This window comes from Oribacterium sp. C9 (assembly GCF_002007235.1).
Classification (GTDB): Bacteria; Bacillota; Clostridia; order Lachnospirales; family Lachnospiraceae; genus Oribacterium.
The window spans coordinates 57,672-144,157 of record NZ_MUHW01000007.1; the positions used below are offsets into that span (position 1 = coordinate 57,672).

Annotated in this window: 69 protein-coding genes and 1 pseudogene (1 of these 70 only partly in view); 18 read left to right on the forward strand and 52 right to left on the reverse strand. The window is 42.6% G+C overall.

Features of this window, described 5'->3' with window-relative positions:
• A protein-coding gene (locus tag BXO88_RS06080; protein WP_078036860.1) for a cellulase family glycosylhydrolase crosses the window boundary here: on the forward strand, positions 1 to 1,060 show its 3' end. Its footprint begins 2,132 nt before the window's first position; only the last 1,060 of its 3,192 coding nucleotides appear in the window; its start codon lies beyond the left edge, outside the window; it ends in the stop codon at positions 1,058 to 1,060.
• A 96-nt stretch (positions 1,061 to 1,156) separates the two neighbouring features.
• Here BXO88_RS06080 and BXO88_RS06085 read toward each other — a convergent pair whose 3' ends face one another.
• The 6 genes from BXO88_RS06085 to BXO88_RS06115 form a co-directional block, all read right to left on the reverse strand.
• Entirely contained in the window at positions 1,157 to 1,744 is a 588-nt protein-coding gene (locus BXO88_RS06085) for an HD domain-containing protein (RefSeq protein ID WP_078036861.1), read from the reverse strand.
• 148 nt (positions 1,745 to 1,892) lie between these two features.
• Entirely contained in the window at positions 1,893 to 3,041 is a 1,149-nt protein-coding gene (gene fucO, locus BXO88_RS06090) for a lactaldehyde reductase (RefSeq protein ID WP_078036862.1), read from the reverse strand.
• A gap of 258 nt (positions 3,042 to 3,299) precedes the next feature.
• A complete protein-coding gene (locus tag BXO88_RS06095) occupies positions 3,300 to 3,848 on the reverse strand; it encodes a TetR/AcrR family transcriptional regulator (protein ID WP_078036863.1) in 549 nt (182 codons plus the stop codon).
• 53 nt (positions 3,849 to 3,901) lie between these two features.
• On the reverse strand, positions 3,902 to 6,487 hold the full coding sequence (locus BXO88_RS06100; protein ID WP_078036864.1) for a PEP/pyruvate-binding domain-containing protein: 2,586 nt from the start codon (positions 6,485 to 6,487) through the stop codon (positions 3,902 to 3,904).
• 264 nt (positions 6,488 to 6,751) lie between these two features.
• Positions 6,752 to 7,267, reverse strand: a complete 516-nt coding sequence (locus BXO88_RS06110) for a GyrI-like domain-containing protein (RefSeq protein WP_078036866.1) — start codon at positions 7,265 to 7,267, stop codon at positions 6,752 to 6,754.
• A gap of 45 nt (positions 7,268 to 7,312) precedes the next feature.
• Positions 7,313 to 8,503, reverse strand: coding sequence for a cation diffusion facilitator family transporter (locus tag BXO88_RS06115; protein WP_078036867.1), 1,191 nt, complete (start codon positions 8,501 to 8,503; stop codon positions 7,313 to 7,315).
• A 144-nt stretch (positions 8,504 to 8,647) separates the two neighbouring features.
• On the opposite strand from BXO88_RS06115, the gene BXO88_RS06120 reads away from it, so the two are divergent.
• Positions 8,648 to 9,175: a DUF3990 domain-containing protein gene (locus tag BXO88_RS06120; RefSeq protein ID WP_078036868.1), complete on the forward strand. Its 528-nt coding sequence runs from the start codon at positions 8,648 to 8,650 to the stop codon at positions 9,173 to 9,175.
• A gap of 14 nt (positions 9,176 to 9,189) precedes the next feature.
• Here BXO88_RS06120 and BXO88_RS06125 read toward each other — a convergent pair whose 3' ends face one another.
• Complete coding sequence (locus BXO88_RS06125; RefSeq protein ID WP_242945166.1) at positions 9,190 to 9,987, reverse strand: MBL fold metallo-hydrolase; 798 nt, start codon at positions 9,985 to 9,987, stop codon at positions 9,190 to 9,192.
• A gap of 604 nt (positions 9,988 to 10,591) precedes the next feature.
• Between BXO88_RS06125 and BXO88_RS06130 the strand changes: the two genes are divergently transcribed.
• Positions 10,592 to 11,962 carry a TrpB-like pyridoxal phosphate-dependent enzyme gene (locus BXO88_RS06130; protein WP_078036869.1) on the forward strand — a complete coding sequence of 457 codons (1,371 nt, stop codon included), beginning with the start codon at positions 10,592 to 10,594 and terminating at the stop codon, positions 11,960 to 11,962.
• Positions 11,963 to 12,003: 41 nt separating this feature from the next.
• On the opposite strand, the gene BXO88_RS06135 is transcribed toward BXO88_RS06130, so the two are convergent.
• Complete coding sequence (locus BXO88_RS06135) at positions 12,004 to 12,339, reverse strand: DUF3795 domain-containing protein (RefSeq protein ID WP_078036870.1); 336 nt, start codon at positions 12,337 to 12,339, stop codon at positions 12,004 to 12,006.
• Between the two features lie 362 nt (positions 12,340 to 12,701).
• Between BXO88_RS06135 and BXO88_RS06140 the strand changes: the two genes are divergently transcribed.
• Positions 12,702 to 13,817: a CobW family GTP-binding protein gene (locus tag BXO88_RS06140; RefSeq protein ID WP_078036871.1), complete on the forward strand. Its 1,116-nt coding sequence runs from the start codon at positions 12,702 to 12,704 to the stop codon at positions 13,815 to 13,817.
• 3 nt (positions 13,818 to 13,820) lie between these two features.
• The gene (locus tag BXO88_RS06145; protein WP_078036872.1) at positions 13,821 to 14,753 is read left to right on the forward strand and encodes a TIGR03943 family putative permease subunit; all 933 of its coding nucleotides are present in this window, start codon (positions 13,821 to 13,823) and stop codon (positions 14,751 to 14,753) included.
• Between the two features lie 375 nt (positions 14,754 to 15,128).
• Here BXO88_RS06145 and BXO88_RS06155 read toward each other — a convergent pair whose 3' ends face one another.
• From BXO88_RS06155 to BXO88_RS06180, 6 genes are all read right to left on the reverse strand, one after another.
• Positions 15,129 to 16,295, reverse strand: a complete 1,167-nt coding sequence (locus tag BXO88_RS06155) for an iron-containing alcohol dehydrogenase (protein WP_078036874.1) — start codon at positions 16,293 to 16,295, stop codon at positions 15,129 to 15,131.
• Entirely contained in the window at positions 16,288 to 16,953 is a 666-nt protein-coding gene (locus BXO88_RS06160) for a class II aldolase/adducin family protein (RefSeq protein ID WP_242945167.1), read from the reverse strand. Before BXO88_RS06160 ends, BXO88_RS06155 begins: the two co-directional genes overlap by 8 nt.
• 18 nt (positions 16,954 to 16,971) lie before the next feature.
• Positions 16,972 to 17,418: an RbsD/FucU family protein gene (locus BXO88_RS06165; RefSeq protein WP_078036876.1), complete on the reverse strand. Its 447-nt coding sequence runs from the start codon at positions 17,416 to 17,418 to the stop codon at positions 16,972 to 16,974.
• Positions 17,412 to 18,479 (reverse strand): S-methyl-5-thioribose-1-phosphate isomerase, encoded by a 1,068-nt coding sequence (locus BXO88_RS06170; RefSeq protein ID WP_078036877.1) that lies wholly within the window; start codon positions 18,477 to 18,479, stop codon positions 17,412 to 17,414. The genes BXO88_RS06165 and BXO88_RS06170 overlap by 7 nt, the downstream gene beginning before the upstream one ends.
• A complete protein-coding gene (gene mtnK / locus BXO88_RS06175; protein WP_078036878.1) occupies positions 18,476 to 19,687 on the reverse strand; it encodes an S-methyl-5-thioribose kinase in 1,212 nt (403 codons plus the stop codon). Before mtnK ends, BXO88_RS06170 begins: the two co-directional genes overlap by 4 nt.
• Before the next feature lie 66 nt (positions 19,688 to 19,753).
• Positions 19,754 to 21,106, reverse strand: a complete 1,353-nt coding sequence (locus BXO88_RS06180; RefSeq protein ID WP_078036879.1) for a Na+/H+ antiporter NhaC family protein — start codon at positions 21,104 to 21,106, stop codon at positions 19,754 to 19,756.
• A 278-nt stretch (positions 21,107 to 21,384) separates the two neighbouring features.
• On the opposite strand from BXO88_RS06180, the gene BXO88_RS06185 reads away from it, so the two are divergent.
• From BXO88_RS06185 to BXO88_RS06195, 3 genes are all read left to right on the forward strand, one after another.
• On the forward strand, positions 21,385 to 22,173 hold the full coding sequence (locus BXO88_RS06185; protein ID WP_168171632.1) for a DeoR/GlpR family DNA-binding transcription regulator: 789 nt from the start codon (positions 21,385 to 21,387) through the stop codon (positions 22,171 to 22,173).
• 361 nt (positions 22,174 to 22,534) lie between these two features.
• Positions 22,535 to 23,629 carry a glycerol dehydrogenase gene (locus BXO88_RS06190; protein ID WP_078036931.1) on the forward strand — a complete coding sequence of 365 codons (1,095 nt, stop codon included), beginning with the start codon at positions 22,535 to 22,537 and terminating at the stop codon, positions 23,627 to 23,629.
• 307 nt (positions 23,630 to 23,936) lie between these two features.
• On the forward strand, positions 23,937 to 24,710 hold the full coding sequence (locus BXO88_RS06195; protein ID WP_168171633.1) for an HD domain-containing protein: 774 nt from the start codon (positions 23,937 to 23,939) through the stop codon (positions 24,708 to 24,710).
• Positions 24,711 to 24,773: 63 nt separating this feature from the next.
• Here the strand turns inward: BXO88_RS06195 and BXO88_RS06200 are convergent, their stop codons facing one another.
• The 4 genes from BXO88_RS06200 to BXO88_RS06215 all read right to left on the reverse strand — a co-directional run bounded on the left by BXO88_RS06200 (position 24,774) and on the right by BXO88_RS06215 (position 28,435).
• Complete coding sequence (locus BXO88_RS06200; protein WP_078036882.1) at positions 24,774 to 26,402, reverse strand: ATP-binding protein; 1,629 nt, start codon at positions 26,400 to 26,402, stop codon at positions 24,774 to 24,776.
• Positions 26,399 to 27,118, reverse strand: a complete 720-nt coding sequence (locus BXO88_RS06205; RefSeq protein ID WP_078036883.1) for a LytR/AlgR family response regulator transcription factor — start codon at positions 27,116 to 27,118, stop codon at positions 26,399 to 26,401. Before BXO88_RS06205 ends, BXO88_RS06200 begins: the two co-directional genes overlap by 4 nt.
• Positions 27,119 to 27,287: 169 nt before the next feature.
• Complete coding sequence (locus BXO88_RS06210) at positions 27,288 to 28,133, reverse strand: CPBP family intramembrane glutamic endopeptidase (protein WP_078036884.1); 846 nt, start codon at positions 28,131 to 28,133, stop codon at positions 27,288 to 27,290.
• Positions 28,134 to 28,228: 95 nt separating this feature from the next.
• The gene (locus BXO88_RS06215) at positions 28,229 to 28,435 is read right to left on the reverse strand and encodes a hypothetical protein (protein ID WP_078036885.1); all 207 of its coding nucleotides are present in this window, start codon (positions 28,433 to 28,435) and stop codon (positions 28,229 to 28,231) included.
• A gap of 437 nt (positions 28,436 to 28,872) precedes the next feature.
• Here BXO88_RS06215 and BXO88_RS06220 point away from each other — a divergent pair, with 437 nt between their 5' ends.
• The gene (locus tag BXO88_RS06220; protein ID WP_078036886.1) at positions 28,873 to 29,355 is read left to right on the forward strand and encodes a DUF2798 domain-containing protein; all 483 of its coding nucleotides are present in this window, start codon (positions 28,873 to 28,875) and stop codon (positions 29,353 to 29,355) included.
• 103 nt (positions 29,356 to 29,458) lie between these two features.
• On the opposite strand, the gene BXO88_RS06225 is transcribed toward BXO88_RS06220, so the two are convergent.
• The 8 genes from BXO88_RS06225 to BXO88_RS06260 form a co-directional block, all read right to left on the reverse strand.
• Positions 29,459 to 31,156: a methyl-accepting chemotaxis protein gene (locus BXO88_RS06225; RefSeq protein WP_078036887.1), complete on the reverse strand. Its 1,698-nt coding sequence runs from the start codon at positions 31,154 to 31,156 to the stop codon at positions 29,459 to 29,461.
• A 184-nt stretch (positions 31,157 to 31,340) separates the two neighbouring features.
• Complete coding sequence (locus tag BXO88_RS06230) at positions 31,341 to 31,889, reverse strand: GNAT family N-acetyltransferase (protein WP_078036888.1); 549 nt, start codon at positions 31,887 to 31,889, stop codon at positions 31,341 to 31,343.
• Positions 31,890 to 32,186: 297 nt separating this feature from the next.
• Positions 32,187 to 33,233, reverse strand: coding sequence for an aldo/keto reductase (locus BXO88_RS06235; protein WP_078036889.1), 1,047 nt, complete (start codon positions 33,231 to 33,233; stop codon positions 32,187 to 32,189).
• Between the two features lie 101 nt (positions 33,234 to 33,334).
• Positions 33,335 to 33,859, reverse strand: a complete 525-nt coding sequence (locus tag BXO88_RS06240) for a nitroreductase (RefSeq protein WP_078036890.1) — start codon at positions 33,857 to 33,859, stop codon at positions 33,335 to 33,337.
• Positions 33,860 to 34,025: 166 nt separating this feature from the next.
• Complete coding sequence (locus BXO88_RS06245; protein WP_078036891.1) at positions 34,026 to 35,693, reverse strand: glycoside hydrolase family 13 protein; 1,668 nt, start codon at positions 35,691 to 35,693, stop codon at positions 34,026 to 34,028.
• A 73-nt stretch (positions 35,694 to 35,766) separates the two neighbouring features.
• Entirely contained in the window at positions 35,767 to 36,549 is a 783-nt protein-coding gene (locus BXO88_RS06250) for a ZIP family metal transporter (RefSeq protein WP_078036892.1), read from the reverse strand.
• 133 nt (positions 36,550 to 36,682) lie between these two features.
• On the reverse strand, positions 36,683 to 37,504 hold the full coding sequence (nudC, locus tag BXO88_RS06255) for an NAD(+) diphosphatase (RefSeq protein ID WP_078036893.1): 822 nt from the start codon (positions 37,502 to 37,504) through the stop codon (positions 36,683 to 36,685).
• 124 nt (positions 37,505 to 37,628) lie between these two features.
• Positions 37,629 to 39,038: an MATE family efflux transporter gene (locus tag BXO88_RS06260; RefSeq protein ID WP_078036894.1), complete on the reverse strand. Its 1,410-nt coding sequence runs from the start codon at positions 39,036 to 39,038 to the stop codon at positions 37,629 to 37,631.
• 499 nt (positions 39,039 to 39,537) lie between these two features.
• Between BXO88_RS06260 and BXO88_RS06265 the strand changes: the two genes are divergently transcribed.
• Both BXO88_RS06265 and BXO88_RS06270 read left to right on the forward strand, forming a co-directional pair.
• Entirely contained in the window at positions 39,538 to 40,605 is a 1,068-nt protein-coding gene (locus BXO88_RS06265; RefSeq protein WP_078036895.1) for an NAD(P)-dependent alcohol dehydrogenase, read from the forward strand.
• 156 nt (positions 40,606 to 40,761) lie between these two features.
• Positions 40,762 to 41,745: a GTP-binding protein gene (locus BXO88_RS06270; RefSeq protein WP_139355526.1), complete on the forward strand. Its 984-nt coding sequence runs from the start codon at positions 40,762 to 40,764 to the stop codon at positions 41,743 to 41,745.
• Between the two features lie 73 nt (positions 41,746 to 41,818).
• Here the strand turns inward: BXO88_RS06270 and BXO88_RS06275 are convergent, their stop codons facing one another.
• From BXO88_RS06275 to BXO88_RS06285, 3 genes are all read right to left on the reverse strand, one after another.
• Complete coding sequence (locus tag BXO88_RS06275; RefSeq protein ID WP_078036897.1) at positions 41,819 to 42,367, reverse strand: hypothetical protein; 549 nt, start codon at positions 42,365 to 42,367, stop codon at positions 41,819 to 41,821.
• Positions 42,368 to 42,466: 99 nt separating this feature from the next.
• The gene (locus BXO88_RS06280) at positions 42,467 to 42,937 is read right to left on the reverse strand and encodes a MarR family winged helix-turn-helix transcriptional regulator (RefSeq protein WP_078036898.1); all 471 of its coding nucleotides are present in this window, start codon (positions 42,935 to 42,937) and stop codon (positions 42,467 to 42,469) included.
• 448 nt (positions 42,938 to 43,385) lie between these two features.
• Entirely contained in the window at positions 43,386 to 45,188 is a 1,803-nt protein-coding gene (locus tag BXO88_RS06285) for an alpha/beta hydrolase (protein WP_078036899.1), read from the reverse strand.
• 305 nt (positions 45,189 to 45,493) lie between these two features.
• On the opposite strand from BXO88_RS06285, the gene BXO88_RS06290 reads away from it, so the two are divergent.
• The gene (locus tag BXO88_RS06290; protein ID WP_078036900.1) at positions 45,494 to 46,183 is read left to right on the forward strand and encodes a DUF975 family protein; all 690 of its coding nucleotides are present in this window, start codon (positions 45,494 to 45,496) and stop codon (positions 46,181 to 46,183) included.
• Positions 46,184 to 46,254: 71 nt separating this feature from the next.
• On the opposite strand, the gene BXO88_RS06295 is transcribed toward BXO88_RS06290, so the two are convergent.
• The 8 genes from BXO88_RS06295 to BXO88_RS06330 all read right to left on the reverse strand — a co-directional run bounded on the left by BXO88_RS06295 (position 46,255) and on the right by BXO88_RS06330 (position 55,885).
• Positions 46,255 to 47,415: a CapA family protein gene (locus BXO88_RS06295; protein ID WP_078036901.1), complete on the reverse strand. Its 1,161-nt coding sequence runs from the start codon at positions 47,413 to 47,415 to the stop codon at positions 46,255 to 46,257.
• A gap of 1 nt (position 47,416) precedes the next feature.
• Positions 47,417 to 48,853 carry an aminoacyl-histidine dipeptidase gene (locus BXO88_RS06300; protein WP_078036902.1) on the reverse strand — a complete coding sequence of 479 codons (1,437 nt, stop codon included), beginning with the start codon at positions 48,851 to 48,853 and terminating at the stop codon, positions 47,417 to 47,419.
• 64 nt (positions 48,854 to 48,917) lie between these two features.
• Entirely contained in the window at positions 48,918 to 50,090 is a 1,173-nt protein-coding gene (locus BXO88_RS06305) for a DUF819 family protein (protein ID WP_078036903.1), read from the reverse strand.
• 263 nt (positions 50,091 to 50,353) lie between these two features.
• Positions 50,354 to 51,376, reverse strand: a complete 1,023-nt coding sequence (locus BXO88_RS06310) for a glycoside hydrolase family 5 protein (protein WP_078036904.1) — start codon at positions 51,374 to 51,376, stop codon at positions 50,354 to 50,356.
• Positions 51,373 to 52,233, reverse strand: a complete 861-nt coding sequence (locus BXO88_RS06315; RefSeq protein WP_078036905.1) for a carbohydrate ABC transporter permease — start codon at positions 52,231 to 52,233, stop codon at positions 51,373 to 51,375. Before BXO88_RS06315 ends, BXO88_RS06310 begins: the two co-directional genes overlap by 4 nt.
• A 12-nt stretch (positions 52,234 to 52,245) precedes the next feature.
• Entirely contained in the window at positions 52,246 to 53,196 is a 951-nt protein-coding gene (locus tag BXO88_RS06320; protein ID WP_078036932.1) for a carbohydrate ABC transporter permease, read from the reverse strand.
• 193 nt (positions 53,197 to 53,389) lie between these two features.
• Positions 53,390 to 54,757: an ABC transporter substrate-binding protein gene (locus tag BXO88_RS06325; protein WP_078036906.1), complete on the reverse strand. Its 1,368-nt coding sequence runs from the start codon at positions 54,755 to 54,757 to the stop codon at positions 53,390 to 53,392.
• Positions 54,758 to 54,871: 114 nt separating this feature from the next.
• Positions 54,872 to 55,885 carry a LacI family DNA-binding transcriptional regulator gene (locus BXO88_RS06330; protein ID WP_078036907.1) on the reverse strand — a complete coding sequence of 338 codons (1,014 nt, stop codon included), beginning with the start codon at positions 55,883 to 55,885 and terminating at the stop codon, positions 54,872 to 54,874.
• A gap of 219 nt (positions 55,886 to 56,104) precedes the next feature.
• Between BXO88_RS06330 and BXO88_RS06335 the strand changes: the two genes are divergently transcribed.
• The gene (locus BXO88_RS06335; RefSeq protein ID WP_078036908.1) at positions 56,105 to 58,540 is read left to right on the forward strand and encodes a GH36-type glycosyl hydrolase domain-containing protein; all 2,436 of its coding nucleotides are present in this window, start codon (positions 56,105 to 56,107) and stop codon (positions 58,538 to 58,540) included.
• 100 nt (positions 58,541 to 58,640) lie between these two features.
• On the opposite strand, the gene BXO88_RS06340 is transcribed toward BXO88_RS06335, so the two are convergent.
• A complete protein-coding gene (locus BXO88_RS06340; RefSeq protein ID WP_078036909.1) occupies positions 58,641 to 59,057 on the reverse strand; it encodes a YjdF family protein in 417 nt (138 codons plus the stop codon).
• Positions 59,058 to 59,278: 221 nt separating this feature from the next.
• Between BXO88_RS06340 and BXO88_RS06345 the strand changes: the two genes are divergently transcribed.
• The 3 genes from BXO88_RS06345 to BXO88_RS06355 all read left to right on the forward strand — a co-directional run bounded on the left by BXO88_RS06345 (position 59,279) and on the right by BXO88_RS06355 (position 63,474).
• A complete protein-coding gene (locus BXO88_RS06345) occupies positions 59,279 to 60,514 on the forward strand; it encodes a hypothetical protein (protein ID WP_078036910.1) in 1,236 nt (411 codons plus the stop codon).
• A gap of 245 nt (positions 60,515 to 60,759) precedes the next feature.
• Entirely contained in the window at positions 60,760 to 62,310 is a 1,551-nt protein-coding gene (locus BXO88_RS06350; RefSeq protein ID WP_078036911.1) for an alanine/glycine:cation symporter family protein, read from the forward strand.
• Between the two features lie 75 nt (positions 62,311 to 62,385).
• Complete coding sequence (locus BXO88_RS06355; RefSeq protein WP_078036912.1) at positions 62,386 to 63,474, forward strand: PTS transporter subunit IIC; 1,089 nt, start codon at positions 62,386 to 62,388, stop codon at positions 63,472 to 63,474.
• Positions 63,475 to 63,482: 8 nt separating this feature from the next.
• Here the strand turns inward: BXO88_RS06355 and BXO88_RS06360 are convergent, their stop codons facing one another.
• Positions 63,483 to 66,815: a DUF5107 domain-containing protein gene (locus tag BXO88_RS06360; RefSeq protein ID WP_078036913.1), complete on the reverse strand. Its 3,333-nt coding sequence runs from the start codon at positions 66,813 to 66,815 to the stop codon at positions 63,483 to 63,485.
• A gap of 131 nt (positions 66,816 to 66,946) precedes the next feature.
• Here BXO88_RS06360 and BXO88_RS06365 point away from each other — a divergent pair, with 131 nt between their 5' ends.
• A complete protein-coding gene (locus BXO88_RS06365) occupies positions 66,947 to 67,828 on the forward strand; it encodes an AraC family transcriptional regulator (RefSeq protein ID WP_078036914.1) in 882 nt (293 codons plus the stop codon).
• 49 nt (positions 67,829 to 67,877) lie between these two features.
• On the opposite strand, the gene BXO88_RS06370 is transcribed toward BXO88_RS06365, so the two are convergent.
• The 3 genes from BXO88_RS06370 to BXO88_RS06380 are packed head-to-tail and all read right to left on the reverse strand — an operon-like array spanning position 67,878 to position 71,476.
• On the reverse strand, positions 67,878 to 68,966 hold the full coding sequence (locus tag BXO88_RS06370; protein WP_078036915.1) for an arabinose ABC transporter substrate-binding protein: 1,089 nt from the start codon (positions 68,964 to 68,966) through the stop codon (positions 67,878 to 67,880).
• A gap of 33 nt (positions 68,967 to 68,999) precedes the next feature.
• Positions 69,000 to 69,971, reverse strand: coding sequence for an ABC transporter permease (locus BXO88_RS06375; RefSeq protein ID WP_078036916.1), 972 nt, complete (start codon positions 69,969 to 69,971; stop codon positions 69,000 to 69,002).
• A complete protein-coding gene (locus tag BXO88_RS06380; protein ID WP_078036917.1) occupies positions 69,968 to 71,476 on the reverse strand; it encodes a sugar ABC transporter ATP-binding protein in 1,509 nt (502 codons plus the stop codon). The genes BXO88_RS06375 and BXO88_RS06380 overlap by 4 nt, the downstream gene beginning before the upstream one ends.
• A gap of 219 nt (positions 71,477 to 71,695) precedes the next feature.
• On the opposite strand from BXO88_RS06380, the gene BXO88_RS06385 reads away from it, so the two are divergent.
• Positions 71,696 to 72,838 carry an aldose epimerase family protein gene (locus tag BXO88_RS06385; protein WP_078036918.1) on the forward strand — a complete coding sequence of 381 codons (1,143 nt, stop codon included), beginning with the start codon at positions 71,696 to 71,698 and terminating at the stop codon, positions 72,836 to 72,838.
• A 196-nt stretch (positions 72,839 to 73,034) separates the two neighbouring features.
• Here BXO88_RS06385 and BXO88_RS06390 read toward each other — a convergent pair whose 3' ends face one another.
• From BXO88_RS06390 to BXO88_RS06435, 10 genes and pseudogenes are all read right to left on the reverse strand, one after another.
• Positions 73,035 to 74,564, reverse strand: a complete 1,530-nt coding sequence (locus tag BXO88_RS06390; RefSeq protein WP_078036919.1) for a tripartite tricarboxylate transporter permease — start codon at positions 74,562 to 74,564, stop codon at positions 73,035 to 73,037.
• Between the two features lie 21 nt (positions 74,565 to 74,585).
• Positions 74,586 to 75,062 carry a tripartite tricarboxylate transporter TctB family protein gene (locus BXO88_RS06395; RefSeq protein WP_078036920.1) on the reverse strand — a complete coding sequence of 159 codons (477 nt, stop codon included), beginning with the start codon at positions 75,060 to 75,062 and terminating at the stop codon, positions 74,586 to 74,588.
• A 21-nt stretch (positions 75,063 to 75,083) separates the two neighbouring features.
• Positions 75,084 to 76,142, reverse strand: coding sequence for a tripartite tricarboxylate transporter substrate binding protein (locus BXO88_RS06400; RefSeq protein ID WP_206099969.1), 1,059 nt, complete (start codon positions 76,140 to 76,142; stop codon positions 75,084 to 75,086).
• 129 nt (positions 76,143 to 76,271) lie between these two features.
• Positions 76,272 to 76,805 (reverse strand): annotated as a pseudogene (locus BXO88_RS06405) (shikimate kinase); the annotation flags it as partial.
• Between the two features lie 285 nt (positions 76,806 to 77,090).
• Complete coding sequence (locus BXO88_RS06410; RefSeq protein WP_078036922.1) at positions 77,091 to 78,443, reverse strand: PTS transporter subunit EIIC; 1,353 nt, start codon at positions 78,441 to 78,443, stop codon at positions 77,091 to 77,093.
• 95 nt (positions 78,444 to 78,538) lie between these two features.
• On the reverse strand, positions 78,539 to 79,987 hold the full coding sequence (locus tag BXO88_RS06415) for a glycoside hydrolase family 1 protein (RefSeq protein WP_139355528.1): 1,449 nt from the start codon (positions 79,985 to 79,987) through the stop codon (positions 78,539 to 78,541).
• Positions 79,988 to 80,165: 178 nt separating this feature from the next.
• Entirely contained in the window at positions 80,166 to 81,965 is a 1,800-nt protein-coding gene (locus BXO88_RS06420) for a PRD domain-containing protein (RefSeq protein ID WP_242945168.1), read from the reverse strand.
• Positions 81,966 to 82,120: 155 nt separating this feature from the next.
• Positions 82,121 to 82,717 (reverse strand): 5' nucleotidase, NT5C type, encoded by a 597-nt coding sequence (locus BXO88_RS06425; RefSeq protein WP_078036925.1) that lies wholly within the window; start codon positions 82,715 to 82,717, stop codon positions 82,121 to 82,123.
• 152 nt (positions 82,718 to 82,869) lie between these two features.
• Complete coding sequence (yjeM, locus tag BXO88_RS06430; RefSeq protein ID WP_078036926.1) at positions 82,870 to 84,411, reverse strand: glutamate/gamma-aminobutyrate family transporter YjeM; 1,542 nt, start codon at positions 84,409 to 84,411, stop codon at positions 82,870 to 82,872.
• A 408-nt stretch (positions 84,412 to 84,819) separates the two neighbouring features.
• Complete coding sequence (locus BXO88_RS06435; RefSeq protein WP_078036927.1) at positions 84,820 to 86,139, reverse strand: Nramp family divalent metal transporter; 1,320 nt, start codon at positions 86,137 to 86,139, stop codon at positions 84,820 to 84,822.
• Between the last annotated feature and the right edge of the window lie 347 nt (positions 86,140 to 86,486).

The window sequence follows — 86,486 nt, forward strand, 5'->3', positions numbered from 1 at the left end:
CCATGAGCCACTGGCCAGCGGAAAAACACCGGACACCTTCAAAGAACATATAAAGCAGCGTATCAGATGGGGGCGTGGAGTCATAAGTACTGCGAGACAGCTTCACATCTTCAGAAGAAAGGGGCTATCCTTCGATCAGAAAATGAGCTACTGGGGATCTGTTGTCTACTGGTATTCTCCTATCAAGAGTCTGATATACATCCTGGCGCCTCTTCTTTTTGCCGTACTTGCACTGCCTGTTTTCATATGCAGCTGGGCTGACCTCATCATTTTCTGGCTACCGATGTTCATCATGCAGGAAATCTGCCTGAGAGTGTTCAGCCGCAATGCAGTATCCCTCAAATGGAGCGGAATATATGAGACCAGCATTATGCCGTACATGCTTGTACCTATAGTTAAGGAATTCTTCGGAATAACCACAAAGAAATTTGCGGTTACAGATAAAAGCAAAAAGATAATCAGACGTAAGTTTGATCTGAAAACTGTATGGCCTTTCCTCGTACTTATTGCACTTTCAATTATAGGAATACTGCGGTCACTCATTTATATCGGCGGCATGCGGTCTATAGGACTCCTCATACTTATGTTCTGGCTCATACGTAATATGTATTTCCTGATATTGTCTCTGTTCCTCGCCGATGGCAGAAACGGTGACAATGATTCCGTCCGGGTCGTTGATGCAGAAATGATCACTATGAGATCCCTGCGGGAAGATGCAACAATATGTGAAGGCATCACTACAGAACTTACAGAGCACAGTATCAGACTGTTCCTTGACGAGATACCTGATATTCCCATAGGTACTCCTGTAAATATCGTCGTGAATAATCTGGATACACAGGCGGATATAAACGGAGTAGTCACAGGTATCCGGAATTCAAAGCGAGGTGCCTCCTGCGTATATTCAGTCGAGATCCTGGACTATAAGGATAGCAGAAATGAATATCTGCAGATCCTTTACGACAGAGTTCCCACACTACCTCAGTCTCTCCAAAAAGATCACGGAATCATATTCCATCTGCTGAAGAATATCGCCCAGCGCATATTGAATCAGGCGTAGATTTGAAAAGAACCGGACCCTGATAGTTGATGTGAATCAACTTCAGTATCCGGTTCTTTTATTATGATTTTCATCATGAATAGGGCTGTGCCGGTTTCATTCCCGGATATTCCCCTTCTTTATATGCTCCTTCAGTATCTCATCCGTGAGCTCATAGAGCTTTTCGGAACCAAGCTTCGTCTTTTTCTGTCTACCATAGACCTGTTCACTGGTGACATTATGCTCCCGCCAGTCACCTCCGTCGTTACTGTTGTTAAGAGTAAGAGGCTGAAGATTGTCCATGGCATGGGCGAACCTTGCTTCAGAAGTTTCATTTTCTTCGAATTCATCAAAAAGAGCAGTCAGTTCCTTTTTCTGATCCTCCGGAAGAATAGAAAAGATCCTTTCCTTTGCAGCATCCTCTCTTGCTTTCTGAGTAGCCAGTCCTGCACTGTCGTAAGCATAGGTATCTCCCGCATCTATCTCTACTATGTCATGAATGAGACACATGATCATAACACGGGCGATGTCCACCTTTTCATTAGCATATTCCTTGAGAAGATAAGCCATGATGGCCATGTGCCATGCATGCTCTGCATCATTTTCATTTCTTCCATGACCTGAAAGATGTGTCTGCCTGAAAATGTTCTTCTCTTTGTCGATTTCAAGGACAAATTCCATTTGTTTCTTCAATCTCTCATCCATCTCACTAATTCTCCTTACATCAGATTCACATCATATGACTTGAGTATCAAAATTCGATATCATCATATCATAAAAGGAAAAAACAGACTGAAACAATACGCTGTTTCGGTCTGTTTTTTCACTGATTAAGAGCAACTATTCTATACCATCATGCCATCAGCATGCGGAACATCTCGATCACCTGCTCCTTGGTAGCTTCTCTCGGATTTCCCGGATAGCATGCATCATTAAGAGCATCTGTTGCAAGGATGTCCAGATCTTCTTCCTTTATCTTATCAAGAGTCTTAGGAATGCCTACATCCTCGGAAAGCTTCTTTACAGCTTCGATAGCTGCATCACGATACTCTTCCTGCGACATTTCATCTACACCCTTAACGCCCATTGCTCTTGCAACTTCTCTGAGTCTCTCACCTGTGTACTCGCGGTTGAATTCCATAGAGATAGGAAGGAACATGGCACATGCTACACCATGAGGTGTGTCATAATGTGCTGAAAGTGTATGTGCCATAGCGTGGTCGATGCCGAGACCGACATTGGAGAAGCCCATACCTGCGATATACTGTCCGAGAGCCATACCCTCTCTACCCTCTTTCTTGTTCTCAACCGCATCGCGAAGATTTGAAGAAATAAGACGGATAGCCTCAAGATGGAACATATCTGTCATTTCCCATGCTGCTCTGGTGGTATAACCTTCGATAGCATGAGTAAGTGCATCCATACCGGTTGAAGCTGTAAGTCCCTTAGGCATAGATGCCATCATTTCAGGATCAACAACTGCCACGATAGGCATATCATGTGTATCTACACAAACGAACTTTCTCTCCTTCTCAACATCAGTGATAACATAGTTGATAGTAACCTCGGCAGCTGTACCTGCTGTAGTAGGAACTGCGATGATTGGAACGCAAGGATTCTTTGTCGGTGCTACACCTTCAAGTGAACGTACATCTGCAAACTCAGGATTTGTAATGATGATACCGATAGCCTTTGATGTGTCCATGGATGAACCACCGCCGATGGCAACGATACAATCAGCACCTGACTTTTTAAATGCCTCAACACCGTTCTTTACGTTTTCAATAGTCGGGTTTGGCTTTATATCTGAATAGATCTCATATGGAATCTTTGCTTCATCGAGAAGAGTTGTGACCTTTCCTGTTACTCCGAATTTGATGAGGTCAGGATCTGATGCTACAAAAGCCTTCTTGAATCCGTTGTTATTGATCTCATTTACTATCTCATTGATGGCTCCTGCACCATGATAAGATGTCTGATTAAGTGAAATTCTGTTAGCCATAATACGTACTACTCCTTTGTAGATGAATTTATGTGTTAAAAAATTAACACGCCTCTATGAGAGTATTTTACATCTCATAGAGGCGTAACATAAGTTACAGATTTTCACTTTTGTAACATGAGATAGACTTAATGGCACGCCATACATGCTTGTGTCTGATCCCGAAGGAATCTCTCATACAGAACCAGCTTGCATGTAACGCATACCAATGTGCTTGTGTTCCCAGATACACGTAGCGCGAAACGATTCGATATCTCATTATAAAATATTTATCTTTGTGAACTGTTCTGCAAGAGACAGAGGCATAGCATCTATCATAAGATCTGCCAGTTCTTCCTCGGTTTCCTTCATGCCCTTCATAAGCCACTGAACTGTCATATATATAGACGCCTGACAATACATCTCAAGAAGCTTTCTGGTATGTCTGTCGGGCTGATCACCAGTCTTCTCTCTTAAAAGGGTGCAGTAAAACTCATATATCATGAAGAAATCATGCTCCTTCAGATTATTCTGTTCGTCTCCCTTGAATCCTGCAGTAAAGAAAAGCCGCTCTTTTTTTATGTATTGAAACTTCTTTATGAGACCGTCACGGATGGTCTCTCCCTCACCCATCTCCTTAAATGACTGCTCCAAAAGACGATCAAAATACCAGTTCACGAGATCATATTTGTCTATAAAATTTCTGTAGAAGCTCTGCCTGGAAACTCCGCAGACTTCCACAATCTGAGTTACTGTTATGTTTTCAGGAGCTGAAGTTTTCATGCAGGTCTTCATGGCTTCCGCAAGTCTGTATTTGATTTCAGGCATAACTATGTTCTCCTATTTCTTTTGACTGGCACCTCTCCTATCATAGCACTTTTTTAAGCAAATTTGATCTTCGCACACAATGTACGTTCATTTTTCATATCATGAAGAATATAAATATTTTCCTCGGAAACATTATAAACTGAAAGTATCTCCGTAACACCCTCATAGCCCTGAACTATACTTTTCGATATGTGTTCAAAGGAATCCAGTCTTCCCATATCAAAGCTTAAGGTCTTATCATTTTCGAATATGGCATTATACAGGATTCCAAATTCCACAAGATCCTGAAAGAAATGGCTCCCGTAGGAAAGCTCGGGATTATAACCTGCTTTGGAATCTGAGATCTCACAGACCGCATCAAATTCACTTATATCTGAAAATGCTGTAGGTACTCCAAGCTCCGGCGAGGATGTTCCTATTCTTCCCGGTACCATGAGAAGCATGTGTTTGCCCTTGCCCCTCATTTCCCAGTTTATCCTTCCGATGGCACCGGATATTTTATATTTATCCTGATACGGCATCTGGTAATACTTTACAGGATCCACATATACGATGAGGTCAAGCTTTGTTGCTCTCGAAAGTCCCATGGCGGAATTCCTGCATTCAAACATTATATTCTTTTCCTCTATGTTTTCAGGTATCTTAAGTTCCTCCATATCCTGATAAACCTGAAGGGGTCTGCATTGAAGGATGTTTATGACATAATCCCCACTTTCGGAAAAATTGATGGTAAATTCTATATCCACCGGATACCTATACTCTTCCTGAATAACTTGAAGAATCTTCTTCATCTGATGCATCAGTGAGGCTTCTTTTACTATACCCTGACAGGAAATGAACATAATGTCTCTGTCCTGTCCTCTTTCACGAAACATCCGCTCTGTTTCCGTATCATGTTCAAGTAAAAGCCGTTTGAGAAATGCCGGCATATTTTTTTCAACATAAAATAATCCGACTCTTTCCAGCTTTCTCGTGGATCTGTTCATAAGTTCAAGCTTCCTCTGGGAAAACTGATGCTTTTCAACAGAACTTCTTGCAGTGGTTGCTGTGGGATCATCAAGACTTACAAGTCTCGGATAGGACCCCTCAGTCCTGTCTACTGCAGAGGTTCCCAGTCCCATAACGAGTCTCAGCATTCCTGCCGTCTGGTCTATGGATTCCATGAACTTATAGGGACTGTAGGAGTAACCGATACCAGCCGCACAGGGCATGTAGAATTCATCATAGTATGAACCCGAAACTCTCTGGACCAGAAGCGCCATCTGCTCATCTCTGGCCTGAAGGCCCCTTCTGCTCCTGTAATCAAGAGCAGACCTGCTCATGGTGCTTGCATATACTTTTCGTATCGCGTTCTCCAGCTCCTCCACTCTCTGTTCCATAGTGCCTATATTGGAGCAGAAGACAGACTCATATTTTCCGGCAAAGGCATTACCGAAACCGTCCTCAAGAATGGAGCTTGAACGTACGATGATAGGATCCTGCCCATAGTATTCAAGGAGCTTTACGAACTGCTCCTCCATGTCTCTTGAAAATCTGCCGGAAATAAGGCATTGTGCAAATTTATCCGCAAGAGAAAAATACTCCTCCTTGGTACGCTGCCTGATACGAAGATTCCAGAAATGATTTTCAACTATAAAAGTATAGAACACGTCAGAGCCTATATAGAAGGAATCATGTGGTTCAAGGTATTCATATATTTCTGGGGTTCTATGCTCTATTATCTTTCTTGCCAGAAGCATGCCGCAGGCTTTTCCGCCTATCATGCCGGTTCCTATCATCCTTTTCTTTACAGAAAGGTAATCTTCGGCAGTGAACAGACCCTTTATCATTTCACGAAGACGTTCATCTCTGGTCATCATGATATTACAGATACGGCTGCAGTTTTCCGTAACATCTTTTCCATCACGATGCATCGTTTCTGTCTGATTGAAAAAACGGTCCCAGCTATCCATGTTTTCAGTATCCGACATGGCGCCGCTTTTCCCCAGGACCTGATAGAAATGACTGGCCAGAACACCGTCAAGTATAGGCTTGAAATCTCCCGTTTCCGGGTTATAGAGCTGAGGCAGAAACATTGTCTCGGAATATCTGTTCCATATCTTGTCAGGTCTCACATATACATTCTTATCATCAGAATAAACATCCAGAAACAGCTGGGTAGTATCCCTTATTTTTGCTACTGCCTGAAATGAATGGTTGCCTCGGAGCAGCGGGAAGAAAGCCACGGTATCCAGTTCGAAAAGATAAGGGCAGGTCACCTGAAAGAAATTTCCCATCATGAGGTCCGTAGCCCAGGCAGTCTGAAGCTCAGAGAGACAGTCAAAAACGAAGAAAGCTTCCCTTCCTTCTTTTTTTATGATCTCATGGATTTCTACGGTAAAGTTCTCGAATCTGTGATTCAGCTCAACATTAATGATCTTTAGTCCATCCTGAGGCTCAAGCAGAGGTTCGTGAGCTGCAAAGCGGACATATATGAGATTCCGTTTATCCTCTATCGCCTGTCGTACATATGGCATCATAAACAGCCTGAACTGGGAAAGCTCATCAACACGCCATACAACATTATCTCCAAGTCTTATGTTATCAAAGACCTCATCCATCTGCGGTATTCCGGAACACACTCTGTCAAAGGAAGCCATGGTTCTCCTTTCCGGCTTAAGCCCTATAGTCACAAAATCATTTGTATTTTTTCATCAAAGGTATGTCGCTGCGGGGGCTTCATACCTTGATCAGGTTATCACCAGGCAAGGTACGCTCTCTGCTCGATTTCACATTGAACATCTGTACAAGTCTCCGCATAACTTCTTATTTCAACAAAAAAAGCAAAGTAGCTCTAAAAAGAGCGCCTTTGCTTTTCTTAATTGTACCATAATCAGACTATATGTTTCTAAAAAAAAATGGGATTATGCTTTTTTCTTTACCGGAACCCAGATAGCACTATGATAATCCAGGTCAGTCATTTCTCCATTTGTACTGTCATACCACTCTATCGTAGCGTTTCCGCTCAGCTCATAATCCGGATTACCTGGTAACCATTCAGAGAAGACTCTGGTATTTAAATTCTGCAGTGTCTGAGGTATCGGGCCAAAGCAATCGAATACAGCCCATTCATTTCGCTGAAATTCGTAAACCACCATTCCCTCCGGTATGTCTCCACCCGTGTACTTCCCCGCAATCAGATATCGGAATCTGCCTTCCCCTATATCGTCTATGCAGACACCATATTCACCGATGCAGTTGTCCATGAACGCCTGCTCATAGGAATTAGCCGGTGCATTTCCGGCATAAACATTGTAACCATACTTCTCACAGATTTCATTCCAGAACTTCGGGATTTCAGTATAAGCAGTTTCATTATCGAAAACCTTCTGAAATCCTATGACCTTGAAAGGAAACATTTGAGCAATTTTAAAATCCATTTTACAACCTCCATATATTATTTGATTTTCTGAAAAGAAAGACTCTTACAGCGGCTCCGTTACCGACCTGTGAAGGTGTCTTCCACATTCTCTGATAAAGAGCCTGCAAGCTCGTGAAATTGTTTTGGGAACCGAACGTAATCTCCCTATAATCTCATTTCTGTGCCAATGTTCATATCTATTAAGTAAAAACTGAGTCAACACTTTGTATCCATCAGGTGCATTATCCATTTTTTCATTAATGATGCTCTTATATTCTTCCATTTTTTTACTGTTCATAAACTCGATGCCGAGCTCCAACTCCACAAGTTTATATCCTCCGGCGTTGCTCACACGTAACGACTTTATGGTTGGTGGCATTTCGACCGCATTAAGATTATCCTCAATAAACCTTCTTATTTCATCATCAGCGATAATCTTCTCAACATTGATATTCGTAAGATATCCAAATTCGGAGAAAATACGAAACTTCAGATTTGCAGCTGACATAAGAAGTCTTTCTGTTTCAATTTCCTGGTTAGCAATTGCATTAAAGGAAACCTTGATTCTTCCATTTCCGTAATCCTCAAACAGGATATTTGTAATATCCATAAAATCCGAGTTCCTGAGAGCAAACTCTTTGATCTTCTTTATGTCATCATCTGATGCTCTGCGTCCCATTATTTTGTCTGTTATCTCTCCGAGCTCCTTAAAACCGTTATATATGATAAAAAGAGCCACCAAAGCCCCGCACCAGCCATCGATTCGAAGGCCGGTTACCCAATTCATGATCAGTGACGCAAGTACTGCTGTTGTTGAAACGGTATCAGCCAGACAGTCTACAGATACCGCCTTCATCGCCTCGGAGTCTTTCTTTAAGCCTTGATTTTTGTTGTATAAGTACATGAAGAACTTAACACCGATGGAAATGATAAGCACAACAAGAGTGAAAACGCTGAACACCGTTTCTTTCGGATCACGAATCACATTAACTGATTCCTTAAACAGTTCCCATCCTACCAGAATGATGGATCCCGATGAAAGAAGTGCAATGATCCATTCAAACTTACCATGCCCATTTGGATGATTCTCTCCTGCACCAACCGCTGATACTTTAACTCCTATCCAGGCAAACATGGTGGTAACAGCATCCATAAGATTATTAAATGCATCGGATGTGACCGAAACTGATCTGATCAGCTTTCCACCTGTATACTTAAATACAAACAACAGTATATTTAACAGTACATTCAACATTCTTTACTCCTTCATACGGCAGTTCCAGCTCCGCATCCGGCATCATGGATACTGCAGCCTTCACAGTCTTTATTTTTTAATTGATTGCAATTAAAATGTTTTCTATAGGCAATTAGTGAGCAGTCGGGAGGTGTGATAAACATAATGATTCTATATCATACAAGCGGACAGGAAATCAAAAACCCGGATATCCATCACGGCCGGAAGAATGCCGACTTCGGCTGGGGATTTTATTTATCTCCGGATCGGGACTTTACATATCGTTGGGCCAGAAAAAACTCGGTAGTTAGTGAATATGAACTCGATGAAACAGGATTGAATATCCACACTTTTACGCGAAGCGTAGATTGGTTTCAATACATATATAACAACCGAAGAACGATAGATGGTTTGACTGCAGACGCAGTTATCGGTCCCATTGCCAATGACACAATTTTCGATACTTTGGGAATTATGACCAGCGGCTATCTTAAACCGGATGATGCTCTGAAATTACTGTTAATCGGACCGGAATATACTCAGGTTGCCATAAAAACTGAAAAAGCTTTAAAACAGCTTCGCTTCATCAAATCAGAAACGGTCGAACGAATATCCGAAGAACAGCTAAAGTCAGAGCAGTCCTCATATCAGGAAGCTTTTGCCAAAGAGCTAAAGAAGATCTTGAACAAATAAATATATCCCATTTTTCATAATTGAAGTATTCTCTCAAAAACCTTGCAAAAATTCTGTACTCCATCTGTTCCGAGAATATAAATGTTAGGGAGATGGGATATTCTCGCCCTGCTGTATGCTATCCGTTCCAGTCCGCAGTCAAAGGCAGTATGATTCGTCAGAGCAACATCGCATTTCTTTTCCCCGGCAATCTTCATGAACTTATCTATAGACTCCTTTTGCAGGACTCTACCGTCCACATCTCCCCATGGAGGTGTGGCACCGCCGAAGAGACATGCCATATGTTTTTCTCCATTCTCATGCACCGGAAAAATGAAACTGGAACATCCTTTTGTATGTCCGGGAGTTGACATTACATATATACTCCTGTCTCCGCAGTCGATCATATCTCCATCACATATGTACTCATCGATCTCAAATTCTTTCCAGTTATCGTTACGACCATCTTCATGCGGTGTGGAAAGCCTTAATTTATCATCCTCTTCCGAAAGGAAGGTTCGGGCTCCGGAATCCTCCTTAAGCCATTTCCCACATCCGACATGATCAATGTGACCGTGTGTCATTAGAAACATAATGATCTCTTTGTGATCCCAGCCAGCTTCATCAATCGAACAGATTATCTCATCATAGACTCTTTTATCCGGCCAGATACCATCGATCACAACAAGCCCTGCCGATGTTTTAAGTATATAACAGGCTGTTTCCTTCTGAGCAACAATGATCAGATCATCAAAAACCTGTGCATGGGTAAACCACGACATATCTTCCATTCTCTTTATGGTTTCTATCGTTAATTCCGGTATATCCTTCATTTTTTCTTTCCTATCATCAAATATATGCTTTATGAATACTGCCAATTCCTCACATTATGCCCTTTATGGCTATAATATATCACAAACCCATAACAGACCTTCTCCTTACACGGATATAGGTCTGTTTTTCACTTATAGGATTATAAAGATAATGTGTTTATGCCAAGCAGTTTTTATTAAAACGGGTTGACAATCTTCACTTTTTCATGTTTTAATACTTTAAACCGTTGATGAAGAGTGAGTAGATGCTGGTAGCCAATGTATAGAGAGCCGCGGATGGTGGAAGCGTGGACATAGGGCCGACATCGAATGGACTTCAGAGGGCGATCAGAAACGGCAACGTTTAGTACCGAAGTATGTGAGACGGAGTTGGACAACTTCGTAATTGGCTAAGAAGCCAAAACGTCAGCACATGATGGTGTGCGTTGAGAGGGCGCTAGAGCGTCAAGCCGGGTGGCACCGCAGGAATGATATATATTATCCTGTCCCAGCAATATTTAGTTGGGATGGGATTTTTTTGTGTTTAAATTTGCAGAAAGCATTTCTGTCCCGGAATCAATAACAAAGGTATGCCGTAGGAAGGCGGCAGAAAGGATGGTGCACTATGAGTGATAAGAAAATTCCGTACAAGATCTATCTTGACGAAGAGGAGATGCCAAAGAGCTGGTACAACCTTAGGGCTGACATGAAAAATAAGCCCGCTCCTCTTTTAAACCCGGCAACCCATCAGCCCATGACCAAAGAAGAGCTTTCGGCTGTTTTCTGTGAAGAGCTGGTAAATCAGGAATTGGATGAAACTACAGCAAATTTTGAAATTCCGGAGGAGATCCGTAACTTTTACAAAATGTACCGTCCCTCACCATTAGTAAGAGCATATTGCCTTGAGGAAAAGTTAAAGACTCCGGCAAAGATCTATTATAAGTTCGAGGGTAATAACACCAGCGGATCTCATAAACTTAATTCAGCCATAGCTCAAGCCTACTATGCAAAAAAGCAGGGCCTGAAAGGTGTGACCACAGAGACCGGAGCCGGTCAGTGGGGTACAGCACTTTCTATGGCATGTTCATATTTTGATCTTGATTGTAAAGTATTCATGGTAAAGGTTTCCTATGAGCAGAAGCCATTCCGCCGAGAAGTAATGAGAACTTACGGTGCTTCCGTCACACCATCTCCTTCAGAAATCACAGAGGTCGGAAGAAAGATTCTCGCAAAGTACCCTGGTACTACAGGCAGTCTCGGTTGTGCTATTTCTGAGGCGGTTGAGGTGGCAACACATACAGAAGGCTATCGTTACGTTCTCGGTTCTGTATTGAATCAGGTTTTGCTGCACCAGAGTATCATTGGTCTTGAGACGAAGGCTGCACTTGATAAGTACGGTATCAAACCGGATATGATCATCGGCTGTGCAGGTGGCGGATCAAATCTTGGAGGACTTATCGCTCCTTTCATGGGTGAGAAGCTCCGTGGCGAAGCTGATTACGATATTCTTGCTGTAGAGCCTGAGTCATGCCCAAGTTTCACAAGAGGAACCTATGCATATGATTTCTGCGATACAGGAATGATATGTCCTCTCGCAAAAATGTACACACTTGGAAGCGGATATATTCCGGCACCAACTCACGCAGGTGGTCTTCGCTTCCATGGCATGAGTTCTACATTGTCACAGCTTTATGATGACGGTCTGATGCGTGCGCTCGCTGTTCCTCAGACAAAGGTATTTGAGGCGGCTGAGCAGTTTGCACGTTGTGAAGGAATACTCCCTGCACCTGAGAGCTCTCATGCTATCCGTGCGGCTATTGATGAAGCTCTGCGTTGTAAGGAGACCGGTGAGGAGAAGACCATAGTATTCGGTCTTACCGGAACAGGATATTTCGACATGTATGCCTATGAGAAATTCCATGACGGCAAGATGGATGACTATGTTCCTACTGATGAAGAAATCGCAGCATCTGTTGCGCAGCTTCCAAAATTCTGATAATTGCACTTTAGAAACGCCTGAGAACCTCATGTAGGTTCTCAGGCGTTCTCAAGTCTGGTCAGTGCATCTGCATTATTTCCGATAATTGCTCCTACCTTTTCGCACGACTTCATTTCCGGACATCCGCCACAAGTTTCCATCTTTTTTTCTTGTGCACACTGCCTGATAGGACATAAAGAATCACAGTATACAGTCTTCGCTCCCGGAATCCGACATCCGGAGCAGTTGATCATTTCAGGTGTAATCTCAACTCCATTAAGTTCAGACCACTCCTTCGATACCTTTATCCGCAATTCATTATCGTTATTGATAGTTGCAAGACGAGCTTCGCAAGTCTCACAATCCAACCCGCAATATGCAATGTAATCATTCATAATTAAAACTATCCTCCTTTTCTCTTTCTGACGATACCGTCAGCCACCCTGAAATATATGACTCTAGTATATCGCAAAATAAAGAACCGGCAGAAATCACACTGATTTCAACCGGTTCTGCACAGATTAGACATTTCGGATTAAAGGCTCGCATGAAAAACTTCCATTCAGAAATACATACAAAGCTCTCTTTCTTTACCTTATATCATAATTGCAACTTTACTATCGAAGATCCTCTTCGTAATATGCAATATAGTTGCATATTGTTGACAAAGCAGCTTCGTCGACTTATAATATGCAACCGTATTGCATATTAGTGTTTCAGTTATGATCAACGTGAACTGCGAGAAACGAGGTACATAATGTCAAAAAGAGAAGTTCCGGTAGTACTTATCACAGGATATCTTGGATCCGGTAAGACCACATTGATGCAACATCTTTTGATGCAGGAAGAAAGAAAAGTTGCACTTATTGTAAACGATATGGGAAGCATCAACATAGATGCATCAATATTGGACAAGACCAAAAATCAGGTACAACAGATAGAGATGGTCGAAATGCAGAACGGATGTATTTGCTGTACCCTGAGAGATGAATTCATGGAAGAGATCGAACGTCTTGCCGAGGATTATAGTATCGATGCTATCTTTGTCGAAGCTTCAGGTATCAGTGAACCTTCATCAATTGCAGGTGCTTTTGTAAATTATGAAGAATCAACGGACACTAGAGTTTACCTTAAAACAGTGGTATCTGTTGTAGATGCCGATAGAATATACAGAGAATTTCTTCATGAATTATCAGAGTCGGACGATGTTGAGGACGGTGATATCATAAATCTCATCATTGATCAGATAGAATTCTGTAATGTCATGTTGCTTAACAAAATAGATCTTCTCACTGATTCTGAGCTTCAGGAAGTAAAATCGGCTCTAAGAAATCTTCAGAAGACAGCTGAGATCATAACATGTGTAAATGGTAATGTTGATCTCGATAAATTTATTAACAGAGATGATTTTGACTATGATGAAGTATCTGCTTCAAGTACAGTTCAACAAGCTCTGAATGATTGCGATCCAAAGGATTCCAAAGCATGTGTTGACGAATATGGTATTTCTTCGTTTGTTTATGAAGAGAAGTCTCCGTTTAACAGAGAAGCTTTCAACAGCTTTGTTGAGAACTACCCCGAAACTTTGATACGATCCAAAGGATATATTTGGTTTTCCGATGATGAAGAACATATTCAGCTCTTTGAGCAGGCCGGAAGAAATGCTTCTGTTACAGAACTTACACCATGGATCTCTGCTTGGCCAAAAGAGGAACTTGACTCACTGATAAAAGATTTTCCTGATATATGTGACGATTGGGATGAACAATACGGTGACAGATTAAACCAGGTGGTCTTTATCGGTAAAGGCTTTGAAAAGAAAGAAATAATTAAGCTCCTCAATGAGTGCCTGGAAAAGGAAAAGCGGGCATAGTATATGGCAAGAATATATTTTATAAATGGATTTCTGGATTCCGGAAAAACAAGCTTTATAAAAGCGCTCCTGTCACGTGAAGATTTTAAAATCAACGGAACTACTCTCCTGCTTGAATGCGAAGAGGGTGATGAAGAATATGATACACAATTACTGACGGATAATGATGTTGTAAAAATCACGATAGATAACTATGAGGATTTCAATCCCGATAACATCATGTCAATTGAGGACAACATACAACCCGAGCGCGTTATTATTGAGTACAATGGCATGTGGAACAGGAAAAACCTTGTTCTTCCATGGCATTGGGATGAAATAAATGAAGTATGTATCATAGATGCAACAACATTTGAACTATATTCAAGAAATATGAAATCCATGGTAGCTGAACAGGTCAGAAATGCTGGAATGACAATCTTCAATCAATGCGATGGACTTACAGATAAATTATCTGTTTTCAACAGAAGCATAAAAGCTATAAATCCCTATTCCGAAATATTTTTTTGCGATAATAACGGTACAATGAATCTCGATTTGACAAGAGCTCTCCCATATGATCTTACCAAAGACGAGCTCGACATAATGGATGAAAACTATGCTGCATTTTATTTAGATATAATGGACAACGTGGACAGGTATCTGGGAAAGAAAGTACATCTTATCGGTATGGTCATTAAAAAATCTGACGATAATAACGGGTCATGCATTTTGGGACGTTTTGCAATGATCTGTTGTGCAGAAGATCTGTCCATGTTTGGATTCATATGTAAAATACCTGACGACACTATGCTGAAACCGGATGATTGGATAAGGTACTATGGAGTGATTGAAAAAGAATATAATTCAAATTATGATCTATGGTATCCTGTTATTAATATCGAAAACTACGAGAACTGTGAAGTGCCTGATAAACCATGGATCGATGTGTTATGATATTTTTAAAGTTCCTATGAATTCCGGCATACTAAAAAAACTACCAATAAAATCTCAATCAAAGGATAGTGGTTATTTCTCCGGACTCAATCAAATATATACCAAGATACTTATCACCCACGATGATATCGATTATTCAACCAGCAATGTCAAACATATCAAGCTTAAGGATTTCCTGCTCATGGAAACCCTTAAATAAAAAAAGGTACCTCTCAAGCACAGAAATCTTAAAAAAGAAATCTATGTTCAGAGGTACTTGCTTATGCTGACAATTGATAAACAAATGAAATAAAGTTAGTAAATCTAGAGCTATCTTCTTTTTTCAACTATTTTTGTCGATCTTGAAGTCAAAAGTTGTGACTACAAAATGTTATATTATAATGCCAATCTCAATACATCTATAATTTTTTCGGCATTTAGTGGATAATAATGTCCTACCGTTGCAGTATCATCTTTAGTTGCGCGTAAAGCCATTTTCTCAAAATCCGAGTCATCAATAGACAATTCAGAAAGCGTAGTTATTAGCCCTAGCATTTTATAAAAGCGCTCGAATTCATCTACAAGCTTCAAAGTCATTTGACTTTCAGTATAGTTCTTATAATCAAATCCATAAAGTCTATTAGATAGTTCTGCTGTTTTATGAGGATGATATATAGCAACATATTTCAAATATGCAAGCATTACAATAGCCATGCCTTCACCATGAGTGATATTGTATTGCGCACTCAGTTCATGTTCTATACGATGTGATGCCCAATCATCAACTCGTCCTGTATTTAACAAGTTATTATGCGCTATTGACGCCAACCATTGTATCTCAGCTCTAGCATCATAGTCATCAGGTTTATTTATAATTCGTTCTCCGTTTAGCATTAAAGCCTTAATGGCTCCTACTATTAAATAATCAGTAGTATCTACATGTTCTGTGTTTGTATAGTATCTTTCTAGCAGATGGCTTAAAATATCAGATATACCACAAGCTGTCTGATACTTTGGCAAAGTTCGAGTGTAAAGCGGATTCATCACTGCGAATTTAGGAATGATTAATTCATGTTCAAATCCAACTTTATGAATTCCATTTGATACAATTGCAGCATTTGATGTTTCTGAACCAGATGCAGGGATAGTTGAAATTACTCCTATCGGAAGTGCCTTATCTGGTGAACTTTTACCCTCAAAAAAATCCCATACATCGCCATTATATGGAATGCCAAGAGCAATTGCCTTGGCAGTGTCCACCGAGCTTCCACCACCAACAGCAAGAACAAAGTCAATATTACTCTCTTTTCCTTGTTGAATCATTTCTCGTATTAATTCAATCTTAGGATTAGGAACCACTCCACCATTAGCAATTAATTTGATTCCGTTTTTTTTACATATAGACTCTATGTTTCTATATATCCCTAATTCCTTAACAAAATCTCCGCTGTACACCATGATCATTGATTTGACACACATACTTCTAAGTATGGATTCCACTTTTCCATATGGTTCTTTTCCAAAAATGATTCTGGCAGGATTTATATATTCAAAATCAATCATAAACAACTTCCTTTCTGTTATGAGGCTGCCCATAATCATTAAAGCGTTGCATCACATTCCTCATCTCTGTGTCATCAATAATATTAGGGACACCAACAGCCATTGCCCGCCATTGTATTTCCGCAATCCATTCACATTCTCTTGCCAAATTGTAAGCTGATTCAATATCTTTACCGCATGTCACCATGCCATGATTTGCCATTAAACAAGCCCTGCCTTCACCAATTGTATTTGCAACAGACTGGGCGAGTTCTTCTGTCCCAAATGTTGCATATGGAGCAACCGGAACTTCAGTGGCCCCTGCGTCGGCAAGAATATAATCAACGGCCTTTATTGGAAGATTTAATGTAGAAAGAACAATACCATACATAGAATGAGTATGGACGATAGAGCTAATATCGATTTTTTTCTTATAAAGTGCTATATGAAGATTATGTTCACTTGAAGGTCTTCTTTTTCCTTCAACAATTTGACCGTCCAATGTCATAATGACAATATCTTCTTGCTTAGTTTCAAAATAGTTAATTCCAGACGGACTAATTGCCATAAAGCCTGTAAGCGGATCAAAAATACTAATGTTACCGCCAGTTCCACTAGTCAAATGATCGACGGTCATCTTCTTACAATAATCAACAATCTGTTGTCTTTCGTATTTCATTAACATTTCTGCACACCTTTACCCTTCTTCATTTTCTGTATGCCAAATTCCCTTGCGCAGAATAATGCATCCAAAACTCTTTTCTTCCGATGTTTGAACACAGGCAAAAGCGTTTCGTGATTTTTCATAGAATTCATTTCTTTCAACTGCACAAAATTTCGCCTTAGGTTCAAATTTTTCGATTACTTTTTTAAACTCGCCCCATATCTCCGGAACATAATCAGGATGATCTGTTGATTTCATTAGAATAACTTGCGGTTCAGGTTCATTTACATCCAATGGTAATAATCTCATTATCGCCTCAAGTAATGCTGAGGCAGATACCCCATCCGCTCTAAGGCATCTTTTGCCAACCGAAGTTGACGGAAAGTTACAATCACCCAGTACTATCGTGTCACCATGGCCCATTTCAGCAAGTGTTTTGAGCAAGTCAGGTGATATTTTATTTGATATATTCTTTAGCATTTCTTATCCTCGAAATAACGATGAACTTCTTCCGGTCTATAAGTTCCAATATCTGTTACAATTCCGGTAATGAGTTCAGGCGGCGTTACATCAAAAGCAGGATAGTACCCATGGACTCCATCCATTGTTATTCTCTGTCCAAAAGACTCTAAAACTTGTTGTGGATTTCTTTCTTCTATTTCAACACTACTCATATCAGGATGCGCTAAATCTGGAGTTCCTGTACAATAATAAGGAATACCAAAATACTTAGCCGCCAAAGCAATCTGAAATGTTCCAACTTTATTAACAACATGTCCATCCATAGTGATAACATCAGACGCAGAAGTAAACAAATCTATATGCTTGGCTTTCATTGTGTATGCTGGCATATTATCGGAAATCACGGTAACATCAAATCCCATGTCGCATGCAACACTTGCCGTTAGCCTCGATCCTTGATAATAAGGTCTTGTTTCAGCACAATAGACCTTGACATTTTTGCCCAAACGTTTACATTCTCTAAGCATAGTTCCAACAACCGTACCCGCAAAACATTGGGTCAATATTGTTCCATTATCAGGTATTAAATCTGCAATGTTTTTTCCAATTATCGTGTACCGACGATAATTGTCATTCATATATCCATAAGCATACTGGAACAATTCATCGACCAATTGTTTTCCTATAATCTCTTCTTTAAGCTTATCTTCCGCAACTTTAACTGCTCCATCTACAATACCTTTCATCTGTTCTGACGTTGTAGGACGTGCGTGAGATAAGGTAAATGCAGCATCTTTTAACTTCTGTATAATGATCTGAGGATCAGTCTCATTTCTAAACTCATATGCAGCCAATACCATTCCCATTGCTGCCGCACTATACGGACCCTCACTCTGTGTGACCATATCTTTAATGGCATTAGCTACGTCTACATATGAAAAGCATTCCACAAATTCTGTCTTAACAGGATAGACTCTTCTATCCAGAATTCGGACCATTCCATCCTGATACCATGCAACATTTTCAAATCTTAGCATGAATGCTAGATCTTCATCTTGTCTGTTATGTAATTCAATCATTTCTTAGCGGCCTCTTTAAATACTTCTACTACATCAGTTCCATTTCTGTAATTACTTCTGCTTAATATGAATTGTATGCCAACATTTACCAACAATTCATCTAACTTTATTCGTTTTTCATGATCTTTTACCGATGTGACTTCTATGACTTTTGAATCTCCTACCGTACGCCTGATGATCTCAGTTCCGGCATATCCAATAGTATCTGACATGATGGAATCAATATATGACTTTTTGAATTCTTTACTATAAAGAGGGAACTTCACACATTCATCAAATTTCTTATTGAACTTATATATCAAAAGATCATAAACATCTCTTATAGCATCCTCAATCCATTTTAGAAATTCTGTATTTTCAGGTTCTGTTACAAGCTTATTAGCCCATGCGAAGAATAAATTTCCTATTACATTTCCAGTGTCATAACCAATAGGACCATAAAAAGCAAATTCAGGATCTATTACTTTTAACCCTTTATCATTTATAAAAATAGATCCAGTATGTAGATCCCCATGAATCAAGGCCTGAGCATTATTCATATAATTGTTCCTCAGTTTTCCAACTTCAGCCTTTAAGTGTTCGTTCTGATAAAGATTCTTTATAACAAAATCTTCCTCACCTTCAGTGATTATATTTTGATTTTTATAATTATAATATGGTTCGGTCAAAACAAGATCTTCTGTGATATCGCAACAATCAACATTTGTAAATAACTGAACCTTCTTTTTTTTCTCATGGCGATCCATAACCAAATCTGTTGTTGGAAGCATTGTATCAACCATAAAATCAGTTATTTCATCTGCCAATTTAGGGAATATCTTCCCTTTCATAAGTTCTTTTCTCAGATTTTTATAGTCTGATATATCTTCCATGGTCAATGCACACATTGTTTCGTTATAGTCATAGATCTTTGGAACACTCCCTGGTGCGAGTTCTCCTTCTGTAGCTAAGATCTCTGCCTCAATCTTATTTCGATGTGTGTCAAATGGACGGCCTGAAGAACGAAGTAATGTATCAGCCTGTTTAACTACAATTGATTTACCTGACGCTTTATCCCGGACGACAAAAACATAATTTATGTTTCCATCTCCTATTTCATCGGCCTCCAAAGAGGCGTCGCGTTTAAAATAATTAATATTATCTTTAACATAATCTATTACAGTATCTTTATTCATTAAAAAATGTTTTGAATATTTTGTATTAGTCATATTGCCTCCTTCAATTATTTAGGCTGTAGAGACATTCAGGTTCTCTACAGCCATGACGTTTAATCGTTATGCAATTTTTACCTGACCCTTTTCTGCATGCTCTTTTTTATGAGTAAGCTTACTTGGAAGTCCCAAAATGATAAACAATAATCCAAACCCAAACATTAACCACGAATAGAAAACAAATGGCATAATAGAAATTGGAGCTATTCCGGCTAAACCTCCAGCAACAAGTAATTGACCAGCATATGGTGTGATTCCGTTACCAGCAGACGAAAACAAATCAAGAATTGATGCAGTACGTTCAGGCGCAATATCATACTTTTTAGAAATATCTTTTGCGATTGGTCCACAAGCAATAATTGCCATTGTGTTATTTGTAGTTGCAATATCTACAAGTGTTACAAGAAGCGCAATAGATAGTTCTCCTCCAACTCTTCCTTTGGTATTTCGTCCAATAGTACTGAGCAGCCAATCAATACCACCATAATATTTCATTAGTGCAATAACTCCACCAACAAAAACCGCGATAACGGACATATCTTCCATCCATGTCATTCCTTCATGAATAATATTGAAAGAACCTGCAAATGTGAAGTCTCCATGAATAATGCCTATAGCGGTTCCGACAATAATCGATAATCCCATAGCGGGGATGACATGTATACCTGCCAGTGATAATGCGATAATCATTACATACGGAATAAGATTCACAATATCGAAAGCCCCATCTGTAATAATTGATTCTGCTCTGATTGGTATTAAAGCCAGAACAATTATATTTATAATAACAGCCGGTAAAACCATGAAAACATTTGCCTTGAATTTTGCTCTCATATCGACACCCTGGGTTGTCGTGGCAGCGATTGTTGTGTCAGATATAAATGATAGATTGTCTCCAAACATTGCACCGCCGACAACGATACCGCAGATTAAAGCCACATTAACGCCTGTTTTTGAAGCAATATCAAGGCCGATTGGAAGTAATGCAGATACTGTACCCATCGAAGTTCCCATTGAAAATGATAAAACACATCCAATAAGAAATAACCCGGGCAAAATCATTCTAGTCGGCATAGCTGATAACATTATGTTTGTCACACTGTCCGTAGCATGCATCGCCTTGGCAACTCCGTAAAAAGCGCCAGCAAGCATATAAATAACGACCATAAGTATTAATGTCTTATCTCCGCCGCCCTCACAAAACATATCTACTTTTTCTGAAAAGGTTTTATTGTCACCAGGCTTTTTTAGCATTAAAGATATTACCATTGCAATGAACATTCCGATCAAAAGCGGAAAATTATCAAAGCTTCCGCTCCCTATGCCCATGGTAAAGTAAAGAACTAAAAAGACTAATAAAGGGACAAGTCCTAAAAAACTCCCTTTCTTTTGATTTGTATCATCATTTGAATACATTACGCTCTCCTTTAGACATAAAATGTCAAACTCTTTTTTCTTAGCTAAGATTTATCTTCTATTGTTATAATAGTCAGTTTTTTATCGTTTGTAAACACTAAAATCAACATAAATTTACATTTTATGTCGAAATGTGTTGATTTGTTTGACTGATACGTGCCTTTAGCCCATTCGGCGCGACACCTATTTGTGCAAAATACACATTTTGCTAGTCGGAAAATGTTGATACAGACATTTTTGCCATTGAGTAGTATAATGAAATGAAGAGAGGGTTAGATATGATAAAACTTGAACGTCAAAATTATATTATGGATAAGCTTCTTACAGAAGGAAGTATATTAATTGTTAATCTTTGCAAAGACCTTAATTGTAGCGATCAAACCATTCGAAGAGACCTTCAGGAAATGGAAGAAGCCGGAAAATTGAAGCGAACACATGGAGGGGCTTATCTTATTTCTTCTGAGGATGACAAAGGTGCACCTATTTCTTTACGAGCCCAATTAATACCTGATGAAAAAAGACATATTGGAATTATTGCTGCTCATAATTTCATTCAACCCGATGATATTATAATGATAGACTCTAGTACAACATGTTTAAGTCTGGCTGAAACTATTATCAACATGCATATTCCGGTTACTATAATTACTAATTCGCACAATATAGTTAGTTTGTTTAATAAGAATAACATGACTGCGAAACTTATCGTCATCGGTGGAATCTATAAAGAACGCTCAAGGTCATTTGTTGGACCTACAGCAATAAGCCAAATTCAAGGCTTTTATGCTGACAAGGCTTTTATCAGTTGCAGCGCATTAGATCAGAATTTAGGTATGCTAGATAGCTATATACAGCAAAAATATGTCCGTGAAGCAATGCTGACTCATTCAAAAAAAAGATATCTTTTAGCTGATAATACAAAATTTGATGATGATGGGAATTTTTTAATTCATGATTTTTCAATATTAGACGGGATTATTACTAATTCAAAGCCTTCAGACGATTGGTTAAATATATTTGCAAGCAACAACCTTCAATTCTTATGGAAAGATAACGACGTTTATTAATATAAAAAAGAACCGGCTGAAATCAAACTGATTTCAACCGGTTTTGCACATATCAGGCACTGGCCGCTATGTTTCAGCTCTTCATGGCATCATCCGCCATCGCATCAAACTTATCTTTTCAATGCCCATTTCCTTTAGGTTAGTCACATAGGAAGAGCTATTGGTACCTATCTGTTCCAGTACGCTCGTTAAATGTTTGTCATTTTGTACAATAAAACTATTGTATCCCTTTTTTCACAGGTCTAAAATTTATATATGCATTGTTAAACATTTAACCATTACATCAAAACGGCTGGTCCTTTCCTGATTAAAGGTACCTGACCACCACAAACAGATGACTGTAGGAGGAACAATTATTATGATGGGCAGATTAAGAGCAATGCGCGAACCACTAAAGTACGTTCAGGGGCGAAACGCATTGAACAAGTTTTACGATGAAATGAGCTATATGGGAAAGCGTTGGCTTTTCGTATGCTCCAACAGTGGTTATAAGGCATGTCACGACAAGATCGAGGCAAGCTTTGGTGATCACGACGATTACAGACGTTATGAAATATTCAGCGGTATCTCCAGCAACGGTGAGATAAAGAAAATGGAGGATATCGTCAAGACCGACAACATCGATGTAGTTGTTGCCATAGGTGGCGGAAGTGCTGTTGATACAGCAAAGGCTACAGCTTACTATACAGGAAAGCACATTGTTATAGTTCCTACTGTTGCTGCTACAGATGCTCCATGTACCGGTCTTTCCGTAATCTACAACGATGATCACAGCTTCGACAAGTATCTTTTCTATCCCACAAATCCTGATGCAGTAATGGTAGACTGCAATGTCATCGCCAACGCACCTGTTCATTTCCTTGTGTCCGGAATGGGTGATGCACTGGGAACCTATTTCGAAGGAAGGGCATCTATCCGTACCGAGTCATCAAGTCTGGAAGGTACCGGAATCACGAGAGCCGGTCAGGCACTTGCAAAGCTTTGCTACGAGACATTAAGACAGTATGGAAAACAGGCTATCGAGGCATGTAAGCTCCACGCTGTAACTCCTGCCCTCGAGTATATCATCGAGGCCAATGTCTATCTCTCAGGTGTCGGTGCAGACAATGTAAACTGTGCAGCCGCTCATTCTTTCTATAATGGTGTCACCTCTGTAGGATGTAAGCATGCTGATCACGGTGACTGCGTAGCTTTGGGAACACTGGTACAGCTGGTACTTGAAGGTGCTCCTAAAGAGGAATTCGATGATGTACAGAGCTTCTGCCTTGAGGTAGGTCTTCCTGTAACTCTCGAACAGATCGGCATAACAACTGAAGAACAGGTTCGTACCATCGCGGAGAATGCATGTGTTCCTGGTGAGACCATCCACAATCTGGCAGGTGATGTTCAGCCTTGTGAGATGTTTGATGCCATCATGCAGGCAGATGCCCTCGGAAAACTTGCACTGGCAAGGTGATCCTGGAACATAAATATCAAAAAAATATAAAGTTGGAAAATAATTATCAAGTATAAACCTTACAGAAAGAGCAGTTATCTCCCGATAACTGCTCTTTCTGACTTATTGCATTATCACATACCATATGAGTTTGTGCTCTTTATCATCTCTTCCTTGATGAGAAAGCCGGAACCTGACCGATATCTTTTTTACATGAACTGTGCTAATATCATGATGTTTTTGTATTGATTCTTTAGAATACAGGATGAAAAACAGTTTTCATCACGATTTGTGCCGACATCAAAAGGGCGGCGGAATGGAGAACAAGATGCTTATAAACAGAGAACAGGTACTTTCTGCTTTTGACAGATACACTTCAGCCTATGATGTGTCTGATATAAAGGTAAAGCTTAAGATAGATCACACCTATAGAGTCGCAGAGATCTGTGATAAAATATCCGACTCTCTTCACCTGTCACAGGAGGACCGTGACATAGCATGGCTTTCCGGTATGCTTCATGACATCGGACGCTTCGAACAGCTCAGAAGATATCATACATTCAAGGATAAGATCTCCTGCAACCACGCAGCACTCAGCGCGGATATTCTCTTTGTGGACGGAAATATCCGTATGTTCACTGATGACTCATCAGAAGATGAACTTCTGGAAAAAGTGATACGTCTTCATAACGTTTACATACTTCCGGATTCTCTTAGTGAAAGAGAACTTCTTTTCGTGAACCTTCTGAGAGATGCGGATAAGGTAGACATTATTAAAGTCAACTGCATCACTCCGAGATCAGAAATATACGATATTCCGGAAAATGATTTCAGAGCTTCAACCATATCTCAGGATGTGTATAAAGACATTGTCTCAGAACATAATGTTGACAGAGATCATTCAAAAACTCCTGCTGACTATATCATCGGACATATTGCCTTTGTTTACGGACTGGTCTATAAACAAAGCTTTATAGAAGTTCGTCAGCAGGGATATCTCGACCAGATGCTTGATTTCCGAAGCGATGTTCCTGATACCAAAGAGAAATTCAAAAAGATAAAAGAAACTGTAAACAAATATATAGACAGACATGTAGGATGAAAATAACGGGAATCAGGGACACTGCCCTGATTCCCGTTATTCTTTGTAGGTAAGTACGAAACATCATCCTACTATCATTCTGACCTTAAACCGCTTTTCTTCCGCAACGTACATGATCTCACTGTCAGTCTCTTCCACAAACGCGAGAACACTTCTGGTCCCTATGCCATGTCCATCCTCATCTGAATAGGGATGACCGTCCTCATCAAGCTCTGCCTTCTTTTCGCAGGCATTTACTATCTCCAAAAGAAGCTGTTCCTTATATCTCGCGGTAATGCCTATGAATCTGTCCTGTTCCGGGAGCTTCTCACAGGCGTGAATGGCATTTTCTATCAGATTGCTGACAGCGATAGCCAGCTTCATATCATCCACACCTGGATCCGAAGGAATATTGGTCTTCACATCGACTCTGATATTTTCTCTTTCCGCCACCGAAACATAATGGGTGATGGCGGCATTGACGGTCGTATTCTCACAGTACTTCACCATAGAATGGGGTTCCTGCGAAAGCCGCTCATTCAGACAATTCATGGCTTCATCAGCATTACCCTCCTGAAGAAGAGAAAGAATCAGGGATTCGAAATGTCTCCTGTCGTGTCTCATGGCTCTGTCCTGCTTCATAAGCTCTTCTGTGGTAAGCAATCTGTCCTTCATGGTGCCGGCAGCGATCTGAAGAATTTCAGCATCAGCCTTCAATTTATATTCATTTTTCTTTAACTCCGTGGAATCCACCATGGAATAAAGCTTCCCCAGAATCTCGCCGCCGCCTGAAAGCTCATTCTCTTCCGGTACATAAATTCGATTATGACGATTAATGGTATCCCCATGATCGATGGCATCCTTTATTTCATTCACTGCCTTTTTCGCATCTGTTTTCAACACTGGAAACAGTTTTAAAGCAGGCTCGTTGTAATACTGTACCTTTCCATCATTATCAACAGCTATGACACCTTCTGAGAGCTTGTCTATCATGTAGTCTCTTGCGATGTCTATTACACCTAAGAGATTATACCTGAAGATGGCTATATACATAAATGCCGTGAGTATGACATTACCCATTATGGTCAGATCGAAATATCGTGAAACCGAGAACACTCCTGCTATCTGTGCCATGTAAAATGCAGCCTGAATAAAGATAGCTGCAATTACTGTCCAATGTCTCCATCTGGCAACTCTACCCTTGTGCTTTTTCAACGACTGAATGAGCCATATGAATGCGCACAGGATATAGAAAACCTGCAGCTGCATGAGAAGGTGGTGGGCGATTCCATTATCACGATAGAACACCGGATACTGTCCATCCATCTCGAATCCGATATTTTCGTAGTACAGGCTGTTGAACTCCATAGTCAGTATAGTTATGTATATACCTATATGAATCAGTGAGAGCACCTTTTTCACAAGCTCCGGCAGCCTGATATGACAGAACTCCGCCGTGAACATAAAAAGAGAAAAGGCAAGCCATATACGTCCCGCATATGAGAACTTAAGTGCTGTCCTGAAGGCTTCAAAACTTGTTGCGCTGAACTGAAGTACATATCCCAGACTGTTAATAAGACCAGAAACGCAACTAAAAAGAAGATAAGCGTGAAGCTTGTTCTTCATGCTTCTGAATACTATCCGGCATTCATAGAACAAAGCAAACACGCTTACATATAAAATGATCATCAAAAGTGTATGAATATTTATCATAATCTGTAATCCAGATACCTTTCAGCAACTTCTGCATAGCGGCTCTTAGAGACCGGAACCTCCTCCTTGTTCCGAAGAGTGATGGATGTTTTTGTAAGCTTATCTATGGCCGCTATATTGACAGCGACTGATTCATGACACCTTACAAAATCATCCTGTGAAAGATTATCATCAATATACTCCGAAAAACCTATTCTAAGGGTCGGAGTCTGTACCTCTTCTCCTTTTGAAAGATGATAGGAAACCACGTGATTCCTGTAATCCACATACATTATCTCACGGGTCCTGAGAGTCTTATAACCACCCTTTATCTTCACTGTCAAAGAGGCTTCATCCTCCTCTTTGACTCTTGACATGGCGAGATCAAGGGTCGCAAAAAGCTTATCCTTATCAACCGGCTTCATGATATAGTTTATGGGATTTACATCGAAGGATTCCAATGCATAGGAACTCTCAGATGTGGCGAAAATGATCTGTGCCTCAGGCTGATTCCATCTAAGCTCTCTTGCTGCTTCGATGCCTGTAACCATGGGCATGACTATATCCAGAATGTAGATATGAGGTCTGTACTCTTCACATTCGGTTATTAATGTATCAGGATGATCAAAGGAACGGACTTCAGCTTCGAGGCCTCTGTCCTTTAGATACTCCCGAAGAAAACCGCAGACATTTTCGCGGTCATTTCTATCATCATCACAAACTGCTATGCGAATCATAAAAAGCTATATACCCCCGATTACTCACGATCTTTTTCGTTCAGAAAAGATAAGTTACCTTTTCTATTATATCGCTTTACCTGATATGAAAATACTCTTATATCCCGATTTTTTCTTATCTCAAAGCTTTCCCGACACGATCAAAAAATGTGTCGGGAAACTCAATATCTTATGCATTTGATAATGCCGGCTTACGGCTCGTGACAGTTTTAAAACCACTGAATACTATCGCCAAAATACCGAATATGATCATGGCAGCCAAAGCTTCCGTATTTGTGACATCTCTGTTTAAGACCTTCGGAACAAGCACACTTAAAGAATTATTCATCACATGAACAAGTATGGCAGGAATTACAGAGTCAAACTTATAAGCCAGATATGCAAGCAAGATAGAAATAGGAATGACATATAAACTCTGAAGAGGATTAAGGTGCAGGATCGCAAACAGAATCATCGTCAGGATGATACATCCCCACATTCCAAATGCTTTTTTCGAATACTTAAGTGTAACCCCTCTGAAAGCAAGCTCCTCTGCCACAGGTGCCAAAAGCATGATAGTTATCAACCCGTACGAAGTGTCTGTATCCAGAGCAGTACTCATTATACTATCGAACATATGTAAAGACATCGGCCAAAGAGCTGCCACAGTATGGCTTATAAGAAGTGCAAGTGAGAATATCGATATAGTCGAGCAAATTAAAAATGCCAATGTCTTCGGCCTTGCAACTTTGGATATGCCGGAAATGTATGTTCCATTCTGTTTATCTTTTTTTACATATTCAAAGTAATACCATACTCCGAATGCGATGATACAAAGAACCTCTGATGCACAGAGAATCATCGGTGTCACCTCTTTTATTACATCCTCATAAACGAAATTTTCTCCGTATTTTGTGAAAGCCATGTCCATTGCTCCAATAGTGCCTATTACACCGGCTATGAACTGTACCAAAAGAAACAGTACCAGAATCATCGTCCCAAAGCCAACTGCCTTGAATTTACTTGGTTTTTCCATATTTGTTTGCCTCCTTGTTATTTTCCATAGTCATCAGGTATACATTTTCTCATGTAAATGTAAAAAAGAAAGTTCTTCTTTTTTAATTATTTATGTCACTTCATGATTTTTCTGGGCCACTTACAGATCCCCACCTCCAACGCTCTTTCTTCACTGAGGTGAAAATCCGCATATTTACAGTACCAGCATCCCTTTATGGAGGGAATCGCATCCTCTCTCGGTGTATAAGCCGGACATATATCCTCAGGCCAGACACTTCCCTCTCTCTTTGGCACATCATATTCCTCTGCTTTATGCTCCATATTATACCCTCATATATCCAATGTTCCTGTTTCGAGGAACCCATATAATGCTTTCATAGTCCGGTTGATCAGATACCATTTAACTATAGATATAGATTAAAATAAAAATGAAAAACGGGCTCCTCTTTCACATATTACGTCCTTTTTTACACTGCATTTTTATAAATATGACTTATGAAGTCCGGATCCGTATTCTGAATACGGATTACGTAAAACAGCTGGATCCGATTGATTTTTATATCCAGATGTGAATGATGATTGTTCATGACGGAGAACAATAATTTTACTTACACGAAAAAAATTTTTCTGATATAATCCTGCACTGCTAAGTAAATATCTGAAGATTTCATGGTTTTATTGGAAACGCACATCCTTATAAGATGATAACGAACAACACTGATGTCTTCCCGTTTTTATGAAAGAGAGGAAATCAAATCATGTTACCACAGAATAAATTACAGGATGTATTTTTCACCTGCCTTATGGCTTTTGTTATGGTTTATGCCATGATATGCTACAACATTTCTCTTAATGTCGGCGGTCTGCAGAATTTCGTATTCCTTGCAGCTTTTTCCGAAATGGTCATCATGTGGCCGATAGCGGTCGTGCTTGAACTCCTGTTCGTAGGAAGGCTGGCACAGATACTTGCATTTAGATTCGTCACTCCTGGAAAAGATCCTATGATCATGATGATACTGGCTATTTCATCTATGTCGGTTTGTCTTATGTGCCCGCTTATGAGTCTTGCAGCCACCATACTTTTTAAAGATGCAGGTTCCCAGTTTGTTTCCGTATGGTTCCAGACTACTGCCTTCAACTTCCCTATGGCATTCTGCTGGCAGATCTTCTTTGCAGGTCCTCTGGTAAGAAACATTTTCGGTATGCTTGTTAAAGCTTTTGGTTCCGGAAGAACCAATTAAATCAATTCGAAAAAAGAGACGGCTCTGACAAAAGGGCCGTCTCTTTTTAAATTTCTGTTTAAATTGTTTGTTCTTCCATGGCATCACCAATTGAATAGCAGATTTATACCACTATCTGAGATACCATATTCTTAAGCTCTGTTGCATGATCATTAAGTTCCTGGCTGGATGCAGAGGACTGCTCTGCTGTCGCACTGTTCTCCTGAACGACCTGAGCAATCTGTTCGAGGCCGGTGGTTATCTCTGCTATGGAGACAGCTTCACGCTGCATCTCGTTTGCTATATTCGCAACCAGTTCCTTGGACTTCTCAGAGCCCTCCTTAACTTCATTGAGGCTCTCGGCTGATGTAGTAATCAGCTTCGAACCATTCCTGATAGCTGTGATGGTGTCTTCAATAAGAGCCGATGTCTCTGATGCTGCAGATGCCGACTTTCCTGCAAGGTTTCTAACCTCGTCAGCAACAACCGCGAAGCCCTTTCCTGCAGTTCCGGCTCTCGCCGCCTCTACTGCCGCATTGAGTGCCAGAATGTTGGTCTGGAATGCGATATCATCGATGGTCTTGATGATGTTCTCTATCTGTGCGGACTTATTGGCGATTTCGTCCATAGCTTCCTTTACACGACCCATCTGCTCATTCTCAGCTGAAATTCTCTCAGCAACATTTGCCGAGAACTGCTCTACATCGTTAGCTGATTTAGCATTAGCCTTTACCTTATCTCTGATATCCTGAACTGTAGCGGATAACTCTTCAAGAGTAGAAGCCTGCTCTGTTGAACCCTGTGACAGAGACATCGCACCGTTTGCAATATGACTTGATCCTGTTTCTACCTGCTCTGCGACCTCATTCATTCTACCGAAAATATCATTTAAATTACTATGTATATCTCTATACGCTGTGATGATCTTTGAGTAATCACCTACATACTGTTCCTTGCATTGAGACTTGGCAGCAAAGTTCCCCTTTGCCATCTCCGTAAGCTTATAACATACATCCTGTATAACCTGTGAGGTCTGATCAGACATGTGCTTTACCGCCCTGACCATGGAACCTATCTCATCTTTACCGAATCCTGATACATCTATATCAAAATCAAAGGAACCATTCTCAAGATGCTGCATCGCACCGACAACAACATTGACACCTGAAACGATGCTCTTTGAAAGAAGTGAAAAGATAACCGTTGTTGCTATGACGATGATGACAAATGTCACAGGAATGACGATCATGACAGTATTACTCATTTTTTTTGACTGAGCGATCATATTCGCCGCATCTTCTTCACATTGAACACCTATGGCATCAAGGGTATTCATAAGCTGCATATGTATAGCAGAATCTTTCGTACTGAAATTCTCGTCATAATACAGTTCAGACGCATTAAGATCACCGCGTTCAATGATGTCTAAAAGTTCATATGCCTTTGTCGAATATGTAGAGAACATAGTCTGAAGATTTGTTTTCAGAGCCTCATCTTCTGAATTATTACATATGGTATCCAGATTTTTCTGTATTGATGCAAAACGCGACTTGAAATTTTTCCTCTGATCCTCAACCGAATTGCCCTCGATATCACTCTGATAAAGAGCCGACAGGAAGCGCTTTGAAATTCCGTTCAGATCCTTTCTGATGACACACTCGGCATAGGTATTCTCATACTCTACAGCTCCGAAATGATTCATCATGTTGCTCAGCTGATAGAAAGAGGATAATGCCACTAACATCATCACTGCGATCAGGATAGTTATACCTAGCTGTGTAATATTAAATCTGGTTCTGATACTTAAATCTTTAGTCTTCATCTCTTTTTCCTCTCATAATAATAAGACCTAACATAGATGCTCTACAATTCAACATATCGGCTAAACCATGTATAAACATTATTAAGAGAGTATAAAAAGACTGATTATTTTCTCAACCTTCTACATTTATTCCTGAATTCTGCTAAAAACTCCTTACATCAAAGTGATGCAAGGAGCTTTTACTTCAAAAAGACACAAGACTATTCAGCATAAATCTGTAGACTTCCTTTGTTTTATCATCAGTATCATCTGTACACTTATATTCAAGCTCCCTGCATCTCCAGCTTTCGCCAAGTATTTTATAAACTTTCATTTCATCTGTTTTCACTTCCCGGAATCCGGCTGCCCTGTAGCAGAAGAAAGCCTGTTCGTTATTTTCAAATACTCCTAGAGTCACTTTCCTTGCACCGAATATTTCCTTTGCATACTTTAATCCCAAAAGAAGCATCCTTTTTCCGTAACTCTGTCCGCGGAGCTCAGGGTTAACTATCACAAAACCGAATCTCAATTCATCAAAGGAATTCCCCGGTCTTCTCATAGTGAAAAATCCTACGATCTCCTCATCCTCTATGGCCGTGAAAGCCATTAGTTCTCTGACCGAGCCGAACTGTTCTGTTGTAATAGGATATGAACCAAGTATACCGGCAGTCCATTTGTAAAATGTTTCTTCATCTTTGACCCACGAAAGAACGGTTTCTGAATCCTTTGCTACATACGGTCTCAATCTCAACATCTTCACTACTCCTTTTCAATTTTCACTCACGTGATAATATACTGAAAAAGCAAAAAACAGACCGCCGCTACACAGCAAACGGTCTGTTTTACACTGTATTGATGATCAAAAGACTAAAAACCAAAACACTAAGTTATGATCAGCACAAGTCCACCCACTGTGAACTTACGGATCTTTGAATTGTAGCCCGTCTTTGCTTCACCGCTGTTTGTATCGAAATAGAACCAATAAACATGATCCTCGTCCTGACTGTCTACTACAGGAATCTAATTCCAATGTCAACATTGAATTAATTGTTTATACATGTCTTCTCGGATCCAGCTTACCCATGACAGAGCCAGCGATTTCGTCGATCTCTCTTAATTCTTCATCAGTGAAAACAGTGTTCTCAACTGCGCTTATGTTCTCAATGATCTGAGACGGCTTTGAAGCACCGATCAGAACAGAAGTGATCTCCTGATCCTTCAGATCCCATGCAAGTGCCATCTGCGGCAATGTCTGCCCTCTGCGCTTGGCAATATCCGCAAGCTTCTGAATAGCTTCAAGCTTCTCAGGATTAATGTCTGAAGCATGAAGGAATCTTCCATCCCTTGCAACTCTCGAATCATCAGGAATTCCATGAAGATATTTTTCAGAAAGCATTCCCTGTGCAAGAGGTGAGAAACATATGATTCCCATACCGGACTCACCGGCATACTTCTTGAGACCATTCTCTTCTATGGTTCTGTCCAGAATAGAATATCTGTTCTGGTTGATGATCAAAGGCAAATGAATCTCTTTCGCGATCTTCATAGCTTCCGCGGCACGCTCTCCATTGTAATTTGAGATTCCCACGTAAAGTGCCTTACCGGAGCGTACTATCTGATCCAGTGCCAAAATGGTCTCTTCGATAGGTGTCTCAGGATCCATACGGTGATGATAGAAAATGTCTACATAATCGAGCCCCATCCTCATAAGTGACTGGTCAAGTGATGCGATGAGATATTTTCTTGAGCCCCAATCGCCGTAAGGTCCATCCCACATGGTATACCCTGCCTTCGTGGAAACGATGATCTCATCCCTGTAAGCTCTCATATTTTTTGCAAAAATATGACCGAAATTTTCTTCTGCAGTACCATTTGCAGGACCATAATTGTTTGCCAGATCAAAATGTGTGATACCATGATCAAAAGCTGTGAAAAGCAGCTGTTTCATATTATCGACATTATCCTTGGATCCAAAATTATGCCAGAGTCCCAAAGATACCTTAGGAAGCTTGAGACCGGATCTGCCAACTCTCTTATAGAAATCAGCCGCGTTGTCATATCTTCCTTCTGCCGCCTTATATTCATCCGTGATATACATTATATTATCTCCTTCTTTCCCTTTAATTCCCCGAAACAAATCAACGCCCGGATTCTCCATTCTTGAATCCAGGCGAAAATTATCCTTACGATACTTTTATATTAAATGCAGTATACGTAATTATCTTTTCTTGGTGCTGCTTCCTTTGAAGGTGCTGCTGCATAACCGAGAGCACAATGTCCTATACCCTCGTAGTCTCCTTCTATTCCAAGCTTCTTAAGGATCTCTTTTCCGAAATCAGACTCAAACTCTTCCTTTGCTCTGTGGATCCATACGCTGGAAACCCCGAGACTCTCTGCTGCATTCATAAGGTTGCCCATAACAAGTGAACCGTCATAAACGTGAGTAGGAACATTCTTATCCGAAAGAACTATAAGGATGACAGGTGCACCATAAAAAGGATCGAAGCCTTCCTTCCATCCGCCGATCTTTCTGTTCTCTTCTGAGATCTTATCTCTAAGCTCCTTGTCAGTAACTGCTATAATAATAGGGCTCTGCTTACCCATTCCTGTTGCAGCATATGTTCCTGCTCTTAAGATGGCCTCAAGCTCTTCCTTCTTTACCATGTCAGGCTTGAAATTTCTGCAGCTTCTTCTTGTTTCAAGAACCTTTAATGTCTCGTTCATGTTTTACCCCTTTCCTTTAAACGTAAGTCTATTTTGATAACTACCGTTTAAACCACATAGTTTCTTTTTTATTTCCAATCTACTATATCACGATTATCAGTTTGCTGCAATTATATCGTGTGCAATATGTACTCTCCTTCAAAAATGAATTTCTGTAAGCATATGCTTAACAAATCTCCCAGACTGCTGCAAACCACGGTCTAAGTATCATATCTGAGTGAAGCTCTGCATCAGCATAGTTTGAAATAAGCTTTGCTTTTGCTGCCTTGAATTCTCCATTGTGATAATGTATCTCCCGGTCAGTCAGGTTGCAGAGAACAAACAGTTTTCTTCCATCCAGTTCTCTTTCGTATGCAAATGTCTCGCTTCTGTCTGCATCCAGGAGTCTGTACTTTCCATAGACTATAAGCTCTGACCATTCACTGTTCCTTCTCAATGAGACCAGCCTTTTATAGTAGTTAAATACTGAATCAGTATCCCTTAACTCTACCTCTGCATTGATCTCCTTATAATTCGGATTCACCATGATCCACGGCTTTCCGCTTGTGAATCCGGCGTTCTCGCTGTCATCCCACTGCATAGGAGTTCTCGCATTGTCTCTGCCCTTGGCTTCGATTCCTGCCATCAGCTCCGAAGCTGTCATCCTTCCGCTTTCAACAAGCTCATGATAAGCATTGATCTCTTCAATGTCTCTCAGATCATCGAAGCTTCCGAACCTGCAGTTTGTCATTCCCAGTTCTTCACCCTGATATATGTATGGTGTTCCCTTCATAAAATGAAGGAAGGTGGCTATGGACTTTGCTGAAAGAGGAGATTCATCACCAAGTCTCGAAACGATTCTCGGCTGATCATGATTATCAAGAAAAAGTGAGTTCCATGCCTTCCCCTCAAGCTCTGTCTGCCACTTGCTGAGATTATTCTTAAGCTCACGAAGATCTATCCTCTTTGTGGTCCACTTTCCATGTTCGTCATAGTCCAGCTCAACATGTTCAAACTGGAACACCATGTTAAGCTCCGAGCCATCCAGCGATGCATATTTCCCGGCTTCTTCGATGGTCACTCCCGCACATTCTCCCACAGTCATGATGTCATACTTCGAAAGAACACATTCATTCATCTCTCTTATATACTCATGAACATGAGGACCGTTTGTGGTATTCTCCAGTCCGCCGTATCCCGATTTTTCATCAAATCTTCCATCAGGAAGACCTTCCCTTTTCGATATCATGGAGATGACATCCATTCTGAATCCGTCGATGCCCTTGTCGCACCACCAGCTCATCATCCTGAACACTTCATCTCTGACTTTCGGATTGTCCCAGTTCAGATCAGGCTGCTTTTTTGAAAAACAGTGAAGATAGTACATATCTGTTCTTTCATCGTACTCCCATGCAGGGCCGGAAAAGCAGCTTCCCCAGTTGTTGGGAAGCTTGCCGTCCTTTCCCTCTCGCCAGATGTAAAAATCCCTCTTTTCATTATCCTTCGATGATCTGCTTTCCACAAACCATGGATGTTCGTCCGAAGTATGATTCACAACGAGATCCATAACTATCTTTATTCCGAGCTCATGTGCCCTTTTCAGAAGCTCATCAAAATCATCGAGGGTTCCGAACTCATCCATGATGTCCTGATAATCAGAAATATCATATCCGTTGTCATCATTGGGAGATTTATATACAGGACTCAGCCAGATAACATTTATGCCCAGTTCATGCAGATAATCAAGCTTCCCGGTGATTCCTCCGAGATCTCCTATTCCGTCACCGTTGGAATCACAAAATGACCTGGGATAGATCTGATAAACTACACTTTCCTTCCACCATTTTCTGTCCATGTTTTCCTCCAAAAATGATTCTTAAATCGCAAAGCTGTCCGGAACCGGCATCAATCAATAACAGCCCACTTTCTCATCCAAGTGCCACATCCAGAGCCATCATAAGTGTAAATCCCACGGAAAACATGATGACACCTATATTGGAATGCTCACCTTCCGACATCTCGGGTATAAGCTCCTCAACCACCACATACATCATGGCTCCGGCTGCAAAGCTGAGAAGATACGGCATGGCAGGAACTATGAATCCTGCTGCAAGGAGAGTAAGTAACGCCCCGACAGGTTCAACAGCACCGGACATCACTCCGTCTAAAAATGCCTTTCCCTTATTTTTCTCCTCCGCATATAGAGGCATGGAGATGATGGCTCCCTCCGGAAAATTCTGAATAGCGATACCCAGTGCCAGTGCCAATGCTCCTCCCGCGGTGATATTGGTATTACCGGAAATAAAGCCGGCATACACTACACCTACAGCCATACCCTCAGGTATATTATGAAGGGTGACCGCAAGAACCATCATGGTTGTTTTTTTCAGCTTCGCATGAGGTCCCTCCGCCTTCTCTGAATGCATGTGAAGATGAGGAATTACAGTGTCAAGCATTAACAGGAAAAGGATGCCGATCCAGAAGCCGATAAAGGCAGGAAGAAAACTTAACTTTCCCATCTCCTCCGACTGTTCCATAGCCGGAATGATGAGGCTCCAGATGGAAGCCGCCACCATCACTCCGCTGGCGAAGCCCGCCAGTGATTTCTGAACCTTCTCTCCAAGCTCTTTTTTCATAAAAAATACTGAGGCGGATCCTAGTGCAGTTCCCGCAAAAGGGATCAAAAGTCCGGCTAAAACATATAAATTCATATTTCCCTTTCCGACATTTCAGTCATTAAACTTCTCTTAACAAAAAAAAGATACTATTTCATTATATCCTATTCTCTGCCCCCTATTAAAGAGTCACATGAATAAGAATGTGAGATAGTACCGCTTATATTACTTACACCTCAAAGCCTTCCTTGAAGCGTCTCATCATTTCATTTGTCAAACTAAGATTGTCAGGTTGAAGAACTATATCCTCACGCTTTACCCACTCTGCATATTTCAGCTCACCTTCATCCATACTGATCTCGGAATCCGGTTCCGCATCGCAGTAATATCCCACCAGTATATCCTGCGCCATGCCCCAGGGCTGTGACTTATAGTATCTGATATTCTTTACCCTAACGCCGGTCTCTTCCATAACCTCTCTCCGGACAGTCTCTTCAAGAGTCTCACCTATCTCGGTGAAACCTGCCACCAGCGCATTGTGACTGAACCCGGACCTGTATCTGGTGATAAGCAGGGAATCGTCCTTTATTACTCCCACTATAACTGCCGGATTGATCCTTGGATATATAATGTTTCCGCATTTCGGACATCTCAGAGCCCTTTCCTTGTCATCGAGCTCCAGTCTTTCTCCGCACTTCCCGCAGAAGATATTGTCGGCATACCATTTCCAGAGGTGATAGGCGGTAAATACCCCGTAGACCTCTTTCCCCGAGAATCGTCCGCGTACCTCACGTAAGGAATAGAATCCGAATCCCTCCTTTTCACAGTTGCTTTCATCCAATGAAAGGAAGAATCTCTGTTCATCCAGAGAGAAAAGATAAACTGAACGCTCCGGTTTTATTTCCTTTCCATCAGGGAAAGATATCTCTCCCCCACTTTCTCCCAGATAGATCCTGCCTTCCCTGTCAAATATAATCAGAGTATCCTCATCTCTCATTTCAACATGCATGTATTCATTCTTCAATCTGCTTGGGAAAATATCCTGTATCATAAATATCCAATCCTCCTTGATCTTAAGTCAAATTCTATATCTTCTGAATTATCCGATTTATTTCTGTAACCGTAAAATCGAATATAAAAACTTATATCATGACACTTATATCATATCATTTGCCTCATGCTCTTATTCTTTTCGGCTTCCATCCCTTCAAGGCGGCTCTTCCCTCCGGTGTAACCGGCTTTATCCACTTCCCGCGGTACAGATGAACCTGCATGAGAACATATCGTATGGGTTCGTCCAGATAACAGCAGGCAAAGACCAGAAGTGTAGGCATCTTCAGTATCATTCCTGTGATCCAGACGATCGGGATGAGCATGAACCACATGAAAACGATCTCCAGAATGGTTCCATAGGATGCATCTCCCGCAGCTCTGAAGGTATCATTCTGCGCCCAGTTGCCCATCCTGATAAAAGCAGCAACCGCATAGATACATATAAATCCAAAGGCTATCCTGAAGCTCTCCCCGCTCATACCCATTAGTGTAAGTATAGGCGTATGCAGCAGCACCAGAGTGGCTCCAAGCATGCCTATAACGATCTGACAGAGATATATCAGCCTCCATGCCCTCGCATATGCCACATCCAGATTTCCGGTGCCAACCTCTTTTCCGACAAGTATCGATGCCGCATTGGCAAATCCTGCAAAAAAGCCTATGATCAGCCCCTCTAGTGTTCTGAAGACAGCCACCGCCGCGATGGCCTCCTCCGGCTGTCTTCCGAGGACAACATTGATGACCATGTTACCCAGACCTATAAATACTTCATTGGCGATTATGGGCGCACACTTTTTGAAAAATTCAGCCACAAAGGCTCTGTGCAATCTAAAGTGCCTCCGAACAGCGAACAGATACGGGTGTCTGTTCCTTAAAGCAAAAACAGTTATGATGCCAATGCTTACAGCCTGTGCTATGACTGTAGCCAGTGCCGCACCACGTACTCCCATGGCACTGAAGCCCAGATTTCCGAAAATCAGAACCCAGTTCAAAAAAATGTTGGTAGCAACCGCCACCAGCGAAGCATAAAGAGGTATACGTATCCTTTCAGTGCACCTGAGAAGAATAGACATTGCCATAGACAATACCATAAGAGGATATGAAAAACCGGCTATCCTTAGATAAGTGATACCGATGTCCTGTATGGTCTTCTTATCTGTATAAAGCTTCATGACAAGTCCCGGAAATCCCACTGCCATGATGCAGAAAAGGAAAGCCACGCTCATCATGCAGGAAAGAGTCAGACCATAAGATCTATTGATTCCATCCTCATCCTTTGCTCCCCAAAACTGAGACAGGAACAGCATTCCTCCCCCGACGAATCCCCAGTATCCGCTGAACATAAGTGAAGAAAACTGGGCACAAAGTCCAACAGCACCAACCTCGGTCCGTCCTATGGATGCGATCATCATAGTGTCCACCATGGATCCTGTGGTAGTAAGGAGATTTTGAAGAGCCACCGGGATAGCGATCACCGCAACTCTTCTCAAAAAATCAATCAAGTCAAATTCTTCTGTTTTAACACTATTCATGTACGTCGATCTCCAAGTCCATATATTTCCGGCTTTCTGATATGCAGCACTTTCGATAGATGATCATGCGAAAATGATGACCGTCTAACTATGATACACCAACTTAATAAATTATGAAATGATACACCTCTTCTCACAGCTATTACACTAATTCCGATTACTCTAAATCCGATCACTCTCAGCTCCGGTCTTTTGCATCCTAAAAAAAGATATCTTATTCTCAATTTGAACGGATCATAAAGTCTAAGATCACTGCTAAGGCCCATACTGCAGCACGATTTAATAATACATTCTGTAAAACAGAAATGGCATTTCAACTAATGCCGCAACCGCTTTTCTGTGCACATTGACCAATTTAGAATTTATTTTCGTTATTTTATTGACAGTTTTAACTTTTTTTGAGTATCATATTGGCAGTGTTATTGATAATTCTTTAACAGTGTTTCGTGCATTAACCCCCAAGGGTTATAAAATAAAAACAAAAAGAAGGAGTAATCACATGAAAGGTTTTGCAATGCTTAAGATCGGCGAAGTAGGCTGGATCGAGAAGGAACGTCCTGTATGCGGACCAATGGATGCTATATGTAAGCCACTTGCTATCGCTATCTGTACATCAGACGTACACACAGTTTGGGAAGGTGCCGTTGGTGACCGTCACAACATGATCCTCGGACATGAGGGATGTGCTGAAGTCGTAGAAGTAGGTTCCATGGTTAAGGATTTCAAGCCGGGCGACAAGGTTCTGGTTCCTGCTATCACACCTGACTGGAATTCACTTGAGGCACAGGGCGGTTATTCAATGCATTCAAACGGAATGCTCGCAGGCTGGAAGTTCTCAAATTTCAAGGATGGTCTTGATTCAGAGTATTTCCACGTTAATGATGCCGATGGAAACCTCGCACACATGCCTGAGGGTATGAGCCTTGAAGATGCATGTATGCTTTCAGACATGGTACCTACAGGATTCCATGGTGTAGAGCTCGCAGATGTTCAGTTCGGTGATACAGTTCTCGTTATCGGTATCGGACCTGTTGGTCTTATGTCAGTTGCAGGTACACACCTTCGTGGTGCTTCCCGCATCATCGCAGTAGGAACTCGTCCTAAGTGTGTAGAGATCGCAAAGTTCTACGGTGCTGACGAGTTCATCAGCTATAAGGACGGCTCTATCGAAGATCAGGTTATGAAGCTTACAAACGGCAAGGGTGTTGACCGCGTAGTTATCGCAGGCGGAAGCGTTAAGACATTTGAATCCGCTGTTAAGTCACTTAAGCCGGGTGGAAAGATCGGTAATGTAAACTACCTTGGAAGCGGCGATTTTATCACCATCCCACGTGTAGAATGGGGCGTAGGTATGGGTCACAAGCAGATCAACGGCGGTCTCATGCCGGGCGGACGTCTCCGCATGGAGAAGCTTGGTGCTCTCGTATCATCAGGCAAGCTCGATGTAAGCAAGCTTTCTACTCATGTATTCCATGGTTGGGAGCACATTCCTGAGGCATTACAGCTCATGAAGGATAAGCCGGCTGATCTCATCAAGCCTGTAGTTATCCTCGACAACAACCCATAATATAAAGAGATAAAGTGAAGGATACAAATTCTTTTGCTGTTATCCTGCAGGTTCTTCCTGCATGCATTAAATCCTATTAATACAAACACTGTAAAATATCATCGGAGCGGTCTTTGACCGCTCCTTCTCTTGAAATTGGCCAGAAAGGATTCTACCATGAAGATTCTCGTCGTATCCGGTTTTTTAGGTGCCGGTAAAACTACTTTTATAAAGGAGCTCATACGCCGTACAGGCACTGCTCCCGTCATTCTGGAAAATGAATACGGAAACAACAGTATAGATGCAGGAGAGCTTCGTAGTACCGATTCCGGTGAGAAAAAGCTGGAGGTTCTGGAGTTTATGGAGGGCTGCGTATGCTGCACCATGAAGGACAGCTTCATCAATTCCGTAATGACTGTTTTTTCCGGTCTTTCTCCCGAGTATCTCATCATAGAACCCACAGGTGTAGGACAGCTCAGTAATATCCTTAACAATTTAAAACCTATACTTCATGATCCTGTAACTCTTCTTAAACCCATAGTAGTTCTGGCTCCCAGAAGCTACAAACAGAACATGATGGAGTTCGAAGCGCTTTACAGAGATCAGATAGCTTATGCAAAAACTGTAGTCTTTTCAAAATGCGAAAACGAAGATCCTGAAGTACTTAAGGAAACAGAAGCTGCTATAAGAAGCATTAATAAAGACGCAGAGATCCTCTGCAGACATTATTCCGGACAGGATGATGAATGGTGGCGTTCTGTTATGGCGCTTCCATCAGAAACCATATCCGTGGATGAGACTGCATCAGAGAGCACTGAGTTCTCACAGGTCACACTGAACAATTCTGGTATGGAGAATCCTGCCCAGCTAATTCAGCTTTTAGAGGATTGCCTCAGAGGTCAGTTCGGACAGGTAGTACGTGCCAAGGGCACCATTCCTGTAGGAGCAGAAACTCTCCGTTTCGATCTGGCAGACGGCCTCTATTCCATTTCAGGTTCCCCCGAAAAGGCAAATCAATGTGTCTTTATCGGACGGGATCTCGACAGGATAGGATTAAGTCTCCGTACAGGAAGCCTGTTTGATGGACGGGATCTTTCCATCAGCAGAAAGATCATAAAGCCTGACAGAAAGCCAAAGATGTCCATGAGGGCATCCGGATAAATTACAGAAATAGCGGCATCTCACTTATGTGGGATGCCGCTATTAATAAATATCATATTTACTTTAAGTACTATCAATCAGTTTCCTGAATAGAGCTCATGATAATAGCCGGTACAGTGATAGAATCATCATCGTCATCAGTGACAGGTGCAAAAGTAAATTCAAGGATCTTGCCGCTTTCTGTAGAATAAGAAATATTCATAGTATTTTCATCCTTTACTCTATATCCGATACAATCGATATCGTTGATGATGCAATCCTCTATCTCACTGACATCATCCATCTTTTTAAGTTCCTTCTTATAATCACTTAAAGACTTAATTCCTGCATCCAATAAAACTACAGCAACCACGCCATCTGTCTTTCCATCCTCATAATACGCGATATAACCATTTTCTTTATCATCCTTTGTCAGCTTGGAAGCCTTATAGTCATTTGGCAGCCAGAATTTAATGGCAACCTCATCCAATTCTACGAACTTACCCTTGATGCCTTCCTGCTTCGCGGTCTTCTCTCCGTCACTCCACTTCAACTCTGTGACATTTCCCTTGGCAAAAGACACCATACCAAATGATAAAATCGCCATAATTACTGCCACCAACATAGCTATTCTCTTTTTCATCCCATATTCCTCCTTTAAAATTTTATTGGATTTGAAAAAAGCCTTCATAAAATGACTAATCGGCGAAATTTTTTTGTTTATTAATAATCCGGCAAAAAATTAATTTTCCTTCATATGCTCCATGCTCTCTCCCATACCTCTCAGGATCTCGGACAGTGTCCTTATATAATTCTCCGGGATTCCATCAGCCTTTTCGAACATCTCTCTGAACCAGAATTCATAGATGAAATGTGAATACTGCTCATATATCCTTTCACCTTCCTGAGTCACCATGGGATAAATATTCTTTTTGTTATCTCCACGATGTTCCTTAGCGAGGAAGCCCTTTGCCACAAGCTTGTTGACAATGTTTGAAAATGCGCCTCGCGTCACGCCCAGACGATTTGCCACCGTAACCATATTTCCAGAAGTATCTTCCAGAAGATACTCTATGACCTGTGCCTCGCGTGCTGTTATCTTGTATTCAGTCCCGTAATGGTAGGGAGTCACGAAACCTGTGCTGGAGCTGTTACAAAGATATATGATGCTTTCCACCAACTCTCTGTATTTTCCCATCCATTCTGTCTTCATATCCATACCTCTCATGACATAGTTAATATTTATACCTGCTTTCCAGGCGCTATAGACTTTTACACCTCATATTATGATGTGAGTGTCAAAAGTCTATAGCGGACCGCTTCGCGCTATGCGCTCTCGCGTTCCTCCCACATTCCGCACTCTCAGGCCGATAAATCGTCCTTACGTGCTCCATGTGGGGCGTGTCATGAAGTCTATCCTCCACTTTTGTGCAAGCACAAGTGGAGGAAGACTTATGACACTTATATCATATCATGGTACTTAATATCAGTACCGATGTAAAGTCAGAAAAAAATCCCCCAAGGCAGATTCCGGATATTGGATCCGTCTGCTTTGGGGGAATCATTCCACACTCAGCTGAAGATACAGGGCTGAACCGCACAGCTCTTCAGCTTTCCTCTGTAATCATGTCATATCCATCTGAGGATGCTATGAAACAGATTTATCTGGCAGCCCATGTAAGAGTGTTAGAGCAGCTTACGAAAGTTACTATGATACCGTTTATGATACCCGGAAGATACGGGTTTCTGGTCACTTCAAAAATCTTACGTGAAATAACCGCTGACAGTGGCAGGAAAACCAGCATCGGGAACAGCCATACGATATACATACTGCCCGGATCAGTCCAAACCATAAATCCTGTCACAAGGTAATGAATATACTGAACAGCCAGTATGATGATGACCGGCACCACATTAGCTGCGGCCAGGATACAGAGATTGCTCTTTGTGTTGTAGTTATTGTAGACATTGACAGAAACAGAGTTCGCAATGTAGTAAACCAAAAACATCGGCATATAAGGAAGAAGTGAGATCAGAAGGAACTTTGAAGTAAAAGGCTTTACCGCCAGAACCCAGATCCTGAAATCCGTTCCGAATAAATAATGAACTGTTGTCACACAGAGGAATCCGGCAGCAACTACTATAACCGCTGCGAGAACTGTCTTGCCGAGATCCTTTCCCAGGAGCTTTGCATTAGTATAAAATGCTTCGCCGGAATTCTTCTTCGATGCAGCAGCCATAAGTAAGATGGCACAGATTCCGCAACACATAGCCCACATTCCGATTCCAAACACAGTACTCTGTCTCCAGGAAGAATTATCCTTCATAAATGAGTTGAAGCCATACATGATAGGCAGATATGTCAATGTGCCGAATACCGTTGTGATGGCGAGTCCTCCGAAGAAAGAAGCTGCTTTGCCTGTGAACTCGGGAACCTTGCTTTCCATATCCCTTTCGATATGGAAGAACTCAAGCTTCGATACCGCAATGGCAAGATTTGTAACAAATATAAAGAATCCTATGAGACCAATGAGATTGAAGAACTCTTTCCACTGCCATACCTGATCGGTGGAAGCGATCGGATTCGGTGCACCGATTGTCTTCTCAAAATACTCTATGGTAGCCTTCACTGCACGATATGAAAAATGTGACCATGGATGGATCATGTTAATAGGATAAATGATACGGTTTGCTGTAACTCCGTTTATATCCTCTGTATAGAAGGTGTTACCCTCACGATGATCCAGTCCCCTTGGATCCTGACCGAAATGTAAAAACGACTGGGCATTGTTATAGTTCAGATAATCACGGGTCGCTGTTTTAGCTCCGTTCTCATCCACATCCGACATGAAGAATTCGTCATAATCGGCTGCTATGATACCGGCATTACGTGCTCCGTAAATGTTTACGAAATTTCCGTCATCATCGGTATAGAAGGCATCGTTACAGTTTAAAAGCACTGAGCTTATGAGGGGAGTTTCGGAAGCATTATCCTCAAGGATAGCTATGTTCGCGTTCAATGCCCCCAGCGAATGTCCTGTGATTCCTATCTTTGTTTTGTCTACGTAAGGAAGTGTGGAAACATAATGTACTCCTTCGATGGTTCCCACCAGACATCCATCTATGACCTCAGTATCGTCCGAGTTTCCGTGAGACGGCATATCAACTGTCAGAACCACATATCCGCGACGTGAAAGCTCAACAAAAAAGGCATCCTGCATTTCCTTGTCATTGAACATTCCATGACATGTCACGATGGTAGGCAATGAATCCTCTGCCTTTATTCCCTTGGGAGTTAGAAGCTTCGCCGAAAGCTCGAATCCTTTTGTAGTCACAAAATTCAGATCCCTGACTGTGACCGTGTTACCTGAGGTCTGCACTAAAGAAGCGCCTATTCCGCTTAGAAGCATAAGCAGCATAGATATGCACAACCAAAGTGCTACCCCATTCCTTTTTGTTTTCATTTGGGTATCCCCCCTCTTCAAGTTATTTTTGTATTACCTTAATACTATTTGACTATAAATCTTGCTCAATAGAATTGCAATAGGGTAATACAATTCTGTGGAATACGCACAAATAACATGATCAAAAGTTGGTGATAAGCACAAGCAGGCTTATGGCAACGCTGATTAAATCCTTTCTTCAGATAAATCTGTGAAATATCCGATGGAATAAGTGAAGTTTTGAGCATCTGAAGATCCTCTATGATATACTGTTATATGTAAACTTTCATTTTTACAGATAATTTATGCTTTGAAAGGAGAACATCATGTGGGACAGAGCTAGTGTAAAAGCACAGGGAAAGGCAAACTTTAAAAGAAACTACTGGAATTCGGTTCTTGTTGCTCTCATTTATTCGATCTTTTTTTTGGCTTCAGGCTCAACTGCAAGAGGCAGGAGCGGAAATATCAGCAGAGAAGTGCTTAACGATCCTGATTTTATGAAGATACTTATGATCATTTTAGCCCTAATAGGTGTTCTCATCGCCTTCGGATCCATCATAAAGATCTTTGTTATCAATCCTCTGGAGGTCGGCTGCAACAGGTTTTTCCTCGTGAACCAGTATGAAAATGCCACCATCGGCGAGGTCGGATTCAGTTACAAGAACAACTATTTAAATGCAGTTTCCGGCATCTTCCTCAGAGATCTTTTTACTCTGTTGGGATTTATTCTTTTTGTCATTCCCGGTATCATTCTAGGCTACTCCTACAGACTGGTACCTTATATACTTGCGGATGATCCCAACATCAAGGGCATCGATGCACTCAGGCAGTCCAGACAGATGATGAGCGGTCACAAATTTGAGGCTTTCATTTACGACCTCTCATTTATCGGATGGTATCTTTTAGGCTTGATCACCTGCGGAATCGCTGTGGCGTTCTATGTTCGTCCGTATAAGCTGAACGCTGACGCTTCACTCTATATCGCCATAAAGAGAGCGAACGGATATCAGGGATAACAACTGTGTTCTGACTGATTCGCACAAAATAAGTGCAGGTGCCGGAGTTATGCTCTGACACCTGCTCAAACTCACACCATCGTAAGAAGATAATCTTTCACCTTATCAAGCTTACTTCTCTTCCATGCTCCTTCCTCTGCAGTGAGGGAATAGGGCAATACAACCGAAAGATCCATATGGGCTTTCTCGAAATAACCGTCAGGCTCAGTACTGAAGAAGTAGGCATTCCACACATCATCACCTGCATTTTCAAAACGCTCCTTCTCAAGATAGATCATCTTCTTACGCTCTTCCTGTATGAAGGCGGCTGCCGCAAGTGGAGATAATAATGCAAATTCTTCTGCTCTTATATCGGTGAAGATGTACGGAAGCCCGGCTTCAACTATGGTCTCCGGTCCTCTCATGATCTTAGTTCCCACTGCCTCAAAGGACATTTCCGATTCAGTAAATTCAAGCTTCAGAAGAACTCCATCATCGGTGTATGGGTGAGCCCTCTGATAATCTGTATCAAAGATGAAATTTCCAAGCGAGTAAAAGATCATCTTTCCATCATCAAATGTCTCGTAGTTCTCAACCACATGAGGATGATGGGCTACCACCGCATCAGCTCCCATCTCAAGATAACGGAGATATCTGTCTCTCGTATAGGGATTCGGCATAGCGGCAAACTCCTCACCACCATGAGCCACAACTATACACCATCTGCAGTGCTCTTTTATCTCTTTGATCCTCGCTTCTATACGCTCCATGTCATCCCATCGGAACACACCGGGATCAGTAGCAGTTGCAGGGATACATTCTGCCATATAGGCGACTCCGAACATGCCGATACCACCGGCTTCATCCAGTATCACAGGCTTTGAAGCCTCAACCTCATTTATATCAGCACCTATGGTACTTGCGCCCGATTCTGCAGCAAGACGCCTGGTATTTAAAAGTCCTTCCTCTCCGGCATCCATGATATGGTTGTTTGAAATGTTCCAGATATCAGAGTGAATGTTCTTAAGCACGGATACAGCAGCCGGATCCATGCTGTGAAAAAAGACTCCATGGCTTCCGTTATCCTCTGCATCTGTCAAAGCGCCTTCTACATTGGCAACCACATGGTCAGCGCTGTGAAAGAACTTTAAGAGAGAATCTGATATCAGTTCAGGATCCTCCCAACGGTTCAGCATATACTTATCAAAGCCTATATCGCCGGTAAAAACGATGGATGTTTTTTCCCTTTTCATATTATTTCAACCTCTTAAGTGTTTCCAGTGTCAGCTTATATATACGCCCTGTGCTTTCGATATGAAGTCTTTCCCTCGGTGTATGTATATCCGTGAGATCCGGCCCGATGGAAACCGCATCCAGTCCCGACATCTTTCCTGAAAGGATACCGCACTCCAGTCCCGCATGAAGGGCTTCGACCTTGGGCTCTGTACCGTTAAGAGCCTTGTATGCCTCAATCATGGTATCACGAAGTCTGGAATCCGCCTTATACTCCCATGCGGAATATGCTGCTCCGACTTCAACCCGAGCTCCAAGCGCCATAGCCATGGACTGAATCCTCTCCACAGTCTCATCTCTCTGTGAGTTGACGCTTGATCTCACCAGAAAACTGAAGCAGATTGAATCCCCCTCTGTGTAGATCTGACCGAGATTTGTGGAGGTCTGAACGAGCCCTTCTACATCCGCACTCATTACCTGAACTCCGTTCGGCACGGTGAACATAAAGGCTGTTATACGCTCGCTGATCTTCCTGCTGAATACCTGCACAACATCAGAAGCTTCAGCCTTCACCCATACTCCGGGATCTGTGACTCTGTATTCGTTCCTTAGATTTCTCTCGAGCTCAGCCACCGCTTCCACTGCAGCCTCCACATCAGAAACCATGATCGTAGCTGAAGCCTCTCTCGGAATTGCATTGTCCTTGGTTCCACCGTAAGCCTCCGCTAGCCTAAGCTCAGTCTTCCGGGATATCTCGAACAGAGCTCGTCCCAGCATGATGTCAGCATTGGCACGTCCTTTGTGAATCTCCTCTCCGGAATGTCCTCCTGCGAGTCCGCCTACTGACACCTTTAGGGCTTTTCCTGCCAATGTTTCTCTCTCGCCGCTGAACCTGACCAGAACTCTGGCGGCTCCTGCACAGCTTACAGTGAAGATCCCGTCAGCCTCAGAATCAAGATTCAGCATGTACTTTGCTTTGAGATCGGAGGTATCCAGTGCCCTGGCACCAACCATTCCTATTTCTTCTCCCACAGTGAAAACACATTCAAGCTCAGGATGCTCGACCTCTTTGGATGCGAGGATGGCAAGCTCCATTGCCACAGCTATTCCGTCGTCTCCTCCAAGGGTGGTTCCCCTTGCTCCTACCAGGTCTCCATCCACGAAGAGATCCAGACCTTCTGTCATCATGTCCTTTGTGCAGTCGGGATCCTGCTCTGCAACCATGTCCATATGACCCTGGAGCATGACAGTATCTGCATCTTCATATCCGGGTGTTGCAGGTTTAAAGATAACAACATTGCCGGCTTCATCCTGACGATACCTGAGATCATGCTTCTTCGCGAAATTCACTATATGATCACTTATGGCCTGTGTGTTTCCTGAGCCATGCGGAATCCCGCATATCTCCTCAAAATAACTGAATACTTCCTTTGGTTCTAAATTTGATAATACGCCCATATTTTTTTCCTTATAACAAAAGAGCTGTCATACCTTGTAAGTTATGACAGCCCATGATTCTGACTTAAGCTAATGCATGCATGATATTGGCACACAGTACCGCAAGAGGTGTACCTACAACGTAGCCCATGAGAGCCATGAGGATACCTACAGGAACGAGGGATCCTGAGTAAGAACCTGCAAGTACAGGTGCAGATGCTGTACCGCCGATATTGGCAAGTGATGCAACTCCGGCAGTAAAGAGATCAAGCTTGAGTACACGGCAGATAACAAGCATGAGAACTGCATGAATAGCAAGAATGATAAAGCCTGTGAGTATCCATGCAGGTGCGTCGCCGAGCTCCAGAAGACTTGCACGGCTTGCCAGAAGACCGATTACCGAATAAAGGAGCAGGTTGGAAACTTCTGCAGAACCAGGAACCTTACCAAGCGGTGTAACTGCTGCTATAAGTGAAACAGCTGTAATGAAAAGAACTGTCCATGTTGCCTTATCCGAGAAACCGGTTGCATCATACAGTGCAGTACCTACATTTGATGCGATGGCACTTGCAAGGAATGCTGAACCTATGAGAAGGATGAGGCTCTGGAATGTGATCTTGCTGGTGTTTGACTTTGCCTCTTCCTCAAGCTTTGATGAAACCTCATCAAGCTTTGAAGTATCTGCCTTGGTCCACTTGTTGAACTTAGGTGCCAGCTGAATAGCCCACAGCAGAAACATTACCCAGAGTGAATAGTCGATGGAATCGATGACAAGGGCATAACCCATATCTGCTTCGCTGATATTGAGGGCTGCCTGAACTGCCACCATGTTTCCCGAACCGCCAATCCACGATCCGCAGAGAGCTCCGAGACCCATCCATGCATCACTTCCGATGGTACCCTTCATCAGAACAAAAGCAACGATAAAGCCGATGATGATAGTTACTGTCGCGGAGAAAAATCCGATGAGCATCTTCGGTCCGAGCTTCAGAACTTTTCTGATATCACATCTCAAAAGCATGGCGAAGATCATCGCATATGTCAGATTGTTCTTTAACGCGCTGTAGGCAGGCTTTGTTTCAGCCATATCCCATACCTTCAAGGTGCAGAGAAGCATAGCGATAAGGTAACAGAGAACAACTGCAGGCACATACTTAAAGAATTTCTGAAGACCGCCTGTGGCATGATGTGACAGCGTTACCAATACAGCCGCCATAAACAGCAGTACAGCAACATAAGTGAAACCATTAGTAATCATAAACAACCCCCTTCAAAGTTATTTTGCCGATACAAAATTTAAAATCCTGAAAAATAATCATCACTCATTTAATACTTTGCATCTTGACATTATTTTTAACAATTATATCACCGTAATTTAAGATTTGTCGCTAAAAAAATGGTGGGGAAAAGCATAAACTTTTCACCCACCATTGAGCATTCATAATATTAAGATAAATGTGCTCACGACACAGTCTGTGATCACCGGCTTCATCGAAAAACATCGATGCAGTAAATGATACATCATTGTGTCAGAAGCTGCAAGAGTTCATTTCTTATACCGGCATAATGCTCCTGATTTATTCCGAAATCCATATTCTTATATGTCCAGAGAGCACATCCTATATTCTCTTCGGAAAAGATAGTCATCACATCCCGGAACCATCGAAGCGTATCCTCTGACGGAGCCTGGTCTATGACTCCGAACTCTCCCACATAAAGAGGTGCACCCTTCTCTTTTGCCGCATCCACAGCTACATTTACCATAGACCTCAGGTATGAGATATTCATCTCATCATACTGTCTGTCCAGGACATTCTGCCCCTGGGCGCCCAGGATGCGGGATTTCTCTTTGTATATCTCATAGCTGTCAGGATAATGTACATCCCCTATCTCTTTCATAACAGGCATCCAGTGTGCCCACTGATGTGTGAACACCAGAGGCTCATAAAAATGGAACGTAAACAGTATCCTGTCATCCGCAGGTTTCTCCAGATACTTTATGGTTCCGGCACTGTTCCACTGTATACCGCCGTAGATTATCCATGCATCCTTTGAGAAATTTCTGATAACCGAAACCGCCTTCTTTATGAGAGCATTCCAGGCATCGGCATTCTCATCCTCCACTACTTCATTCAGAAGCTCAAAGGCGAGATCTTTGCATCCCGAAAATTCCTTCGCTATAGCCTCCCAGAGCTTAAGGAATCTTCCCTGAACCTTTTCATCCGTGAACAGGCGATTCTTCTCCGAATCACCTGCGTCATTGAAATCATAGCCATATGCCTTGTGGAGATCGAGTATAACAGGAAGCTTCTGTCCCTCGCACCATGATATCACCTCATGTACTCTTTCAAAGCCTTTATCCTTCCGAACCCCTTCTTCAGTTTCAAACACTTCATAATCTATAGGAAGCCGGATGTGATCAAAGCCCATTTCTCTGATCCTTACGATATCCTCTTCCTTTATGAAGCTGTCGTAATGCTTTTCTTCATGAGTACACTGTGATAAAAATCCGCCTAAATTTATACCTCTCCTCAGTGACGTCATTCCTTGACTCCTCCTAATGTTACACCTTCAACTATGAACTTCGATAACAAGATGTAAACGAAGATGATAGGAACGATGGCTATGGTTATGAGCATGTAAACCTTTCCCATATCAAACTTAAGGAAGTCCGCACTTCTGAGAGAAGCGATAAGGATAGGCAATGTCTTTTTCTTCTGTGTGCTGAGCACCAGTGCAGGAATGAAGTAGTTATTCCATGAAGTTACGAAAGCAAATATCGCCTGAACCGCCATAGCAGGCTTCATAACAGGAAGCACGATGCTGTTAAATGTTCTGAACTCGCTGGCACCGTCTATTCTCGAAGCCTCCACCAGAGACATAGGAAGTGATGACTGCATGTAGCTGTACATAAAATAGAAAACAGACGGTGCCGCTATGGATGGAAGTATAAGAGGAAAAAATGTATCTTCCATATTCATCTTTGTGATCAGACGCAGGAATCCAAGTGCTGACACCTGTGTAGGCATTACCAGAATAAGCATGATAAAGATAAATGCCGCTTTCTTGAGCCTGAAATCATAGGCGTAAAGTCCGTATGCTGTCAATGCTGAGAAATAGCACGAAAGTATAGCCGAGAAGGACGATACGATGAGGGAGTTGACGATACCGTTGAAGATAGGAACATTGGCATCATGTGCAACGTTTGTGAGATTCTTTATGAATGCCGCACCCGGAATAGCCGAGAATCCCTTCTGTATATCCACATGCTCTCTTGTTGAGTTGATCAACAGAATATAAAAGAAGAAAAGACACAGGAATGATAAAACAGTCAGTAGAACATATGCTGCTACGGTTCTGATTTTTGCCTCTGTGATCTCTCTTTGCTTTAATGCATACATACCGCTCCCTCCTTATAACTTGTCTCTGTCTCTACGCTTCTTTGACTTTCCGTTATCTTCACCGTTCATCGAGAAATAAACGCAAAGACAAAGGATCGCACAAACCACGAACAATACAACCGAAAGTGCACCTGCCATACCATAGTTCTTGTTGAACAGATGCTTGTTCAGATACATGATGATGGTCATGGAGGTTCTGTCCGGACCTCCTGTTCCGTCTGTAAGGATCTGAGGTACATCGAACATCTGGAGACCGCCGATCATGGATGTGATGAACACATATACAAGGATAGGCTTGATATTCGGTAATGTAATATAGAAAAAAGTCTCACGGTGATTACAGCCATCCAGCTCTGCCGCTTCAAAGAGTGAGGGGTTAATGCCCATTACCGCAGCCATGAGTATGATGGTGGTATTTCCGAACCACATAAGGAAGTTCATGGAAGCAACGAGACCTCTGGTCCCCCAGACTTCAGCAAGAAAACGATATGGCTTTGAAAGAATTCCTGAATCAACAAGGAAAGAATTGACCGGCCCAATATCCGAGAAAAGTGCGAAGAATAACATGGAAAATGCACTTGCCATGATCAGGTTAGGCATATAGATAATTACCTTAAATAACTGCTTGCCTTTGATCCTGAGTCTTACATCTGTGAACCAGGCTGCAAGAATGAGGGATACCGTGATCTGTGGCAGGAATCCCATCAGCCAGAGTATAAATGTGTTTCCCATATACTTGGGAAGATCTGTTTCAAAAAGAGTTTTGTAATTATCAAGTCCTACAAATGTAGGTCCGATATCTCTGAGTCCTGATCTGTAGTATTCAAAAAAGCTGTAATAGATAGTTGAAGCTAAAGGAATCAGCTGAAATATCGCAAATGTTATAAAGAACGGGAGGATAAATATATATCCCCATTTTGAATAGTCTACCTTTTTGTTTTTAACTGTTTTTGTGTCTGACATACTGATCTCCGTTCCGCTGTCCCTCATGACATCATCTGCAGTGATGGAAACTCTGTTTTTCACGCTATCCCTCCTGACAATCAACTCAGGGTGGGGTATCCCACCCTGAAATACCTTATCCAGCCATTTATATCGGGCAACTACTTATTATCCTGCTCTCGAACAAGCATCAAAAGCTTACATCGATTCCTTCTTATGTAGGCCAAGCTACGTCTGTGATCTCCGGATATGCTTCCTTTATAGAGGTCTCAAAGTTCTGCTTTGCAGTATCGAGGTCTACATTACCATTGAAGTAATCCTTCATAGCTCTCTGTATAAGCTCATTACATCCCTGATCATATGGTGAGATGTTGCTCATATCAATCTTTTCTGCAGTCTCTGAGAAAAGTGCTACATGGTTCTCTCCGCCAAGGAAATCTGAGCCGAAGTTCTTATCTTCAGCGATATCCTTCATACCTGAGATCGTATTGGTATAATCCTGGATCTCCTGATCTCTGGTCATGGATTCCATGATCTCGGTATTACATGTGAGCTGCTCCATGATGTCCTTTATGTCATCAGCATTGTCGGTTCCCTGTGCTGCACAGAGCCATGTTCCGCCCCAGTAGTATGGTGCAGGTCCATAGCATACTGCCCAGTCACCGAAGCCCTTCTCTCCTGCATTTCCGAGAAGTGTGAAGTTGATGCCCCATGTTGAATAGAAGAATCCAAATACATCACCGTCAGCGCCCTGATCTGATGCCCAGCCGTCATCCCAGAGAGAGGTCTTGTTATTGTAGCCCTTATCTGTGTAAGCCTTGGTCTGCTCTATCCAGCGCATGATGTTCTTATCTACATTTACTGTTGTTCCTGTTACCCATGGAGCAGAAACATTGTTAGAGAATGTACGATATGAATCATCAAAACCGGAAAGCATCTTGTAGCCCTTGTCATGAGCCTTTGCGGCTACCTCATCAAACTTATCCCAGTTTGCGAGAGCTTCCTGAACCTTATCAGGATCATCTGTTCCGAGAACTGCCTTTGCGATGGATCTTCTGTATGCAAAAAGTCCCGGTGTAGCCTGCCAGGTTGTTCCCTTCTGAACACCATCTACAGAAACGATATCCTTTGTATACTGATACTGATCAGCAAGCTCTTCCTTGGTAAGTCCGATATCCTTCTGAATGTCCAGAGTATAATCGGAATCTACATACTTCAATGCATAGTCAGCCTCTACCAGGAACATATCGATCTTATCATCGGCAGCTGCCTTTGCCTGTGCGATCAGAGCCTCATCAAGCTTGTTCTGATAGTTGTTGTTTACGTTCTCATTGATGGTCCACTTTACAACTGTTCCATCCTTAAGTGTTGTAGTTGCCTTGTCACTTGATACTTCGGCAACACCCGGATAGAAGTCGTTGAAACGGGAACGGAATTCCTCATTCCAGCACCAGATGTTAAGTACTTTACCACCATTCGAAACACTCACACCGGCAGGAATATTTTTATGTCCGCATCCTGTCAAACCTACCATCGTTGCTCCCAGTAAAAGAGCTGTGCCAACCTTCATTACTTTCTTCATACTTCCTCCTATTTCATATTTAAATGTACATGAAAGTGCAAGTGAAACTGTTTATCGGTACGATAGTTCAACCCGCACATCATGCATACATAATTTGTTTCATCTTCATAACTACTACTGAAGAAGATCCTTTACTGTCTTGCCTTCCTGTATCCTTCCCTGAACCTTTATCTGCTCTGCAATGCTGGTCTTCGGGTTTTCGATGATATCTATAAGCTTCCTTACAGAGCGGATACCTATCTCCACAGTATCCTGATAATATGTAGTGAGCTTCGGACTCAGGGCTCTCGTTAATCTGATCCCGTCATATCCTACGACGCTCACATCCTCAGGTATCCTGAGTCCCATCTCTTCGAGTCCCTGTCTTCCTCCTATATATGAGTAGTCATCCGGGAAAATGATGGCTGTGGGACGTTCCTTCTGATCCATAAGGATCTTTACGGTATCTCTGCAGCTTTCGATGTCATGGTATCTGGATTCCATGATATAACTGTCGGGAACCTCTATTCCGTTTTCCTCGCAGGCTCTGTAAAATCCTGAAAGTCGCTTATCAGTAACAGAAGTACTTTCACCGTGGATGAATGCTATCCTTCTGTGTCCATGCTCTATGAGATACTTTGTCAGCTCATATTCACCTTCAACATTGTCCGAAAGCACGCTGCTTCTGTCGTTATAAACATAATCGATGGAAACTGTGGGAATATCGCTGTACACCAGATCCTGAACCGCCTGACTCTTGAAATCCACACTTGCAACCAGAACTCCGTCACACTTTCTGTATCTTGCATGCTCCAGAAAAGAAGCTTCTCTTCCGGCGATGTTCTTACATATAAAGGTAATGTCATATCCCAGCCTCTCAGCCTCGGTCTTTGCACTGTTAAGTATCTCCGAGAAGAACTCATGGGTAAGTCCACAGCATGTTTCATCTATAAAGAGAACTCCGATGTTGTGGGAAACACTGGTCTTCAACTGTTTCGCCGCAGCATTAGGATAATAATTCATCTTTTTTGCTGTCTCTCTGATCAGGTCGGCTGTTGCTCTTCCGACATCTCCATATCCGTTCAAAGCTTTGCTGACTGTTGCAGTCGATACTCCGCAAGCCTCTGAAATATCCTTTATCGTTACCATTTATCGGGCTCCTTATGCTTCCGAAATCGTTTTCGTACCTCAATCATAATTCATGTAATTTTCCTAGTCAATTATTGTATTTTAATAATTAACCCGCCATTCTTTTGTTTATATTGCACATTATTTTTAGGTTTTTAAATAATTTGTTTGCAATTATTCAAAAGCCATCTATAATGAAGTCACGATTCAACGAAAACGATTTCGCAACAGGAGGAGCAAATGAAATACGGTTATTTTGATGACAGCGCCCGCGAATATGTTATTACCACTCCGGAAACACCTTTACCATGGATCAACTATTTAGGATGCAAGGAGTTTTTCGGACTTATCTCAAACACTGCCGGAGGCTATGACTTCTATAAAGATGCCAAGCTTTTGAGACTGACTCGTTACCGTTATAACAACGTTCCATACGATACAGGCGGACGTTACTATTACATAAAGGACGGTGACTGCATCTGGAATCCGGGCTGGCAGCCGGTACAGACCGAGCTTGACGGCTATAGCTGTCGTCATGGAATGGGCTACTCTGTCATAGAAGGAGTGAAGAACTCATTAAGAGCCACTCTCACCGCTTTCGTTCCTCTTACAGACTCCTGCGAGATCAATCAGCTCATACTTAAGAACGAATCCGATGATGTAAAGGAAATAGACATTTTCAGCTTCATAGAGTTCTGTCTCTGGAATGCTGAGGATGATGCCACGAATTTCCAGAGAAACTATTCAACCGGTGAAGTCGAGATAGCAGGCAGCACTATTTATCACAAGACTGAGTACAGGGAACGCCGTAATCACTTTGCTTTCTATTCAGTGAACCGTGAGATAACAGGCTTCGACACAGATCGTGCCAGCTTCACAGGCTTCTATCACGGGCTCCATAACCCTGATGTTGTTAAAAGCGGTGAAAGCAGAAATTCTGTAGCTCACGGCTGGTCTCCTGTAGGAAGTCACCACCTGAAAGTAACATTGGCACCCGGAGAAAGCTACACATCCATCTTCGTTCTGGGTTACTGCGAGAATCCGGCGGAAGAAAAGTTCGTAGCTCCAAACGTTATCAACAAAAAGCCTGCAGAAAAGCTCCTCGCAAAGTATCAGACTGATGAGCAGGTCGAGGCGGCACTTAAGGAATTAAAGGAATACTGGGACAAGCTTCTTTCTGTTTATTCCGTAAAAACAGGAAACGAGAAGCTGAACCGTTCAGTCAATATCTGGAATCAGTACCAGTGCATGGTCACCTTCAACATGAGCCGCTCTGCAAGCTATTTTGAAAGCGGTATGGGACGCGGCATGGGATTCAGAGACTCTTCTCAGGATCTCCTGGGATTCGTGCACCTCATCCCGGAGCGCGCAAGAGAAAGGATCCTGGACATCGCCAGCACCCAGTTCGAGGACGGTTCCGCATATCACCAGTACCAGCCTCTTACAAAGACCGGAAACCTCAATGTAGGCTCTGGCTTCAACGATGACCCGATGTGGCTTATCGCCGGAACAGGTGCATATATCAGAGAAACCGGAGATTTTTCGATCCTCGATGAGATCTGTGATTTTGATAATGACTCAACCAAGGCTGCTCCTCTCCTCGAGCATCTGAGAAGAAGCTTCAATTACATAGTCAACCACAAGGGGCCTCACGCTCTTCCGCTCATCGGACGTGCAGACTGGAATGACTGTCTGAATCTCAACTGCTTTTCCGAGACACCGGGCGAAAGCTTCCAGACCACAGGACCTTCTGAGGGACCTGTTGCGGAAAGCGTATTTATAGCGGGTCTTTTCGTGAAATACGGAAAGGAATATGTAAGCATCCTCAGACATCTGAATCTGAATGATGAGGCCGATAAGTGCACTGAAGAGATCGAGCTCATGACTGAGGCAATCGAAACTGCCGGTTGGGACGGCGAATGGTTCGTCCGCGCATACGACGCCTATTCAAATCCTGTAGGAAGCCACGTATGCGAGGAAGGTCAGATCTTCATCGAGCCACAGGGCATGTGCATAATCGGTGGTGTCGGTGTAGAAAACGGCATGGCTGAGAGGGCACTGAAGAGCGTCGAAGAACGTCTCGATACAAAATACGGTATCATGCTTAACCAGCCTGCATATACAAGATATCATGTCGAGCTTGGTGAGATCTCCTCTTATCCGCCAGGATACAAGGAGAATGCAGGTATCTTCTGCCACAACAATCCATGGATCGCATGCGCCGAGACCATGGTGGGACACGGAAGCAGAGCCTTTGAGGTATACAGAAAAACAAATCCGGTTTTCCTTGAGGATATAGGTGATATACACCGTACTGAGCCTTACGCATACTGCCAGATGGTTGCAGGTAAGGATGCACCGAGTCACGGAGAAGGAAAGAACAGCTGGCTCACAGGTACCGCGGCATGGACCTTCACTACCATAAGCCAGTTCATCCTGGGTGTGACACCTGACTTTGACGGTCTGCGCATTAACCCATGCATACCTTCGGATGTTGAAAGCTACGATGTTGTCCGCAAGTTCCGCGGTAAGACATACAGAATCCATGTTGAGAATCCTTCACATGTCGAAAAGGGTGTGAAAGAATTCTACGTGGACGGAGAACTCCACTCAGGTAATCTCATCACACCTGAGATGGGCGGTCATGAAGTTGATATAAGAGTTATTTTAGGATAAAGATATACTCTCCAACCCCAAAAATATATCCTTAAAATTACTTCTTTATATAAAGCAAAAGTCCCTTAGGCGTTTTAATCGCCCAAGGGACTTTTGCTTTTTAGTGTCCACGATGTTTTTCTTTTTTCTTTTGCTGTTTCTGCTCGTACCTTCGTTTGAGTTCCATATCCAGTTGCTCTCTGCTCTGCTGTCTGCGCTCGATCTTCATTTCCTCACGCTGCTTCGCAAGCGCCTGCTGAGATCTGGTACCGATTCCGGAGCTTTCCAGCTGCTTTCGTGCATTTCTCTGTCTTCTCTTCGGATTATCGGCTCTTTTACGAACTACGTTCTCTACAGCCGGACTGAACTTCAGCTCATAGTAATGTTTAAGAATAAACTCCTCGACCTCATTATCTTTTGGTTCCGCTCCGTATGTAACCTTACATGCAGAAAGAAGCCCATCAGATACTCGTTCGAATACGCCGACCCAGAAAGGGTTCTCAAAAAATACCGTCAGCGTTCCGCTCACTATGTCCATAACTATCCCTCCTTAAAATGTTATGAACAAAGAACGGACAACCCGGAGGGGCAGGTTACTTACCCTGTGTGGATCAGGACGGCCGGGCTACCTTCCGGCTCTGGCACATCTTGCGATGCACGTTGCGTTTTTATCTTTGTTTTGATTTGATAAGCACTATTGCTTATTTTTTTCATTATAACATACAATGGAATAAACAATAGAAGTACAGAGAGGAAACTATGTATAGAGTTTTTATCATTATATTGGCAATGCTTCTCTCCGGCTGCGGTGCCGGAAAAGGAACCTCGGCGAAACCGGAAAGTGTCAGAAAATCCGATGCTTCAGAAGCCGGAAAATCAAATCAGAATGACGGTCCGTCTGACATGGATTCCTTTGATACAACTGTCCCCGAAAGTGTTGATAATGAATTTAACAGATCAGCCGCTGAGGCATACAGAGACATTTTGCTGAAGAATTTCCCCGAAGGCGGATACTACTGCCTAGTCGATATAAATGCTGACAATGTCTATGAACTGGCAGCAACTGCCAGAGTTCCCGACGGGGATGGAAAATACATATCTTTAGTTGCTTACATAAACAAAAACACTAATGCAGCAGAATTCCTAGAACTTAAGTCCGATAATGAAGCCGGTTTTGATCTAGGCTTCGGGGAAGAAACAGGAAAACTGCTTGTACGTACAGGAAAGGATTCTGTGCACCACTATGCTTTTCAGATGGTTGACGGCGCCATAGAGAGATCGGATTTCCTCGTACTTGATAAAATAATGGAAAGCGTTGACAAGACAAAGGATCCCGAAAACTATCAGAAATACATAAGTCAGGACAGAGGCTCTTTCAACAGGCTTCTCATGTGGACCATTAAAGAGGATATCTTAAACAGAGATCTCTCAGGGTATGCCGCAGCTACTCCCGGATCCTTTGATTCCATAGATAATTATCTCAGAACACAGCCCAAGGGAAAATTATATGGCTTCTACAACAAAGAGATCGAAGATGTTTTTTCTATGAACTTTACAGATATAGAAAATCGCTTCGGTGCTCCCGTTGCTAGGATGCTTGGATGTTCAGTAAAAAAAGACAAGGATAGCGGAAACAGGTATCTGAATTATGAAGAGAGCTTCCTATGGCTGGGCGGAGGTATCGGCTGTTATGTACTGACGGATCACACAATAGAAGGAACCCTGGACACATTTTTCGACGTCAGACAGGATGTATATACCTTTAAGGAATTACAGGATACGTTAGGAGTCCCTTTCTATCATGATTCTTCAACATCTGATTACGACATAGTGTTTGTATATAAAGGGCATACATTTTATATGGAAGCTTCAGATATGGGGAAAGGGCTGATCGAGAGAGGCTGTCATGTAAAAGCCCTGAAAAATGCTTCGGATACCAGCAGTTTTCCGCTCCTTTTTGATCCCGACGGAAATATAACCGAAAATAATATTTGAAATAAAAAAGAGATATTCTTGAGAGAAAGCTATCCGGAAAATTTGTTCAAACAGTACAGATTAGAAATAAAAACCCTTGCGATTATGGAATTATAATGATTGTTCAGAAATAAATACAGGATTATAATTATAAATATAGTCAAACGGCTTGGATTTAATAATTTATAAATGTTATGACTATGTATCCCGGAGTAGGCTGAACATTTCTGCTCCTCAATACTATATGATCACATGGGGGATTATGTATGGAAGGGTTATTGGCTTTTATTTCTGCAGTATGCAGCAGAATCCAGACAGTTTCTGATTTGTTCTGGGACTTCCCGACAAACTTTGAGTGGTATTCCGGCATTCCTGTTTTAGGAAATTTTTCACTGGCTATCATCCTGCTCATCGGTTCGGGAATCTATTTTTCGGCTAATCTCAGATTCATTCAATTGAGAAAGTTCAAGTACGGTTTACAGGTACTTAAAAACAGCAAAGCAAAAACGGGTATCACTCCGCTGGCTTCATTTTTCCTTTCAACAGCCATGCGTGTCGGTCCGGGAAATATCCTCGGTGTAACAGGTGCGGTATCAGTCGGAGGCCCGGGAGCACTTCTCTGGATGTGGATCTCGGCATTTTTCGGAATGGCTACTGCGTTCGTTGAGTCAACATTGTCCCAGATCTTCAAAGAGAAAAAGAATGATGAATATCTGGGCGGTATGTCCTTCTACGGAAGAAGACTTCTCAAGAACTCAGCTATCATCGGTGTTATTCTTTCGCTGATGTACATCATTTATGCCATTCTCTGCTTCCCGGCACAGGGCTTCAATACAGTATCTGCCATGGGACAGATCGCAAGCATTATAAGCGGAACCGAGCTTCCGACCACACATGCGGTATACTGGGTCGGATTTGCAGCAGTTATTCTCGCTACCTGTGCAGTGTCCTTCGGCGGTACAAAAAAGATTGCCAGGGTAACAGATGTCCTGGTTCCCGTGATGGCCATCGTTTATGTTCTTACAGTAGTGCTTCTTGTACTGATCAATTTCGCCAGAATTCCATGGTTCTTCTATGCCATCTTTACAGAGGCATTCAAACCTGAAGCAGTATTTGGCGGTGCATTCGGAACAGCTCTCATGCAGGGTGTAAAGAGAGGACTTATGTCCAACGAAGCAGGTCAGGGTACCATCACTATGCCGGCAGCAGCTTCAGATGCCGCACATCCATGCGATCAGGGCTGTGTTCAGGCTATAGGTGTATTCCTTGATACCATAGTTATCTGTACTCTTACCGGTTTTGTAGTCATCATGGGTCGTGTATGGCTTACAGATAAGGGCGCAGCATGGATGGAGCTCGGAAAGCTTCCCAAGTACCTCGCATCTGTTGAAGAGCTTACTCCCGGAACCGGATTCAACAGCGTAGTTACACTGCTTGTATCACTCTGTTTCGGACTTTTTGCTTTCACATGTCTTCTCGGATTTATGTCTTTCTCAGAGATATGTGCAAACAGAATCAGCCGCAGCAAGGTATTCATCAATGCGATCAGACTTATCGATATCGCAGTTATCTGCTTCGGAATGCTCACATCCATCGTTGGCATGGATCTCGGTGCTCTCTGGGATCTCTCTGATTTTGCCAATATCCTTATCGCATACTGCAACATTCCTCTTTTATATGTCGGCTTCAAGTATGTAAAGAAGGCTACTGAACATTTTGAAAAGAATGACGGAACACCATTTACTTCAGATGTGATCGGCATAGATGTTCCGGTCTGGGATGAAAAATCCGAAGAAAAGGATTCTCTTTCAGCATAAGAAATAAATGTCACTTTCATTTACCTGTGAAGTGACAATCAACTTTGCTTACAAGCAGAAAAGAAAGGGAGTATCATGGAAAATATCAGATCATTTTTGAAACGGAAAGACATCGAGATCTCTGTACAGCGTTACCTCATTGACGCTATGGGAGCTATGGCACAGGGACTGTTCGCTTCTCTTCTCATAGGTACCATCTTAAATACACTTGGAGCACAGTTTCACATTTCGTTCCTCACCAAGGTAATAGCTACCATCGGAGGTATCGATTATACAGTCGGAGGTCTTGCTTCTGCCATGAGTGGTTCCGCCATGGCTATCGCTATAGGCTACGCTCTCCATTGCCCTCCCTTAGTTCTTTTTTCTCTTACAACAGTTGGTTTTGCTTCCAATGCCTTAGGCGGAGCAGGAGGACCTCTCGCAGTTCTTTTTATCGCCATAATAGCTGCCGAGATCGGAAAGGCAGTTTCAAAAGAAACAAAGATAGATATACTCGTAACTCCACTTGCCACTATAGGCGTAGGAATCCTTCTTTCAGCAAATTGGGCACCGGCCATCGGAGCTGCTGCTCTTAAGACCGGAAACCTCATAATGTGGGCCACAGGCCAGCAGCCTTTCATAATGGGAATAATTGTATCAGTTATAGTCGGAATCGCACTGACTCTTCCCATCTCCTCTGCCGCCATATGCGCAGCTCTCAGCCTCACAGGACTTGCGGGCGGAGCCGCTGTTGCAGGATGCTGCGCCCAGATGGTGGGCTTTGCATTCATGAGCTTCAAGGAAAACGGTGTAGGCGGTCTCGTATCTCAGGGAATCGGAACCTCCATGCTTCAGATGGGAAACATCATCAAAAATCCAAAGATCTGGATCGCTCCTATCCTTTGCTCTGCCATAACCGGTCCCCTCGCCACATGCGTATTTAAAATGGAAATGAACGGAACTCCTATTTCATCCGGCATGGGCACCTGCGGTTTCGTAGGACAGATTGGTGTCTATACAGGCTGGCTGAACAGCATATCCGAAGGAACAAAAGCCTTTATAACCCCTCTTGACTGGGCTGGTATGCTGCTCATATGCTTCCTTCTTCCTGCTGTTCTCTGTCCTGTTTTCAATTCTGCCCTCGTAAAAATGGGCTGGGTCAAACCGGGTGATATGAAGCTGTAAAAAATCAATTACAACTTTCCTTCCGCTATCTGAAGATAGCGGATCGCGTTCCAATGAGTCGGCTCCAGGCTTATGGTCTTCCTGAACTCCTCTTCAGCTTCAGAAACATCTCCATAACCAAGCTTTCCTAAGCCGATCAGATAGTGGCAATGCGCCTGATTCCTTTTCGTCCAGTCCTCATCGAAGATCTGGAAATCTGGAAGTGACACTGCAAAATATCCTACAGTTACCTCATCCCTCATATGTCGCTCACCATAATCTATCAGCTTATTGAAATGAGACTTTCCGGAAACCTCTTTACCTAGCTTCTTAAGTGCCATACCTTCAAAATAGATCATGTCTGCCGGCTGGTCATTGTAATACATCATGCCGGCAGGCTCATCCGTACCGACGGTAGCCTCCGAGAAAAGACTCTTAGCTTCGGGTTCTTCATTCATATGCTCCTCACAGAGTCCGAGATAGTATTTTAAGTTGTTGTCCTTTGTACCCTCCAGCTTACCTTCTCCAAGATTTTCAGGATAGCTCATAGCTTCCCTCAGTAAATCTCCGGCTTCCTTCCAGTGTTCCTGTTTCATCTCCATAAGGGCGAGACCAGTCAGGGCATATACATACTGGGTCGTGATCTTTCCTTCTCCACCTTCCCATGGATGGAAACGGTTCACTCTGATGAAGTCCAGTGCCTTACGGAAATCTCCAAGGAGATTCAGCAAGGTGACATACTCCACCTTCAGGTCATCTCTCTCCGAAAATACTGCCCTGTTCTCTTCATAGAGCCTGAGACGATCCTCCGTAGAAACATTGACCTTCTTTAAAAGCTGATCGTATTCGAGGAATATCCTCGGATCCTTAGGTGCCAATGCATAAGCCTTTTCCATGGCTGCCTTTGACCTCTCCACATCTTGACACTTATTGAAGTAGGCTATAGACAGATTACGCCATATGGTCGCGAACTCAGGACGGCTTTCAGAAGCACATTCCCAGTATTTGACAGCCTTGTCATATACAGTCTTGTCATAGTAAAGATTTCCGAGATAGTAGCAGGCATTGCCATCGGAAGCATCATAACGAAGGGCTTCCTCCAGTACCAGTATGTCCTCAAGCTTATTTGGAAATACATAGTCAGTTGAAGCTTCTCCGGCCTTCTTATAGAGAAGCTTAGCCTCTTCTTCATTGCCTTCACATGAAGCAATATAGGCTCTCTCATATAAAAGCATAGCCCAATTTTCAGTGCAGAGAGAAAGTACATCAGAAGCTTCTTTATAAGCTCCGAACTCTTCATAATCCCTTGCCACAGTCAGGAAATTTTCATGATAGTTTCTGGCAAGCTTCACCAGTTCCCTGCGCTTAGCATCATAAGTCAAACCATCATGAGCTGTGCCGGAATCAGCATTATCCGATACTTCATAAAAGTATGCCTCCTCCATCCTCGTAACATAATCAAAAGGATCGATATCGAGATTCTCCTTCACTGTATGAAGCGCTTCTTCTCTCATATTAAGCTTTCTAAGGAGATACAGCTTCAGGCCACACGCCTTTACATTATGAGCATTCTTAACAAGAGCCTTATTCACAAGCTGAAGAGCCTCCGTAAAATGCTTACGTCTTGTTTCAATGGCAGCAAGATAATAAAAGCTCATCTCCTGCTGCTCCGCCGACCAGCTGGCCTTGAAAAATGCTTCAAAAGCCTCATCATCCCTCTTCTGATAAAGAAGCGAAAGTCCCAAATTATAGTAGGCTTCAGAATCATAGGGATTCGGATTTTTCCAAGTGAGCCTCTTTATTGCCTGACGGAAATGCTTCTCCGCCTCTTTAAAAAGTCCGCGGCGCATCAGAAGTGAACCGTAAGCATTGTTGATGCGAATGTCTCCGGCGTCACGCTTAAGTCCCTCAAGGTAATAATCATCAGGGCGGAAAGTAGCATGTCTGTACTGCTCTATATGTAAACCCGTAAGATACAGTTCCTCGTTGGTCATGATCTCGGAAGGCGCTTTAGCTGCCTCTGCCGGCTTCGGGATATCCGGAATGCCCTTCTTAAGAGGAGTATAATGCACAAGCTCCTTTCCCTCTGAGAACACAGCGAAACAAAGCTTCGTTTCATCAGAAACCGACTGCCTTAAAGTCTTCTCATATATGCACACGGGGCTCAGGTCCTCTGTTTCATCCAACAGCACCTCCCCGTCATAGGTCAAAAGGAACCTTGCCTTTTCATAGCGAGAAGTTCCATAGGCTATCAAATGGATCTCACCGTCACTGACCTCCATATTAACAGCTGCTTCTTTTGTAGCGTTCTTTATCTGTCCCACAGCCTTATAGGGCATAAAATACTGGGTGAAGGTCTTTTCCTCCATAGGCTTAAGCCAGGAAAAATCCGGCTGGTTATCAGTGAACACACCGCACATAAGCTCGATATACGGTCCGTCTTCATCAGTCAGGTTTCTGTCCCATGCCTTACCGAAATCACCACATCCCCAGGTCCACTGTTTTTTACCGGGAGACACATGATGATCCGCAACGTGCAGGAGTCCTGCACCAACCTTATAGTCATAACCTCCGACAAAATCGAAGTCGGACTTTTCTGCCATATACGAAGTCGGAACCGGAATGTTCTTATAACGGGAAATGTCTACACCGGCACTGTAATCATGTTTATAATAAACCCCCGTTGCAATAGGGAATCTGGATACGTCACGCTTGCCATGATCCATAACAGCATGTACATCAGGAGGAAAAACAGACTGGGTATGATCATTTACAGGAACCGCCGGATTTGCCCACCAGAGAAATGTCTGAGGTGTTGAAGTACGATTATATAACTGGCCCTTTATCTCGAGATATGCCTTTCCCGGATACAATGTGAAGCTCGCCTCACCACGGGTTCCGTACATCTGATCCAGATCAGAGATACGACAGGTCTTGGAACCGTCCGGGTTTTCGATCAGTATGTGATCCACAGGCATAAATGTAGTAGGTCTGTGATGCTGAGGCCAGTTGAATTCTATTCCGCCGCTGATCCACGGACCCAGAAGTCCCACAAGCGCAGGCTTTATGACCTGATTATAGTAGACAAAATCATAACCGTTTGTCTTATCATAGGCACGCTGTATCCTGCCGCCGAGTTCCGGCAGAATCATTATCTTCAGATACTCATTTTCCAGAAAAACAGCCTGATAATGCTTATCCTCTTTTTCATCATATATCTTCTCGATGGTTGGATACGGATATATCCTTCCGGAACTCCCCTGGTAAACTCTCTTTTCCAAAAACATAGGGTTTTTATCAGGTTCCCCTATACCATAGGTCGGGATGACTACATCCTCCTCCCACAGTTTTACCTCTCCCATAGTTTCCTCCTTAATTGCCGGAAATTAATTTAAAAATTTATGTTTCTTGCTTATAATATAAGGTGTAATCACACTAATTTCATTAAAGCTGATTGCTCAATGATTTCAAATTCTTGCTCTGTGAGGCGAATATGATCTCAACCGAAAACTTCATCAGACCGGGCTCGGATTTTTATGTTTACACACCCGGAGCTCAGGCTAAACGCCTGTTTCTTTACCCCATGATCGTAGGAAATTTCACCTACCTTCCCGGTTACAATATCCGCAGAAATGCATTTGACAGCTTCCTTCTTATGTATCTGAAAAAAGGTGAATGCACGGTAGAAACAGCCGGGCATGTTTACCACGCAAAGGAGGGTAATGTCATCTTCCTCGACTGTTATGCTCCCCACGCCTACGGTACCGGAAGCGGCTGCAGCATCGAATGGATACATTTTGACGGTATATCTGCAAGAGGTTATTTTGAAGCCATAACCGAAGCAACAGGTCCCATCATCTCTCTTCAGAATTCCTACCGCTTTGAAAAGTACCTCCATCGCATCTATCTCGGTTTCCGTGATACAGTCGCTGTAGGAGAACCTCTTCTCAACAATTATCTCGTAAATATCATGACTGAACTCTTTCTTGCCAAAAGTCATGATGTGGCGGAAGCCTCTGCAAGCGGCATCATAGAGGATACGGTAGCTTACATATCCGATCATATCCATGAAGAGCTGTCTCTGGAGCAGCTGGCTTCACAGGCTTCTCTCAGTACCTTTTACTTCAGCCGCCTTTTCAAAAGAGAAACCGGATTTTCGCCCCATGAATATGTCATAGAGACAAGAGTCAATGCCGCCAAATTCTTTTTACAAAATGAGAAGACCAGTATTAAAGATATCTGTTACAGCTGCGGTTTTTCTTCAGAATCCAGCTTCTGCACCACATTCAAAAAGGTCACCGGTATGACTCCTTCAAAGTACAGATCCGCTGTCAATTCTCTTCAGGATTCGGATGAAACTGATAAGACATCATAAAGGGGCAGCCTTCACGGCTGCCCCTCTTTCTTATACTTAGTCACAAGAATTATTCTGCGTCCTTACCCATAACCTCTTTGTAGTTATCAGGTGTAACGATAACCGCATCAACCGCAGTCTCCATGTCAGGAGTCTGGCCATTGATGAGCTGGTAAAGAACATTAACAGAGCCTTCACCTACAGACTGGGCTGAGAAATAAGCAGCTGCCTTCATGCATGTACCGTCTGCGCCCTTGTTGTTCCACTCATCCTTTGCCATATATCCGCCGAGACCTACAACGCAGGCATCCTTGTCGAGTCCAGCTGACTCAAGGGCACGACATGCACCTATGGTTCCCTCTTCGTTGGCACCTGTGATGAGCCATGTCTTAACCTCAGGATGTGCTGTGATAACAGATGCAGCTGCAGTGTTACCCTTATCTGTTGTTCCGTCGTAGTCAGCCTTATAGATCTTGCTCTGATCGAATTCAGGACAGTCCGCTGTGAACTGTGCTATCTCGCCTTCCGCACGCGGTACACAGGAAGATACTGTGTCCATGGTCATAATGAGCATACCCACATCATCCTTACCGAGAAGATCGTTGTTCTTTACATACTCTGCGATCCACTTACCATTTGCCTGACCGATTACGTAAGCATTGATACCTACCCATGGAGCGATCTTGTTTCCTGAAGTATCCTGAAGTGCGTCATCGGCAGCAACAATAGGAATTCCAGCTTCCTTTGCCTTGTCAACGGCTGCCTGAGACATGGTCTGGTCAGGAATACAGGTTACGATGCCCTTCGCGTTGTTAGCGATAGCATTGTCTATAGCCTTCAGATATTCTTCCGGGCTCATCTTTGCATCTACATAGGTAAATGTATCGCCGTTTTTCTCAACAGCCGCCTTTGCCGCGTCTCCTTCATCGATGAACCAGGTCTGATCTCCGGCCTTGTAGATACCGTAGATTACGCCTGAACCTGAAGAAGCAGCCGGTGCAGCACTGCTTTCCTCTTTCTTTGTCTCCTGAGCCTTGGTTTCTGTTTCCTGAGCTTTGGTCCCTGAAGATTCACCTTCTACGGAACATGCCGAAAGAGCGCCCACCATCGCCATAGCCAGTCCGAGTGCCATTGCCTTTTTGAAATGTGATTTTTTCATTTTTCCTCCTTAAAATGCATTTGCATATTGTGTTTAAAGATTCTTCATGGACAGCTCGAGAAGCTCCTTCTCCCTGCGCTGTTTACGTACATAGTCTGTTGCAAGAGCGAACAGAAGCAGCCCGCCCTTTGCCACGTATTGCCAGAATGATGGAACATTGACCATGGTCAGACCTGTATTGAATGCCTGAATAAGGATGATACCGAGGAATGTTCCTCCCATGTCACCTACACCACCCGCAAAGGATACGCCCCCGAGGATTACCGCAGTGATGGCGTCAAACTCCAGATTCACGTTGGCTGCAGGCTGTCCCGAATTCATACGTGCAGAGAAGATGATACCTCCGATGGCACAAAGGGCGCCCATCATGAGAAAGCTTCTTCTGATGATCTGCTGCGGATTAAGTCCCGCAAGTCTTGCCGCTTCCTTGGAACCTCCGATGGCATATATGGATCGTCCGAACTTGGTCTTCGCAAGAACGATACCAAACGCCACGATACAGAGAAGCATGATCCAGACAGATAAAGGAATGTTTATTATCCTCAGTTTACCTAAAAGCAGGAATGTAGGATCCGATATAGCTACAGGCTTTCCACCGCAGATGATATAAGCAAATCCACGGATAACAGATTGTGAAACAAGTGTTGCGATAAACGCCTCCAGCTTTATCTTGTTGACCATAAAGGAATTGCAGAGTCCAACAAGCATTCCGGCAATTATGGTGATGATGCAGGTCAGCACAAAGGGTATGCCGTACCCCACCAGAGTAGCAGCCAGTACTCCGGAGAATGCTGCAAGAGATCCCGGAGACAGATCGTTCTGACCTGCTATGATGAGGTATGTATGTCCGATGGCAACAAGTCCGACCAGAGATGCCGCTATCAGGATGTTTATGATATTGGTGATCGATAAATAATTACTGTTAAGTGCAGTAAACAGAATAAATACAGCAACAATGGCAGCTACAAGCACCAGCTTGTCACCGTTCAGTTTAAACTTTTTCATGATTTTTCCACCTTCCCGATCATTGCAAGACTAAGGAGATTTGTTTCGCTTGCTTCCTCCCTGGATATCTCTCCGGAGATCTGTCTGCCCTTCATGACTATGATACGATCAGATAGTCCTATGACCTCCGGCAGCTCCGAGGATATCAGGATGACTCCGATGCCCTGCTTTGCAAACTCACAGATCATATTGTAAAACTCTGATTTTGCACCTACGTCGATTCCCTTTGTAGGCTCATCGAGAATCAGAACCTTGGGATTGGTGCTCAGCCACCGGGCAACTATGACCTTCTGCTGATTTCCACCTGACAGCTCCACGATCTTTTTGTCTGAAGATGGCGTCTTTATACTGAACTTACGAATACCTTCCTCTGCTGTCTTCTTTTCTTCCTTCTCGTTTACAAATCCGAAACGGTCCGAATGCTGATCCAGAAGGGAGATATTGATATTATCCGCTACAGAAAAATTCGATATGATACCCTGCAGCTTTCTATCCTCAGGAACCAGGACTATACCTTCCTTCATTGCGTCGTGAGGCGAATGGATCTCCGTTTTCCTTCCTTCCAGTATGACCTCACCTGTCTTCATCCTGTCTGCACCGATGATAGCTCTCATAAGCTCGGTACGTCCCGCACCTACAAGTCCTGAAAAACCGAGAACCTCTCCCTTATGCAGTATGAAAGAATTCGGTTTTACATAGTCTGAGGACACATCCCGGACCTCCAGTAAAACATCTCCTATAACCTTGTTCCGGTCGAGGTTGTTGTAAATGTCTCCGAGGTCACGTCCTACCATCATCCTGATCATCTCAGCCTGAGGACATTCCCCTGTCTTTACCGTATCTACATAATGTCCATCCTTGAAAATCGCCACTTTATCGGTTATCTCTTCTATCTCCTCCATTCGATGGGAAACATAGATGATGATCTTTCCCTCTGACTTCAGCTTCCTGATGATCTTAAACAGAGCCTCGATTTCCGAATCACTGAGGGAAGCAGTGGGTTCATCAAAGGCGATGACCTTCAGATTCTCTCTGGAATATGCCTTCATGATCTCAACCATCTGCTGATAAGCGATGCTCAGATCCTTGACCTTCGTTTCAGGCTTGATAGGCAGTCCGAAATCCTCTATTATCTTCGCCGCCATATCATTTGCCTTCGTTTTATCGATGATACCTAATCTTCCCAGTGGCATCCTTCCGAGGTATATATTCTCAGCCACCGATAATTCAAGAAGTATCTGCCGTTCCTGATATATGATGGAAATGCCTTCCTCAATGGCCTCATGGGGCGTCTTAAAGTGTTTTTCCTGACCATCAAGCAGGTATTTGCCGGATGTAGGCTGATAATCACCATTCAAGGTTTTAAGCAAGGTGGATTTACCGGCTCCGTTTTCGCCAAGGAATGCCAGAACTTCACCGGAATAAGCCTTAAAGGATACGTCATCCAGAGCCTTTACTCCGGGAAAGTATTTGGAAATGTGTTGGAATTCCAAAACATGTTCCATGGTATACTCCTTTCCTTTTATAATCTGACGTGAGTATCAAGTTTGATATTCACTTTAAAAATCTTTCTATCTAAATCCATTTTAATCCCGCGAGTTTAGAAAATCATTGTTTCAAATTGCTCATAGCTTTTGATTTCTTGCTCTCTATATGTATTTTCGTTCTCGGAATCAATTTTTCACATATACTTAATAATATATAAAGTTTATGGGGTTCAAAACATGAAATTAGAACATTATGTAGATAAAAGTATTAAATCAAGGATCATATTGAGAACTATTACCAGTTTTGGCCTTATGGTGGAATTAAGCACTCTGGGAGCAGGAATTCAAAATATTGCTCTTGTTATTTCCGATGACCCACCGACCCTGTTGAACCTCGTTTTAAGCTATCCCGATGACGGTAAGCTGATTCAGTCAGGCTCCTATGCCGGAAGAACGCTCTGTCCCAATTCTGGAAGGATAGGCAGTTCAGGACTGATGCTGCATAATGAAGTCTTTCCTCTCGAAGCAAACGACGGTATCAATCAGCTACACGGCGGTCCGCATAATCTTTCATTCACAGACTGGTCTATAGAGTCTACAGAGACAGGAACTGATTATGTCAAAGTGACCTTCAGTGCATCTCAGCCTGACGGGCTGGATGGCTTCCCCGGAAACAGACATTACCATGTAAGCTATACCATCGAAGACATTGGGTGCATCTCCATAAACTACCATGCGACCTCCGACAGACCCACATATATCAACATGTCCAACCACAGCTATTGGAATCTCCATGGAATAGAAGCCACATGCCATGAGGGTACGTCAGCTTCCGCGGATACATTATCTACATTAAAAAAAGAGACGCCCCACAAGAACATTTCCGGTTTAGAACAGCTTCTTTTGATCAACGCAAACAATGTCATGTTAAATCACAGTGACCACCTTCCATCAGAAATGATTCCTGTATCCGGTACGCCCTTCGATTTTCGCATGCCAATGTCCCTTTCTGAAAATCTTCAATCAGATACACTTAGCGATCCCCTGTTCAGGAAACAGATTTCCACAGCTCAGGGTTACAATCATGCCTATCTTCTGACAAAGCCTGACATGCGGAGAAAATATCGCGGCGTTAAGCATTACGAAAGCCTGAAAAACGCCTGTACTCTTACTGATCCTTTTTCACAGCGCAAACTCAGCCTTATGACGGATGCGCCTTCTATAGTGCTTTATTCCGGAGGATTTCTATCTGACCCTTCACGCTATATCGCTCTTGAAGCTCAGGACATTCCGAACGTCTGTAATATACTGCCGGAATATATGAACATCACGGATCCGGATCATCCTTTTCAACGCACCATACGCTTTCATATAACCTGATCCATCTGAAGATTTGTACACAAAAATTCCCGGAAATGTATCTGTCCGACACATTTCCGGGAACATATTTTATTCCAGACCGAAGATATACAGTGGAACTCCACCATAAATCACTCTTGTCTCAATTCAAATCCGGTGCGGATATTTTTCCATTTACTCTTCTCTTTTTTGCATATACATACGACATACGAACTCCTTATTCGGGGCGCATTTTCGGAACGGTCTCAAGCTCCACTCTACTGTCTTTTTTTATCCTCAGGCTTCTTACAGCCGGGATGTTGGAAATGATAGTGATAAATGTGATCACTGTAAGAACTATAGTTATGGGACGTCCGAATAATGCAATCACCGGATTTTCAGCTGTAGAAGCCAAAGATACTGCACGCCTGAAATTTGTATCCATCATTCCACCCAAAACCAGTCCCAGTGTAATAGGAGCTACAGAATATCCTCTGGTTCTCAGGAAGTATCCTAAAATTCCGAAAAAGAACATAAGTCCTACATCAAACATTCTCGTATTGCAGGCATATGCACCGACAACACACAAGACTGTGACCACCGGCAGGAGAATCTTTTTAGGTACTGATATCACCTTACTTACTACGGGAGTCAAAAGTGTTCCCAGAACAAGCAGGAATACGCATCCCAAAAATCCACCGGCCAGAATTGCGTTGAAGGCTTCTCCGCTGGTCTTAAGGAAATTAGGTCCCGGCTGCAGTCCATGAATGTAAAATACAGACATGATGATAGCTGTGACCGCATCACCCGGAATAGCCAGAGTGAGCATAGGTATCAATGCACCGCCGATGCAGGCATTGTTTGCAGATTCCGATGCCGCTATCCCCTCAACGGCTCCTTCTCCAAAGGGTACACTTGGATTTTTAACGATGCGCTTTGCCTCTGAATACGCAAGAAAAGCAGCAACCGGCCCCCCGGCTCCCGGAAGGGCTCCTACAAATGTACCTATGACACAATAATAGATAGAATGCCAGAATTCCTTTAAAACTTCTCCGGTCTTAACGACCATTTTTTCAAGTTTTGTAACTTCGCCCTCTGCACATCCATCAGAAACAGTACATAAAACCTCGGCAAATCCAAACAGTCCCACCAGTGCAGGAACTGTTGCGATACCGGATTTCAGTCCCTGAATACCAAACGTAAGTCTGGGAGAACCCACAACGCTGTCGAGACCTATCAAGGAAAAGAATATACCGATAAGAGCAGCTATAAGTCCCTTTGAGAATGACTTTGACGTAAGGGATCCGACTGTTGCAAGTCCGAACAGTGCAAGAAGGAAATAATCCATGGGCTGGAATTTCAAGGCCAAGGCAGTAATGGGCTTTGCCAGTATGGCCAATGCAACCAGTCCGAAAACAGATCCGATGAATGAATATACTGTTGCATATTTAAGGGCTTTGAATGCTTTTCCTCTTTTGGCCAGTGGATGACCGTCCATGGTAGTGACCACTGAAGATGGTGCTCCAGGAATATTTACAAGGATAGCTGAAAGTGCTCCGGAAAACACACCCACAACATATACTCCCATTATGGTTCCCATTGCATCCTCAGTGGACCATGTATATGTTATGGAAACCAGAAGTGCCGTTGCCAGGGAAACCGACAATCCCGGTATAGCACCAACGAACATTCCCGCCAGGGAACCTAAAAATGTCAATACGATAAAGCGGATATTAACGCAATATGCCAATACACCTAAAATACTCATATAATCCTCCGAAATACCTCTTTATGGAAAACGAACATTAAGTAATATTCCAAACAAGAGATAAATGATAAGCGAGGTGGCAACTGCGATAACAACTATCATCCACCATCTTTTTTCTCCGAAAAAACGGATCATGGCTATAAGAAAAACAACAGTAGCAGGTATGTATCCTGTGATATTCATGAGTACCTCATAAACCACTGCCATAAGGGCCACTATAACGACCCTCTTTAAATTAATGAGACTGCCGGAATCCTTTTTCTTTTCCTCCGAAGCCATCACTCTTCTTCCGTCGGCAAACAGTGAAAATGCCAGCAATATGGCGAATACCGATATCAGTACAGGAAAAAGATAGGGAGACATCTTCCATTCTGTCTGAACACGAGCTGTATAATGCATAAACAGGCTATATATAAGTAAAGCCACGCCCAGAATCAGAACCACTATGCCATCCTGAATCTCAGGATTACTTAAAGTTTTTTTCTTATGACCATCCATATGAGAACACCTCTTACATTATTAAGGCTTTGCTATTCCGTAATCCTCCGGGCTGTTTGTTGCAGCTCCGGCATCAAATAACATCCATGAAACCTTTGATTCCCATGCTGAATAGAACTTATTCATATCCTCTACAGTCTTATAGGTCTCATACAGTTTATCAATGTTGTTATCATCCATGAACTTTTTGAAATCTTCATTCTGTTCAGCCTTCTGTGCAGCAGAACGAAGAACTTCCTGAACATCTTCAGGCACATCATTCTTAACAAGCAGACTTAACGGTGTATATGGTATAGACAGATAGTCTTCAGCACCTTCCATGACTTCGCTAAGAGCACTTACATCAGGATACTGCTCCATACGTTCTGTTGAACATACCGCAAGCATCTTTAAATCACCTGATTCAATATATGATTTAACCGTTGAGTAATTTGAATTCGTGAATTCAACCTGTCCGCCCATAACAGCAACAATTCCGTCAGAACCGGATGAATATGCGGTGAGTGCCGGCTCATAACCATACTTATTCATGATAAGAGCCTGAACATGACCTGATCCGCCCGGACCTGTATATGCCATCTGGATAGTTCCCGGATTTGCCTTGATATCATTAAGAATATCTTCAATTGTGTTGTACTTGGAATTTCCTGCAACAACAATAACTTTAGGATCATTTGCAACAAGAGCGATTGGTGAGAAATCGGCATAACTCATTTCAGAAATACCCATGACTCTTTGGGTTCCCAGTGATTCTGCTGCGAACAAAACAGTATATCCGTCATTGCCCGCATCCAAAGTTGCCTGACATCCGACAGATCCGGATGCCCCTGCCTGATTCTCAACCACGATAGATTGTCCAAGTTCCTTACTAAGGGCCTGTGCAAACTGTCTGCCTACCAGATCGGTCGTTCCTCCTGCACCATATGGAACTATCATGGTAATTGCCTTAGTCGGATAATCCGTCTTTGCGGATTTTTCAGCCGAAGAACCATTAGGAACCGATCCTCCACCGGAACCACAAGCCACTGTGGACAGCACCAAAGTTGTCATCAATACCCCTGTTAAAATCTTTTTAAACATCCCTTTCATACCTCCTTGGTAATACTTCGACTGTATCACAGCCGATATTCCTTTACGTTATGTTATATATAACGTAAAACGTTTTACTTATACCCCATGGTTATATTTTCTCCATTTTAACCCTGTTTGTCAATGTAAAGGAACGTCGTATTTACGAAGTGAATCCACAAGCTCTTCACATATCTCAAGCTCTGTTTTGTTGTCGGTTTCCAGTACTATATCTGCTGCAGCCAGATACTTATCCCGGCGTTTTAGCATCATTTCCTCAATAAACTTCACATTTTTATTATTTTTAAGAAGTGGTCTTTCATGTCTGTCTTTGACACGTTCAAGTATAGTTTCCGGTTTTGCCGTAAGAAAAACAACTCTACCATTTTTCCTCATCTCAAGAACATTTTGTTCTCTCATGGGTGTACCGCCACCACAGGAAATAACTGCATGATGCTTTGACCTTAATTCTCTGAGAAGTTCTGTCTCGGCATTCCTGAAATACTCTTCTCCATGCACTTTAAATATATCTGAAATACTCATATTCTCGCGATCACAAATAATCTGATCCATTTCAACCACTTCCATGTCAGTCAATCTACCGAGTAATCCGGATATGGTGGATTTACCAACCCCCATAAAACCTATGAGAAATATGTTGTAGTCAAAAAGTTGTTCCATAGCAGCTTCTCCTTCAAAATGTGTCATAATAAAATACATGCTTTAAACATTTTACCAATAAGTCACTGACCTCGATAATTCCTTTTTCCACCCCATAGATATAACCATGATAAAGGTGCAGATCCATTCATAACAAAAAAACAGGTGGCAAATTCCTGCCACCTGCTTCATATTACTTTCAAACTGTTTTTTGTTTTTCTTCTGATCCTCAAACGAATGCTTCAGATACGTTTCAAGGAGCTGTTATTTCTTATAATATCTCAGTCCCTTTTCCATGACTCACTCATCAAATCCCACGAACCATGTGATAACGAATCCGAGGACTGTAGCGATGACTGCTGCAACACATGCAAGTACGAAATTCTGCATTGTACCGCCAAGGAAGATAGGAAGTGTAAGGAATGAGCAGGATGCTGTTGCATAAGCACGAACATCGAACATACCTACGAAGATTCCAGTGATAGCTGCTGCAGCGATTGCAGAGATAAGGGGCTTTCTGAGACGGATGAGACATCCGTAAAGTGCAGGCTCTGTTACTGAAAGAAGTGCTGTAACACCTGTTGAGATACCTGTCTGCTTGTTCTCTGCCTTCTTTGCCTTTACACCGACTGCAAGTGCTGCGCCTGCTATAGCGAGGTTAGCTGCAAGTGCCTTTGTGAAAAGAAGTGATGATCCATAGGTTGTGATCTCGTTTACGATAAGCGGAGTGATGATAGTATGCATACCAACCATTACGAGAAGCGGGTGTAATGCTGAAAGAACTGCCATGCTGATTCCACCGAAGCTTGTGAGCCATACACAGAAGTTAGCGAGAGCTGTACCGATGATGGTTCCGATAGGTCCGAGGATGAGAAGTGTAAGTACGAACATCACGAGACCAAGGATAAATGGTCTGAGAATCGACTTAACAGCATCAGGAAGTACCTTCATGATCTGACGATCAAGCACTGCCATAACAGGAACCATCAGAAGTGCAGGCACGATATTTGATGTGTAGCTAACCTTTGTAAGAGCGATACCGAAAAGATCAAGCTCCTCAACGCCTGAAATAGTACCTGAGCAAAGGGCGAGCATCACAAATGCTGCAACATATTCATTGGTCTTGAGACGACGTGCACCCGCGAAGGCTACCATAACAGGAAGATAGCTGTAAGCTGCCTGTGCCAATGCATTTACCAGCACATATGTGTTTGTCTCTGTAGCTGCCGGATTCATGAACTTCACGATGGCAAGCAGTGCAGAGATAAGACCTGAACCGATAAGTACAGGAAGTGTCGGTGTGATACAGCCTGAGATAAACGCAAATACCTTACTTACTGCATTCTCCTTTGTATCTCCGTCTAGATTCTCGTTAACAGGTGCCTCTGCGCCTGTCTCCGGAAGCAGTGGAAGCATCTCATTGTAAAGCTGCTCTACAGAAGGTCCGATAACTATCTGATACTGTCCTGCCTGATCGATGACGCCCTTCACGCCTTCGATTGCCTTCAGTTCCTCTTCATTTGCCTTCTTCTTATCTGCAAGCACTAGGCGAAGTCTGGTCATACAGTGTGTATGAGTCTTTATGTTCTCAGCGCCGCCTACTGCAGCTATTATGGCAGGTGCCATAGTCTTAAAATCAAGTTCTTTCTTCATTGTTGCTCTCCTTCTCAGATATGTCAGGTCTTTCTAAGCCAGTAAAAGATCCGACTTTATATTTATCTCCGGACCCCCTTCAGATCCGGCCAGATTCACATCTCTTCCCCGTTTGTCTCGATGACCTTCTTGTACCAGTAAAAGCTGTCCTTACGGGAACGTGCCAGTGTTCCTTTTCCGAAATCATCCTGATCCACATAGATGAAACCGTAACGCTTGCTCATCTGGTTTCCTGAAGCACTTATGATATCGATAGGACCCCAGCTTGTGTAGCCAAGCATCTCTACACCGTCATCGATGGCCTTTGCCATCTCGGTGAAGTGGTTCCTGAAGTATTCGATTCTGTAATCATCGTGGATACTTCCGTCCTCTTCCACCTTGTCTCTTGCTCCGAGACCATTCTCTACTACAAAAATAGGCTTCTTGTATCTGTCATACATCTCGATAAGAGAGAATCTCAGTCCCACAGGATCTGTCTGCCAGCCCCATTCACTGGACTTAAGATACGGATTCTTGACTCCCAGAACCGTATTGCCCGGTGTTCTAGGTGCATCAGGTGACACAGACTCTGTCATACTCATGTAGTAGCTGAAGCTCACATAATCAACTGTGTTATCCTTTATGAGCTCGAGATCTCCCGGTTCCATCTTTATGCTAATGCCTCTCTTTTCAATATCTCGAAGTATCAGCTTCGGATACTCACCGAAAACAAGCACATCCGTGTAGCTCAGATTCTCAAGATTTCTCTTCTGTGTAACCAGAGCATCCATAGGCTCACATGTATATGGATAACAGGTAAGCTTCGTAAGCATGCATCCCATAAGAGCTCCCGGAACCATCTCGTGAAGCATCTTCGCTGCCAATGCTGATGCCACGAACTGATGGTGAAGTGCCTGATAGCATGCCTGATCCACACCCTCAGTACTAAGCTCCGGAATGATTCCGGCAGAGGTAAATGGATGTCTTCCGCAGCTGTCTATCTCATTAAATCCCATCCAGTATTTAACATACTGACCATACTCCCTGAAGCAGGTCTCACAGAACTTCATGAAAAGTCCGATCACTTCTCTCGATACCCAGCCATTACCTTCAAATGCAAGACTAAGTGGCATCTCATAGTGATGAAGTGTGACCATCGGCTCAATGCCTCTGTCCTTCATAGCTTTGAAAAGCTTATGATAAAATTCAACGCCTGCAGCATTGGGCTCCGCCTCATGCCCTGTAGGATAGAGTCTCGTCCAAGCGATGGAAACTCGAAGGATCCTGAACCCCATCTCTTTAAAGAGATCCAGATCCTCTTCATACCGATGGTAAAAATCTATTCCATGACGCTTCGGATAGTAGGTGGTATCGGTTTCCGCAGCTGCTGCCTTTAGCCCTTCAAGTGTTACCGCTGTGTTTTCTTTCAGGTTCTTCTGATCCACCTTAGGCTTAAAAGCCTGAACATCCTGAACACTGAGTCCCTTACCATCTTCATTCCACGCACCCTCGCACTGATTCGCTGCCAGGGCTCCGCCCCATAGAAAATTCGAAGGAAATTTCACTTTCACACGCTCCTTTGTTTTTGATGTAATCAGAATAAACTCTTAAAAAAAATAAATCCATTCCATAAATTGCAATGTTTCTGTGCAATAAATGGAATGGATTACTGAACGTAAATTAGTTGTACCGGACATGAAATCCGCAGATTTTCTCTAACACCTTTAAAATATGAAAAAACGATTACATGAGAGTATCAGCTTGACCCGATAACAGCTCTGATTTCAGCTCATCCAGCTTACCGGGTAATAGTAACTCTCTGATACAATTATAAAACCCGATGCATTCACAGCTTTCCGTGTAGTAATTTGTCTCTATGATAAAACGGATATTAGTTCCTCTGTGCAGCACAGGCTTTTCCAGATAGAAGACCGTTATACTGTTTTCTCCGGCTTTCTTATGATGAACATAAGGCATCAGATAGGCATCCGTATCCAGTACAAACTCGTAATTGTCATCTACATTATCGGTACTGTTATCAGTATCAGTTACTACATCATTATTGGCATTGCTATTGGCGTTTGCAGCAAAAGAATATGTCTCAGCGATTTCGGCCTTCACATATTTTTTTATCAGTTCCTCAAGCTCCCTGTCCTTTATACGCTGTTTTATCTCCTTTAACCGCCTGCTTATAAGCTCATACTCATTATCAAGGGCGAAGAGCTTTACAAGCACAGCCTCCGGGCATGAAAGCGCCATGGACGCACTGGCTGTGAGGATCAAAACATTATCCTGCTCAGGCACATACTTCCTGCTAAGCTCCTTATTTAACCAAAGATAATGTTCAACTACCGTTACCCGTCCCACCTCATTAGGGAAATGCTCCTCCATCCACTGCTTCATAGGCCAAACAAGGCTCGGATTCTTCGATGTAACTATGATGCAGTCAACAGGCTTCTCCTTAGACCTTATAGCCATGGCAACATACAGGGCAACAAATGTAACTTCCGTTTCCGGCACCTTGAATCCAAAGGCCTCTTCAAAACAGCACACTACTATCTGGGTTGCAAGGACATAGGTCCGGTTTATCTCCCTCTTATAGTAATTGCTTATATGGTGCCCATATTCCGCACGCTGATGAAGCTTATAAACATGAAGGATAAATCTCAGTTTCTCATCCTCCTTCATGGAAAGCTCCAGTCCGAAAGTTTCCCTGACGCACTCACTGAACCGCTGATATGCCGGTTCCCATTCAGTGATCCATGCCTTTCTTGTATCAGGAATCTCTATAAGAAATGCAGGAAGTTCATTGAGCTTCGCCTGAAGATCCTGCTTCTCAGAATCCGAAAAGGACATTCCTGTCACGGAATAGATTATGTCCATTAGCTCATTCATGAGAGACGATATGGCAAGCCCATGATCCATTTGTTCCAATGTATATCCCATACTGCTTCTGATAAGAGACAATACCATATATCTCCTGAAACTCCTCAGGGATTCCCCGGAAACATGATACTGATGTGAAACGAAAAGCTTTGCCATGTAGGAACGCATTATGCCGTCAAGCCCTCTGTATTTGGCAGATACATCAGGCGCATAGATTTCTGCCGATTCCCTGTCAAACACTTTGGTGAGATACTGCCTTTTCTGAAATTCAGGTAGCTCTACGATAACTCCCTTTGTCCTGTTCACTGTAACAAGCTTTTTAAGAACACTTGAATTTTCTATAGTCCTGTAAACTGTCCCCTTGGATAGAAAAAGCTTTCCTGCCAGCGCCTCCATGCTGATGTAATCTTTCTCGAAAAGAAGTGCCGAAAGGATGTCATTGACCCTCTGCTCCGGCATCAGCATGGTCTGACGGTCATCCGCCTGTGCAAGAATGGTCTCCCTCGCCTTTTCGCTGAAATTCTTCACCGCATAACCGTGCTTTCCCACATTGATGATAGCTGCCCCATCTTCGAGACTTTTGTTAATGTCTCTGATCTCAGTTTGCAGAGTACGCAAAGAAATCCCGGCTTTTGCAGCCAGGTGATCCGCATTCATCCCTTCAGGGTGATTTAAAAGATATGAAATTATGTAGATTTGTCTGTTGCTAAGTTCCATGGTTTAGTGTCTTTATATAAAAGAAACGAGAGACCTTTCAGCCTCTCGTTTAAAACTCTACTCTTCGGTCGGTTTTCATTTTACCGTACTGTGGTCTACTGAACAAGACCTCTTATAGTATCCCAGTCAGGGCAACGACGATAATTTACCCCCGGAAGATCACATCCCTGATTCCATGGACGATCAAATACCATAACCTTCATTTCCGGCAGATGTTCAAAAAAGCGGAATGCCAATGGTGAATCCTCAACCGCATAATCAAAATGCATCTTGTAGTAATCCTCAAGCTCCAGATTGAACTCACTGTTCTTTATGAAGCTGTCACGTCCGTACTTGTTGAAACAGTATAATCTGACCCGATCGAGGCCATGTCTGTCAAGCCATTCACGGGATGCGTCATAGGCACTTCCGGGACGTCCGGTTATTATTGATACATCATAGCCTTTATCTATCCAACTGTTTATAGTCATAGATGCACCCGGAGTCTCATCATAAGATAAAAGAACCTCCGGCTTATGAGCTTCTATCATAAGATGCTCATACTGCTCGTCTTCCAAAGAAAAGGTTTTTTGAAGATTAAAGAACCGAATATTCTCATATGGAACCTTTATATCAAAAAGCTCTTCCACAAATCCGGAAAAGTGTCTCGCAGTCTCACATAAACAATCATCAAAATCAACGTATATTTTCATCTCTGGTCTCCTAATCTTGATATCACAAATATTATATACATAAATCCAAATTGTTAAAGGAATATATGATACTCCGCAAAAAAGAAGAAAGCGGGAAGCCTAAGCTTCCCACTTTCTATTTAAGCTATATAAATCAACTATCCGTTTAATGCTTATGCAATAATATTTGTGTCTAGAAGTTCCTCTTCTTCCACCTTACCGGCAGCAACGCGCTTCTCATAACCTCTGTATATAAGCCATGCTACAAATCCGAAGATAACCGGGCCACTGAGTGACCAGAAGGTTGTCTTGAAATCACCGTCCAGTGCAGGCTGAATGATAGCAAACACATTTGCAAAGAGAAGTGTCAGTGTTACGATATATCCCCAAATCTTGGCTGATTTGTTTGATTTGTAAACAACAAAGCTGCGGTCCACACCTTCCAGTTCCTTGAATTTAGGAAAAGCGAACGAAATGAACATATATGGAACAGTCATGCCGACATTGACCATAGCTGTCAGTATCAGGAAGAACTGCTGCATGGAATCTCCTCCGAAAGATACCAGAAGTATCATAAGAGAAACTATGGCACACTGGATCCACATGGCGTTCTTAGGCATGCCATCCTCCGCGATAACTCCCATATTTCCCGGCCAAAGCTCTGAAGGAGTACCCTCTATAAGCTGCTTAAGAGGAGAATAAACAAGTGTAAACATTGCCCCTAAAAGCGCAAGGAGCATGATGAGCGCATATACGCGGGCAAATCCGTGAGCGAGCATTATCTGAGTAGCCTCTGATGCTCCGAAAGTTTCACCGAAAACGGCTGCAAAGTTTGACATGATAACATATGAAACATTGCCAAGTGTGATGTTGTCAGCGCCAAGTATCTCACTATAATTTGTGAAAGAACCCACAAGCATGATCAGGAGACCGTAGCCCACTACTATTACCATGGCTGCAGTTACGATTCCCTTAGGGAAGTTCTTCTTCGCATTTTCAGTCTTATCTACCAGACCACCTACAGCTTCTATTCCACCATATGCAAAAAGTGCATATACGATGAATGACAGGATCATCACGGGACTTCCCTGATATGCAGCATTGAGCGGTGTCTTCAGAGACTCGAGGCCCTCAAAAGGCTGAAGGAGCTCACCGTGTCTCGCTACGATCATCACTATGGATCCAATAACAACGAGTGCATTGATGGTAAGTACAGCCGAACCACCGATGGAAGTCACTTTACTTATTTTGTCGATTCCCTTCGTATCAAAATAAGTGATAAATACAAAAAAGATCACTGCCATGATTCCGAGCAGTCTGGAACCGGACAAATACTCTGATCCAAAGAAGGACCAGCTTGAGGTACAATCCATTCCAAATATAAGATTTGATACCGGAACCCATATACCGGATGAAACATTGACCATCCAGAGTACATAGGAGGTATACCACATAAATGTTCCGATAAATGCGTATTTAGGTCCCACAGACTTACACATCCATGAGTACATGCCACCTGTCTCATTACGAAATGCTGAGCCGAACTCTGCAACCATAAATGCAAATGGTATAAAAAACAGGATACCTGAAACGACAAACCATGGGATAGCTGCATAACCCATGAGATAGTAGGATCTCGGTATGTTGTTAAAACCGTATACCGATGTGAAAATCATCAGTATCAGCGCTGCCAGACTTAGTTTCTTCTCATTCATAAATCCTTACTTACTGTACAAATGTACACTTAATCTCCCTTCTTTTTATGAAGCAAAAATGAAAAAATCGCCTTCACAAGAATGATTTAATATAATGCACCGTTATGGCGTCAATAGCCACGGATTATACCATATCCTGTGTTCATTTACAACAATTGTATGAAGGGTGTAGAAAAAGCTATGTCCGGGATATAAATGTCTGAACTATCCCCAAATCAGCCATACAAACAGATAGCCTGCTGTTGCAGCAATGAGGGTAAGCGAAAGTACGATCTTCATAAAGTCAGCATAAAAAAAGACCACGTACATGAATCCTCATGCACATGGCCCTTTATCATACTATTCTCTTTTCCGGTGATCCCTTCAAATCACCGTCCGACTGACATCTGTCAGTCAAATCTCACACTATCAGCCGCCGATAAATGAATTGATCAGCTTTGGAACCTGTGTCTGAAGTGCACTGGATGTCATATAAAGTGCGAACAGGTAGCAGATAGTCATTGAAACCTGTAAAAGTCTGGGTGACTCCATGCCCTCGTAGAGCTCCTTCTTCCAAAGGATCAGAAGCATGAACAGACCTGCAACAGGTGTAGCGATGGATGTAGCTACGTTAGCGATGAAGATAAGCTGTGTAGGTGATCCGCCATATGAGAAGCAGATAACTGTAGCAACAGCAAGACATGCAAGGCAAAGAACCTTAACAGGCTTTGACTCAAGTCCGGTCTCCTTGTTAAGACCTGCATTCAGAAGAACCACGCCTCTCTGAGTATTTCCGAGAAGTGAAGAGAAACCTGCGCCGATGATAGCGATACCCATTACGATAGGTGCTGCAGTGCCGAGGAATGGTCTGAGAAGCTCTCCGAGCTGTGCAGGAGCCTTGATAGTCTCACCTGTAGGGTTAAGAACGATAGCACCAACCAGAACGATAGCACCTGAAATAAGTACAACAGTTACGATATGTGTGATAGCATCTGCACGCATTGCACCGTTGAAGAGATCTTCCTTCTTCCACTTCTTCTCAAGTCCGAGATATGTGCCGTAGATTCCGGCTGTAACAGCTGCGTTTGTGCTGATGTATGCAAGAGATGTTGTAAGTGATCCCTCAGGGAACTTAGGTGATACAAAGCCCTGAGCCATAGCGCCTATATTTGGGCCGCCTGTTGCTATGAGTGTTGCAAAGAATGCAACGATCATACCGATGATACAGATGGTTATACCCTTCTCAACCTTTGAATAAACGCCCTTTGTAAGGTAGCAGAATGCCAGGATTCCAAGCATTATCAGAGAACCGATTCTCCAGTCAAAACCGAAGATAAGATTTACACCTGCGCCGGTTCCGGTGATATTACCAAGTGTGAAGAAGAAACACGATAAGAACAACGCCACTCCACAGAAGCCTGAAGCAATCCCGCCGTAGTAATGTCTGATAGCGTGTAATATAGGCATACCTGTCATTATAGATATCCTATAAGATGTCATGGTAAATGTGATTCCCATGATGATGATAGGAATAAGAAGCCACATCATCTGATAGCCATAATTTGCACCCATCATGGCAGATGTAGTGATATTTCCAGGTCCGATAACTATTCCTGTAAGTATGATTCCCGGTCCAACCTTTTTAACTAACTCCTTGAAGCTTAACTTCTTAACCTCACTCGGATTAAAGCCAAGTCTTTCTTGCACAGTTCCAACAGTCTTTGTTGGCTGGTTTAATGCAATCTCCATATATTATCTCCTTATTTACTGTGGGAACGTCAGCCTTCTTTTCACTCGGTCCGACGTCACTTATCAGGTCACCTATAACCTGCCACAAAACTCATATACGACCAAACCCTCTTTTCACGAACGGCCTTTCAGCTAAGAGGTAATCCTTTAATCATCTGTGCCCTTCTGAAAGGCGAGAGATCATGCTGTAAAAGCCAGTTAATTAAGCATGATCCCTGCCATCTGATTTAAAAAGCTAAATTCCGGATCCCGTTTGGACGTATCCCCTTTTAATTATTTTATGTTTATATTTAAGCGAACTTGCTCATATCAACCTTGTCGAGACCACTGTTCTTGATACCCTTAGC

Coding starts and splice junctions, on each gene's coding strand:
- BXO88_RS06205 (WP_078036883.1), bottom strand. CDS start 27,118: ATGATTCGCATAGCAGTTTGTGATGATGATAGAAATGACCGCGAAAAT.
- BXO88_RS06275 (WP_078036897.1), bottom strand. CDS start 42,367: ATGAAAAAGAGAATAGCTATGTTGGTGGCAGTAATTATGGCGATTTTA.
- BXO88_RS06360 (WP_078036913.1), bottom strand. CDS start 66,815: ATGGGAGAGGTAAAACTGTGGGAGGAGGATGTAGTCATCCCGACCTAT.
- BXO88_RS06330 (WP_078036907.1), bottom strand. CDS start 55,885: ATGGTAACGATAAAGGATATTTCAGAGGCTTGCGGAGTATCGACTGCA.
- BXO88_RS06410 (WP_078036922.1), bottom strand. CDS start 78,443: ATGAAGAAAGAACTTGATTTTAAGACTATGGCACCTGCCATAATAGCT.
- BXO88_RS06250 (WP_078036892.1), bottom strand. CDS start 36,549: ATGAATTTATATGTTTTAGCCGGACTTTTGATCCCTTTTGCGGGAACT.
- BXO88_RS06140 (WP_078036871.1), top strand. CDS start 12,702: ATGTCAAAAAGAGAAGTTCCGGTAGTACTTATCACAGGATATCTTGGA.
- BXO88_RS06295 (WP_078036901.1), bottom strand. CDS start 47,415: ATGAAAAGGGAAAAAACATCCATCGTTTTTACCGGCGATATAGGCTTT.
- BXO88_RS06210 (WP_078036884.1), bottom strand. CDS start 28,133: ATGGAAAAACCAAGTAAATTCAAGGCAGTTGGCTTTGGGACGATGATT.
- fucO (WP_078036862.1), bottom strand. CDS start 3,041: ATGGCTAACAGAATTTCACTTAATCAGACATCTTATCATGGTGCAGGA.
- BXO88_RS06285 (WP_078036899.1), bottom strand. CDS start 45,188: ATGAAAACAAAAAGGAATGGGGTAGCACTTTGGTTGTGCATATCTATG.
- BXO88_RS06240 (WP_078036890.1), bottom strand. CDS start 33,859: ATGAACGAGACATTAAAGGTTCTTGAAACAAGAAGAAGCTGCAGAAAT.
- BXO88_RS06270 (WP_139355526.1), top strand. CDS start 40,762: ATGAAGATTCTCGTCGTATCCGGTTTTTTAGGTGCCGGTAAAACTACT.
- BXO88_RS06165 (WP_078036876.1), bottom strand. CDS start 17,418: ATGCTAAAGAATATATCAAATAAAATATCACCTGACTTGCTCAAAACA.
- BXO88_RS06395 (WP_078036920.1), bottom strand. CDS start 75,062: ATGGATGGTCATAAGAAAAAAACTTTAAGTAATCCTGAGATTCAGGAT.
- BXO88_RS06260 (WP_078036894.1), bottom strand. CDS start 39,038: ATGAATAGTGTTAAAACAGAAGAATTTGACTTGATTGATTTTTTGAGA.
- BXO88_RS06155 (WP_078036874.1), bottom strand. CDS start 16,295: ATGATTGATTTTGAATATATAAATCCTGCCAGAATCATTTTTGGAAAA.
- BXO88_RS06305 (WP_078036903.1), bottom strand. CDS start 50,090: ATGATTACTAATGGTTTCACTTATGTTGCTGTACTGCTGTTTATGGCG.
- BXO88_RS06420 (WP_242945168.1), bottom strand. CDS start 81,965: ATGAATGCGGATCACCTGGCTGCAAAAGCCGGGATTTCTTTGCGTACT.
- BXO88_RS06185 (WP_168171632.1), top strand. CDS start 21,385: ATGATAAAACTTGAACGTCAAAATTATATTATGGATAAGCTTCTTACA.
- BXO88_RS06200 (WP_078036882.1), bottom strand. CDS start 26,402: ATGATAAATATTCATACACTTTTGATGATCATTTTATATGTAAGCGTG.
- BXO88_RS06280 (WP_078036898.1), bottom strand. CDS start 42,937: ATGAAGACAGAATGGATGGGAAAATACAGAGAGTTGGTGGAAAGCATC.
- BXO88_RS06170 (WP_078036877.1), bottom strand. CDS start 18,479: ATGATTGAATTACATAACAGACAAGATGAAGATCTAGCATTCATGCTA.
- BXO88_RS06315 (WP_078036905.1), bottom strand. CDS start 52,233: ATGTATGCATTAAAGCAAAGAGAGATCACAGAGGCAAAAATCAGAACC.
- BXO88_RS06340 (WP_078036909.1), bottom strand. CDS start 59,057: ATGGACATAGTGAGCGGAACGCTGACGGTATTTTTTGAGAACCCTTTC.
- mtnK (WP_078036878.1), bottom strand. CDS start 19,687: ATGACTAATACAAAATATTCAAAACATTTTTTAATGAATAAAGATACT.
- BXO88_RS06100 (WP_078036864.1), bottom strand. CDS start 6,487: ATGGCTTCCTTTGACAGAGTGTGTTCCGGAATACCGCAGATGGATGAG.
- BXO88_RS06365 (WP_078036914.1), top strand. CDS start 66,947: ATGATCTCAACCGAAAACTTCATCAGACCGGGCTCGGATTTTTATGTT.
- BXO88_RS06435 (WP_078036927.1), bottom strand. CDS start 86,139: ATGGAGATTGCATTAAACCAGCCAACAAAGACTGTTGGAACTGTGCAA.
- BXO88_RS06425 (WP_078036925.1), bottom strand. CDS start 82,717: ATGAAAATATACGTTGATTTTGATGATTGTTTATGTGAGACTGCGAGA.
- BXO88_RS06115 (WP_078036867.1), bottom strand. CDS start 8,503: ATGTTGAATGTACTGTTAAATATACTGTTGTTTGTATTTAAGTATACA.
- BXO88_RS06220 (WP_078036886.1), top strand. CDS start 28,873: ATGTTACCACAGAATAAATTACAGGATGTATTTTTCACCTGCCTTATG.
- BXO88_RS06085 (WP_078036861.1), bottom strand. CDS start 1,744: ATGGATGAGAGATTGAAGAAACAAATGGAATTTGTCCTTGAAATCGAC.
- BXO88_RS06300 (WP_078036902.1), bottom strand. CDS start 48,853: ATGGGCGTATTATCAAATTTAGAACCAAAGGAAGTATTCAGTTATTTT.
- BXO88_RS06130 (WP_078036869.1), top strand. CDS start 10,592: ATGAGTGATAAGAAAATTCCGTACAAGATCTATCTTGACGAAGAGGAG.
- yjeM (WP_078036926.1), bottom strand. CDS start 84,411: ATGAATGAGAAGAAACTAAGTCTGGCAGCGCTGATACTGATGATTTTC.
- BXO88_RS06325 (WP_078036906.1), bottom strand. CDS start 54,757: ATGAAGAAAGTAATGAAGGTTGGCACAGCTCTTTTACTGGGAGCAACG.
- BXO88_RS06135 (WP_078036870.1), bottom strand. CDS start 12,339: ATGAATGATTACATTGCATATTGCGGGTTGGATTGTGAGACTTGCGAA.
- BXO88_RS06310 (WP_078036904.1), bottom strand. CDS start 51,376: ATGACGTCACTGAGGAGAGGTATAAATTTAGGCGGATTTTTATCACAG.
- BXO88_RS06095 (WP_078036863.1), bottom strand. CDS start 3,848: ATGCCTGAAATCAAATACAGACTTGCGGAAGCCATGAAGACCTGCATG.
- nudC (WP_078036893.1), bottom strand. CDS start 37,504: ATGATACAGGATATTTTCCCAAGCAGATTGAAGAATGAATACATGCAT.
- BXO88_RS06235 (WP_078036889.1), bottom strand. CDS start 33,233: ATGTATATCACGGATGAATATAAGGCGGCAGAAGGAAGATATGACAAC.
- BXO88_RS06245 (WP_078036891.1), bottom strand. CDS start 35,693: ATGGACAGAAAATGGTGGAAGGAAAGTGTAGTTTATCAGATCTATCCC.
- BXO88_RS06160 (WP_242945167.1), bottom strand. CDS start 16,953: ATGAAATACGAAAGACAACAGATTGTTGATTATTGTAAGAAGATGACC.
- BXO88_RS06125 (WP_242945166.1), bottom strand. CDS start 9,987: ATGAAGGATATACCGGAATTAACGATAGAAACCATAAAGAGAATGGAA.
- BXO88_RS06390 (WP_078036919.1), bottom strand. CDS start 74,564: ATGAGTATTTTAGGTGTATTGGCATATTGCGTTAATATCCGCTTTATC.
- BXO88_RS06195 (WP_168171633.1), top strand. CDS start 23,937: ATGCTTATAAACAGAGAACAGGTACTTTCTGCTTTTGACAGATACACT.
- BXO88_RS06230 (WP_078036888.1), bottom strand. CDS start 31,889: ATGTTGAGATTGAGACCGTATGTAGCAAAGGATTCAGAAACCGTTCTT.
- BXO88_RS06190 (WP_078036931.1), top strand. CDS start 22,535: ATGGGCAGATTAAGAGCAATGCGCGAACCACTAAAGTACGTTCAGGGG.
- BXO88_RS06375 (WP_078036916.1), bottom strand. CDS start 69,971: ATGAAAAAGTTTAAACTGAACGGTGACAAGCTGGTGCTTGTAGCTGCC.
- BXO88_RS06225 (WP_078036887.1), bottom strand. CDS start 31,156: ATGAAGACTAAAGATTTAAGTATCAGAACCAGATTTAATATTACACAG.
- BXO88_RS06290 (WP_078036900.1), top strand. CDS start 45,494: ATGTGGGACAGAGCTAGTGTAAAAGCACAGGGAAAGGCAAACTTTAAA.
- BXO88_RS06120 (WP_078036868.1), top strand. CDS start 8,648: ATGATTCTATATCATACAAGCGGACAGGAAATCAAAAACCCGGATATC.
- BXO88_RS06370 (WP_078036915.1), bottom strand. CDS start 68,966: ATGAAAAAATCACATTTCAAAAAGGCAATGGCACTCGGACTGGCTATG.
- BXO88_RS06265 (WP_078036895.1), top strand. CDS start 39,538: ATGAAAGGTTTTGCAATGCTTAAGATCGGCGAAGTAGGCTGGATCGAG.
- BXO88_RS06215 (WP_078036885.1), bottom strand. CDS start 28,435: ATGGAGCATAAAGCAGAGGAATATGATGTGCCAAAGAGAGAGGGAAGT.
- BXO88_RS06145 (WP_078036872.1), top strand. CDS start 13,821: ATGGCAAGAATATATTTTATAAATGGATTTCTGGATTCCGGAAAAACA.
- BXO88_RS06320 (WP_078036932.1), bottom strand. CDS start 53,196: ATGTCAGACACAAAAACAGTTAAAAACAAAAAGGTAGACTATTCAAAA.
- BXO88_RS06335 (WP_078036908.1), top strand. CDS start 56,105: ATGAAATACGGTTATTTTGATGACAGCGCCCGCGAATATGTTATTACC.
- BXO88_RS06355 (WP_078036912.1), top strand. CDS start 62,386: ATGGAAAATATCAGATCATTTTTGAAACGGAAAGACATCGAGATCTCT.
- BXO88_RS06385 (WP_078036918.1), top strand. CDS start 71,696: ATGAAATTAGAACATTATGTAGATAAAAGTATTAAATCAAGGATCATA.
- BXO88_RS06110 (WP_078036866.1), bottom strand. CDS start 7,267: ATGGATTTTAAAATTGCTCAAATGTTTCCTTTCAAGGTCATAGGATTT.
- BXO88_RS06350 (WP_078036911.1), top strand. CDS start 60,760: ATGGAAGGGTTATTGGCTTTTATTTCTGCAGTATGCAGCAGAATCCAG.
- BXO88_RS06345 (WP_078036910.1), top strand. CDS start 59,279: ATGTATAGAGTTTTTATCATTATATTGGCAATGCTTCTCTCCGGCTGC.
- BXO88_RS06400 (WP_206099969.1), bottom strand. CDS start 76,142: ATGTTTAAAAAGATTTTAACAGGGGTATTGATGACAACTTTGGTGCTG.
- BXO88_RS06380 (WP_078036917.1), bottom strand. CDS start 71,476: ATGGAACATGTTTTGGAATTCCAACACATTTCCAAATACTTTCCCGGA.
- BXO88_RS06180 (WP_078036879.1), bottom strand. CDS start 21,106: ATGTATTCAAATGATGATACAAATCAAAAGAAAGGGAGTTTTTTAGGA.